The organism is Brevundimonas sp. FV1ps31S, assembly GCF_058681265.1.
On the sequence record NZ_CM178735.1, the window covers coordinates 3424569 to 3536597 of the forward strand.

The following is a 112029-nucleotide window of genomic DNA, read 5'->3' on the forward strand; positions in this document are numbered from 1 at the left end:
TTTTCCTGGGCGGCGACCTGCTCCAGCACGTCGGCGGCGCGTCGCTGGCCCCGGATCATCTGCTGCTGCAGCTCGAAAATGGCCGTCAGCATCATGGCGGCGATGGCCAGGGCGACCAGGGCCTCGATCAGGCTGAAGCCCTCGCGGCCTGGCCGCATCACACGACGCCTTCGTAGACGCTGGACAGGGCCAGGACGAGCGACAGGGCGACGAAGCCCACGATCAGCGAAATGGCCCCGATCGCCGCCGGCTCGAGCAGCGAGGTCATGCGCTTCATGCTGTCGCGCAGCCGGTTCTCGTAGTTGTCGGCCATGAAGCCGAACATGGCGCCGACGGCGCCCGAACGCTGGCCGGCGCGCAGCAGGCTGAGGTCCATCGCTTCCAGCTTGGTGTGGGCGGCCAGCGAAGCGTCGAGGGTCAGGCCCGCCTTCAGGTCGCTTTCGAGCCGGTTCAGCCCCTGGCGAAAGGGCCCGATCGGCACGGCGGCGCGGGCGAGGGCGACGGCCGACAAGATGGGCACGCCATTGGTCAGGGCAAAGGAGGTCAGGCGGGCCCAGGCGGCGATCTCGCGCGCCTGGATCACCCCGCCCACGACCGGCAGGCCGTGCGCCATAGTGTAGGCGCGGGCCTTGATGGCGGGGTTGGTGGCGATGACGACGGCGAGGGCGATGACGGCGCCCAGTCCGATCCCGATCAGGCCGAAATGGGCGTTGGCGTATTCGCCGGCCGAAAGCACCCAGCGCGAGACCGTCGGCACGCGGCTGCGATCCTCGCCGATCATGGCGCCGAACCGGGGCACGACCTGGGTGAAGATGAAGACGACCGCGCCCAGGCCCGCCGTCAGCAGGAAGGCGGGATAGGTCATGGCGTTGCCGAAATCCTTGCGCAGCCGATCCTCGTAGGCCATCTGCTCGGCCGCCTGTTTCAGCACCTCGGCGACCCGGCCCGAGGCCTCGCCGACCCGGGCCATGGCGTAGAGGTAGTCGGGAAAGCCCGGAACATGTTCCTCCAGCGACTGGCCCAGCGAGTCGCCGCGACGCAGGGCGGCGATGGCCGCCTGGAACTGGTCCTTGCCCTTGCGGGACTGCATCCCCTGGGCGACGGTCTCAAGGGCTTCCAGCAGGGAGACGCCGGCTTCCAGCATCAGGCCCAGCTGGCGCAGGACCAGCACCCGCTCGCCGGACTTCAGCGGGCGGTTCTGACCCTCGCCGCGGGCGGCGGCGGCGGGCGAGACCTTCAGCACCGTCAGGCCCCCGGCCGACAGCCGGCGCACCACGGTGGCCTCGTCGGGGGCGCTGACGACGCCGCGCGACATCGCGCCCTGGCGGTCGATCGCCTGATACTGGAAGGCTTGGGACGACATGGTCAGTCGCCGCCGCCGACGATGCGGTGGACCTCGGACAGGGTGGTCATGCCGCGCCGGGCCTTCAGGAAGGCGTCGTCGCCAAAGCTGAGGAAGCCGTCCTCGCGGGCGATGGCGGTCAGCCGGTCCTCGTCGGCCGAGGCGCGCAGGGCCTGGATCAGGGCCGGCGAGGCGGGCGCGATCTCATAGGCGCCGACTCGGCCGCGATAGCCGGACTGGCCGCAGCGGGGGCAGCCCACCGGTTCGCGCCAGCCCGCAGGCTCGGCGTCGGCGAGCGTGCGCAGGTGGGCGGGGATGGACTGTTCGTGCTCGGCCGCCTCGGCGGGCGTCGAGGGACGGGCGCAGTCGCACAGGCGCCGGACCAGCCGCTGTCCCGCCACGCCGCGCAGGACGTCGGCCAGCAGATAGTCCTCGATCCCCAGGTCCAGCAAGCGCGGCACGGCGGCCAGGGCGGTGTTGGTGTGGACCGTCGAGATGACCAGGTGCCCGGTCAGGGCGGCCTGGACCGCGATCCGGGCCGTCTCGGGGTCGCGGATTTCGCCGACCATGATGACGTCCGGGTCCTGGCGCAGGATCGAGCGCAGGCCGGCGGCGAAGGTCAGGCCGATCTCGGACCGCACCCGCACCTGGATGACGCCGGGCAGGTCCAGCTCGACCGGGTCCTCGACGGTGATGATCTTGCGCTCGCCGTCGTTCAGGTGGCTGAGCAGGCGGTAGATGGTGGTGGTCTTGCCCGAGCCGGTGGGGCCGGTGATCAGGAAGACGCCGTTCGGATGTTCCGCCAGCCCCAGCAGGGTCTTTTCCTGCGGCGCGCTGACGCCCAGTTCGGACAGTTCGGGCAGGCGGCTGGTCTTGCCCAGCAGGCGCAGGACGATCGACTCGCCCCAGGAACAGGGCAGGGTCGAGACGCGCAGGTCCACCTCCTGGCCCGAGACGCGCACCGACTGGCGGCCGTCCTGGGGCAGGCGGCGTTCGCCGATGTCCATGCCGCTGAGCAGTTTGATGCGCGAGGCCACGGCCTCGAAATTGGCGCGCGGCGCAGCGCGGGCGGTGGTCAGGACGCCGTCGATGCGCATCCGCACCAGAAAGCGATCCTCATAGGGTTCGACATGGACGTCGGAGGCCCGGCGCGTCAGGGCCTCGGCGAAGACGGCGTTGACGAAGTCGATGGTCGGCGCCTCCTGCGCCAGTTCGCGCAGGCGGGCGGCGTCGGCGCCGCCGGTCATGACCCCGTCCAGCAGGGGCAGGCCGTCGGCGTGCAGGTCCTGGGTCAGGGCCTCGATCAGCGAGCGCTGGGCCAGCATGAAGACGACCGGCTCGGCGCTGGCCTGGCCGATGCGCTCGCCCAGGGCCGGGGCCAGGGGCTGGACGGCGGCGCAGACGATGCGGCCGGATGCGGTCTCGGTCGCCTCCTGGCGCCAGGCGACGGCCTCGTTCTCGGCCCACCAGTTCAGGGGCGAGCGGATCTCGGCGAGGAAGGCGGCAACCTGGTCGGGGCGCGGGCTGTGCTCGGGCAGCAGGATCGGCAGGTCCAGCTGTTCGGACAGGACCTCCAGCAGCTGGGCCTCGGACACGGCGCCCAGCCGCACCAGATTCAGGCCCAGAAGACCGCCGTTCTGCTGCTGCAGGGTCAGGGCGTTGGCCAGATCCGCCTCGCGGATCATGCCGCGCGCGATCAGCTCCTCGCCCAGGCGACGGCGCACGGGGGCGGCGGGAAAGCGGATGGCGATGGGTTCGGCGGCGATGTCTTGGGCGGTGTCGGGGGGCAAGGGGCGGTTCCCGGTCGGGCGGTCGAGGGACGCCTAGCGGCGTCAGCGGCGGTGATAGCCGGTTTTCCGCGCGCGATCACGACCTATCGCGCAAAAGAAAAAGGGAGGGCCGAAGCCCTCCCTTTCCCCAGTTCAGACGTGAGCCTGGACTTAGTTGTCGCCGCGCAGGTTGCCCAGCGAGGTTTCGAAGATCTGGCCCGAAGCCTGAGTCACGCGGACCTTGCCCGAGATGAACTGCGGTTGAGCTTCGATCGTGACTTCCAGGTCGCCGTTGGCGGCGGTGGTGCCGAAGGCGGTCTTCAGAGCGGCGCCCGAGATGGACACCACGCCACCGGCGGGGATGCCGCCCGAAGCGGTCAGCGAACCGGCGACCAGTTCCGAGGCCGAGATGGTCACGGTTTCGGTGGTGGCGGCGGAGCCGTTGCTCGACGTCAGGGTCATCTGGACCGGGCCGGTGTCGGTCGAACCGTTGTTGGCCAGACGGATGGTCGAGTTGGCCGAGGCGGCGCCCAGGGCGATCCAAGGCGCGACGAACGAGGTGCCGTCACGGACGATCGGGTCCAGCGAACCGGTGGCGGTGAAGTCGGTCAGGCCGGCGGCCAGATCGACAGCGGCTGTGACCGAGAAGGTCGAGGCCGGGATCACGGCGTCGGCGTTGATGCCGGCGGTCGTGGCGGTGCTGTCGACGACGGAGATGACGTCGCTGCCGACGAAGGCGCCCAGGTCGGCGACGCGGATGGTCGAGACGGTGGCCGAAGCAGTGCCCGACGTGAACAGGTCGCCGTCGAAGTCCAGGTTGTAGCCGGTGAACGAACCGGTCAGGGCGGTCGCGGTCAGGACCACGCCGTCGACGTCGCCAGCAGCGGCGCTGGTGCCGGCCAGGTCGACGTTGACGTCGGTGTCAACGGAGACGGTCACGCTGCCGATGGAGCCCGCGCCGCTCAGTTCACGGTAGCCTTCGGCGACCAGAGCGGTGACGGTGTTGTCAGCGGCTTCGATTTCAGCGTCGAAGGCCGAAGCGACGGTGACGAAGCGAGCCGAGGTGCGGCCGCCGTCGACGTTGATCAGCGTGCCGCCGAAGCTTTGCTGCAGCTGAGCGCCGATCGTCATGTTGGAGCCGGTGACTTGCACCGGAGCCGAGATAGCGATGGCCGAGCCGGTGGCGCAGGTGGCCGTCGTGTCGTCCAGAGTGATCAGATATTGGGCCGAAGTCGCGCCGCGAGCGATCGGCGTGACCGGAACCACGTTGCTGACGTCGCAGCTCGCCGTGACGACGTCGCTGACGCTGAAGCCCGTCGAAGTCGTGAAGACACCGCCGGTCAGGTCGATGGTCAGCAGCAGGGATTCGCCGACGGTGAAGCCAGCGGTGGCGACCATGTTGAAGGTCGCGGCGCCCTGAGAAGCGGCGGCGGCAGTGGCCGACGAATAGCCGGTGAAGAAGGTCAGTTCTTCAGCCAGCTTATAGGCGCCGGTCGTGGTCGTCGAGCTGACGGTCGAGAAGGTGCCGGTGCCGGTGATGGAAGCGGCTTGCGCTTGAGCGGCCGTGAGAAGCACGGCGGCCGAAGCGGCGAGATAGAGAGACTTGCGGATCATTGGGGTCCCCAAAAGGTTCCTAGAGGTTGCATACGGAGCTGCGTAGGATGGTCACAGAGATTGACCGTGCGGCCCACCCTGCTTCCCCTGGCACTGGAGTGTTACCGGTCACCAACATGTGTCGTCAACCAAAAAAGAAGGCCTCACAACGTCAACACTTTGTCAATATTTGACATTTGCATGACCGCCCAGCGTCAAATTCCCCAAACAGCGAGTCCTTGGGAGAACAGAACGCCTCAACCTAGGCAGGCTTGGCGCCCGACATAAGCAGGTCGGAGTAACGACCTTCATATTTCATGTCACCGTAATGAGCGACACTGACATCGATCAGGGCGAAGATCTTGCCACCAGCCTTACGATAGTGGCGGCAGAAGCTGATGTCTTCGCTGTATTTACTCGCCCCCTCCTGGATATTGTCGAAGCAACGGATCAGCCTCTTCAATCCCAGGTCAGCTTCCATATCACTGATGTTTTGAGTTTGGCGCAAATTGGGCGACTTTGTCCAGAGGCGTTCGACCGCCGATTTGCGAATAAGCATGCAACCGCCGGGGATCTCGTTCATCTCGAGATAGCCCTCGCGAATATCGATCTGCCCGCCGTTGTGGACGAAGCCGCCTGCCGCGATGAAGCTGAGAGCGCCGGTCTGGCATTTTTCGAAAGCGTGACCCTCTTGGGCCAGCCGGTGAAACTTCGCCAGATCGATCTGGCGGCGCGGATAGGTCAGACCGCAGACCTCGTGGCCCGAGGCCAGCAGGCGCGAAAAGGTGTCAGCAGGAACCCCCATGTCCGAATCCAGCATGAACAGGGCGTCATAGCCGTCGAGAAGCATCGAGGCGAAGATGTTCCGCACCCGCGCGATCTCGGCCATGTTGATCGTGAACAGCCGGATTTCGGCGCTTGGGAAATTCTGCGACAGCTGGATCACGCCCGTCGAGACCGAGATCATGGTCTCCGCGCGGACGCTGCCCCCGTAGGCCGGAATGCAGAACAGGATTTTCATTTTCGAGGCCCCTCGCTTGCGCCGCCCGCCGACGCCGGGCAGGGATATGGCGAGGCTGGTTTAGGCCATTGTTCTCTCCCTATTTCAAGGGCGTCGCGCCCCGCGCCGACGCGTATCGCACAGGGCCGCAGACGGCATGAATCCTGACAGCATCCTGTTCATTTCGCTGGATTCCTGCCGATACGACACGTTCGAGGCGGCGCGGACGCCGAACATGAAGTCCATCGCGCCCCTGCACCGCGCCCAGGCGCCGTCGCATTTCACCTATGGGTCCCACGCCGCCATGTTCGTCGGGTTCACGCCGGGCGCGGACGGTCCGGCCCAGCCCTTCCTGACGCCCAAACTGGCCCGTCTCTTCCGGCTCAGCTATGCGGGGCACCCCGGTCTGGCGACGCCGGGCTTCACCGTGGCGGGCGACAATATCGTCGACGGTTTCCGTCTGGCCGGCTGGCGGACCGTCGGCACGGCGGCGATGGGATGGTTCGATCCAGAGACCCCCGTCTCGGCCACGTTGCGGCACGGGTTCGAGAGCTTCTGGTTCGCGGCGCGTGAAGGGGTGGAGGCGCAGGTCGCCTGGGTCGAGGCGCAACTGGCTGAGGCCGGCGACCGACCGGTCTTCGCCTTCATGAACATCGGCGAGACCCATGTGCCCTATCACTATAAGGGTGCGCCCTGGTCCGAGGACGATAATCCGTGCGTCCCGTTCCAGACCGTGGATCGTGCGACGGAATGTCGCACCCGCCAAACCGCCTGCGTCGAATTCGTGGACGGCTGTCTGGGGCGGCTGCTGGAGGCCTTTGGAGAGGCCACGGTGCTGATCTGCGCCGACCACGGCGACTGCTGGGGCGAGGACGGGTTGTGGGAGCACGGCGTCAGCCACGAGATGACCCTGACCGTGCCGCTGATCCTGCGCTATCGCGGCGCGCCGGTGGGGACGGAGCGCCCCTGACCCCCTAGACCGTCGCCGCGATCGCTTCCTCGTCGCAGACGATGTCGGTGGTGCGGGCGGCGGCGACGGTCAGGGCGTCGGCGTCCTGGCGGACGCCGCCCTCGGTGTAGTTGCGCAGGAAGCAGCGCATGGCGTGGGCGACGCCGAGAGTGTTCACCTCGCGGAAGTCGTCCTCGTAGTACAGGCCGCCGGCGTAGCTGCCGGTGATGATCTCGTAGGAGGGGAAGTAGTCGACCCAGTCGTGGCGGCGCATGACCTGTTCGGCGGCGACGCGCAGCACCGACTTGCTGTAGGTCGTCGAGACCAGGACGTGGCGCTTCTCGTAGGTGGCGATCAGCGGCACCGGAGAGACCGTCAGCAGCACCCGTACGCCGGGATTGACCGATTTCAGCTCGGCCAGGAAGGCTTCCAGGTCCCCCTCCACCGCCGCCAGGTCGAAGTTGACGAAGGCGTGTTCGGCCGGGTCGAAGGCGCCGCCGACTACGCCGGGCGCGATCGGGAAGACGGACTGGTCCGCGGTCGAGCGCCAGGCTTCGGTCAGGCCCAGGGTGAAGATGAAGACGTCGCAGTCGACGAACATCCGGCGCACGGCGTCTAGGTGTTCGCGGCGGGCGGCGGCGACCGCCTCGGGCGTGGCGTGGCCCTCCGGCTCGATCTGGGGGCGGAAGGCGTCGACGAAACGGCCGTCCGGGCGCTGGAAGGCGAGGTCATGGGGGCGGCGCCGGCCAAAGGCCTCGTCGAACAGCTGGCGCAGCTGGGCCGTCGTATAGAGATTGCCGTAGCGAGCGGAGAAGACGCCGAAATTCCGGCGTTTGCGCTCGTCCGGCGCGAGGTCGGCCCCGTCCTCGGTGACGAAATAGTCGAAGCCGGTCTGGGACAGGCGATTGGAGATATGCTGGGCGAAACAGCTGCCGGCCGTGGCGACGCGGTCACCCCGGGCGATGCGGAACTTGGGCTCCACGATCGGGTCCAGCCGGTGATGTTCGACCCCGGAGACGCCGCGGCGCCAGAACTGGTGGTCGGGAAGCCCCTTGTAGGGATTGGTCATCCGATGGCCTCCAGGACTCGGTTGAAGGCCAGCAGGGAGCCGGGCTCGGGTTCGATGTCGGGGTGCCGGTCGTAGACGTCGTAGCTCTCGGCGATCAGCTGCTCCAGCCCGATGTGGCGGTAGTCGTCGAAGCGCTTGAACCGATAGGCGCCGGGCACGCCCAGCGCCTCTCCGATCTCGGGATAGACGGCGAAGGAGACGCCGTTTGACAGGTTGTCGGGCGGCATGAGGTCCCTGGCCCCGCAGTCCTCCACCCCCATCGAGCGGAAGACCGCGCGGGCGATGTCGTAGAGGCAGATCATCTTGGGATGGTCGATCGTGTGCATGAAGGACGACGTCCGTCCCCAGCGCCGGACCTCCGCGCTGATGTCCAGGCCGAAGGCCGCATAGTCGGCGACCAGGCGGTCGCGCTGGGGCACCCAGTAGTCCATGTAGCCCATCTTCTCGAACATCGCCCCGGTGAACAGGCGACGCGCGTCCTCCACGCCCAGGCCGCGCTTGTACGCAGCGATCAGGATCATCGAATGATAGGCGTCGAGCGGCCCCTTGATCTGCTTGCCCTGGCTGAGGGTGTAGACGCAATCCGGGTGGAAGGCTGTGAAGACGACGCGGGGAATACGGGTCAGATTAGGCGCGCCCGACAGATCGACACCGGCCTGCTCGACCTCGGGCGACACCAGCACTGTGGAATATCCGCCTTCAAGCGCTTCCCGGCGGGTCTCGCCGGGATCGCGGACGGCGGTCCAGTAATCCATGGGGACGACCGTGAAGTCGGGGTTCAGCATCTGCAGGGCTCTGGCGAGGCCGAGCGTTTGACAGTTGGAAATCAGGAGCCAGCGCCCCCTGGCCGGCAAGTCTACGAGCGCGCCGTGTGGGGCGGCGGTCTGGGAGGCCGCCGGCCCAATCTGGACGAGGCCGGCGCGGGCCTTGCGGTAGGCCTTCACGCGCTTGGCGATGACTCTGAAAGGTCTCAGTGCGGCGGTCATATGAACTGTTTCGAGTCTACCAGGAAGATCGACGCGCGTGCGCGCGGGTCGGCTTTTAACGTCGAAGCGCGAGGGCGCGGCATACCTGTCTCCTGCGACACCGACGCCTCAGGGCGGGGTCTGGACACGATTGACCCCTAAACTGATCCACTAGCGGCGTGTTGGCGCGCCTCTCGCCGCTTTCCGTAAGCCAGCGCCTTAACCATCCCCTCGAGATTCGCCGACATCCGCTTCCAGTCATGAATCTCTAGCCAGGCCTTCATTCTCTGCTGAAGCTCCGTGCGGCGTTCCGTCGACGTAAGCAGGGCTTCGATCGCCTCGGCGAGCATGTCGGGCGCATTGGTCGGAACTGAGGCGACCGCGTCGCCGAGATCGGAGAAGATCTTGACCGGAGTCGTCAGGGTCGGAACCTGACTGCTCATGGCGACGCGCACGGCGCCGCTGACGGAATCGCCGGTTTCGTCATAGGGCAGGACCAGCAGATCGCATCCGGCCAGCAGCCCCTGAATCTCCTCGACCGGCAGAAACTCGGTATGCCAGTCGATCGACCCGCTCATTCCGGTTTCTTCCGCGACCGCCTTGGCGGCCATAATGGCTTCGCCCGAAATCGGGCTGGGGAACTGGGCGTTCACCAGCCGCAGCCGCAGCCTGGGCCACCGCGCCTTCAGCTTCGCCGCCGCGCGGATGAGGTTGTCGATGCGTTTGTGGTCGAAGAAGAAGCCGTGACAGCCGATCACCGGTGTGTCTCCACTGTCCAACGCCCTGACGGCAGGCTCCGCCGTGCCGGGACGAAGAGCGCCATGGGGGAAGAGCGCGACGTTCTCCATCAGGCCGAGCCGCTTCAGATCGTTGAGATCGCCTACTGTATGTACGAGCACGCGGTCGAAACGGCCGAGCGCCTCAATGACCTGAAGTCGATCGGCTTCGGCCAGCGCGTCCAGACTCCGCACCGTGTGCAAGGTCACCACGGTCACGCGCGACATCATCCGACGGTCGTTGGCCATCCGCGCCAGCCGGTCCCAGAACATCAACCCGTCCTGGTGCTGTATGACCACGGCTTCTGGATTGGATCGATCGATGTCCTCAAGAAGGCGGTCTTCCGAGAAATCCCAGCTTACACGCCATGCCTTTCGATGATCGACCAGGTCACGCTCGACGTCCGTTCGGTCGTCGGCGACCACCTCGATGACGTCCCGCCACTCGGGCGACGCCTGCTCCAGCAGAAACCGAGAGTATTCGGCGATGCCGCATCGAACGGCCCAAGTAGACACCCAGTTGGTGCGGACGGGAGTGCGCTCCACCGGTCCAGCCAGCGCCTGAGCAAAATCGGCGACGGTCTGGCTCCATCGTTTCGGATCGACGGCCCGCCGGGCGCTGGCGAGGGCGCGCTGACGCCGGGTTTCGATCAGCGTCTGCTGGTCTGCCTGGATCTGTTCGCGAAGGGCGTCGACCAGGTCATCGACACTGGGTTCGGCCCAATAGGCCACGGTGTCGCGTACATGGCTGTCCGACAGGGCGAACTCGTAATCCAGAAGCCGTGCATCCGCCGGGCCGCAGAAGTCGCGGTGCCCCCCATGTCCCGTCACGATCAGCGGCAGGCCTGCCGCCATGGCCTCCAAGGCCGGCAGATTATAGCCTTCGCCCCGGGTCGGCAGCACCATGACGTCGGCGTCTCGGAAGAGATCGACGAGTTCGTCGCGCTCCATGTCCCGACTGACGATCTGGATCTGGGCCATGTTCGGATAGAGCCGCGACAGACTCCAGACCTGATCCTGCACGGTGTTGTGGGGATTGGGGAAGGTCTTGATGACCAGCTTGACCCGATCCCGGGCGGTGAACGCCCTGGCCCAGGCTTCGAGAAGGACATCCACCCCCTTTCGGGGGAAACAGGATGAGACGTGAAGGAAGGTTTTCGCGGCGCCCTTCCGTCTGCAAACCCCTTCGTAGTCCGCGATGTCGGCGGGAAGGCCTGTAAGAGCGGACGGTATCCAGACGCCGGAGTCCACGAGCGCCTTCTGAACCGTCTGGACTTGGGCCAGCGCCCCGTCAAAATCGCGATTCAAGGTGTCGGTCATGGCGAGCGGCAGATGGCTCTCTTCCCAGGCCACCAGGGCCATGCCCAGATCACCGCGCTCTTGCGGCGGCAGGATCGGGTAATGCTGGCTGATGGTGGCGTGAATCCGGGATCGCCGGGCGGGGGCCAAGAGCGCCTGTATCTGCGGCCGTTCCTCGTCCGGAACTTTCGACATATCCGTCACTGGGACGGTTTCCACAGCTCTGAAGTCGACCCGTCCCGGATAGGCTTGGTCGAGCACCGCCGCGATCCGTCGGTTCACCATCGCCAGGCTATAAGAACCCCAGACGTGGCCTTGGACCGTGAAGGAGGTGTCAAGGCGGCTATCCGCCTTGGAAGCCGGCTTTGCGACCGCCGTGGCCAGAGCCTTCACCGCAGCCGGCGCGGAGCGACGAGAACCGGCCAGCAGAGGGCCCGATTCAAGCCGAAGATAAACGACGTCGCCCTCCAGTCGTCGCGGGATCAGGACCGACGGCGCTGCCGGCGCGTTCGGCGATTCGTTCGCCGCCCGTTCCATGAGCGCGTCAGCAATCTCCTGGGCAAGGTCCGGGCGCTCGAAAACCAGCTCGGCGACCTCGGCATGAACCCGCCGCACCCCGGTAGCGCTGGACGTGTCAGGAGCCGTATCGCCGTCCAGCAAGTCGAGCGTCATAAGGACGTCCGCCGCCCGGAAGCTCAGGGCTTCGTCATGGAGCGTGGAAACGCCGATTACGGCCGCCATGAAACCGCCCGCGACATAATAGGCCTCACCATCCGTCGCCACAAACTGAACATCTTGACGCGACGCCAGCACCGTCCGCAGGAACCGCCTCGTAACGCCGGCCATGCCGGCGACCGTTTCGCGAAGGGCGGCCGTGACGTCGATCAGCAATTGACCCGGCCTGTTCCGTTCGGCGTTCCGCGCCAGGGCTGAACCGATGTCCAGCATATCCTGGGATTCAGGACGGCGATCCCCCGCCACGGCGGGGATGCGGCCGAGAACTTCCCCAGACGCCGCGGTCGGACGCGGCGCGTTCTCCAGCATCACCCCGATGGCCGCCAGGAACGCGGCGTCTTCCTCCGGGAACCAGCATTCGCCGCCCCCCGACGCCGGACCTCGCTTTGTCTGCCCGACAGGCATGGCGTCTTCAAGCACGAAGTCCTGAGACATAATCGGCAGATCGATCCCTCGCGCGTCGCTGACAAGACGACGGCGGATGGGCTCGGGCAATTTGTCATCGACAAGGATGGCCGAAGCGGCGCTGAGCGCCTCGAGATAGGGCCCCACGAAGCCGTTCGGCATTCTGTAGACCCGCCCCTGGAGCGCCTCCTCTTTCGACTTGCTCTGGGCAGGGACCAGAAGGAGCCAGACGCCGTCCTTGGACGCCTGACGGTTCTGCCGGAAAGCGTGAAGGATGAGGGCGGCCTCCTCGTCGCCCGAAGCGAACGCCAGCCAGATTTCGACGTCGACCGGAATGCCCCGCGCTCGGCGAAAATCGAGACAGACCCCGCGCGGGAGCCGTCTGACCCGAGGCGTGACGGTCAAAACGCCGGCGGCGCCGGCCAGTGTGGAATCCGCCTCGACGGCCAAGCCATGCGCAAGGGCGGCGGCGGCGGCGCCCTTTTTCCAACTGGCGCCCCCGTTCGCCTGAGCCTCCATCACGGCGCGCATTCCACCTGTCGCGCGCAGATCGGCGACCTGACTTTCCGACATCGCCCGCGCATCGACGGGCGCTACGGCCTCGTACAGGATCAGGCCGCCCGGTCGCGCCGCCATGACCGGCAGGGCGGGAGCCACTCGGCAGCTGTCGAGGATGTAAATCGCCCTGTCGAAACCGCCGCCGTGGACGATAAAATCGTGCAGAGAACGACGCTCGAGCGGTATTGATACGTCGCGCCCTAGATCCCCGTCGATCTGGAAGAGCGTGACATCATAGGCGCTGGAGAGTCGACGGACATAGTCATTGACCACGTTGCTTTCTCGACCGTTCGGCAGGCCACCCGTGGCGACCACAGCCAACTTGACAGGCGCCGAAGACGGCGACGTCGGGCGAGAACGGGGTTCCGCCCTGGCCCCGGCGCGTTCAAACACCTCCAGGATCGCCGCAGCGGACCGATCCCAGGAGAAGGCGGAGGCGCGTTCGGGACCAAAGGCGCGGAGTTCGTCCCTATAGGCCGCGTCGCCGAGAACGCGGGTGATCGCCCGTGCGATATCGCCCGGATCGGCGGGATCAAACAACACGTCCTGGCGTCCCACGACTTCCGGCACACTGGTCGCCGAAGAGGCCAGCACGGCCGCGCCGCAGGCCATGGCCTCTAGCGGCGGCAAGCCGAATCCCTCGCTGAAGGGCGGGAAGACCATGACTTCACAGAGTCGATAGAGGTCGATCAGATCTTCGTCGCTCACGAAGCCGGGCAGGATCACGTCCCGCTTGGCCAGACCTTCTGCTGCGGTGATCGCCGCGATCTCCTGGCGATCATGCTCGCTCATCTTGCCGGCGATGACGAGTTGAACATCCGCGCGCAGGTCGCGCGGCACGCTGGCGAAACCGGCGATCAGGCCCGGTATGTTCTTTCTCGCCTCGAACGGACTGGTATTGATGACGAACCGACCCTTAAGGCGGAATTGACGCAGCAGGGCGTGCTTGCGATCGTCAGACACCTCGCCCGGACAGAACTCATCCTCCACCCCCAGGGGCATGACGAAGATCTTATCGGGCGAAATCCCAAGACGGGCGATGACATCCTGTTTTGAGAACTCGGAAACCGAAAAAAGAAAATCGCAACGGTTTAAAGCATTGATCTTACGAGCATAAGCCCGCTTGCTCCCCTCGCCCACCAGATAGAAATCGGGGTCGGCCAGCGGGATCAGGTCGTGGACGGTCGCGCTCCGAAGATGGGCTGCCGGCTCGATCGACGTGACCGCGTCCTCCCAGAAGCCCTCGAACAGGCTGGGCGTGAAATAGGCGTCCGGCTTGAAGCCCGCGATGAAGTCGGCCCAGACGATCTCGGCCGCCCTCGTGCGCCAGGCGAAATCCATCTGGGCGCTTTCCACCCGTTCTGGCAGGCAGCCGACCACGATGTGTTCCGGATTCAGCAAGCCCGCAAAAGCGTCGCGAACAGCCGCGACACGCGCGGGAAATCTGTCGGACAGCAGGATGCGGAAACTGTGCCGGTCGCGGCCGTTGCGCACCATCGCGCGCGCCATGGAAAGCGCATAGCGCCCAATGCCGCGACCGTGGCTGCCGTTCTGACAGGCCTGCAGATCAATCACAATTCTCACAGAGACGCCCCCACGGCGCGCGCGATGTCGCCGGCGACAGCGATCGCGCGAACATTGATTGATTGCGGCGTCGGCCGCTTGAACACTGAGATCGGCGCTCCCGCCGATCCAGCATCACTGCCCTTCGCCCCCGCCGTAAACCTCAGGATCGCCTGGACGTCCCCCCCCGCCAGGAGGCTTGCCATCTCGGCGCCGTCCCGCTCGGACAGGCCGCTCTCCTTCACGGCCACGCCGGCTTCCACATGGCCAGGCTGAAGCTTTTGCGTCAGCAGGAAGGCGGGGACGGCGTCCTGAACGCCGCGTTCCAGCTTTAGACCGTGAGCGAGCTGGAGATAGCTCTCCGCATCCTTTGGCGCGAGCGCAACGCCTCTCCAGTAGGCCGTTTCGGCGTCCTGGCCCCGACCGAGCGCCTTCAGAACATGACCGAGCCTGATCTGGGCGGAGGCGTTGTGGGGGTTATGCCGCAGGACGACGGTCTGCGCGGTCAGGGCGCCGGTCCAATCACCAGACTGTCGCAGCGCTTTCGCCGTCTTCGCCGCTCGACGCGCCAGCAATTTCGCCACCGGGCCGGGGCGCGCCGGATGGGGAGGCGGCACAGCGTGAAAAGCAGCGACCGCGACGGCGACGAAGCGGCGGTCGTCGACCCCGAGGCGATCCAGATCCGACTTCAAAACCTCATCAGAAGGCGCGAGCGCGCGCGCCCTGGCGAACGCCAGAGCCGCCTCGGACTCTTTTTGATGCCTCAGGAGAAAGAGCCCGCCCTGGCGATGGACGTTGGAATCCAGTGGAAACAGGTCGGCGTTGTCGCGGTGAAGTCGTTCCGCCGCTTCCTTTCGGCCCATCACCTCGATCGCCTTGGCGTGACGCACGACATCGGACGGTCGGGCCGCCCCGGTCTGCCTCAAGGCGTCATAAAGCTTGGCGACGTCGTCCCATCTATGTTTTTGAGCCGCCCTCTTCACCGACTGTCGAAGAAAGTAGGCGCGGACAACATCATTCATATCTGGCCGTATCTACTGATCAATATCATGTTTGATTACCTACGTATTAACGTCCGACCGGTTTGAAGTCGAGGCGTAAACTCTGCTCCGAAACCCTCTGTCCCCTCGATCGTTCAAGGCATCCAGCGACGGCGCCGCCCGCCGGAAGGCGGGCCCGCGGGAGTATCCCGATGTCGAGAGATTTTGAACAACCAAAGAAGCCCTGACACGCGCGGCTTGTCGCAGCCTTCTGGGGGGAGAGAGCCCGAGGGGTATGGCTGCCACGTGCTCGACGCCGAGGCGCGCAGGATCGCTTTGACGCCTCGACTGTCGACCTTGACGATGAAATGGCCAATGTCGCCTTCAAGCCCTTGGATTAGGCTCGAATTTACCTTGGCCTCAGCCGCGAGAAATGCGGCGCTCGTCTATCGAAACGAGGATTGTACCAGGGGTCGGGACACACCTTTTCGCCCCACCGCGTCCAGATGCGGTTCGCCGCGTCGCCGGCGATGCGGACGTCCTCCGCCTTGTCGAGGGTTCGTGTCCGCGACTCGAGATGATGAAGCGTGGCGAAAGGCGAATACAGCACTTTCAAACCCAGATCCGACGCCTTGAAACAGAGGTCCACGTCATTGGCCTCTACCTGAAATCTCGCGGCGTCGAATCCGCCGATGCGGCGGAATACGTCGCGCCGAACCGCCATACAGGCGCCTGTGACGGCGATGGTCCTGTGGACCAGCGCGTTTCGGCCCAAATAGCCGGGGTCGGACCCAAGATCGCCCAATCCGTCATGCGACAGGAAGCGTTGGCGTTCATCCAGCCCCAGAAAGCCGGTGTGTTGCAGGGCGCCATCCTCATAGACCAGGCGGCATCCGACCACGCCGACGTCGTCCCGCATCGCCAAGGACGCCAGTTCGTCGATCCAGTCCGGACTGATCACCAGGGTGTCATTGTTGAGAAAAATCAGGACGTCATCGTTCGATCCGTGGGCCGCGAGGTTATTCATCAGCGCCCAGTTGAAGGGGCCCGAATAGCGGCCCACCTCGACCGCCTCATGCTTGCCGACCGCCTCAAGATAGGCCTGGCATTCCGTTTCCGTACTGTCATGGTCGATGATGTGGATGCGCGTTCGCGTGCGGTTGTGAGGCAAGGCGGCCAGAAGGCTGTCCACGCAGGGCCGCAGCAGGTCGATCCTGTCGCGGGTAGGCACGATAATCCGTGCGCTGGGGTCGCAAGCCGTGCGCCAGCGCACCCTGCACGCTCCCTCGACGACCGCCCCCAGTACATCACTATGAGGTTCAACCGTGACGCCCCCCCCAAGTCGATCCACCACGATCCGCCTCCAGGCTTCAACGTCCAGATCCGACGAGGGGAGGGAATGAGTGTAGAGCACTTCGGGCGTATGGGCGATCGCCGCCCCGCCGCAGGCGAGGGCGAGAACGGCCGATTGCGCAAGAAGCCCTGGGCTCGCCCCGTCATCGTCGGTCGCCGACACAGCCGGCCACTGCGCGTGTGAAAACGCCACGAATGACCCGAGGTAGGGTGTTTGCAACAGGAGATCATAGTCGAACGACGGTTTCAGCCGCGGCCTGGCGTGGGCGCGGTTTCGCCAGTCTCTCAAATCGTCTTGCACGAAGGCGTCGTCGTCGCAGTAGACGGCCGCTGGCGGCGTTTCGCGCCCGAACGGCGCGGCCATGCACCGCAAGGCGTCCGGGTGCGCCACGCCCGTGGCGTCCATCAGCTGGATGACCTTCACGTCGAGAGGAAGCGGGACGCCCCCCCGCCAGGAGGGGTCGGTATCCACGACCCGGTAGTCGATCCGCAGCGTCCGGCGCCAACGCACCCGCGCTAGAAGATCCTGGAGAAAGGCGAGGTCGCGTTGAAGGACGCCGATGACCACTGAAAAGTCCGTGTGGCTCTGTTCCACAAGGCTCCAGACTGCATCTTCGAGCGCTGGCTGCGGCCTGCCGACCGCGTCCACCAGGACGAGCGTCGGCATGTCCCATGTCACGTCCGGCGCGAGCGAGGCTGACCTTATCCAGACGTCGTAGTAGTCGCCCCATCTTCCGATGGAACAACTGGCGGATTGCAGGCTGTGCGGCAGCCGCTCGGCCAGGCCCTCGACGGCGTTTCTAAGCCTGTCGACTTCCAGCCGCAGCGCCGCCAGGACATCGGGGTCCGGCGAGGTGAGATCCGCGAACACGTCGGTCAGGATCAGCCTGGACGCGGCGTCACGCACCACGATCCGGGTCCGGCCCGTCAGTGATCGCGGCAGCTCGAACTGAAACCCCTCGAACCCCCTAGAAGTCAGACGGACGGCCGCATCGTGTCGATAAAGGCCCGTGGTCGCGCGCCCGAGGAAGCGTCCATCCGCCCAAATCTCCAGATCAAGGGGCGCGTTCGGGGTGGTCGTCGAGCGCGCCCAGCCTGTCAGCGTGTGACCGGTCGGAACATCGGTGAGGGCCTGCAGCCGACTGGCCGCGACCAGGGCGTCGTAGCTGGATCGGACGCCGGGTTCATCCTCCGCCAGCAGATCGCGTTTGAAACCGGCTTTGGCAAGCAGAACGGCATAGGCTTGCAGATAGCTGACGGCCGAGTTCAGCTTCTTTCTGGCGCGCGCACCGAGTTCGAGCCGCCGTGCGGCCCAATCCAAGGCTTCCGTCGGCGGGGCCTCCAGACTGGTCAGCGGGACGTGTCCGGTCTTCAGTGGCCCGATGTTGACGGCGCGAAACTCTTGGCTCCGTAGAATGGAGCCGACCAGATCGACCACCTTCTGGGGCGGATCGGAGCGCCAGGTGACCAGATCCTCGTGGTCGCGGCGCAACAGCAGTCGGTAAGCTTGAACGACGTCGTTTTCGGTCGCGGTGTCCTCTGGAGGGGGCAGCCCTTCGCTCACGGCCGGGATCCTGTAGTTCTCACAAGTGGGTTGGGCTAGGCTAAGCCGTTGAATCCCGCAACCCCGCGCGTCCCCTTGCTTGACAGATGTTTCTTGGTCAGAAGTCCCCGATACGGAGACCTCGCACCATGAAAAAGGCTTATGTCGTCCTCGGAATGCACCGCAGCGGCACATCCTCTGTGGCGGGGGTGCTGGCGCTCCTGGGCGCTGCGGCGCCAAAAAACCTGATGGGGCCTGCCGAAGACAACCCCAAGGGCTTTTGGGAGAGCTACGCCGTCAGCGATCTGAACGATCGGATATTGGCGACGGGCGATTCCAGCTGGTCCGACTGGCGGGCTTTCCCGCAAGACCTGTCGACCCCCTTCCAGAACGAGGGCGTCCGCGTGCTCCAGTCCGAGTTCGATGGCGCCGAAACGATCGTGCTGAAGGATCCGCGCATATGCCGGCTCTATTCGTTCTGGCGGAACGTGCTTGGGCAGGCAGGTTTTTCCCCCATCCTCGTCTCTCCCATCCGTCATCCCGCCGAAGTCCAGGCGTCCCTGACCAATCGCAACGGCATGGCTGCGGCGGACGCAATCCAGCTTTGGCTGCGTCATGTCCTGGATGCGGAGCGCTTCAGCCGCGGTCAGCACCGGATTTTCATGCTCTGGTCGGACTTTTTGGAGGATTGGCGGTCTCAACTTGCCCGCCTTGAGGCGCTGGAACCTTCAGACCTTCCGTTAAACGACCCCAAGATGGCCGGTCGGATATCCGAATTTCTGTCTCGTGATCTGTATCATCATCGAAACAGTGACGATGACGCCTCGTCGTCACTGGACCGCGAGGTTTTCGCCACCCTGAGCGCCATGGCGCGCGAGGGTGAGACGCCCGTATTGCTGGACCGGATCGACGCCCAACGACGACGCTTCGACAGTGTTTAAAGGTTATTGAGACAGTCCTGCGACCGCGCTTCGCACGTGACACCCGCCCCATCCCCCGCTATCTCGCGCCGGTGATGAACGAAACAGAACGCCAGTCCGAGGAACGCAGTTGGGAAACGGCGAAGACGCTCGCCGAAGCCCTGCCGTATATCCAGGTTTACGACCGCGAGACCGTGGTCATCAAATACGGCGGCCACGCCATGGGCGAGAGCGCCGTCGCGCGTCAGTTCGCGGCCGATGTCGTGCTGCTGAAGCTGATGGGGGTGAACCCGGTCGTGGTGCACGGCGGCGGGCCGCAGATCAGCGCCATGCTGGAGAAGGCGGGGGTCAAGTCCAGCTTCGTCGACGGCTTGCGGGTCACGGATCCGGCGACGATGGAGGTCGCCGAAATGGTGCTGTCGGGCGCGGTGAACAAAGAGATCGCCCACTGGATCACCATGGCCGGCAAGGAGGCGGACGTGCGCGGCGTCGGCCTGTCGGGCAAGGACGCCGGTCTGCTGACGGTCGAGAAGACCCGTCGCACCAAGCGCGACCCCGACAGCATGATCGAGCACGAAGTGGACCTGGGCTATGTCGGCGAGCCGACCAAGGTCGACCCCAAGCTGATCAAGGGGCTGATCGCGTCGGAGACCGAGGACTGGGTCCCGGTCATCGCCCCGATCGGGGTGGCCGAGGACGGCCAGACCTATAACGTCAACGCCGACACCGTGGCAGGGGCCATCGCTGGATCCCTGGGCGCCAAGCGGATGCTGCTGCTGACCGACGTGCCGGGGGTCAAGGGCGCGAATGGCGAGATCATTCGCCAGATGACGCTGGACGAGGCGCAAGGCCTGATCGACACCGGCGTCGCCTCGGGCGGCATGATCCCCAAGCTGGAGACGGCCATGGCGGCCGTGCGCGCCGGGGTCGAGGCCGTGGTCATTCTGGACGGCCGTCGGCCCCACGCCATGCTGGTCGAGCTGTTCACCGAGTTCGGCGCCGGCACCCTGGTGAAGGCGTCTTGATCGACCTGTCGCACGTCAACGCCTGGGTGTTCGACATGGACGACACCCTGTATCCGCGCGAGCAGGGGCTGATGTCCTTGGTCCAGGCGCGGATCAACGCCTATGTGGTCGAGGCGGTCGGCTTGGCCCCCCAGGAGGCGCGGCTGCTGCAGCGCCAGTTCCTGGACGAGCACGGCACCACCCTGGCCGGGCTGATGGCCAACTACACTATCGATCCGGAGGACTTCCTGAACGTGGTCCACGACGTGCCTTTGGACGGGGTGGAGCCCAATCCGCGTCTGGCCGAACGGCTGAAGAGCCTGCCGGGGCGCTGTTTCGTCTTCACCAACGGCGCGCGGGACTATGCGCATCGGGTGCTGAACCGGATCGGGATCGCCGACTGTTTCGAGGGCGTCTTCGCCATCGAGGACGGCGACCTGACGCCCAAGCCGGCGCCGTCGGCCTTTCGTCGCATGATCGAGCGGTTCGGTTTCGAGCCGCGCTGCGCCGCCTTCTTCGAGGACACCCCGAAGAATCTGGAGCCGGCCAAGGCTCTGGGCATGGCGACCATCCTGATCGGCGACGGCCATGGCAAACCGCTCGGCGACCATATCGACCATGTGGCCCCCGATCTTCTCGACTTCCTCAACGCCCTGACCTTCAAGGACGAAGCCGCATGACCGACCTGTCGCATCTCGAATCCGTCATCGAGGCCGCCTGGGAAGAGCGCGCGGACGTCTCGGCCGCCACCCATGGCGACGTGCGCGACGCGGTCGAGACCGCCCTGGCCCTGCTGGACGCCGGCCAGGCGCGTGTCGCCTCGCGCGGAGAGGACGGGGTCTGGACTACGCATCAATGGCTGAAGAAGGCGGTGCTGCTGTCCTTCCGCCTGAACGACAACCAGATCATGCGCGCCGGCGACCGCGGCCCGACCAGCCACGCCCCGGGCGTCGGCCCCTATTGGGACAAGGTGCCCAACAAGTTCGGCGACTGGGCCGCCGCCGACTATCAGGCCGCCGGCTTCCGCTCGGTGCCCGGCGCCATCGTCCGCCAGGGCGCTTACATCGCCAAGAATGTCGTGCTGATGCCCTCGTTCGTGAACATCGGCGCCTTCGTCGACGAGGGGTCGATGGTCGACGCCTGGGCCACCGTGGGATCCTGCGCCCAGATCGGCAAGAATGTGCACCTGTCGGGCGGCGCGGGCATCGGCGGGGTGCTGGAGCCGCTTCAGGCCAATCCGACCATTATCGAGGACGGCTGTTTCATCGGCGCCCGAGCCGAAGTCGCTGAAGGCGTGATCGTGCGCGAGGGCGCGGTCCTGGCCATGGGCGTCTATCTGTCGGGCTCGACCAAGATTGTCGACCGCGCCACGGGCGAGGTCTTCCGGGGCGAGGTGCCGGCCTATTCGGTCGTGGTGCCGGGCGCCTTGCCGGACCCCAAGGGGGGCCCGTCCCTGTACTGCGCCGTCATCGTCAAGCGGGTGGACGCCCAGACGCGGGCCAAGACCGGCGTCAACGAACTGCTGCGCGACTGATCAGGCGGCGACGCGGGCGGGCTGGAGCTGCGGTGCATCGAATGTGGCGCAAAGGGTGAAGGTCGATCCCTGGCCGGGGATCGACGTCACCGTGATCTCGCCGCCCATCAGGGCGGCCAGACGCTGACAGATGCTGAGCCCCAAGCCTGTGCCACCGAACTTGCGCGTTGACGAGCCGTCCACCTGTGAGAAGGGCTGGAACAGGCGGTCAAGATCCGCCGGCGCGATGCCGATGCCGGAATCGACCACGCAGAGGCGCAGCCCCACGCGGCCGTCGTTGCGCGCCTCGCCTTCCAGGATCAGCCGGACCTCGCCCTTGGGCGTGAACTTGATCGCATTGGCGAGAAGGTTGTGCGTCACCTGGGCCAGGCGCAGGGGGTCCAGCCGAAGAACTGGCGGCAGGGCCCCGCGCGTCTCGGTCACGAAGGTCAGACCGCGCGCCTCGGCCTGCGCCCGGAATGGACCGGTCAGGCGGGTCATCAGCGTGTCGGTCTCGACGTCGGCAAGGTCCAGCTCCATCTTGCCGGCCTCGATCTTGGTGATGTCGAGGATGTCGTTCAGCAGCACCATCAGCCCCTCGCCCGAGTTGCGGATCACGCCGACGAACTCCTTTTGACGATCGTCCAGGGCTGACATCTGCAACAGCTGCGCGGCGCCCAGCACCCCATTCATCGGCGTGCGCAACTCGTGCGAAATAACGCCCAGGAAGCTGGACTTGGCGGCGTTGGCTGCGTCGGCCCGGTCACGCGCGGTCTTCAGTTCGTCGATCAGTTCGGCCTGACGCCGGTTCACCGCCTCGAGGTCACCATCCTTCATCTGGGTGATCACCACCTTGATCACCAGGGCCAGGGCCAGGACGGGCACCATGCTGAGTATGACCCAGAAGCCGGAGCCGCCCCACAGGCTGATCAGCAGCAGGATCGTCACGATGGAATAGGGGGCCGAGACGATCAAGGCTTCTCGCGGCGCGGCGCGCATCTGGGTGAAGACCAGCACGTAACCCGCCATCAGAAGACCTAGGCCCAACGGCGCCCCGCTGGCGCCGCCATGGATGAAGGCCAGCAACGGCGCGGCCGCCCAGGCGACGCAGGACAGGGTCGCGGTCGTCAGCTTGATGCGGTCGTGCAGTCGGCTATCCGACAGGATCAGGCGGCGTTCGACGAAGGTTCGCACCATGCCGATGACCGTCGCGACGCAGAACCATGCCACGGCGCCACGCCAGCCTGTAACCGTGCCCAAGGCCAAGGCCCAACTGGCGATCAGCAGGTAACGCATATAGCCCGCAGCGATTACGTGTTGCAGAATCGAGCGGTTTGAGGCGCGTTGGGGTTGGATCATCGCGATGCCCTCCAAGGTCGGAGGAGCAACTTCCGCGAGCGTCAACTAAGATACTGTTAAAGCTAGACTTTATATGCGACTTGTGTCCGGTACCGTATTTTCGAGGTGACGAGAATGGTGGAGGCGGTCTGAAAGACCGCCTCCACCAAGGGTCAGGCGGCGCTCTTCATCGCGTCAGCGTTGACGGCGGCGTCGGCGATGCCGGTCAGGTCTTCATCGGTCTGGGATTCTTCCTGCAGGGTTTCGTCCAGCAAAGCGGCTGCGTCCTTCATGCCCAGCACCAGGGCCCAGCGCTTCAGGGTGCCGTACCGGGTGATCTCATAGTGTTCCACGGCCTGGGCGGCAGCCAGCAGGCCGGCGTCGAGGGCGGGGTTGTCCTTGTATTCTTCCATGATCTCGTCGCCCTCGGCCAGGATGCCTTCGATGGCGTCGCAGGTCTTGCCGCGCGGGGCCTTGCCGAGGATCTCAAACACCTGCTGGAGGCGTTCGATCTGGCCTTCGGTCTGATCCTTGTGCTTTTCGAAGGCCGCCTTCAGCTCGGGCGACTGAGCGGCGCGGGCCATCTTGGGCAGGGATTTCAGGATCTTGCGCTCGGCGTAATAGATGTCCTTGAGCGTGTCGTGGAACAGGGTGTCGAGGGTTTTCTCGGCCATGGTCGTATCTCGCAAAATGTGATGGGGCGCGGGGGCGCACCCCATCACAAGCGATCAGACCGGCTTCCGTTCCTGTGTCCGAATCCGGGCTTAGGCCTGGAGCGCGCGCTTCAGATCCGGCGGCGTGGCCTCGTCTGTCAGGATACGGATGGCTTCCTCGACCGTGACCACCGTCTGTTCCTGGGAGCCCAGGCGGCGGATGGCGACCATGCCCTCTTCGGCCTCCTTGCGGCCGACCACGGCGATGACCGGCACCTTGCCGACCGAGTGTTCGCGGACCTTGTAGCCGACCTTCTCGTTGCGGAGATCGATCTCGGTGCGCAGGCCGGCGGCCTTGAACTTGGCCATCACGTCGCGGGCGTAGTCGTCGGCGTCCGAGGTGATGGTCGCCACCACGGCCTGGGTCGGGGCCAGCCACAGGGGGAAGGCGCCGGCGTAGTTCTCGATCATGATGCCGATGAACCGCTCGAAGCTGCCCAGAATCGCCCGGTGCAGCATGACCGGCCGGTGCTTCTGGCCGTCCTCGGCGATATAGGTCGCGTTCAGCCGTTCCGGCAGGACATAGTCCAGCTGGATCGTGCCGCAGGTCCATTCGCGGCCGATGGCGTCCTTGACGATGAAGTCCAGCTTGGGCGCGTAGAAGGCGCCGTCGCCCTCGGTCACCACCGGCTCGGTCCCGGCGGCGCGGGCGGCTTCGGCCATCAGGGCCTCGGCCTTGTCCCAGAACTCGTCCGAACCGGCGCGGTTCTCGGGCCGGGTGCCCAGGCTGATATAGGCCGTCTCCATGCCCAGGTCGGCGTGGACGCTGCGGGCCAGTTTGATGAACTCGGCCGTCTCCTCGACGATCTGGTCCTCGCGGCAGAAGATGTGGGCGTCGTCCTGAGTGAAGCCGCGCACCCGCATCAGGCCGTGCAGCGAGCCGGACGGCTCATAGCGGTGGCAGGCGCCGAACTCGGCCATGCGCAGCGGCAGTTCGCGGTACGAGCGCTGGCCCTGGTCGAAGATCTGGACGTGGCCGGGGCAGTTCATCGGCTTGAGGCTGAGGGTCTCGCCCTCGACCGTCTCGCAGACGAACATGTTCGGGCGGTACTTGTCCCAGTGGCCGCTCTGTTCCCAGAATTTGCGGTCCAGCACCTGGGGCGTCTTGACCTCGACATAGCCGGCGGCGTCCAGGCGACGGCGCATATAGGCCTCCAGCACCCGCCACAGGATCCAGCCCTTAGGATGCCAGAAGACCATGCCCCGGCCCTCTTCCTGCATGTGGAAGAGTTCCATGGCCTTGCCGACCTTGCGGTGGTCGCGTTTCTCGGCCTCTTCCAGACGTTGCAGATAGGCGTCCAGATCTTCCTTGGTCGCCCAGGCGGTGCCGTAGATGCGCTGAAGCTGCTCGCGCTTGGAATCGCCGCGCCAATAGGCCCCGGCCAGCTTGGTCAGTTTGAACGCCTTGCCGACGTGGCGCGTCGAAGGGAAGTGCGGGCCCCGGCACAGGTCGATCCAGTCGCCCTGCTTGTACAGGGTGATGGTCTCGTTCTCGGGCAGGTCCTTGATCAGCTCGGCCTTGAACTTCTCGCCGCGCGCCTCGAAGAAGACGATGGCCTCGTCACGGTCCCAGACCTCGCGCTCGAACTTGGCGTCGCGATCAATGATCCGGCCCATCTCCTTCTCGATGGCGGCGAAATCGTCCGTCGAGAAGGGCTCGTCCCGATAGAAGTCATAATAGAAGCCGTCCTCAATGGCCGGGCCGATCGTGACCTGGGTGCCGGGGAACAGGGTCTGGACCGCCTCGGCCAGGACGTGGGCCGTGTCGTGGCGGATCGTATAGAGGGCGGCAGGATCGTCGCGCATGATCAGGCGGAAGTCGCCGCCCGTCTCCAGCACCCGGCCCATGTCGCGCTGCTCGCCGTTCAGCTCGGCCAGCACGGCCTTCTTGGCCAGGGACGGCGAGATCGAGGTCGCCACGTCGCGCGCCGTCGAACCGGCCGGATACTGACGCACCGCGCCGTCGGGGAATTTCAGATCGATCATGACTGTTCTTTTTCGTCGGTCTTCAGGGGCGGGACCGGGTCATAGCCCGAACCGCCGAAGGGATGGCATTTACAGAGGCGGCGCACGGTGAGCCATCCCCCCTTGACCGGTCCGTGCTGGATCAGGGCGTCGCGCCCGTAATCCGAACAGGTCGGCAGGAACCGGCACTGCTGGCCGATCAGGGGGGACAGCGTCAGCTTGTAGCCCCGATGGGCCGCGCGGACGCCGCGTTCATAGAGAGACATATGTCCCTTCGCCGGGGGCTGGATGGGTTCGCCGCGCTTATCCCCTGTCATCGCAGGGGGATCAACCGGTCAGAGCCCGTCAGGCCGCGCCGGCGAGACGAGTTCGCTCGGCCAGGGCCTGATGGACCGCCTCCAGCGTCGCCTCGACGGCCACCAGGGTCGAGGCGTGGCGGGCGGGATAGTCGGCGACCTGGCGCAGGAGGCGCAGATCCTCGAACCGGCCGACCGGGCCTTCGCCGCCGGATTTCAGCATGGCGACCATCGCGTCGCGGGCGTCGGCGATCTCCTCGCCCGAGGCGCCGATGACGGACTGGCCCAGAACACCCGCCGCCGCCTGACCCAGGGCGCAGGCCTTGACGTCCTGGGCGAAGCCGGCGACGCGGCCTTCATGATCCAGCGTCACATCGACGGTGGCGCGCGATCCACAAAGTTTGGCGACCCGCTCGCCGGTTCCCTCAGGCAAAGGCAGCCGCCCCGCATGAGGCAGGTTGGCCGCCAGCGTCAGAATGCGCGCGCTGTAGAGATCGTCGATCATGGCGGGAAGATAGGACGGGCGGCGGCGGGGCGAAAGCCTAGGCGCGCGGATGGGCCGCCGCATAGGCGTTCAACAGGCGCTCAGCGTCGACGCCGGTGTATTTCTGGGTCGTCGACAGGCTGGCGTGGCCCAGCAGTTCCTGGATCGAGCGCAGATCGGCGCCGGCGCCCAGCAGATGGGTCGCGAAACTGTGGCGCAGGGCGTGGGGGGTGGTGCGTTCGGGCAGGCCCAGCCGCCCGCGCAGTCGCTGGACCGAGGCCTGGACGTGACGCGGGCTGAGCGGCCCGCCGCGCCGGGCGCGGAACAGGGCGTCGGACGGTTGAAGCGGAAAGGGCTGGAGCGCCAGATAGGCATCCACCGCCGCGCGCACCGCCGGCAGAACCGGGACGATCCGGGTCTTTGATCCCTTGCCGATAACACGCAGCGTCTCGCCCAACGGGGCTTCGGCCCGGGTCAGGGACAGGCCCTCGGAGATCCGCAGACCGCAGCCGTAGAGCAGGGTCAGGACGGCGCGGTCGCGCGCGGCCTCCCAGGGTTCGGCGTCCGGATCGGCGTCGGGTTCGGCCAACAGGCCGCGCGCCTGATCCTCCGTCACCGGTCGAGGCAGGGACGGTTTGATCCGGGGCCCGCGCACCAGGGCCAGCTGGGGCGCGGGCGTGTCCAGCCTCCGGTCCAGAAAGGCGTGAAAGCCGCGAATGGCCGACAGGGTCTGGCTGAGGGACCGGGCCGCCAGGGGATGATCGCCGGATCGGCGGTCCGCCAGATGGGCGCGGACCTCGGCGGCGGTGACGGTTCCCAACGTCTTCAACGTCAGGGCCTCGCCGCGATGGCGTTCGAGGAAGGCGACATAGAGCCGGCCGATATGGCCGTAGGCCTCCAGGGTGCGGGGCGACAGTCGACGCTCGTGCGCCAGATGCTCGAGCCAGGCGAGCAGGGTCTCGGCGGCGGTCAGTTCAACACCGGCCATCGCTCAGCCATCCGCTCCACCACCCGGGCCAGGAAGGCGGCCAGTTCGCAGCCCATGGTGGGGGTGAAGCCCTCGGGTTCGGGCGAACCGAAGGCGCACAGGCAGGGACGGGGCGGTTCGCCCGGCGTCAGATGCGGCGCCATTCGGATCAGGGCGACGGACTTCACCTGATCGGCGGCCGCGCCGAACAGGTCCAGCCCCTCGAACGCCGGCCCCAGCCAGGTCAGGCCGTGTTCGCCTAGCAGATTGTCCACGGCGCCGGTCTCCAGCGAACGCCAGCCGAAGGGCACGCCGCCCGGCTTTTCCATGGCGATGGCGGCGCCGGCCAGGCCGAACCGGCCCTGGGCCGCCGCATCCAGACGGCGGGCCAGGTCGGAATGATTGCGGGCCTCCATCAGGTCCAGGGCGGCGACGTGGGTCTGGGTCTGGGCGGCGAAATTGGCGCGGGCGATAGTTTCCACCTCGCGCCGGGCGCCGGCCTCACGCTCGACCACCGCCTCGAGCCGCGTCAGGGCGGCGGCGCCGAACTCGAGCACATTACGACCGTGCGGACGCAGACCGATCTCTTCCAGCAGGGAGCGATCGTCCAGCAGGGTCTGGGGATGGGTCTGAAGCCAGCCGCGCACCTCGGGCCAATGCAGGCCGTCGCCGAGGTGGGGGACCGGCTCCGCCTCGGAGGTTTCGAAAAGGTCCAATGAGCCGCTCAAACAGACCTCTCCGTGACGCGCGATTTACAGGATGGACTGACCGGTCTTGGCCCAGTCCGCCACGAAGGCATCAAGACCTCTGTCGGTTAACGGGTGCTTTACCAGAGCCTTGAATGTGTCAGCGCCGAAGGTTGCGGCGTCCGATCCGGCGACGGCGGCGGCGGCTACATGGGCGACGTTGCGCAGCGAGGCGGCCAGGATCTGGGTCTCGAAACCGTGTACGTCATACAGGACGCGGATTTCCTCCAGCAGGGCGATGCCGTCGGCGCCATTGTCTTCCAGCCGGCCGACGAAGGGCGAGACGAAGGTGGCGCCGGCCTTGGCGGCCAGCAGCGCCTGGGCGGCCGAGAAGCACAGGGTGACGTTGGTCTTGATGCCCTTGTCGGTGAAGACGCGGCAGGCGCGCAGGCCGTCCCAGGTCAGGGGCAGTTTCACGACCACGTTCGGGGCGATGGCGGCGAGCTTGTCGCCCTCCTTGACCATGGTCTCGAAATCGAGCGAGACGGCCTCGGCGGAAATCGGCCCCTCGACGAGGGCGCAAATCTCGGCGATGACCTCGGCGATGTTCCGACCCGACTTGGCGATCAGCGACGGATTGGTGGTGACGCCGTCCACCATGCCGGTGGGGACCATGTCCTTGATGACGGCGACGTCGGCGGTATCGAGAAAGAGTTTCATGAGTTTGGCTTTTAGCGGCGTGGAGATCGAGACGCGAGCCAAATCCTCCCCTATCGGGGGAGGGGGACCGCGGAGCGGTGGAGGGGGCCTGCCCGCGCGCAGGCGCTCCACGCTCCACACCCAGTCAGCCCTTGCCCCATCCACCACCCTTCGGGCGGTCCCCCTCCCCCAATGGGGGAGGATCGCATGAAAGTCGCCTCGGTCCTCATTCCCCTGCCCGTGCCGGAAGCCTTCGATTATGAAGTTCCCGAGACGCTGAGCCTGGCGCGCGGCGATCAGGTCGCCGTGCCGCTGGGGCCTCGGCTAATCCGGGGCGTGGTGGCCGAGGTGTTCGAGACCACCGGGTCCAACCGGCGGCTGAAATCGGTCGAGTCGAGACTGGACGACCCTGCGCTACCGGCCGGAGTGATGGACTTCGTCGAATGGGCCGGGCGTTGGACCCTGTCCCCGCCCGGCGAGATGGCGGCGACCGCGCTGAAGGGACTGCGCGCGCCGCGTCCCCGGCCGGAACGTCGGGTGCGGCGGGTCGGCGACCGCCAGCCGGCGCGCGCCACCCCGGCCCGGACGGGCGTGCTGGAAGCCTTGGGCGACCGCTCCATGGCGGGCGCCGATCTGGCGCGCGCCGCCGGCGTGTCGTCGGGGGTGATCAAGGGCCTGATCGACGAGGGCGTTCTGGAAATCATCGAGATCGCGGCGGAGGCGGCGTTCGACCGGCCCGACCCCGACCATGCGCCGGCGACCCTGAACGGCGACCAGGCGGCGGCGGCTTCGGCCCTGGCGGCGGGCGTGACCGGCGGCGGTTTCCGGCCCTTCCTACTGGACGGGGTCACGGGGTCGGGCAAGACCGAGGCCTATCTGGAGGCGATCGCGCGGGTGCTGCGGGCCGATCCGGCGGCGCAGATTCTGATCCTTCTGCCCGAGATCGCCCTGACCCAGGCCCTGATCGAACGGATCACGGCCCGGTTCGGCGCCGCCCCCGCCGAATGGCATTCCGGCGTCGCCCCGCCCCGCCGCCGTCAGGTGTGGGAGGCGGTGGTCGCCGGCCGGTGCAATATCGTGGTCGGCGCCCGCTCGGCCCTGTTCCTGCCCTTCGTCAATCTGCGGCTGATCGTGGTGGACGAGGAGCACGACAGTTCGTTCAAACAGGAAGAGGGTCTGGTCTATCACGGGCGGGATCTGGCGGTGGCGCGGGCGCGGATCGAGGGGGCGGCGGTGGTTCTGGCCTCGGCCACGCCGTCGCTGGAGACCCTGTGGAACGCCCAGGCCGGGCGGTATGACTGGCTGAAGCTGGGCGCGCGTCACGGGGTGGCGGTGATGCCCGATATCGAACTGCTGGACCTGCGCCAGCACACCCCCGATCCCCAGACCTGGCTGTCCCAACCCCTGCGTACGGCGGTGGGCGAGACCCTGGCGCGGGGCGAGCAGACCCTGTTATTCCTGAACCGGCGCGGCTATGCGCCCGTCGTCCTGTGCCGCGTCTGTGGGCACCGGCTGACTGCGCCGGACACCGACAGCTGGCTGGTCGAGCACCGGTACACCGGCCGTCTGGTCTGTCACCTGACCGGCTTCTCCATGGCGCGGCCGAAACTGTGCCCCTCGTGCGGGGCCGAGGACTCCCTGGTCTCGGTCGGCCCCGGCGTCGAACGGGTCGAGGAGGAGGTGCGCCAGCTGTTCCCCGAGGCGCAGGCGGCGGTGTTCAGCTCTGACACTGTGCCCGACGCCAAGTCTGCGCGGGCCTTGATCCAGCGGATGACGGACGGCGAGATCGACATCCTGGTCGCGACCCAGGCCGCCGCCAAGGGCCACAACTTCCCGCGCCTGACCCTGGTCGGGGTGGTGGATGCGGACCTGGGCTTGCGGGGCGGCGACCTGCGGGCGGCCGAGCGGACCTATCAGCTTTTGGCGCAGGCGACGGGGCGAGCGGGTCGCGCCGACCGACCGGGGCGGGCCATTTTGCAGACCTGGACCCCCGAACATCCGGTGCTTCAGGCCCTGGCGGCGGGCGACCGCGACGCGTTCGTCGAGGCTGAAATGGCCGAACGGGAAGCCGCCGCCCTGCCCCCGTTCGGCCGGTTGGCGGCGATCATCCTGTCCAGCGAGAATGCGGCGGCGGTGGAAAAGGTCGCCGCCGACCTGGCCCAGGCCATTCCCAACGCGGAACGGCTGGAGGTCTATGGCCCCGCCGACGCGCCCCTGGCCCTGGTGCGGGGACGGCGACGCAAGCGGCTGCTGGTGCGGGCCGACCGCGACGTCAACCTTCAGGCGTTTATGCGCGCCTGGCTGGCGCGGGTGAAGATCCCCGCCTCGGTCCGCCTGACAGTGGATGTCGATCCCTACTCCTTCCTCTGAGCTGAGGTAGAGGATGGAGGCCTGGCCTCCGAGTCGAACGGAGGGTTTTCGGGCTTGCAAGCCCGCCGCGTAGCCACTCCGCCACCAGGCCGTAACGCGTGCAGACTGCCACAGGCCGGGCTGGGACTGATGTCATGCGCGTTTCGACATGTAACGGGCTGTAGCGGCGAAATGGGGCGCGAAAACTCACCAAATGGGTGGCGACCGGCGCTTCGTTAGCGGCTGCGGTGGTCATTCACGAAGGGCGGATGGGTGTTCCCGCATGTGCGATGGCTACGGGGACCCGTCGTCTTCAGGGTCTGGTCATCCAGGGCCGGTCGTCGGCCCGGACCAACAGGACACCGCGCCATGAAGACTCTCTCCACCCTCTGCGCTTGCGCCGCTCTTGCCGCCGCCGCCCTGGCGTCGACCTCCGCCTTGGCGGCCGACGTCACCTTCGACTTCGACGTGGCCGCCCCGACGGGACGGATCATGGTCGCCCTATTCAACAGCGAGGCCAGCTACGGCGGCGAGGGCCAGCCGGTTCGTTACGCCATGGTGGACGCGGCGGCCGCTTCCAAACAGGTCCGGTTCGAGGACCTGCCGGACGGCGACTATGCGATGCGCGTCTTCCAAGACGTCGACGGCGACGGGAAGATGAAGACCAATCCGTTCGGCATGCCGGTCGAACCCTTCGCCTTCTCCAACAACGCCGTCGGCAACATGGGTCCGGCCTCATGGGAGCGCGCGAGGTTCGCCGCGACCGGGGCGGTCGTCCAGACCATCCGCCTCAAATAGTCCGTCCCAGCAGGAGCCAGATCATGACCCCTTCCCGCCGTTCCTTCCTGATGGGCGCCGCCGCCCTGTCGGCCGCCGTCGCCACGCCCGAGATGGTTCGCGCCGCTGCGGCCCTCGACGCCGCCGCCAAGGCCGACTGGGCCCTGGCCACCCGCGACGTCGAGGGCGACCTGCCGCGTCAGACGATGCGGCTGATCCATGGCCGGGCGCCGGCGGGGCTGGAGGGCGCCCTGTTCCGCAATGGACCGGGTCGGTTCCGGCGGCCGGGCGGGTCTGTCACCCACTGGTTCGACGGCGACGGCCTGATGCGGGCCTTCCGCATCCAGGACGGCCAGGCCACGCTGGAGGCCCGGTTCGCCGATACGCCCAAGCGCCGGGTCGAGACCGAACTGGACGCCGTGGTGACCCCCGGCTTCGGCACAAGGGGCGACGCCCGCGCCCGCGTCGGCTCGAACGACGACTCCAACGCAGCCAATACCGCCGTCATGGCGGCCGGGAACCAGGTCTGGGCCCTGTGGGAAGGCGGCTCGCCCCTGGCCATGGATGCGGCCGACCTGTCGAGCCAGGGCTTCGTCACCCTGCGCGACGATCTGAAGGGCATGCCGTTCCAGGCCCATCCGCGTCGCGCGCCCGACGGCTCGATCTGGAACGTCGGCACGGCCGGCGACCGGGCCGTGATCTGGCGGCTGAACCCCGACGGGGGCCTCAACCGGGCCGAGATCATCCGCCTGCCACGCGCCAGCTATATGCACGACTTCACCGCCACCGACCGGCATATGATCCTGGTGCTTCAGCCCTGGATCCAGGAACGCCAGGCCCTGCCGATCATCAACGGCCTGGTCTGGCGGCCCGAGACCGGGACGCAGGTCATGGTGCTGGACAAGGACGACCTGACCCAGTCGCGCCTTTATGAACTGCCGGGCTTCTTCCACTTCCATCTGGGCGACGCCTGGGCCGAGGCGGACGGGACGATCCGCTTCGACGTGGCGGCCAGCGGCGATCCACGCTTCGCCGTCGATGGGGCGCGGGTTCTGGTCGAGGGACACGGGGTCGTGCCGGGTGATCCGGCCAAGCTGGCGCTGATCACCCTGCGTCCCGACGGCAAGGCCGAGATGCTGACCACCGACGCCGTCGGCGAATTCCCCAAGGCCGATCCGCGCCGTCTGGGTCTGAAGCGCAGCCTGACCGTCCACACCAGCGGCGAGACGGCGGGGCGCCCCCTGCCCACGGGTCTGGCCGTGCAGGACTGGGACAGCGGCCGGTCGCACGGCTTCACCTTCGGCCTTCATCAGATCGTCGAGGAGACGGTCTTCGTGCCCAAGCCCGGCGCCACGGCCGAGACCGACGCCTGGCTGGTGGGACCGTCGGTCAATCTGAGGGCCGGCCGCACCGAGTTGCACGTCTTCGACGCGGCCCATGTCGAAGACGGGCCGGTGGCGACCTGGCAGGCGGACACGGCCCTGCCGGCGGGCTTCCACGGGACCTGGGCGGGATAGGGGGTGGAGGCGCGAAGCTTGCGGGCCTTCACGGTTCGACAAGCCTGACGTGCCAAGGTGAGACCATGACCCCCGTCCAGACTCCTGCCGATCTCCGCCCCATCACCGCCCTGCGTTTCGGCGCGGCGATCTGGGTGGCCGTCTATACCTTATGGGAGAACCTGGCGGGGGCGCCGTCGTCCGGCTTGGTCCAGAAGGGGTATCTGGGGGTCGAGCTGTTCTTCGTCCTGTCGGGCTTCATCCTGAGCCACGTCTATCTGCAGGCGGCGGGCGAGAAGCGGTTCTCCTATCGCGGCTTCCTGTGGGCGCGGGTGGCGCGAGTCTATCCGCTGCACGTCGCGACCCTGGTCGGGGTGGGGCTGCTGGCGGGCGCCGCCCTGTTCGCCGGAATGAGCGTCGACGGAAACGTCCTGTCCTGGGCGTCCCTGCCGGCCAATCTGCTGATGGTTCACGCCTGGGGTCTGGCGCCGGTCGCCGGCTGGAACCATCCGTCCTGGTCGATCTCGGCCGAATGGTTCGCCTATATCTGCTTCCCCCTGTTCGCCTTCGTCTTCTGGCGCCTGCGCCACAGGCCCAGGGTCGCCGTCCTGGGCGCTGCGGCCTTCCTGATCGTGGCCTATCTGGCGTTCGAACGGATCGCGGGCTTTTCGCTGACCGAGGCGACTATCCGGTGGGGCGCGCTGCGGATCGTCCCCTGTTTCGCCCTCGGCTGCGCCCTCTATCTCGTCCATCGCAAGGCCCCGCTGTCCGCGCCCTGGACCGCTTCGGCTGTCTCGTTCGGCCTTATGGTGCTGAGCGCGGCTCTCGGCCTGTGGGACGGAATCACCGTCCTGCTGGCCGGCGCCCTGATCCTGTCGCTGGCGTCGCTGCCGAACGAACGGGCGGGATGGCTCGCATCCAGGCCGGCCGTCTATCTGGGGGAGATCAGCTATTCGGTCTATATGGTCTGCGTGCCGTGGAAATTGCTGGCCGTGAACCTGGCGGCCAAGGCCACCGACGCCCCGGACAAGCAGGTTCACATTTTCGTGTGGCTGGCGATTCTGGCGCTTTTGCCCGTCGTCGCGGCCCTGTCGTACCACCTGGTCGAACACCCGGCGCGCAAGGCGTTGAGGGGGTGGGGCCAGGGTCGAAATCCCCTGTCAAGCGAACAGGCGGACAAGCGCCCGACGCACGGCGGTACGCCGAAAAGGGTTGTCGAATCCTGAGGGCCTGTGTTCTAAAAACACCATCGGCAGTCGGGATACAGCCTCAGCATGACGAAACGGCTCAAAGCCGCCGCGGTTGCGGCGACCCTCGGTTTTTTTGCGCTGGGCGTGGTCCCTTCTTCCGCAAAGGCTGATGAGCCGTACTGGCAGTGCGTGACTTTCGCCCGCATGTTCTCGGGCATCAACATCTTCGGCGACGCCTGGACCTGGTGGCGTCAGGCTGCCGAGAAGTTCCGCACCGGCGACGCGCCCGAGACCGGATCGGTCCTGGTCTTCCGTCCCGAGGGTCGCATGAGCCGGGGCCATGTCGCCGTCGTCTCCGACATCCTGACCGACCGCGTGGTCCGCGTGACCCACGCCAACTGGGGCGGAAGCCGCGGCAAGGTCGAGGAGAATGTCACCGTCGTCGACGTCTCCCCCTCCAACGACTGGTCGCAGGTCAAGGTCTGGTACAATCCGATCAAGGACCTGGGCACGACCGTCTATCCGACCTACGGCTTCATCTACAAAGGCGCGCGCGACGCTTACGACGCCGGACGCCAGATCGCCTCCAACGCTGCGGCCCAGGGTCAACCCTAGGCCCGCTTGCGCATCCGCCCCCCGCGGGCGATAGCGGCGCATGACCCAATCCAGCGACATCACCTACGCCGGCTATCTGGCGTTGGACGACCTGCTTTCCACCCAGCATCCGCTGTCGGACCAGCACGACGAGATGCTGTTCGTCGTCATCCACCAGACCAAGGAGCTGTGGCTGAAGCAGATCCTGCACGAGGTCGCCCTGGCCCAGTCCATGGTGCGCGCCGGCGATCTGGTGCCCGCCTACAAGAGCCTGGCCCGCGTCAGCCGCATCCAGGCGGTGATGACCCAGAGCTGGGACATTCTGTCGACCATGACCCCGGCCGACTATCTGCGGTTTCGGGGCTCGCTGGGCTCGTCCTCGGGCTTCCAGAGCGATCAGTTCCGCCGGTTCGAGGCCATGCTGGGGCTCAAGGATTCCAGCTTCCTGAAGTTCCACACGGATCGGCCCGAGGCCCTGGCCGCGCTCCAGGCCGCCATCGCCGCCCCCAGCCTGTATGACGACGCCCTGGCCCAGATGGCCAAGGCGGGTCTGTCCATACCGGTCGAGGTGCTGAACCGCGACGTGACCCAGCCCTACGAGCCGTCCGAAGCGGTGGAGGCGGCCTGGCTGGAGGTCTATCGCGACACCGAACGCTGGTGGCCCCTGTACCAGCTAGCCGAGAAACTGGTCGATCTGGACGACGCCCTGCTGACCTGGCGGCACAAGCATGTGGTCACGGTCGAGCGGATCATCGGCCGGCGGCGCGGCACCGGCGGCACCGAGGGGGCGGCCTATCTGGCCTCGACCCTGACCAAGCGCTGCTTCCCCGAGCTGTGGTCGCTGCGGACCGCGCTCTGACGCGGTCTTGATCGTCCATGCGCGCAGGTTCGCAACCTTCGCCGCTTCCGCTCATTTCGCCGTCTGACCGCCATAGCGGAGGAGTCGACGAGATGAGCACCCCGAACGCCCACGACATCAAGGTTCTGAACGGACTGATCGAGACCACGCTGGACAGCGCAGACGGCTATCGCCAGGCCGCAGAGGAGACCCAGGATCCTCATTATCGCGGTCTGTTCGAACGCCGCAGCGAAGAGCGCCGCGGGGTGGTCGAGACCCTGTCCGCCGCCGTGCGCGCCCTGGGCGGCGACCCGGAATCCCACGGCTCTATCCTGGCCAAGGCCCACCGCGCCTTCCTGGACATAAAACACGCCCTGCTGCGAGACGACGACAGCGTGGTCGGCTCCATCGACAGCGGCGAGGGTTTCATCGCCTCTAAGTTCGAAAGGGCGCTGGATGATTCCGAGGTCTCAGCCGCCACGCGCGAGACCATCCGCGACGCCTATGTCTCCGTAAAATCCGGCCACGACCAGATGGAGGGGCTCAAACACAGCCTGCAGGGTCAGAGGGACGCCTCGAACCCGCTGTTCCCCAACTGACCGCGTCCCAATGAAAAAAGCCCCGGCGTTTCCGCCGGGGCTCTCATTTTCGCATCGACGCCTGAAATCAGGCTTCGTCGCCCTTGTCGGCGGCGCCCGTTTCCGGAACCACGGTGCCCTTAGCGGGGCGGACGGTCTGGCGTTCGGCGATCCGGGCCGACTTGCCGCGACGATCACGCAGATAATAAAGCTTGGCGCGACGCACGACGCCGCGGCGCTTCACTTCGATCGACTCGATGTTCGGCGACAGAATGGGGAATTTGCGTTCGACGCCTTCGCCGAACGAGATCTTGCGGACCGTGAAGGTCTCGCTGATGCCGCCGCCGTCACGGGCGATGCAGACGCCTTCGAAGGCCTGGACGCGCTCGCGCTCGCCTTCCTTGATCTTCACGTTGACGCGCAGGGTGTCGCCGGGCTGGAAGACCGGGATCTTGCGTTCGCCCAGGACGCGGGCTTTTTCTTCGGCGTCCAGCTGTTGAACGATGTTCATGTCATTTCTCCTCGAGCTTTGCGCTCTTTGCCTGTGAGTTGGCGAGATGCGCCGCCCAGAGGTCCGGCCGTCGCTCCCGCGTGGTCTTCTCCCGCTGCGCCTCGCGCCATTGTGCGACCTTCTTGTGGTCGCCCGACAGCAGCACCTCGGGTATCTCAAGCCCCTCGAACGTCCGCGGTCGCGTGTACTGCGGGTGTTCCAGAAGCCCATCCTCGAAACTCTCGGAAGACAGGCTGTCTGCCGCGCCGAGCACTCCGGGGATCAGTCTTACGCACGCCTCGATCACGACCATGGCCGCCGCCTCGCCGCCGGCGAGCACCGCGTCTCCGACCGAGACCTCCTCGAACCCGCGTGCGTCGAGCACCCGCTGGTCCACCCCCTCGAAACGGCCGCACAGCACGACGATCCCGTCGGCTTTCGCCCATTCCTTGACGCGCGCCTGGGTCAGGGGTCGACCCCGGGCGCTCATGTACAAAAGCGGGCGCCCCCTAGAAGGGTTGGTCGGTCCCGGCAGGCTATCCACCGCCCGGGCCACCACGTCCGCCTTAAGCACAGCTCCCGGGCCGCCACCCGCAGGGGTGTCGTCCAGGAAGCCGCGCGTATCTGTGGAAAAGCCGCGAATGTCAACCGTATCCAGGCTCCAAAGGCCCTTCTCGCGCCAGGCCGTGCCGATCAGCGACACGCCGAGCGGGCCCGGAAAGGCCTCGGGAAACATGGTCAGGACGGTGGCGGTGAAGGGCATGGCGCGCGCCCTTTACCGCCCTGTGACCGGAAAGGCGAGCCGGGTCAGGTCGTCGGCGCCCCGCCGCCCGCCGCGATCCAGCCGTCGACCTGGTCTTCCAGCACGTCCAGCGGCACCGAGCCGGAGCCCAGGACCACGGCGTGGAAGTCCTTGATGTCGAACCGGTCGCCCAGCGCCGCCTTGGCCCGGTCGCGCAGTTCCTCGATCTTCAGCTCGCCGATCTTGTAACTGGTCGCCTGGCCGGGATTGGTGATGTAGCGCTCGACTTCCTTTTCGATGTCGCGTTCCGACAGCAGGGAGTTCTGGCGGAAATAGTCCATCGCCTGTTCCCGGCTCCAGCGCTTGGCGTGCAGGCCCGTGTCGGTCACCAGACGCACCGCGCGCCACAGCTCGGTCGAGAGCCGGCCGAAGTCGGAATAGGGGTCCTGATAGAAGCCCATCTCCTTGCCCAGCTGCTCGGCATAGAGTCCCCAGCCCTCGGCGTAGGCCCCATAGCCGCCGAAGCGACGGAAGCGCGGCAGGCCCTCGATCTCTTGCGCATAGGCGATCTGGAAATGGTGGCCCGGCGCGCCCTCGTGATAGCTGATGCCCTCGATCTGGGGCTTCAGCACCTGGGTCATGTCCGACAGGTTGACGTAATAGATGCCCGGCCGCGACCCGTCCGGCGCCGGCGAGTTGTAGAAGGCGATCGAGGCCGTCGCCTCGCGGAACGGCTCGACCGCCCGCACCTCCAGCGCCGCCTTGGGCAAGGTCGAGAACCATTGGGGCGCCGCCGCCATCACCTGGGCGATGAAGCCGCGCGCGTCGGTCAGATACTGTTCCTTGCCTTCCGGCGCATTCGGATACTGGAAGCGCGGATCGGTCTTCAGGAAGACGAAGAATTCCTGCAGCGTGCCGGTGAAGCCGACCTGGGCCTTGATGACTTCCATCTCGGCCTGGATGCGGGCGACCTCGTCCAGGCCGATCTGGTGGATCTGGTCGGCGGTCAGGTCGGTGGTGGTCGAGAGCTGGAGCCGAGCATTGTAATAGGCCTCGCCCTGCGGCAGGCGCCACACGCCCGCGTCGCTGTCGGCCATGGGCTGAACCTCGGCCAGGGCCGTCAGCACAGTGTCGAACCCGGCCTTGTAGGGACCGATCAGGGCGGCGCGCCCTTCTGCCAGCAGCCGGTCCTTGGTCGCCTGATCGGCCTCCAGCGCCGCGACCTTCTTGTTGAAGTCGGCCCAGACCGGATTGTCCGGCCCATCGTCAAACGGGGCGCCGGAGATGACGTTGCGGGTATTGGCGATGGAGGGTTCAAAGACGAAACGGGGCGACACCACGCCGGCCGCCGCGCGCTGACGCAGCTCGTCGGCGACCTGGCCCATCTGGACCTGGGCGGCGCTCAGCCGGGCGACATAGGCCTCGGCGTCCGAAACGCTGGAGACGCGGTGGTTATTGATCAGGAAGACCGGCAGGCTGGTGGTCGGATTGCCGTTGGCGGCGAACTGAAAGCCCCAGTCGCGCCACTGGTTCGACAGCCGCGCCTGTTGCACGCCGTATTCGAACATTCGCCACGACAAACGCGCCTGAGGTCCCAGCTTCTGCGGATCGAACTCGGCCTTCATCCGGGCCAGCTGGCTTTCGGACAGGGCCAGGGCGCGGTCGGCGGCGGCGTCTGAGACATCGTCCAGCCTGTCGTAATCGGTCTTGATCCCCAGCGAGGTCATCTGTTGCGGGCTGAGGGCGATGCGCGCCTGGAAGGCCTCTTCGAAGAAGGCGTTCAGCCGCGCGTCCTCGCTCTGGGCTTGGGCTGACGGCGCGGCGGGCGGCGCCACGTTTGGCGTCTGGGCCAGGGCAGGAACGCCGGACATCACCGCCAGGACGGCGGTGGACGAGATCAGAAGACGACGCATGAACAACCCCTCGAAGACAGGCGTTCACCTTCGGGGGGTCGTCCGGCCTATGCAAGCGTCAGCGCAGCGGCGTGTCCCGATCCAACGGATATTCGTCGAAACCGGATATGGCGCCGCTTGATGCAACCTATGCCGATGTGCAGTGTTTGGCGGACAGCTTGACCATAACACCTGGGGTTTTCGCCATGCGCAGGATCATCACCCTCTCCCTCGTCGCCGCCGCCTTGGCGGTATCCGCCTGCAACACCATCGCCGGCGTGGGTCGCGACGTCTCGGCCGCCGGTTCGGCCGTCAGTTCGGGCGCCGAAAGGGCGAAACACTAAGGTCAGGCGGCGATCCGGAAAGGCCCGCCTGATCGGCGAGCCTTTCGCGTTTCAGGACGGCTGGCCCTCAGTCGCCGCCACGGCGGGATCCTCCTCCTGGGCCGCTTGGCGCGCCTGAAGCGCGGTCTGTTTGCTGGCGACGATGAAGGCCAGGACGATGCCGAACACGCCAATGATCGCCGAATAGAGGAAGAAGGCGACATAACCCGCGCCCAGGGCGGCAGGGGTGACGCCGCTTGTCGCCGCCCCCGTGGTCAGGACTCCCTCCTGCATGTTGGCGAACAGACTGCGTAGACCCGCGAAAGGCCCATTGCCCTCAGCCGCCCGGGCCGAGGCCTCGACAATCCGGCCCGATTGCGAGGCGATCAGCTTGCCGGGCAGAGCGTACAGCGAGGTGAACAGAGCGTATTGGGTTGCGGTGAAGCCGATCGAGGTCAGGCTGGACATATAGGCGATCAGGGCCGTCCCGGCGTAGCCGCCGGAGATGTTGTCGACGCCGATCGCCACGGTCAGGGCCGACAGACTGTGGCCCTGGGTCGCCAGCCAAGCGAAGATCAGGTTGGAGACAGGGCTCATGAAGGCGCCGATGACCATGGTGCGGATCAAGCCCAGCCTGGCCACCGACCAGCCGCTGATGAAGACGCCGAGCGTCGTCATGATCACCCCGAACACCTTGCGCACCTCGGCCAGCTCGGTCTTGGTGAAACCGAGGTCGATATAGAAGGGCGGCATGATGTTCAGCACGAAGTCAGCCAGCCGATAGACGCAGATGAGGGCCAGGATCAGCGTCGCGACGCCTGAGAAACGCCGGTAGAAGTCGGCCATCGGCTGGCCGAACGAGCCCGCCAGATAGGCGCCGGGACGTGTCTTGAGGCCCGGCAGGGGCCAGCAGGCCAGCACCATGACCACCAGCCCCAGGAAGACCGAGGCGAACTGCAGATAGACGCCCTCTGGCTTGGCCGACAGGGCCGAAGCCACAGCAGCCTTGCCATCGGCGCCGAGGCCCAACAGGCCGAACAGGGCGTTCAGGGGCGCCGACTGGCCCGTCAGGCCGGTCCCCAGGAACATGGCGGCGACGCCGATCACCGCCAGCCGCACGATCCATTCCACCACCTCCAGCTTCGGCCGCGACGGCACGTCGCCGACGGGGATGGGCCGGATCGAATGCGCCTTCTCGCGCGGGGCGAACAGGACGCCGGCGATGCCGAAACCCATGAGGCACGCCATCACCGCATAGGAGAGATTCCAGTTGTAGAGATCAGCCAGCACTAGGGGCACGGCGCCGGCCACGATCATGGCGACGCGGTAACCCATCTGATAGGCGGCGGCCATGGCGCCGTGGCGGCTGTCGTCGGCCGCCTCGATCCGCCAGGCGTCGATGACGATGTCCTGAGTAGCGCCGAAGAAGCCGACCAGTGCGGCGAACCCGGCGACGGCGATCAGGGCGTTGGCCGGATTCAGCGTCGAGATCGACCACAGGCCGAAGACGATCACCGCTTGCGTCACCAACATCCAGGCTCGGCGGTGACCCAGCAGCGGGGTCAGCAACGGCACAGCGGTCCGGTCGATCAGGGGCGCCCAGACGAACTTCAGCGAATAGGACAGGGTGGCCAGGGCGAAGAAGCCGATCACCTCCAGCGTCAGGCCGCTCTCGCGCAGCCAGGCCGTCAGGGTGTCGAAGATCAGCAGATTGGGCAGGCCGGCTGAAAAGCCCAGCATCAGCATGATGAAGACCCGGCGCTCGCCATAAACGGCGAGGCCGCCGAAACGTCCGACGGGTTTGGCCGGGCCGGAAACCTCGGCGGCGGGGGTCGAATTGTCGGTCATGCACGGCTCCGGCGGCGGCCGGAAGAACGGGCGCCTGTAACTCAGCCGACCTTGGCGCGGATGTCGCGTTTCGTCCAGCGGGCCAGGGCGGCGCGCAGGGCGGCGGCGTCCAGGGGCTTGACCAGATGGTCGTCCATTCCGGCCTCCAGGCACAGGCGGCGGTCTTCGGCGAAGGCGTTGGCGGTCAGGGCCAGAATGGGGGTGGCGTCGCCCGTGGCGCGGATGGCGCGGGCGGCGGCGGGGCCGTCCATGCCCGGCATCCGCATGTCCATGAAGACCAGGTCGTAGCGGGCGCGGGCCAGGGCGGCGACGGCCTCGGCGCCGGTGGCGGCGGTCTCGACGGTGCAGCCCTCGCGGCGCAGCAGGGTGCGGGCCAGAAGCGCCCCGACCGGATTGTCCTCCGCCAGCAGGACGCGGACCCCGGCAAAACGGGCGGTCGCGACCCGGTCGTCCTCGGGCGGAAGCAGGTTCGACGTCGCAGCGGCGTCGCCGGCGCCGGCGGCCGCCAGCACCCGTTCGGCCAGGGAGGCCCGGCGCAGAGGCTTGATCAGATAGCCGTGGAAGCCGGCGGTCCGGTACCGAGGAATCAGCTCGCGTTCCGACGGTTTCAGCAGGACGACGCCGCGCCCCTTGTCCGGGGCGGCGACCAGTTCGCCGGGCGAGGCGGCGGCATGATCGATCAGCCATACGGCGGCGGCGGCGGCGGCGACCTTGCCGCCCGAGGCCTCAATCTGGGCGGCGGCGGCGGCCCGGACAAAGGGGTCGGGCGAGCGGACGGCGACCTTGTGGCCCCGCAGCGAGGTCTTGCGTGGTGTGGCGACGGTGTCGAAACCGGCCTCGAAGCGGAAGCGGGCTCCACCGCCGGGGCGATCCTCGACCCCGACCGTTCCGCCCATGGCCGTGGCCAGTTTGCGCACCACGGCGAGCCCGAGACCGGCCCCGTCATGGCGCACCGCGTCGGACGAATCCGCGTGCCCGAATTCCTCAAAGATGCGGGTCCGCGCCTCGAGCGGCACGCCGGGGCCGGTGTCGTCGATGATGAAGGCCAGACGCATGCGCCCGTCCTGGGGGGCCGGTCCCTCGTCAGCCGCGCGTTCGACCGACAGGCGGACGCCGCCGGTCTCGGTGAACTTGACCGCATTGCCGGCCAGGTTGAACAGCACCTGCCGCAGCCGGCCCTCGTCAGCCAGGATGTCCGGGGCGTCGGCGGCGACCGACCAGACGATCTCCAGTCCCTTGTCGTGGGCGCGTGGGCTGAGCAGTTCGGCGACGCCGCGCGCCAGACCTTCCAGATCGACCGGAGCCAGATCGAACTCGAGCGATCCGGCCTCAAGCCGGGCATAGTCCAGTAGATCATTGACCAGGCCGAGCAGATGCTCGGCCGACTGGCGCGCATTCTCGGCATAGGCCCGCTGGGCCCCGTCCAGTCGGGTGCGCTGCAACAGGTTGATCATGCCCAGCACCCCGTTCAGGGGGGTGCGCATCTCGTGGCTCATCAACCGCAGGAATTGCTGCGCCGCCTCGACAGGAGGCGTCGGCTCGGTGTCGATCTGCTTCATCGCCGTCCGTCGCGCCATCAGGATCTCCGCAAGCTGTGGAGCATAGGCGCGCCGGGTTAAGGATTGTTCTTCTCTCCTGAGGGCGCGGGAGGTTCGGATCAGGGCCTCACGAATAGAGGAAGGGCGCCTGGTCCGGCGCCGCCTCGCGGATCTCAGAGGCTTCGCCGCGATGGGCCTGGCGCCGACTGAAGTCGGCCTCGGCGCCGACGGTGTTGCGGCGATAGATCAGGGCCTCGGCGATATGGCGGCGCAGAACCCCCGTGCAGCCGTCCAGATCAGCGATGGTGCGGGCCAGCCGCAAGGTCCGGGTCCAGCCGCGCGCCGTCAGCCCCCCGGCTTCGCCCGCCCGCATCAGCAGCATCCGCCCCGCCTCGTCCGGCGTGGCGAACCGGTCCAGGGTGTCGCCGGAGGCGCGGGCGTTCAGACCCTGGGCCGGGTCGAGCCCCGCCTCGCGCGCCCGTTCCTCTTGCTGGGCGCGGGCGGCGGCGACGCGGGCCCTGGCCTCGGCCGTGCCCTCGGGCGGGGGCGGCAGGGTCATGTCGGCGGCCGTGACCGGCGGGGTTTCGACCGTCAGGTCGATCCGGTCGAACATCGGGCCAGAGATGCGGTTCTGATAGTCGCGCTGGCAGCGGGGGGCCTTGCCGCAGGCGCCCCGCCCGGCCCCGCCCATGCCGCAGCGACAGGGGTTCATCGCCGCCACCAGCTGGAACCGGGCCGGATAGCGGATATGGGCGTTGGCCCGCGCCACCGCGATCTCGCCCGTCTCCAGAGGCGCCCGCAGTGAGTCCAGGGCCTGGGCGCTGTACTCGGGCAGTTCATCAAGGAACAGGACGCCGTTGTGCGCCAACGACGCCTCGCCCGGCTTGGCCCGCAGCCCTCCGCCGGTCAGAGCCGCCATCGAGGCGGAATGGTGCGGGCTGCGGAAAGGGCGGTCCCGGGTCAGCGCCCCCCGTTCGATCAGGCCGGCGACCGACCAGACCATCGAGGTCTCCAGCAACTCCTGCGAGGTCAGGGGCGGCAGGAGGCCGGGCAGGCGTTGGGCCATCATCGACTTTCCCGACCCCGGCGGGCCGATGAACAACAGGTTGTGACCGCCGGCCGCCCCGATCTCCAGCGCCCGCTTGGCGCCCTCCTGGCCCTTGACCTCACGCAGGTCCGGCACAGCCTTGCCGCTGGCCAGGGGGCCGGGCTCGGGCGCGCGCAGGACCTGGGTCCCCTTGAAGTGGTTGACCAGGGCGATCAGGGACCGCGGCGCCAGGATGCGCGCCCCGCCGGCCCAGGCGGCCTCGGGGCCCGTGGCCTCGGGACAGATCAGGCCCAGGCCCATGGCGTCGGCGGCGACGGCGGCCGGCAGGGCGCCGCCCACCCGTGCGATCTGACCGTCCAGCCCCAGTTCGCCGATGGCGGCCCAGCCGTCCAGAGCGTCGGGGGCGATCACCCCCATGGCCGCCATCAGGGCCAGGGCGATGGGCAGGTCGAAATGACTGCCCTCCTTGGGCAGGTCGGCGGGGGCCAGATTGGCGATGATCCGCCGCGCCGGCAGGGCCAGGCCGATGCCGGCGAAGGCGCCGCGCACCCGTTCGCGGCTCTCGGCCACCGCCTTGTCCGGCAGGCCGACGATGGTAAAGACCGTCTGCTGATCCTGGCCGACCAGCTGGACCTCGACGTCCACGCGCCGGGCCTCCACTCCATCAAAGGCGACCGTGACAACCCGCGCGACCATGGCGTTCCCTCCGCTGGAGAGAACGAAGCATGAACTGTCTTCTAGCGCAAGAGGTGCTTACGCAACCTGTGCAGCGTGCTTCTTCTCGATCACGTCCCACATCAGGGCGGTGGCGTCGATGCCGGTGAAGGTCTTCAGCTGCTGGGCGCCGGTGGGAGAGGTGACGTTGATCTCGGTCAGATAGTCGCCGATCACGTCGATGCCGACGAAGATCAGGCCGCGCGCCTTCAGCGTCGGGCCGATGGCGGCGCAGATCTCCAGGTCGCGCGGCGTCAGCTCGACCGGCATGGCCGTGCCGCCGACGTGCAGGTTGGAGCGGACGGCGCCCGCCGCCGGGACGCGGTTGATGGCGCCCACCGGCTCGCCGTCGATCAGGAGGATCCGCTTGTCGCCCTTGGACACGGCGGGAATGAATTTCTGGATCACCAGCGGGTCGCGGCTGCCGGCGGCGTGGATCTCGATCAGGGCGTCCAGATTGGGGTCGTCAGCGCGCAGCTTGACCACGCCCGAGCCGCCATTGCCGTGCAGAGGTTTCAGCACCACCTCGCCGTGTTTCTTGTGGAAGGCGTCCAGGGCGACCGGATCGGCCGAGATCAGGGTTGGGGGCTGGAGGCCGGGGAAGGCGGTGACCAGCAGCTTCTCGGGCGCCGAACGCACCTGGGCCGGGTCGTTGACGACCAGGGTCTTCGGATGGACCGTCTCCAGCAGATAGGTGGCGGTGACATAGGCCATGTCGAACGGCGGATCCTGGCGCATCAGGATGACGTCCACGTCCTCGGCCAGATCCAGCCGGACCCAGTCGCCGAAATCAACGTGGTTCCCGACCTCGCGCCGCACGGTGATCGGCCGGGCGCGGCAGTAGAGGCGGCCCTCCTCGAGGGCAAGGGTGCGGAAATCATAGACCCACAGCCGGTGCCCGCGCGCCTGGGCCGTCTCGGCCATCAGGAAGCTGGTGTCCCCGGCGATGTCGACGGCCTCGATCGGGTCCATCTGGATGGCGATTTTCAGCATGAACGGATCCTTGGCGTAGGTGAGGACGGGGGAAGGCGATCCCTCCACCTCGTCATCCTCGGGCTTGTCCCGAGGATCCATACGCTCCGTCGAAACCGGGGGTCACGGCAGAAACCGGGAGTATGGATCCTCGCCACAAGGGCGAGGATGACGGGCGGAAGGGACGGGGGCTCTAGTCCAGCTGACGGGCTTCCTCGGCCAGCATGATCGGCACGCCTTCGCGGATCGGATAGGCCAGTTTGGCGCCGGCCGAGATCAGCTCGCCCGCGTCGCGGTCATAGGTCAGCTTGCCGCGCGTGACCGGGCAGACCAACACCTCAAGCAGGCGTGGATCGACCGAAACAGGGGTGTTGAAGGCGTCACTCATGAGCGGATTCCTGAAAGCGTGGCCGCTTATTGCATGGACGGCGCGGCGTCGTCACCGGCGTCGGCGGCGTCGATGCGGAGCAGGGCGGTCAGGGCCTCGGCGCGGGGCATCAGGCCCATGGCCTCCAGCAGGGCCTGTTTTTCGGCCGGTTCGAACGGCAGGGCCATCGACAGGCTGTTGACCAGGGCCTCCATCGGCGCGGTCTCCGCCGTCTCCCAGTCGATGTCCAGCAGCCGGTGGGCCATATAGGCGCGCAGGGCGTCAAGGAAGGCGTGGCGGTCGAAGTCCGGCTCTTCCGGCGGGGGCGCCAGATCGTCCTCATAGGCGTCAAAGGCCGCGCGCACCTGGCGATAGGGCCCCTTGGACGGCAGTTCGGCGGCGATGCGGAACCGCGAGACCCCGGTCAGGGTGATCAGATACCGCCCGTCCGAAGTCTCGGCGAAACTGGTGATCCGCCCGGCGCAGCCGACCGGCGACAGGCCCGGCTGCGCCGGCGTCCCGCCCTTGGGCTGGACCAGGCCGATGATCCGGTCCCCGGCCATGGCGTCGTCGACCATGTTCAGATAGCGCGGCTCGAAGATGTTCAGCGGCAGTTGCCCGCGCGGCAGCAGGATGGCGCCGCCCAGCGGGAAGACCGGGATCACCTGCGGCAGGTCGAGCGCCCTGACATAGCCCTGGGGCATGAAGACTCCGGTGCGCTTAAGAGAACAGAATTGACGACAGGCGACGCCGCCCGTCCTTGGAGACGTCGGAACTGACGCCGGCCGCGTCGAAGATGACCAGCAGCTGCTTGCGCGCTGCTTGGTCGTTCCACTCGCGGTCAGCCTGGATGATGGCCAGCAGATTGTCGACCGCGCCCTTGAAGTCGCCGGCCGCGCTCTGGGCCTCGGCCAGGTCGAACCGGGCCTGGTGGTCGTTCGGATCGGCGGCGACCCTGGCCTCCAGCTCGGCCGAAGCGCCCGAAGGCGCTTTCGCGGCCAGGGCCAGCTGGGCGCGCACGCTCTGCACCATCGGCTCCTTGGAGTCCTGGGGGGCCATGGCGATGGTCTGGGCGGCCTGTTCAGGATCGCCGCCCGCCAGATAGACCCGCGCCATGCCGGCGATGGCCTTCTCGTTCTCGGGCTCGATCGACAGGACATGGGCGAAGGCCTGGGCCGCGCCGCCGAAGTCGTTGAGGCCCAGCGATTCCTCGCCCAGCTCCAGCAGCTGCGTCGTCTCGGTCGAGGCCCCCTGACCACCGGTCAGCTTGTCGATGAAAGCCTTAATCTGGCTGTCGGGAATGGCGCCCTGGAAGCCGTCCACCGGCTGACCGTTGACGAAGGCGTAGACGGTGGGGATCGACTGCACCCGCAGCTGGCCCGCATAGGCCGGATTGGCGTCCACATCGATCTTGACCATCTTCACCGCCCCCTTGGCGGCGCGCACGGCCTTCTCCAGCGCCGGGCCCAGGGTCCGGCACGGGCCGCACCAGGTGGCCCAGAAGTCGACGATGACCGGCTGATGCTTCGACGCCTCGATGACGTCGGTCATGAAGGAGGCGTCCGTGCCCTCCTTGATCAGGTCGTCGCCGGGGCGGTTGCCAGAGGGATTGGAGGACAGGCTGGGGTCGATCAGGGTCATGACGGGTCCGTGCAGGCTCGAAGGTCGTAACGGACCAGATGGCGTCCGGATGCCTCGGCATCAAGCGGCGAATTGGCCGCGCCGCGACGGAGGGGCTGTGAGGGCCGAAATAGAGGCAATCCACTCGGAAAAAATGGAGTCTATTTTCGTGCATTCTCGGCGCGACGCACGTTCTGGCGCGAATGCCGCGAAAACACCGTGCCAAGGCGCCAAACGCGCCAAACCTGCCAAACATGGCGCGGCGGCGGTCCGTGGGGGCTGTGACGTCGGCTCTGATGCAGGGATGATCTCACGCCGCCGGCCACCGGTAGGTCGCAAGGCGCGAGATATTTGCAAGTCACTGGAATTGTCTGCGGTGGGCCAGCGTCATTGTGCGCGCAACCCCTTCTCTTTCGTCATCCCGGGTCTTCGCGACGCTGCGCACGGAATGACGAAAGAAGCGCGTCGGGTCGCCCAGCGTCTAGCGGGCGGGCTTGCCGGGTTGGCTCACCCTAGACCGTCCGAGGCGGGCTGAACGACGGGCTGGCTTTCCGTTCGTCAACCTGGCCATCGCCCTGGCCCTGGCGGCGTCCGGTCAGAAGACCGACGGGTTCATGGACCTGCCGCCCACCTAGTCGATCAGTTCAGACGCACCGATACGCCGCCGTCCACAATCATGGGGCTTCCGGTCATGAAGGAGGAACGATCTCCCAGCAGGAATGGCGCGGCCTGCGCGATCTCGACCGGAGCGGCCATGCGTTTCATTGGGTGCAAACCGGCGACGAAGGCGAGGACATCGGGTTTCCCTTCGCCACCCATGGGGGTGATCGTCCCCCCCCGGAAGCAGGGCGTTCACGCGCACGTTCGCACCGGCGTGATCCGCCGCGAGGGACTGCGTCAGTCCAATGAGGCCGGCTTTGGAGGCGGCGTAGGCCGACATGCCCGGCAAGCCGGCGTTGCTATAACCGACGAAGGAGGATGTGAAGACGATCGAGCCACCGCCCCGCGCGGCCAACATCGGCGCCTGGGCTTTGGCTGCGAGAAACGCGCTCGTCAGATTGATGGCGAGCACCTCATTCCAGTCGGCAAGTTCCATCTCGCCGACCGGGCCCATAGCGCCCACCGTTCCAGCGTTGTTGAAAGCGCCGTCGAGCGAGTCGAACGCGCCCAGCGCCAGATCGACCAATTCCTGTGCATAGGCTTCGTCCCGCACGTCGCCCGCCAGGTAGACGGCTTGGCCGCCCCGAGCCCTGATGCGGTCAACGATGATTTCGAGATTGTCGCTGCGTCGCGCCCCGAGAACCAGCCGCGCGCCCTCTGCGGCGAACAGGTCGGCCGCGGCCTCACCGATCCCACTGCTCGCACCCGTAATCAGGATTGTCTTGTCCATCAGTTCCATAGGCCGTCCTTCACCGTTCACGTCGGCCGCAGGGCGCCGCCGACGAGGCTGTGGTAGCGGGAAGGATGGGATCCCTCTGGCGCTTTTCGGCCCTGCAATGGCCGGGACAGGCTGGACTGCGGCTTCCGTGGTTAGGAGGAGCCTCCAGCATGCCCACCGCACCGAATCCCCGCCGTCGGTAACCAGACCGGCCCTGCCGCATTAAGGCAGCGCCCTATCGTCGAGCTTGCCGGAGCCCCATGCCCGATCCCTATATTTTGATCCTGTTCGTGGTGGGGGCGCTGGTCGCCCTGGTGGCCTGGCTGCCGCTGGTGTTTCGCCGCGCGCCCTTGTCGCTGCCGATCGTCTGCGTAATCCTGGGCGCGGGGCTGTTCAGCCTTCCGCAGGTGGGGTTCGACCCCCTGCCCCAGACCTTTCCCGACATCACCGAGCGTCTGACCGAGTTCGTCGTCATCGTCGCCCTTATGGGGGCGGGGCTGAAGATCGACCGGATCTTCAATCTGAAGCGATGGGGCGTGACCTGGCGGCTGCTGGGCGTGACCATGATGCTATCGATCGCGGCGATCGTGATCCTGGGCTGGACGGTGCTGGGGCTGGGACTGGCCGGGGCGGTCCTGCTGGCCGGGACCCTGGCGCCGACCGATCCGGTGCTGGCGTCGGACGTCCAGGTGGGGGCGCCGCGCGAGGGGGGCGAGGACGAGGTGCGGTTCGGCCTGACGTCCGAGGCGGGGCTGAACGACGGCCTGGCCTTTCCATTCGTCAACCTTGCCATCGCCCTGGCCCTGGCGGCGTCCGGCCAGAAGACCGACTGGTTCATGGACTGGCTGACCGTCAATGTCGTATGGGAGATCGGCGCCGGGCTAGCCGTCGGCTGGGCCGTCGGCTGGCTGTTCGGCTGGCTGACCTTCACCATTCCGGTTAGTTCGCGGCTGGCGGCGACGCGGGACGGGTTCATCGTGCTGGCGGCGACCTTCATCTCCTATTCGGTGACCGAGATGCTGCACTGCTACGGGTTTCTGGCCGTCTTCATCACAGCCCTGGCCTTCCGGCACGCGGACCGGGACCATGATTTCCACGTCGAGATGCACGACTTCATTGAGCAGATCGAGCGGATGGCGATGATGGTGGTGCTGGTCCTGTTCGGCGGGGCCCTGGTATCGGGCCTGCTGTCGCCGCTGGGGCCGCTGGACGTGGCGGCGGCGGTGGTCATCGTGCTGGTGGTACGGCCTGTGGCCGGGATGATCGGTTTCATCGGCTACAGGCGGCCTCTGCGGGAGAAGCTGATCCTGGCCTTCTTCGGCATCCGCGGTGTCGGGTCGTTCTACTACCTGGCCTATGGGCTGAACGCGGCGCCGTTCGGGAGCGGCGACCGTCTGTGGGCCATCGTGGGCCTGATCTGCCTGATGTCGATCCTGCTGCACGGGATCACGGTCACGCCCGTCATGCGATGGTTCGACCGAAGCCAGGGTCGCGACCCGGACGCCGACGCGGCCGAAGCCGAGACCGCCGGGCGGGGGATGTCGGCCTGAGCCCGACCGCTCAATCCAGCGCCCCGAAATCCACCACCACCGGCTCCCGCCCCAGCAGCGCCAGAACCCGCCGGAACGCCGTCTGGTCCAGGGCCGTCGTCGCCGTATTGGTCAGGGGGTGGAAGTTGACGATTTCGGCCTTCCACAGGCGACGGTCCAGAACGAAGGTCACGCGGCGGTCCGCATCATTGATCAGGCCCAGGGCGGTGACCGAGCCGGGGCGGACGCCCAGGGTTTCGAACATCAGGGCCTCGTTTCCGAACGACAGCCGGCCCGAGCCCATCGCGGCGGCGGCGCGTTTCAGGTCGATGACCGTGTCCTGGCGGGCCGAGATCAGCCAGAGGCGGCCTTTGTGGTCCTTCAGGAACAGGTTCTTGGTGTGGGCGCCGGGCAGGTCGGCCTTGAGGTCCAGGCCTTCCTCGACGCGGAAGACGGCCGGGTGGTCGTGGGTGGTGTGGGCCACGCCGTTCTCGGCCAGCCAGGCGGTCAGGGCGTCACGGTCGAAAGCGGGGTGTGGCGTCATGGTTGAGCAGTCGCGTTTGCGGCGTTAGGAACGGTTCCATGGTCGATACCGTGCAGACGCGCCCGCTGGAACTGGAATGCTATCCGATGACGGCCCGGCCGCCGGATCTGGTGCCCGGCCGCCAGTCGCGCAACTGGATGGACGCCTTCATCAGCCGCCACCCCTATCGCTGCCTGCCGCTGAACATGGCCAACACCACGGGGTGGGAGATCCTGTGCCCGTTCGGCTTCTCGGCCGAATGGAACGGCGGGCCGCGCCAGGAAGACATCGTCATCACGCCCGACCGGCCGCAGCACGACCTGGCCCATTTCGTCACCTCGCACTTTTCGCGCGGGGTGCTGACCATGCACCCGCAGTACCTGTTCCGCACGCCGCCGGGCTGGGGGATGATGTGTTCGGGCTCGCCCAATCACCTGAAGGACGGAATCCAGCCGCTTGTCGGCCTGATCGAGACCGACTGGCTGCCCTTCCCCTTCACGATGAACTGGATCTTCACCCGGCCGGGCCGGATCACGTTCGAGAAGGGCGAGCCCTTCTGCTTCATCAATCTGATCGAGCACAGGAAGGTCGAACAGTTCCAGCCGGTGATCCGGACCCTGGAATCCAATCCGGTGATGAAGGGTCAGTTCGAGGCCTGGAACCGCGCCCGCACCGACTTCAACCAGCGGCTGGCCGGCGGCGATCCGGATGCGGCCAAGGAGGCGTGGCAGCGGTATTATTTCAAGGGCGAGGTGCCCGAGGACCTGGGGGCGGCGCCGCCCACCCATTCGAACAAGCGCCGGCTGAAGTCGCCCCGCGTCGGCTGACGTCCCGCCTGGGTTCGACGGCCTCGCCCGTGTTCTACAGAGCCATCACCGTGCCGAGCAGAACCTGCGCCCCGGCCCGGCCGAGGGTGGCGTTGGTCGCGGCCTGCAGGGCGGCGACCAGCTGGTCGATGTTCGGCACGGCTCCGGGGCGCAGGCCGTTGGCGAACCGCTGTGCGGCCGTGGCGTAGGCGGCGCGCAGCCGGGGCGCCGACTGCTGGGCGCGGGTGCGAAGCGCGGCGTCGGGGACATCCACCCCGGCCTCGACGGAAAAGACGCCGCGTCGACCATCGGGATACAGGATCGAGGCGGTGATCACCGGCAGGCGGAAATAGCTGTCGGGTGAGGCGGCGGGGGCGCTCGACGAGGCGCGAGCAGGGGTCGAGGCGGCGGCCGTCGCGACGACGGCGAGACCGAGAAGGGCGCGGCGTTCCATGCCCTCGTCCTAACCGATCGGGCTTAAGAAACTGCTGCGCCCGACATCGGGCATAGTGCATATAAGGATATCCTTATGTGTTTATTGCTCCTTCAGCCTCCTCGGGCTATGAGGGCTGAAAATCCCCTGCGGCCAGGAGCCCCCATGACCGACTACATCATCCGCGACATTTCCCTGGCCGACTGGGGCAAGAAGGAAATCGACATCGCCGAGACGGAAATGCCGGGCCTGATGGCCCTGCGCGCCGAGTTCGGCAAGGACCAGCCGCTGAAGGGCGCCCGGATCGCCGGCAGCCTGCACATGACCATCCAGACGGCCGTTCTGATCCAGACGCTGGAAGCCCTGGGCGCCGAAGTGCGCTGGGCCTCGTGCAACATCTTCTCGACCCAGGATCACGCCGCGGCCGCCATCGCCGCCTCGGGCACCCCGGTCTTCGCCGTCAAGGGCGAGACCCTGGAAGAATACTGGGACTACGCCCACAAGATCTTCGAATGGGCCGACGGCGGCTATCCGAATCTGATCCTGGACGACGGCGGCGACGCCACCCTGCTGTGCGTGCTCGGCCCCAAGGCTGAAAAGGACATCTCGGTTCTAGCCAATCCCCAGAACGAGGAAGAAGAAGCCCTGTTCAAGGTGATGAAGCGCTACATCGCCGAAAAGCCCGGCTTCTATTCGGCCATTCGCGACGCCATCGGCGGCGTGTCGGAAGAAACCACCACGGGCGTCCACCGCCTGTACCAGATGTCGGAACGCGGCGAGCTGCCCTTCCCCGCCATCAACGTCAACGACAGCGTCACCAAGTCGAAGTTCGACAATCTGTACGGCTGCCGTGAATCCCTGGTCGACGCCATCCGTCGCGGCACCGACGTCATGCTGTCGGGCAAGGTCGCCGTGGTCTGCGGCTACGGCGACGTGGGCAAGGGCTCGGCCGCCTCGCTGCGCCAGGGCGGCGCCCGCGTTATCGTGACCGAGATCGACCCGATCTGCGCCCTGCAGGCGGCCATGGAGGGCTATGACGTCCAGACCCTGGACGACGTCGCCGACAAGGCCGACATCTTCGTCACCGCCACCGGCAACAAGGATGTGATCACCGTCGATCACATGCGCCGGATGCGTCACAACGCCATCGTCTGCAACATCGGCCACTTCGACTCCGAGATTCAGGTGGCCGGCCTGAAGAACTTCAAGTGGGACGAGATCAAGCCTCAGGTCCACCACATCGAATTCCCCGGCGGCAACAAGATCATCCTGCTGTCGGAAGGCCGTCTGGTGAACCTGGGCAACGCCACGGGCCACCCGTCCTTCGTGATGAGCGCCTCCTTCACCAACCAGACCCTGGCGCAGCTGGAGCTCTGGACCAACAAGTCGGCCTATGAGACCAAGGTCTACACCCTGCCCAAGCATCTGGACGAGAAGGTCGCCGCGCTGCACCTCGGCAAGCTGGGCGCCAAGCTGACCGTGCTGAACAAGGAACAGGCCGATTACATCTCCGTGCCGCAGGAAGGCCCGTTCAAGCCCGAGCACTATCGCTACTAAGACCCAAGTCCCGGAGCCGGTCTCGTGAGCCGGGCGTCCTTCGACGTCCTGGTGGTCGGGGCCGGCGCCGCCGGGATGATGTGCGCCGCCGAGGCCGGGCGGCGCGGTCGTCGGGTGCTGGTCGTCGATCATGCGGCCAGTCCCGGCGAGAAGATCCGCATCTCCGGCGGCGGCCGGTGCAATTTCACCAATCTGGGCTGCGGGCCGGCGAACTTCCTGGGCGAGAACCCCCGGTTCGCCACCTCGGCCCTGCGCCGCTTCACCCAGCACGACTTCATCAAGCGCGTGGACCGGGCGGGCATCGCCTGGCACGAGAAGACCCTGGGCCAGTTGTTCTGCGACGACAGCGCCAAACAGATTGTCCGCATGCTGACCGACGACATGGCGGCGGCGGGCGTGACCCTGAAGATGAAGACCGGCGTCGAGCGCCTGGCGAAGACGGGCGAGGGCTGGACCATCAATCTGTCGGACGGAAGCCAGATCACGGCGACAGCCCTGGTCGTGGCGACTGGCGGCAAGTCGATCGCCAAGATGGGCGCCACCGGCTGGGCCTATGAGGTCGCGCGCCAGTTCGACATCCGCGTCACCGACACCCGCCCGGCCCTGGTCCCCCTGACCTTCGAGGCGGGTCTCCTAGAGACCCTGACGCCGCTGGCCGGCGTGGCCGTGGACGCCCGCGTCGCCTCGGCACCCGACGCGAAAGCGCGCAAGGCGGCCTTCAACGAGGCCATGCTGTTCACCCACCGCGGCCTCAGCGGCCCGGCCATATTGCAGATCAGTTCCTACTGGCGCGAGGGCGAGGCCATCGTCGCGTCCATGGCCCCCGGCCGCGACGTCTTCGCCGAGCTGAAGGCCGCCAAGACCGCGAACGGCCGCCAGGCCGTGCATACGGCCCTGGGCCACATCGTACCCCGACGACTGGCGGAAAGCCTGTGCGCGCGCGAAGGCGCAGCGGGCAATCTGGCCGATCTGTCCGACGCGACGCTGCGGCGGCTGGACCAGGCGGTCAACGGCTGGAGCGTGAAGCCGGTCGGGTCCGAAGGCTATCGCACCGCCGAAGTGACCCTGGGCGGGATCGACACGGCCGCCCTGGATCAGCAGACCCTGGAGGCCAGAACGGTTCCCGGTCTGTATTTCATCGGCGAGGCGGTCGATGTCACCGGCTGGCTGGGCGGCTATAATTTCCAGTGGGCCTGGTCGTCGGGCTGGGCTGCGGGTCAGGTCTGCTAGCTGAGCGGAGGCCTGTGGCGCCGCGACGCATGGCGGGGAGCATCGAGCGTCTCTAGCTTGTCTAGGCGGAACGGGCCCCTCTGGCGGCGTTCGGCCTGACCGTCCCCTCCGTCAGGCCGATCGGCGCGATGTCGGACCGCATGTGCGTTGACGCGGCAGGTCCGGTCCCCCTCCGGACGTGTCTCGTCGACGCGCATTCGCCGAAACACCATGGAGCCCGTCATGCCCCTTCTTATGTGCCCGAACGACAACGCCGCCATGCAGACCCTGGATCGCGACGGGGTTCAGTTCGACATGTGCCCCGCCTGCCGCGGCGTCTGGCTGGATCGCGGCGAGCTCGAAAAACTGATGGACTCGGCCGCCGCGGACGGGCGCGCCTCGGCCCCGCCCGTCGCCGCCCCTCAGCCCCCACCCCAGCCTTGGGACGCGCGGCGGAGCCATGGCGACGACCGGGGTCATCGCGGCGACCGGTATCGCGACGATGACGACGACCACCGCTACAAGAAGAAGAAGCGCGACAGTATTTTCGACATCTTCGACTGACGTCAGGCCTTCGGCTCGGTCGCCTTCAGCAGTCCCTGAAGCGCCGTCGCCGCCGCTGGATCGGCGTTGACCGCCTCGCGGATGTCGGGAATACGCAGCATCCTGACGGCCTCGCTGCGGGCGCGATCGGCGGCGGGCCCGAGGGGCGCGGTGTCCCCATTGACCATCTTCACCAGGGCCATCAGTTTCTGCACCGGCGTGGCCTGGGCCCGGCCGATCTGGTTCAGCAGGCCGGCGTCGGCTTCCAGGGTTCCCCCCAGGGCCCCGATCGCCGTGGAGATTTGCCGTTCGTCCAGTTCGCCCAGCTGAACGGCGCGGACCGAGCGCTGCAACCGGGCCAGGACGAGCAGTTTCTGCGAGGCGCTGGGTCCGCCCGACTGCGTCTGGCGCATCTCGTTTTCCAGCCTGAGCGACGTGACGCAGGCGCTGAGCCAGCGCGCCGCCGCCCGCTTGTTGGCGCCGCCGGTCACGTTCTCGCACAGCCGGGTCAGATGTTCGGCCTCGGCAAGCACCGTCGGGCAATGCTGGACATAATTGGCGACGAAGTCGGGCGTCACCAGGCTCTTGGATCGCTCCACGAAGGCGTTCTGAACCTCTTCGAGGGTCAGCAGCCGTCCCGCCGCCGCCGTCAGGGCCATGGCGAGGGTCCGCAATATGTCGATCTCACCGACGGGATCGGTGGGCCGCAGCCGCCGGGGAACCGCCAGTTCGCGTGTGACCATTCGCGCGAGTGAGGTCGAAAGCATCGGAAAGGCGCCGGCCGACAGGTGGCAACCCAGGCGGGCTGCGGGGCCTTCGACGGCGGGCGTCATCAGGCCCATGCGCGGGTCCATGGCGATGAGCTGGCCGACCTCGCGGGGCGCCACCATCCGCACCACGGCGGCCAGGCTGGCGCCCGGGTCCAGCGACGGGCCCAGAATTTCGTTCAGGTTCGACCGCAGGGCCAGCATATCAGCGGTGATCTGTTCGACGGTCGCCAGGACCAGGGCGCGTGCGGGGCCCTCGGCCGGCGCCGCCTCGATCAGATCCATCAGGCCGTCCAGCCGTTGGCGCGCGCCCTTTCGATCCATCAGGGCCTGGGCGACGACGCCCCCCATGACGAAGGCCCGGTCCGCCTGTCCGCTCAGCTGATGGGCGAGGTCGGCGATCGAATGGTCGTTCAGCGAGGGGAACATCCCCGCACGACCCGCCTTCAGCAGCCGCGCGACCGCATCCTCCGAAAGACGCTGGTAATGGCGCACGACGCTGTGCAGATCCTGACCACTGGCTTGGCTTTCCGGCACCGCGACCTTCTGAACGGCGTGCTGCAACTCCACCCCGGACGCATCGAGCCGTTCCGCCAGGTCCGGCCGGTGCAACAGTTCGAACGCCGTGACCCCCTGGCGTTTCAGCCAGTCCTCCAGCACCCGGCTGATCAGGGCCCGGGCGTGGACGGTGTAGAGTTCAGGAGGCGAGCTGCACGCCGGGCGGGCCGCCGCCTGTGGCTTCGGCTTCTTCTTCTCCTCCGGCGCTCCGATCGTCAGGATGGCCAGGCTGTTGAATTCCATGGTGTCCGGGTCCAGCGTCTCCTTGGTGACGCGGGCTGCGGCGACGACACCGTCCTTCAGCTGATCCTGGGCCGTCTCAAGGGCGCGCTTGCGATCCTCGGTGGCGATGAGGAGCGTCCAGGCCGAGGGAACGGTCTTGCGGACATAGACTTCGTAATGGATCGGACCGGCCATCCCCGCCCTCTAATGGCGAAGCTGTTAAAGTGGGGTTTTCACGGCGATTTTTCATTGCGCCGACGGAAGCGAACCCGTCTATCGTTGAAACGGGCGGCTTGGCGGCCCATCTGCCTTAGCCCTAATGTGACCGTGATCGAACGGTTACGCTTGCCGTGCGTTCTCGTCTGCGGGAACGGGAAGTTCAGGAGAAGACAACCTTGGCCAATATCACCCTGGTCGATGACGACGAGAACATCGTGGCGTCCGTCTCGCTGGCGCTGGAAAGCCACGGCCACAGGATCACGGCCTATCACGACGGCGCCTCGGGTCTCGCCGCCCTGGAGGCCAGTCCGCCCGATCTGGTCATCCTCGACGTGAAAATGCCGCGCATGGACGGGATGGAGGTGCTGCGCCGCCTGCGTCAGACCTCGCAGATCCCGGTCATCATGCTGACGTCCAAGGACGAGGAGATCGACGAGATCCTCGGCTTCAACCTGGGCGCCGACGACTATATCCACAAGCCGTTCAGCCAGCGCCTGCTGATCGAACGGGTCAAGGCCCTGCTGCGGCGCACCGGCGCCGACGGCATCGAGCCCGAGCCGTCGGCCGAGGTCTCCGGCAAGGCGATCAAGCGCGGCAAGCTGAGCATGGATCCGGCCCGCCACGAATCGACCTGGGACGGCAAGCCGGTCAAGCTGACCGTCACCGAATTCCTGCTGCTTCAGGCCCTGGCCCAGCGCCCCGGCTTCGTGAAGAGCCGCGACAACCTGATGGACGCCGCCTATGACGATCAGGTCTATGTCGACGACCGCACCATCGACAGCCACGTGAAGCGGATGCGCAAGAAGTTCCGCGCCGTGGACAACGAGTTCGACGCGATCGAGACCCTGTATGGCGTCGGTTACCGCTACCGCGAAAGCTGATCGAGCCGGCGCTCAGGAGCAGGAGCCCACGACGTCGCGTCCGTCGCGGATCCGCTTCGGGGGCTCGCGGCTCGGCGGCTTCATCCTCGCCCTCAACCTGCTCAGCCTGCTGATCCTGTTCGGCGGCGCCCTGGCCCTGAACGAATGGCGTCAGGGGCTGATCGAGGCGCGCCAGGAATCGCTGACGGTCCAGGCCGAACTGCTCGGCAACGTCCTGGGGGAGCTGGGCATCAGCCGCGGCGTCCCAACGCCCGAGCTGGACGTGGGCGAGGCGGCCAAATGGCTGCGCGACAATTTCGTGCCCGCCGGCCAGCGGGTCCGCCTGTACGACATCAACGGCCTGCCCGTCATCGACTCCTATGAGGTGACCGAGAACATTCCCGGTCGGGTGTTGCCGCCGGCCCGCCCCGCCGGCTCTCCGCTTCCGGCCGATCAGGCTCAAAAGCTGGGCCGCGACGCCGAACACAGGCGACAGGTCGAGGCCGAGGTGGCGGCGGAGGTCGAACGGGCCCTGGCCGGAGAGCCCCAGACCACCGTCCGACGCAACGAATCCGGCGATCGGGTGGTATCGGTCTCCATCCCGATCCGCCATGTCCGTCAGGTTCTGGGCGTCCTGACGCTGGAGGCCGGAAACGTCGATGAAATCCTCGACGACCAGAGACGCGCCCTTGTCCCCTTCGCCCTGGTGGCGCTGGCCGTCAATCTGCTGGCGTCCCTTCTGCTGCACCTGTTCGTGGCCCGGCCCATCATGCGACTGTCGGCGGCGGCGGATCAGGTCAAGCTTCAGCGCGCGCGGGCCATCTCCCTGCCCGACCTGGAGGCGCGCAAGGACGAGATCGGCGACCTGGCCCGCTCGCTGGAATCGATGACCGACACCCTGTCCACGCGGATGGACGCGATCGAACGGTTCGCGGCCGACGTGTCGCACGAGATCAAGAACCCCCTGACCTCGATCCGTTCGGCGCTGGAAACCCTGCCCCTGGTCAGGACCGACGCCCACAGGGAGAAGTTGACCAGTCTGCTGCAGCAGGACGTACGCCGTCTGGACCGGCTGATCACCGACATCTCCAACGCCTCGCGGCTGGACGCCGAACTGTCGCGAGACCGTCCCCGCGCCATCGACCTCAACCGACTGCTGACCGACGTCGTCGGCGTCTACGAAACCACGCTGAGACCCGGCGAGGTCCCGGTCCGGCTCGAACGTCCGGACCACGGACTGAGGGTCGTGGGCCGCGATGGTCCTCTGGGCCAGGTGTTCCGCAACCTGATCGACAATGCGCGATCCTTCAGCCCTCCCGACGGCGAGGTCCGGGTCGTGCTGCAGGAGGTCGAGGGCGATCTGCCCATCCGCATCCGGGTCGAGGACCAGGGCCCCGGCATTCCGCCTGAAAACCTCGAGACGGTGTTCGAACGTTTCTACACGTCGCGGCCCAAGGGCGCGGCCTTCGGCTCCAACTCGGGTCTGGGCCTGTCCATCGTCCGCCAGATCGTCGAAGCCCATGGCGGCCGCGTGACGGCGGCGAACCTGGCCGACACCGCCGAGGGCGGCCAGGGCGCCCGTTTCGAGATCCGCCTCCCCGCCCCGCCGGTCGCCGGCCGACGCTCATGAAGCCGCAGCCGCCGCTCCACGCCACCACGGTCGCCATCCGCCACCAGGGGCAATGGAAGGCGGTGATGATCCTGGGGCCCTCGGGCGCCGGAAAGAGCGATCTCGCCCTGCGGCTGATCGGGATCGGATGGCGGCTGGTCAGCGACGACTACACCCTGGTCTGGGCGTCCGGCGGCGCGCTCCATGCGACCGCTCCGACCGCCATAGCGGGCCAGATCGAGGCGCGCGGGGTCGGAATCGTGTCCTTCAGAACACGGCTGGTCGCCAGACTCGTCCTGGCCGTGGCCTGCGTGCCGGAGGCCGTCGAACGGCTTCCGGAGCCGCAGACTCGGCGTTTCTCGGGCATAGACCTGCCGCTTCTGGCGCTTGATCCCCGCCCCCCCTCGGCCGTCGACATGGTCGCAGCCGCCCTTCAGACGCTTTGAACCCGCGCACAACAGGTCTATGACACGCCACTTGCGGTCCCAGGCGGATGCGTCCGGTCTCCCTGCCGGGCACGGGGAAGTCCAGGGGATGTTCGGGATGGGATGCGAGTGAAGTCCTTATGATTGGCCTGGTTATCGTCACCCATGGGGGGCTGGCCTCGGAATTTCTTTCGGCGATGGAGCATGTGGTCGGCCCGCAGCGCGGCGTTGCGGCCATCTGCATCGGGCCGGAAGACGACATGGAACGTCGCCGTCGTGACATCGTCGACGCGGCCGGCGCCGTCGACGACGGCGACGGCGTGATCCTGCTGACCGACATGTTCGGCGGCACCCCCTCGAATCTGGCGATCTCGGTAATGGAGCAGACCCACGCCGAGGTGATCGCCGGCCTGAACCTGCCGATGCTGATCAAACTGGCCAGCGTGCGCGGCCGCGAAACCCTCGAATCCTGCGTGGCCCACGCCCAGGAGGCGGGGCGCAAATACATCTCGGTCGCCTCGTGGGTGCTCGCAGGCGAAAAATGAGCGTCACGGCCACCCTGGACATCTGCAACACGCGGGGCCTGCACGCCCGCGCCTCGGCCAAGTTCGTCAAACTGGCCTCCAGCTTCGACAGCGAGATTCACGTCACCCGTGACGGCGTCACCGTCGACGCCCGCTCGATCATGGGCCTGCTGATGCTGGGCGCCGGCATCGGCTGCAGCATCGACGTCAAGGCCGAGGGGTCAGACGCCGAAGAGGCGATCGAGGCCCTGACGGACCTCGTCGCCCGCAAGTTCGACGAGGATCAGTAGGGCTACAGCCCCAGGGCGCGGCGGATGTCGCGCCAGTCCACATATTTGAAGTTCTGGGTGCCGACGTCATTGACGTCGTCCTGGATCACCACCAGGCCCTCGGGGAAGGGCCCGACCACGCCGCTGGCCGCGGCCAGGCCGTCCGTGCCGGTGACCCCGTCGACGACGCCGTCGACGATCTTGAACCGGCCCTTGTACTCGGGCGCTGCCCCATCGATGCGCCAGACGGGGAAGGTCGAATCGCCCTGGCTGGAGCCGATCAGATAGCGTTTGTCGCCATCGGTCAGGGTCGTCAGGCCTTCGGCGTCGGCGACCAGTATGTCCTTGGCGATCGGCTGCACCAGGGTGCGCGCCGCGCCGGACGCCGGATCGAGGCCATAGCGCCACAGGCCGACGTTTTCTTCGTTGATATAGAGGGCGTCGGTCGCCTCGTCGGCGGCGCAGCCTTCCGAAATGGTCCCGATCTCGGCGCGACGCACCTCGCGCGAGACCGGCTGACCCGCGGCGTCGACGCTCAGCACGAACTGACGCAGTTCGCCCTCATGGCCCACCAGGATCGCGTGGATCTCGGCGCCGCGCCGCGCGAAACAGAAGCCATAGGGCTCGATCACGTCGGTGGCGATCGCGCCCCAGGGCCGTACGCCGTTCTCACCGGTTCCCGCCGGATCGAACAGATAGAGCGAAATCCCGGTCTTGCCCGGCGTCCGGTCGCTGGCGCCCAGGACGACTTGCGGCCGCCCCCCGACGCTCAGTCCCTCGGTCAGATCGACATTGTTCAGCAGGCCTTCCGGCATGAACTGCAGGATCTGACCGTCGAAACCGTAGATATAGAGACCGGACTTCTTGTCCGTTCCGGCGACGAAGCCAGGCGTGGTCTTGCCCATCACCGTCACCGGCGAGGCCGAGGCCCAGACGGCGGGATCGTCAGCCGCGTCCTGGCCGGCCGTGCCGACCGAGGGGGTTTCCAGCACGGCCTGGACTTCGACGCCGGGCCCGACGAAGCCTTCGCCCTCGCCCTGGAAATCGACTTCGTGCGTCGCGCAGGCCGTCAGCAACAGCATAGCGAAAGCCTTGACCCCGAAGGCGGCGATACGAGACAGAGAATTCATGGCGCACCCTAGGCGAGATTGTTCCGGACCTGATCGATAAGACCGCATCGAGGGTCAACGGCGTTGCCGTGACGTTTTCACGGCGGTTTAGCGACTATTGTTCTGTTTACAGCTCAATCGTCGTTCTTGCGTCCGAAAACAGAGAGGGTTTCGTCGCTGAACCGTCGTGAACGCTTCGCCCCCTGCCGCTAAGCGCCACTGTATTCGTCGGGATTGAACCCGGCATGGGGAACTTTGTGATGAAATTGCACCTCCTCGCGAGCGCGTCGCTCGCGTCGATCGCCGCCGTGTCAGCCGCCATGCCCGCGCATGCCGACGGGGCCGTCGCCTCTGTCGCCGCAGCGGCCGCCGTCGCCGGCGAGGTCGTCCACGGCCGCGTCACCAACGCCGCCGGCGACCCCCTGCCGGGCGCTGAGGTCGTGGTCCGCGGTTCCGGCCTGCGTGCCGTCACCAATACCCAAGGCGAATTCGACCTGGTCCTGCCGACCGGTCAGGCCGCGCTCGACGTCCGCTACATCGGCCTGCCCTCGGCCACCCAGACGGTTGCGGTCGCGCCCGGTGGCGCCGACGTCGCCATCGTCCTGGGCGGTCAGGATTCGACGAACCTCGGCGAAATCATCGTCACTGGCGTCATCACCGACGGCGTCGCTCGCTCGTTGAACCAGCAGAAGAACGCCGACGGCACCCTGAACGTCCTGTCGGCCGACGCGATCGGCCGCTATCCCGACCCGAACGTCGCGGAATCCCTGCAGCGGGTCGCCGGTATCGCCATCCAGCGCGACCAGGGCGAAGGCCGCTACATCAACGTCCGCGGCGCGCCCTCGGCCTTCACCGCCGTCTCGGTGGACGGGGTCCAGGTTCCCGCCGTCGATCCGGGCACCCGCGCGGTGGATCTGGACACCCTGCCCAGCGACATCGTCGCCAACATTGAGGTCTCCAAGACGCTCCTGCCCAGCCAGGAAGCCGATTCCATCGCCGGCGCCGTCAACATCAAGACCCGTTCACCCTTCGACCGTCGTCGCCTGGCTGTGAGCGGCTACGCCGGCGGCAGCTATAACGACTACGGCGGTTCCGACACCCGCGCCGCCGCCACGGCGTCCAACGTCTTCGCCAATGAGACCTTCGGCGCCCTGCTGTCGGTCAGCTATTCCGAAACCAACCGCCGCCCCGACAACGTCGAGAACGCCTGGGTCAAGGAAGAGCAAAACGGCGCCGACGTCTTCGTGCTCGAAGAAAGCCTGTTCAAGGACTACGAGACCAAGCGCACCCGCCAGGCCGTGACCGGCGCCCTCGAATGGCGCCCGACCGACGACTTCCGCGCCTATCTGCGCGGATCGTTCGCCCAGTTCGAAGACGACGAATACCGCAACACCCTGGGCCTGATCTACTCGGACGGTAAGCTGAAAGCCGGCGCTACCGACACGAGCGCCACCTATACCGGCGCGCGCATCACCCGTCAGCTACGTCACCGCACCCAGAAGAACGACATCACCACCCTGGTGGCCGGCGGCGAAAAGACCTTCGACAACGGCGCCGTCTGGGACGCCAGCCTGTCCTGGGCCGATAGCGAACAGTCCTATCCCAACCGGAACGAGCTGCTGTATCGCGCCGACGCCCCCGAATTGAGTTACAACACGGCCGATCACTATATGCCGACCTATTCGGTGTTCAGCGATCCGACCGGCCTCTATCGGGACCCCACCAAGTTCAAATTCCGCGAGAACACCTTCCGCGAGAACACGACCCAGCAGGAAGACGTCGCCTTCAAGACCAACTTCGAGCTGCCCAGCCAGTTCGCCGGACGCGACGTGACGTGGAAGCTCGGCGCCAAGTTCAACAGCCGCGAGATCAATGCGGACGAGCAGCGCTACCGTAACCGCGCCTCTTCGGCGAGCCCGGGCACGCTGGCGTCGGTGCTGAGCGATCGCGAGTCGCGCAACTACGACTATGACCTCGGCGTCAAGTTCGACGCTGACATTGTCGACGACTATTTCGCCAGCGCCCGCGCCGCGTCCCCGATCCGCCAGCCCGACTCCATCACTGCGGATTACACGGCGCAGGAAGACATTCTCGCCGGCTACGCCCAGGCTCGTTTCGACGTCGGCGCGACGAACGTCATCATCGGTCTGCGCGTTGAGAACACTAAGTTCGACGGCGACGCCACGCAGTATGTGAAAAAGATCATCGAGAACGAAGACGGTGACGAGGAGGAGGTGGAAACCTACACCCCGGTGAACGTCAGCCGCGACGACACGGAGTTCTTCCCCAACCTGACAGTCCGCCACAACTTCTCTGACAACCTGATCGGCCGTTTCGCCCTTACACGGTCGATATCCCGCCCCGAGTTCAGCGAGATTGTGCCACGGGAAAGCAATGAGACAGATACCGTCAGCAATAAAATATCCTACGAGATCGGCAATCCGGATTTGCAGCCGGCTCTGTCGAACAACATCGATCTGGGCTTGGAATACTACTTCACCTCGCTGGGCGTGGTGTCGGCAAATGCCTTCTACAAGGACCTGACCGACTACCGGTACACGCTGAAATACGAGGATGAGGTCACGATCGACGGCACGCTCTATGAGGCCGACTTTGAGACCCCGATCAATGCCCCCGACGGCCATATCGCTGGTCTGGAGCTGAACTGGCAGCAGAAGTTCGGCTTCCTGCCGGGTCTGCTCTCGGGCTTCGGCGTCTTCGCCAACTACACGGTCACGGACGCCGAGATCAAAACGGCCCAGTCTTACGGCGGTCGCGACACCTTCGCCCTGCCGGGCCAGTCGGACACCAACTACAACGCCGCGATCTTCTACGAGATGGCCGGATTCAGCGCCCGCCTGTCCTACACCAAGCGCAGCGACTATCTGGAAGAGATCAACGCCGACGACGCCGATCTGGACCTTTACGTCGAGGGCCGCGAGCAGTTGGACTTCACCAGCAGCTATGATTTCGGCAACGGCGTCGAACTGTTCGGCGAAGCCAAGAACCTGACCGACTCGGCCGGCGTTCGCTACTACGGCTCGCGCGAGCGGACCTATGAGTACGAAAAGTTCGGCTACAACATCTTTGTCGGGCTTCGCTTCAAGCTCTGACGCGTACGACGTTGACGATGAAGGGGCCGGACGGCGACGTCCGGCCCTTTTTTCGTCGACGGTGTCAGCGACCTTGACGGCGCCCGCCCCGATGACATCTGTCTGTCGGCGGCAGGGCGTCCCTTTCGTCGCTGGTTCAGCCTTTGCAGGGCCGAACTCCAAGCGGGCGATCGACGCCCCAAATTGAAACGGATCGATTGATGTTCCTCGAAGGCGAGGTCGACTGGACGCTGGTCTTTGGCGTCATGGCCGTTGTGGGCAATCTGGTCGCGGCCGTCGCCATCTGGTTCGCCGTCGCCCATCGCGTGCGCCACGCCAGCGCGACGGACCAGCTGGACCTGGTTCAGAAGGTGGCCGAATCCTCGGATCGGCGGCTGTTCGAGACGATGAACGCCGTGCCCGTGGCCATGGTCGAGACCGACAGCGCCGGCAAGTTCGTCTTCGCCAACCGCGCGGCGCACCAGCTGCTGGGCCGCCGCGACGCCGAACTGCTGGGGCTGCGCTTCCACTCGGCGACCTGGGGCATCACCTTTCCCGACGGCAAGCCCATCCCCGCCGACCTGCTGCCCAGCGCGCGCGCCCTGCGCGGCCAGACCGTCCGCGGCTTCCAGCACCTGATGATGAACGCCGCGACCCGCAAGAAGATGCTGGTGTCGGTGACCGCCATGCCGATCGAGAATGACCGGGGTCAGATCACCGGCTCCATCGCCGCCATTGTCGAGACCGACGTCCTGACCACCCCGGCGATCGAGCCCGCTCCGCCGCCGCCGCCCCCTCTGACCCGCCCAAGCCTGGCCGATCGGGTCTTCGACGCCGCCTCCAGCGCCCTGGTCGTGGTCGATCCCGACGGCCGCATCCGCCAGGCCAACCGCACCGCCCTGATCATGCTGGGCCGGGGGGAAGGGGTGACCGGATCCGATTTCGCCGACCTGTTCCTGCCCCTCGACCGGCGCAGCGAAGGCCGCCAGGCTTTGCGCGCGGCGATCACCTTGACCGAAGGCGCCGATGACCAGGGCGGGATGATCGAGACCGTGGACGCGGACGGCGCGGCCATCCGCTGGACCCTGCTGCCGCTGACCGACGAGATGGACCGCATCGACGCCGTCCTGCTGGCCGGCGCCGCGGCGCCCGAAAGCCTCCCCGTCGAGGCGTTAGCCGAGACGCCCGTCGAGACGCCCGTCGAGACGACGCCCGAACCGGCCGAGGCGGACCCGAGCGAGACGACGGCGGAGAACGCGCCCGACCCTGTCGCCGAAGCCCTTCAGGCGGCCAAGGCCGACTTCGCCCGTCGCGAAAGCGAGATCCTGGCCGCCCACGACCGCGCCTTGCAGGACATGCTGGCAGAGGCGGCCCGCAACCAACTCGAGGCGCGCAACGAACTCGAGGCCGAGCGCCGCATGGCCCATGTCGGCCGGCTGACCGGCGGCGTGACCCAGGATTTCAACGCCCTTCTGGGGGTCATGACCTCGGCCCTGGACATGATGCTGCGCCATGCCGACGAGCCGGAACGGGTCCGCCGTCTGGGCCAGGCCGCCCTGGCCGCGGGTCAGCGCGGCGAACGCCTGACGCGCCGCCTCAGCGCCTTTTCCCAGGACGAGGATCGCTTCAATCTGCAGCGACTCGACGCCGGGGTCCTTCTGGCCGGACTGGAGACCAAGCTGCGCCTGCTGTCGGGATCCGGCATCGACCTGATGATCGAAACCCCCGGCCGGCCCGCCTTCGCCCGCATCGATCCCTCCGCCTTCGAAGCGGCGGTCCTGGCCCTGGCCCGAAATGCGGTCGAAGCCTCGAACGGCGCCGGCTCGGTCGCCGTCCGCCTGGAAATCCAGCCGGATCAGCAGCTGAAGCTGAGCGTGCGGGACTCCGGTCCCGGCATGGACGTCGACACCCTGCGTCGCGCGCAGGAACCCTTCTTCACCACCCGCCCGGACGCCGCCGGCCTGGGTCTTTCGCAGGTCTTCGCCTTCGCGCGCCAGTCCTCCGGCGTCCTGTCCATCGACAGCACGCCGGGCGAGGGCGCTGAGGTCTCTGTCACCCTGCCCGCCGAAACCGACACTCAGCCGGTCGATCCCGCCGACCTGCCCGAGGACGCGGCGGCCGAAAACGCGTCCTGACGGCTTCATCCCCCTGCAAAGGTCGATTCCGCGTCCCCATATGCCACCCGGCGGTTGACCCCTGCGGGGTCGGCGCTAGTGTCCGCCCGCCTGCCCCCGCGCGCCAGAAGACCAGAGGATATCATGGCCGAAGCCCCCGCTCCCTACGACGTCGTCATCATCGGCGGGGGCCCCGGCGGCTATAACGCCGCGATCCGCGCCGGCCAGCTGGGCCTGAAGGTCGCCTGCGTCGAGATGCGCGCCACCCTGGGCGGCACCTGCCTGAACGTCGGCTGCATGCCGTCCAAGGCTCTGCTCCACGCCTCGGAAATGTGGAACGCCGCCAACAGCGAATTCGCCAAGATCGGCATCGAGGTCCAACCCAAGCTGAACCTGGACCAGATGCACAAGGCCAAGGACGACAGCGTCACCGCCCTGACCAAGGGGATCGAGTTCCTGTTCAAGAAGAACAAGGCCGACTGGATCAAGGGTCGCGGCAAGATCGTTGGAAAAGGCAAGGTCGAGGTGACCGCCGCCGACGGTTCGGTCCAGACCCTGGACGCCAAGAATATCGTCATCGCCACCGGCTCGGAGCCCACCCCCCTGCCGGGCGTCGCCTTCGAGGACGGCAAGGTGATCGATTCCACCGGCGCCCTGTCCCTGCCGGCGGTGCCGAAGAAGCTGATCGTCATCGGCGCCGGCATCATCGGCCTGGAGCTGGGTTCGGTCTGGCGCCGTCTGGGCGCCGAGGTGACGGTGGTCGAATTCCTGGACCGGATCACCCCCGGCATGGACAACGAGGTCGCCACCGCCTTCCAGCGCACCCTGACCAAACAGGGCATGACGTTCAAACTGGGCGCCAAGGTCACGGCCGCCAAGTCGGTCAAGGACGGGGTCGAGCTGACGGTCGAGCCGTCGGCCGGCGGCGCCGCCGAAACCATCAAGGGCGACGTCGTCCTGGTCGCCATCGGCCGCCGTCCCTATACGGACGGCCTGGGTCTGGAGAGCGTCGGCGTCACGCCGGACAAGCGCGGCTTCATCGACCACGACCACTTCAAGGTCGCCGGCCAAGTCAACGAGGGCGGCGTCTGGGTGATCGGCGACGTGACCCATGGCCCGATGCTGGCGCACAAGGCGGAAGAAGACGCGGTGGCCGTGATCGACACCATCGCCGGCAAATACGGCCACGTCGACTACGCCCTGGTCCCCAGCGTGGTCTACACCTTCCCCGAAGTGGCCTGGGTCGGTCAGACCGAGGAGCAGCTGAAGGCCGCCGGCGTCGCCTACAAGAAGGGCAAATTCCCCTTCACCGCCAACAGCCGCGCCAAGATCAACCATGAGACCGACGGCTTCGCCAAGGTGCTGGCCGACGCCGCCACCGACAAGGTTCTGGGCGTCCACATCATGGGCCCCCAGGCCGGCGAAATGATCCACGAGGCCGCCATCACCATGAGCTTCGGCGGCGCCTCGGAAGACATCGCCCGCACCTGCCACGCCCACCCAACCCGGTCCGAAGCCGTCCGTCAGGCGGCCATGGATGTCGAAGGCTGGATGATGCAGGCCTGATCCACCGCGCCCTGACCGGCGTCTGATATGAAAAGGCCCGCTCGGCGATCGCCGAGCGGGCCTTTTTTGATCTTGTCCGGCTTGGGCTCAGGCGGCCCAGACGGTCCGGTCGTCCTGCGAATAACTGTCCGCGCCGGTCTCGCCGATGCGGAAGCGCGACACCAGTTCGGCCAGTTTTTCCGCCTCCTGGCTCAGAGCCTGGTTGGCGGCGGTGGTCTGTTCGACCATGGCGGCGTTCTGCTGGGTCGTCTGGTCCATCTGGTTCACCGCCGTATTGATCTCGGCCAGGCCCACGGCCTGTTCCTTGGCCGAGGCGGCGATTTCGCTCGCCAGCTGGTTGATTTCGGCGACCTGGGTGATCAGGGCGGTCAGGGCGCCGCCGGTCTGGGACACCAGCCGGGCGCCTTCGCCGACGCTGGCGCTGGAGGCGGCGATCAGGGTCTTGATCTCGCGCGCGGCCTCGGCCGACCGCTGGGCCAGAGCGCGGACTTCCGAGGCCACGACGGCGAACCCGCGACCGGCCTCGCCCGCGCGCGCCGCCTCGACGCCGGCGTTCAGGGCCAGCAGATTGGTCTGGAAGGCGATCTCGTCGATCACGCCGATGATTTCGCTGATCCGGCCCGACGTCGCCTCGATCTCGCCCATGGCGGCGGTGGTGTCGGCGATGATCCGTTCGCGCGTTCCGGCCCCGCCGCGCGCCTGGGCGGTGATCTCGGCGGCGGATTGTGCGCCCTCGGCCGTCCTGCGGACGGTGACGGTGATCTGATCCAGGGCGGCGGCGGTCTGTTCCAGGGCGGCGGCCTGGCGTTCGGTGCGGCGCGACAGGTCGTCGGTGGCGCCGGACACCTCCGTGGTTCCCGCCCGCATGGCGCCGACCAGCTCGATGATGTCGCCCATGGTTTCCGCCAGTGTGTCGGCGGCGGCGTTATAGTCTTCTTTCAGCTTGCGGCTGCGTTCGGCGAAGGTGGCGGTGATGCGGTGGCTCAGATCGCCGCGCGCCAGGGCCGCCAGGCCGTCGCCCAGAGCCTCGACCACCACAGCGTCCTCTTCGGCCAGACGCTCGCGCTCAGCCTCGCCGGCGGCGCGGGTGGCGCGGGCGGTTTCGCGCATGGCCTCGGCTTCGCTCTCGGTCTCCTTCTGACGCACGGCGGCGTCGCGGAAGGCGATGACAGCCCGCGCGATCTGGCCGATGTCGTCGCCGCGCGAGACCCAGGGCGCGTCGAAATCGGTTCGCCCCTGACGCAGGGCCTCCATCCGCTCGCACAGTGCTTTCAGCGGCGAGAACATCCGGCGCGAGGCGATCAGACAGCCGCCCACCATCAGCAGGGTGACGACGACGCCGCAGATCAGCAGGCCGACCATCATATGGTTCACCGAGGCCATGAAGTCGGCCTTGGGAATCCCGACATACAGCACGCCTATGGTCTGGCCGGCGGCGTTCTTGATCGGATCGTAGGCGACGAAATAGGGCTTGCCCAGGATGTCCGCCTGGCCGCGATAGGGCTGGCCGGACTTCAGCACGGCGTCATAGACGGGGCCGGGCTTGAGCTTGGTGCCGACGGCGCGCGACCCGTCGTCCTTCACGACATTGGTCGTGACTCGCAAGTCGTTCATGAAGACCGTCGCCGTGCCCCCGACCAGGGCCTTGATCCGGTCCACCGGCTCGACGAAGTCGTTCATCGGCGTGGACCCGACATAGAGTTTGCCGTCACGCGCCGAAAACCCGTCGCCGTAATCGGCCAGCACGTCCCAGGCGACGCGCATATTGGCTTCCTGACGTTCGGCGGCGCTGGCCTCTGCATCGCGGGTCAGAAGCACCACAGCCACCGCCAGCAGGGTCACGGTCAAGGCGGCCAAGGCCGCGATCACCATGAAGGCGATTTTGGCCGAGAGGGAAAGCGCGCTGGGTTTCATCGCCGTATCCAGTGGAGGCTTGGAGTCTTCAGTCAAGCTTCTGTGACAGGAGTAAGGTTAAGAAGTTTCCCCACCGTAAGTATTATCTCTCATTTCAGTGTGAGCATTCCCTTGAGCCTGTAGAGGGCCTCCAGCGCCTCGCGCGGGGTCAGGGCGTCAGGGTCCACAGCCCCAAGCGCCGTCTCGACCGGCGAGGGGGCAAAGACCGGGGCCGGTTCCGCCAGGGCGAAAAGAGGCAGGTCGTCGAGACGGGCGGTGGCCGCCTTCTCGCCTTCCAGCCGTTCGAGAACGGATCTTGCGCGCGCCACCACGGCCCCCGGCACGCCTGCCAGTTTCGCCACCTGCACCCCATAGGACCGGTCGGCCGCCCCCGGCGCCGCCTCGTGCAGGAAGACCAGGTCGCCGTTCCACTCCTTGGCCACCATGGACAGGTTGCAGACATGGTCCAGCCGCGCCTCCAGCTGGGCCAGCTCGTGATAGTGGGTCGCGAACAGGGTGCGCGCCCGGTTGGTCTCGTGCAGGGCCTCGGCCGTGGCCCAGGCGATGGCCAGGCCGTCATAGGTCGCCGTGCCGCGTCCGATCTCGTCCAGGACCACGAAGCTGCGCGGCGTGGCCTGGGTCAGGATGGCGGCGGTCTCGACCATTTCCATCATGAAGGTGGAGCGGCCCCTCGCCAGGTCGTCGCCGGCGCCGACCCGGCTGAACAGCCGGTCGACCACGCCCAGCCGCATAGACCGCGCGGGCACGAAGGCCCCGGCCTGGGCCAGGATCACCAGAAGCGCGTTCTGGCGCAGGAAGGTCGACTTACCCGCCATGTTCGGGCCGGTGACGATGGCCAGGCGCGCGCAATCCGATCCGGAGCCGTCCAGGCGCGCGTTGTTGGGGGTATAGGGATCGCCCGCCGCCTTGACCGCCGCCTCGACCACCGGATGCCGCCCGGCCTCAACGCAGAAGGCCAGACTGTCGTCCACCACCGGCCGGGTCGCCCCGACCTCCTGCGCCCATTCCGCCAGGGCCGCGTGGGCGTCGAGCTCGGCCAGGGCCTCGGCGACCGCCTGCAGCGGCTGGGCCAGACGGGCGACCTCGCGGCGCCAGGTCTCGAAGGTCTCAGCCTCAATCGCCAGGGCGCGATGGCCGGCCTGGCTGATCTTGGCGTCCAGCTCCGACAGTTCGACCGTGGTGAACCGCACCTGGCTGGCCAGGGTCTGGCGGTGGATGAAGGGGCTGTCCGGCCCGGCCCGCAGCAGGCCTTCCGCCGCCTTGGCCGAGGTTTCCAGGAAATAGCCCAGGACGGCGTTGTGCTTGACCTTGAAGGCCACGCCGGACTCGGCGATGGCGCGCGCCTCCAGGTCGGCCACCACCCGACGGCTGTCGTCTCGCAGGGTGCGGGCGGCGTCCAGTTCGGGGCGATAGTCGGGCCGCACGAAGCCGCCGTCGCGCGCCAGATGCGACGGCTCGTCCACCAGGCCCTCGGCGAGGTCCACCATCAGCCGCGACACGTCCGGCGACAGGCTCAGCCGATCCAAAGCCAGGGCGATGCGGCGGGGCTGACCCGTGATCGGATCCACCTGGCCAATGAACAGGCCGGCGATCCCCTCGGCGATCGACAGGCCCACGCGCACCGCCGCCAGGTCGCGCGGTCCCCCGCGCCCCAGCGCCAGCCGCCCGACCGCCCGCGCCACGTCCGACGAGGCCTTCAGCCCGTCGCGCAGATCGCGCCGCAGATCGCGCCGCTCCAGCAGCCATTCGACCGCGTCGAGTTGTTCATTGATCGCCAGCGGATCGCGCAACGGCCGGGCGATCCGCTCCGCCAGGGCCCGCGCCCCGCCGGAGGTGACGGTCCGGTCGATACAGGCCAGCAGCGAGCCTTCGCGCTCGCCCCGCTGCGTCCGGTCGATCTCCAGACTGGTCCGGGTGGCGGGGTCAATGGCCAGGAAGCCGCTCTCGCCCAGCCGGCGCGGCGGGGCCAGGGCCGGGACCTTGCCGGCCTGGGTCGTCTCCAGATAGGCGGCGATCAGACCGAGCGCCGAAATCTCCGCCTCTTCAAAGGCGCCGAAACCGTCAAGCGCCGCAACGCCGTACAGCCGCTCGACCCGCGCCTGGGCCGCCTGGGGCTCGGCGATAGCGCTGGCCAGGGCCTGAACCACGCCGCCGGACCCGTCCAGGGCGTCCCGCGTCGTCGGGTCCGAATACATCCGGTCCGTGACCAGAACCTCGGACGGCCGAAACGCGGCCAGGGCCGCGCCCAGGTCTTCCAGCGCACAGGCCACGCTGTCCACGGCGCCCGACGACAGCTCCACCACCGCCACGGCCGCCCGGCCCTTGCGCACCGCGACCGCCGCCAGCCGGTTGGCGCCGCGCGCGTCCAGCAGACTGTCCTCGGTCAGGGTGCCGGGCGTCACCACCCGCACCACGCCGCGATGGACCACGGCCTTGCCGCCGCGCTTCTTGGCCTCGGCCGGGTCTTCCAGTTGTTCGCAGATGGCGACCTTGTGGCCCAGGCGGATCAGCCGGGCCAGATAGCCTTCCATGGCGTGAACCGGCACGCCGGCCATGGGGATGTCCTCGCCCTGGTGCTTGCCCCGCTTGGTCAGGGTGATGCCCAGGGCCGCCGCCGCCACCTCGGCGTCCGTGAAGAACAGCTCGTAGAAATCGCCCATGCGGAAGAACAGGATGGCGTCCGGCTGGCCGGCCTTGGCCGTCAGATACTGGGTCATGAAGGGCGTCGCGCCCTCCAGCGAGGCGGCGATTTCAGGCGGGTGAGGGAGGGGCGCGTTCATGTGCCGTCAGGGTGACGGATCGCGACCGACCGCTCAAGCCCGTTAACCGGCTCTTGCACAGGCTTGTCGCCCCTGCGATAGGCCGCGTCAGGCGGTTAAGGGAACACGGTGAGACACCGTGGCTGTGCCCGCAACTGTAGGCGGCGAGAGCGTCGTCCGTCCGGGGTTCTTCACCCCGGCGCCACTGGGAAACTGGGAAGGCGAGGACGGCGGTTTATGACCCGCAAGCCAGGAAACCTGGCCGCCTAACGTCGCTCGTCCGCTGTCCGGGACCAGACAGAGGCGCGGGGACTTCTCGTCGCAGCGACCCGATCTTGCGCCGTCCGGACCGTTCAGGCCCGGCGGATCGGCTCGCTCATACGGTCTCTCGCGCGCATTCGCGGGGCCGAAACGGGGATCTCGCTCAATGAAGCGTTCCATTCTTCTGTCTACGGCGGCTCTTTCTGCAACGATCGGCGCCGCCGCCTTCGCCGCACCGGCCCGGGCGGCCGATGACGCCGCCCCGCTGGACGAGGTGGTCGTCACCGCCACCCGCATCCCGGCCATCGTCGAAGACACGCCCGGCGCCCGCGTCATCGACGGCGCGACCATCGAACAGCGGGGCGCCGTCTTCGCCGCCGACATCCTGGCCGACGTGCCCGGCCTGTCGGTGACCCGCACCGGCGCGTTCGGCGGCGTGGCCCAGGTCCGCATGCGCGGCGCCACGCCGGGCAAGACCCTGGTCCTGGTCGACGGCGCCCCCGTCAATGACGCGGCCGAGCCCAATGGCGCCTATGATTTCTCCAGTTTCGAACTGGCGGACATCGCGCGGATCGAAGTGCTCAGCGGCCCGCAGTCGTCGCTGTGGGGCTCCGACGCCATCGGCGGCGTGATTTCCTTCACCACCCGCGAGATCGAAGGCCTCCGCGCCGAGGCCGAGGCCGGCAGTTTCGACACCGTGCGCGGCCGTCTGTCGGCGGGCTTGGCCAATGAGACCTATGCCTTCAGCGCCTATGTCTCGCGCTTCCAGACCGACGGGATTTCGGCGGCGGACGAGGCGGACGGCAACCCCGAGGCCGACGGATTCCGCAGCACCACCCTGGGCGGCAAGGGCCGCTACGCCTTCTCCGACACGGTCAGGATCGACGGCTCGGTGCGCTGGAACGAGAGCCACGCCGACCTGGACGGCTTCCCTGCGCCCGACTACGCCCTGGCCGACACCGACGACACCCAGGACAGCGAACAGTGGTCCGGCTTCGCCCGGCTGAGCGCCGTCGCCCTGGGCCTGAACCATCAGTTCAGCGTCTCGGCCTCGGACATCGACCGCACCTCCTACAGCGGCGGTTTCGGCTCGACCTTCACCGGCGACCGCCAGGCCTATCGCTGGCAGGCGGACGGCGAGACCCGGGACGTGACCTACGCCTTCGGCGTCGAACGCAACGAGGCCTCGGCGGCGCTGTCGTCGGGCCTGTCGCGCGACCTGGCCATCACCTCGGTGTTCGGCGTGGCCCAGTACGATGTCGGGCCGCTGAACCTGACCGGCGGCCTGCGCTACGACGACACCGACGATTTCGGCTCGGAGACGACGGGCCGCATCTCGGCGGCCTATGATCTGGCCGGCGGCTTCATCCTGTCGGGGGCCTATGGCACGGGCTTCAAGGCGCCGACCGTCAGCCAGGCGGTCTGCGACTACTGCTATGCCCCCCTGCCCTGGGCCGAGCTGAGGCCGGAGACGGCCGACAGCGTCGAGGTCGCCCTGGGCTGGGGCTCGGCCGACGGGCGGTTCGACGGGCGGGCGACCCTGTATCGCCTGAATGTGGAAGACCAGATCACCTATACGGCCGGCGAGTATATCAATGTCGCCCGGACCCGTTCGGACGGGTTCGAGCTGGAAGGCCACGCCCTGCTGGGCGCCGGCTTCGACCTGACCCTGGCGTATGCCTGGACCGACGCCGAGGACCGCTCGACGGGCCTGCGCCTGCTGCGCGTGCCCGAACATGCGGGATCGGCGACCCTGGGCTGGACCGGCGATCGGCTGTCCGGCGCCCTGACGGTGCGGGCGGAAGGCGACCAGGACGACGCCGGCGGCTTCTCGACCGTGGCCCGCGACGGCTTCGTCACCGCCAACCTGAACGCGGCCTATCAGCTGACGGACCAGGTCGCCGTGACGGCCCGGGTCGAGAACCTGGCCGACGAGCGGTATCAGCAGGTGCTGGGCTACGGCGAGCCGGGCCGGTCGGCCTATGTCGGGGTCAGGCTGCGCTACTGATCCGCTGACGGGCGTCGGCGGTGAAGGCCGCCGGCGCCTCCAGCGCCAGTTCTGACCAGTTCAGGGCGGGACAGGGCGCATGGGCGGCCGCCAGAATGGCGCGCATCTCCGCCGCCGAGGCGACGCTGGTCACCACGCGATCGACCGACGCCAGCGAAAAGGCGTAACCCAGGGCCGCCTGCATCGGATCGCAGCGCCGCTCGGCCAGACGCCGGCGGGTCCGCGACAGGGCCTGGGCATGGTCGGCCAGATGCGACGGCAGATCGTCGCCGCCGGCGAACAACAGCCCCCCGGCGAAGACCGAGGCCAGATGCACCTCGGCCCCGGCGGACTTGATTTCGTCCAGCACGCCCTCGGCGGCCGCGCGTTGATCCAGCAGATTGCAGGGGATCTGGACCACGTCGGCCTCGAGCCGTCGCGCCAGAAGCGCCGGGCCGTCCTCGATGGCGGCGCAGAAGCCGATGCTGCGAAACAGGCCGCGGGCCTTCAGGGACTGGAGACGGTCCCACAGGGCGCGCCCCTCGGCCCCGGCCAGATCGGCGGCGTTGTCGACCAGCAGGGCCTCGCCGCGCGGCAGGCCCAGACGTTCCAGCGACCGGCGCGCCCGCGCCTCGACCCGGTCCAGCCCCTCGCTCAGGGCCACGGTCCGGACCGTCACGCGGAACGGCGAAGGAAAGGGCCAGGCCTGACCCAGAAGACGTTCGCCATCGCCGCCGGGCCTGGTCGCGATCATCCGGACCCCGGCCTCGGCTCCGGTCTGCAACAGGAAACGCATCGCCTCCTCGCGCGCGCCGGACGGGGCGGACATGAAGGAATTTGCGGCGCGCCGGGGCTCGGTCGCCACGGCCAGGGCCAGGCGGTCTACGGGCGAGGGCGCCGAGGGGCGGGCGGGCGATTGCGTCACCGGTCAAGAATGACGCGCAATACTTAAGGGATATTGAGCGAGACGTTACGCGAGTCTTACTTATCCACCGCCGGTTTTCGGATCAGGCGTCGGCGTCGGGCTGGCGATCCGGGTGGGCCGCCTGAAAGGCCGGATGGTCCAGGGCCCGGTCCTCGACGTTCAGCAGACGCGGCCAAGCGGCCAGATCCATGTTGAACCGCCGCGCCGAATAGAGTTGCGGGATCAGGTAGCAGTCGACCATCCCGGGCCGGTCGCCGAAGCTCCAGCCCGCGCCGTGGCGCGCCACCTGGGCCTCCAGGGCGTCGAACCCCGGCGCGATCCAGCGTGCGGCCCAGGCGTCGACGGCCTGCTGGTCCGCCTGGAAATCCGCGCGCAGGGATTTCAGCACCCGAAGATTGTTCAGCGGATGGATGTCGCAACCGATCAGGGCCGCCATCGCCCGCGCATGGGCCCGGTCGGTCGGATCGGCCGGCAGCAGGGCCGGCTCGGGCCGGGTCTCCTCCAGCCACTCCAGGATGGCCGGGCTCTGGGTGATGACCCGGTCGCCGTCCTGCAGGGCCGGAACCATGCCCTGGGGGTTCAGGGCCAGATAGTCGGCGGCCTTCTGGGCGTTCTGGCGCAGGTCGTGCGCCGCGGTCTCGTACGCCGCCCCCTTCAGGCCCAGGGCGATGCGGACGCGATAGCTGGCGCCGGAACGCCAGTAGCCGTGCAGGATCATCAGACCATCTCGAACGACAGGGGCGCCAGGCCGTCGATCGTCACCACCACCTTGTCGCCGCGAACCAGCGGGCCGACGCCCGACGGCGTGCCGGTGAAGATCAGGTCGCCGGCCTCGAGCGTCCACAGCCTGCCCGCCGCCTCGACGATCCGGTCGGGGTTCAGGATCATGTCGTCCAGGGCGCTGGACTGTTTCGTCTCGCCGTTGACCGTCAGGGCGATGACCCCGGCCGGCGCCGGCAGCGCGCCCAGAGTCAGGGCGCCGCAGGGCGCCGACTGGTCGAACCCCTTGGCCGCGTCCCATGGCCGGCCGGCCGCCTTGGCCTCGGCCTGGAGATCGCGCCGGGTCAGGTCGCAGCCGGCCGCCCAGCCGACGATCCGCCCGCCTTCGCCGATGGCCGCCACCAGTTCGGCCTCGAAATGCAGGTTCGACGTCGCCGACGGATAGGCCGGGTTCGCGCCGTCCGAGACCAGGGCGTCGCCCGGCTTGGAAAAGAAGAACGGCGTCTGCCTGTCCGGATCCCCGCCCATCTCGCGCGCATGGGCGGCGTAGTTCTGGCCGACACACAGGATGCGACGGACCGGGAAACGCTGGTCGCCGCCCGTGATCGGCAGGGTCGGAACAGGGCGGGGGGCGAACAACATCGAGGTCATGGACCCAATCTAATGCGACGAACCGCGCCTGACGAGGGCCGGGCGTCACGCAGGCGTCGGGAACTTCGCCCCCGGTGTGGCGTTCGCAAACGGGGTCCCCTATTCTATAGCCAAGCTTGAAACCGGAGCGCGCATCATGGCCACCACCAAGGCTCGAGAAGACATCAAGGCCGATCTGAAGACCCTCAAGGAGGATCTGAAGACCGGCGCCCGCGAAGAAACCCAACGTCTGCGCGAAAAGGCCGGCGAGGCCGAAGCCAAACTTCGCGCCAAGAGCGAAGAGGTGCGCGATCAGGCGCGCGGCTATTACGACACGGCGCGGGTTCACGGCCGCGAATATTACGACGAGGCCGCCGAACGCCTGGACGAGGCCCAGCGCTATATCGTCGAGCGCGTGCAGGAGCGTCCGCTGCAATCGACCGCCGTCGCCCTCGGGGTCGGCGTGGTCCTGGGTCTGCTGCTCGCCGGCCGCCGTCGCTGATGTTCAAGGGCATAGTCAAACGCATCGTATCGGCCTGTGTCGTCGCCGCGAGCGTGTTTCTGGCCGTGATCTTCCTGGGCCTGACCGTCTTCTACGCGCTCAGCCTGGTCATGACTCCGCTGGGCGCGGCGGCCATCACCTTCGGCCTGTCGGCCCTGGTCGCCCTGGTCGTCGCCCTCGTCTTCCTGCGGGGCGAGGGTCATGACGACGAGGACGAGGACGAGGAGCCCGAGGGCCTGGTCGGCAAGATCGTGCACATCATCCGCGAACGTCCGATCATCGGCGCGGTCGGCGGCCTCGGCGCGGCCTTCCTGCTGCTGCGCAACCCGGCGCTGGCGGCCATTGTGGCCAGTATGGTCGCGGAGCGGAAGATGGAGGCCGGCGGCTATCGCAAACGGCGTCGCCGCTGACGGATTTCCCGGAGCGTCACGGAACGCACCGGGACCGGGAACGTTGATCATCCGACGGGACGAACGGCTGCAAGGCCGCCGTCGGAAACATCAACGCAGGAGACTAAACCCATGATTCGCTGGGCAATTATCTTCCTGGTCGTGGCCTTGATCGCAGCCGTTCTCGGCTTCGGCGGCATCGCGAACTTCTCGTTCGAGATCGCCAAATTCATCGCCGTGGTCGCCATTATCCTGTTCGTCATCGCCCTCGTGGCCGGCGGACTGCGTGGACGCGGCGCGCCCCGACTTTAGGGCGGTCGCATCGAAGATCAGGAAAGGGCCGGAACCTCTGTTCCGGCCCTTTTTCGTGGCCGAAGGCGACCGGCTCAGAGGGCCGCCTTCTCCAGGGCGCCGGGCTGGTTCGGGCGAGGGGCGGTGGCCGCCGCCCGCGTGTCTTGCCGGCGCGGCAGCCGCCAGACCTGATGCGAACTATATTCCCGCCCGTCCCAGGCCAGGGCCGTGACCGTGATGGTCCGCGCGTCCCAGTCCACCTGGTTGAACCCGGGGGGCGAGCCCCGTTCGCGGTGCGACAGGGTTCCGCAGCCGACCGCATAGGAACAACGGTCCGCCAGGTCGATCGGCAGGGCGAAGGGCACATGGACATGGCCGGTCATGATCAGGTCCACCCCGGCCTCGGCGAAGATCAGCGCCGCCGCCTCGCCGCGTTTGACATCGCCGGTCATCGGCGTGCCGATCATCTCGACCAGGGGATGGTGGCAGGCCAGGATCCTGAGGGCGCCGATCGGCGCCTGACGCAGGGCCTCGGCGGCGCGCCGCGTCTGATCCAGGTCGATGACGCCCTTGGACCAGTTCGGCCGCGCCTGCCAGCCGCGGGCGGTGACGACGCCGCGCACCATCACCTTGTCGTTGCAGAATTGTCCGTCGTGGGCCGGAAAGCCGGTGGCGGTCTCGAACGCCTTCCAGGGCTGGAAGACGCGCGCAAAGGCGTCCCAATAGGGAACATCGTGATTGCCGACGATGACGAACCGGGGCTCGGGCATGGCCCGCATCCATTCGCCGGCGGCTCTGAACTCGGCCGGAAACCCCTTCTGGGTGATGTCGCCCGTGATCAGGACCAGGTCGTTGGGCGTGGCGTGGGCGTAGTCCAGCGCCGCCGCGACGGCGTCCTTGTGCTCGCACCCGAAATGAACGTCCGAAAACTGGAGGATACGCCCCATTACAGGCTGTCCTCGGCCGCGGGCGGTCGGGGCGCCAGCGCCCTGAAGGCCTTGGGCACGAACCTCACCCGGGCTTCCGAGGCCAGCAGGATCGGCTCGCCGTCGATGACCGCCGGAATCTTCGAGCGGGCGCGCACATCGATCCGCCTGGCCGGGCGGGTGGACACCGCCGGATCATGACGCCAGTCGCTGAACAGGGCCGTGGCCGCCAGTCGGAAGGCCTGGGCCGCGTCCGACGGATCCATCGCCGCCGCCTCCAGGCCGTCGGGCTCCTCCATCGCCTTGGAGATCATCGGACTGATCAGGACCAGGGCCTCGGCCCGGCGCCGGTCTCCGCCGTCCAGGCTGAACCTCAGCCGGCCGGTGAAGGCGCGTTTCAGGGCGCGCCGGCCATAGGCCCAGGCCAGTTTCAGCTTGCCCGCCCGCATGGCTTCGCGCGCCGGGGCCCACAGGGCCGGCGATCCCAGGATCGCGGCGCAGTAGAAATATTCGCCGCCGACCTCGCCGCCGGACACGATCTGGGGCTCGCCCTCCTCGAGGGCGCGGCGCAGGGCCAATTTCCAGTCGCCCGTGCCGTACAGGGCCTTGGGCAGCATGTTCATCGTGCCGCCGGGCAGGGGGGCGATCATCGCCCTGTCAGGCCGCGCCTTGGAGGCGACCGATCGCGCCGTTCCGTCGCCGGCCAGGACAAAGACGACATCCGGCGCAGCGGCGAAGGCCTCGGCGATGGCGGCGTCGAAATTACCGCCCTCCAACACCAGGATCTGGGTGTCCAACTCATATTCGGCCAGAATGGCGGCGGCTTCCTCGACCGCGCGCGGGCCCACGCCGCCGGACAGGGGATTGACCAGCATCACTCCGCGTTTCAGCGCCGTATGCGGCGTCAGGATGCGCGCGGCCGCGTCGCGCGGCTGGTCGGCGCCGGCTTCGGGTTCTGAACTCAGGGTGTCGGTCATGCCCGCCGAACGTACCGGAGGCCCGCCCGTTCCCGAAGCGTGACTATTGTTTCAGTTCGTCGCGGGCTGCGGCGGCCCCGGCTTCCAGGGCGTCGCCGGCCTTGCTCGCCGCCTGACCGGTCTTGTCCGCCGCGACATCGGCGGCCTCGGGCGCTCGGCCGACCAGCTTCTGCGCCCCTGTCCATCCGGCGGCGATCCAGCCGTCCATCATCCGGCCGGCGCTCTCGACCGACCGTTCCTTGATCGACAGGACCAGGGTCAAGGCGCCGATCAGCGCCAACAGGGTCACCAGCACATTGACCAGAGGCGCGGCCGACGCCTTGCGCTTCTTGTTTCGCGCCCAGATCGGGCCTTCGGCGCCGACCGCAGCGCGCATCGTCTCTGAAAAACGCATGTCTTCCCCCCACACATTATACGCGGGCCGGGCCCGCATTAACCATCTTAGCTGCTCCGACAGAACAGGGATAGATGTGGGAACCGCAACGCTAAGCCAGCGTTATCACGCACGGGGCGAACCCAGGACAGAGGATTTCACCATGAACAAGGCCATCATCGCGATCGCCGGCGCCGGACTGCTGGCCTCGGCCTGCGCCAGCGACCCTTACGGCAACTCGAACCAGACGGTTCGCCAGGGCGCCATCGGCGCCGGCCTCGGCGCCGTCGCCGGCGCCGTCATCGGCAACAATGTCGGCGGCGGCAACGCCGCCACCGGCGCCCTGATCGGCGGCGCCCTCGGCGGCGCAGCCGGCGCGATCCGGGGTTCGAACCAGGACCGCAATAACCAGCAGCGCTACCGCGACAGCCAGGGTCGTTACTACTATTGCTACGACAACCGCCAGGACGAGTGCTACTGGGATAACGGTCAGCGTCGGTACTGACCGGACTGCGCATCGGGCCTAGGCTTGGGCGCTACAGTGTGAGTTTTGGAAGGGCGGTTCGTGAGGCGGGCCGCCCTTTTCGTGTTCAGGACAACGGGAGACGGGCATGGGATATCGGGCGATTTTGGCGCTGACTGCTGTCGTGGCGGTCGGGGCGGTGGGGGCGTGTGCGACGCCGATGCGGCGCGACGCGGTGGTGACGGGCGAGTCGATGTGCGCCCCGGTGCGGTTCGACATCTATTTCCGCGAGAATGAGGCGCGGCTGACCGATGCGGCGGGCCAGGCGATCGAGGCGGCGGCCGGGGTGCTGCGGCCCTGCGCGGTGCGGCGGGTCCAGGTGCTGGGCCTGGCGGACGCGACCGGCGCCAGCGAGGCGAACCTGAGCCTGTCGCAGCGACGCGCCCGCACCGTGGCCCAGGCCCTGACCGCCGCAGGCCTTCCCGCCCCTGTGTTCGAGGTGGCGGCCGCCGGCGACGCGGGCGCGACCACCGAGGACGGCGCGGACGAACCGATGCGCCGACGCGCCGAGGTGGTCGTCGACGCCCGGCCTCGCTGATCCGGACGTCCGCCCCCAGGGCTGACACGAAACGCTGACAGGGGCGGCCGCAAGGCCTAGAAGCGAGGCCATGCGCCCGATCGCCCCGATGCCCGTCTTCATGACCGCCCTTCTGTTCGCCCTCGGCCTGTCGGTCCTGACGGTCGCGTCTCCGGTCAAGGCCCAGCCGGTCAGCCGGCCCGCCCAGAGCGCCACGGCGACTGGTCCGCAGAGGAGCGAGACCCTCGAGGCCGAACTGGTCCCGCTGACGCGCTGGGCCGCCCCCGGCTCGACGATGGTGGTGGGCGTACGCCAGACCATCGCGCCCGGCTGGCATACCTATTGGCGCAATCCGGGCGATTCCGGCGGGCCGACGACGCTCGACTGGCGCCTGCCGCCGGGGGTCGAGGCCGGCGAGATCGTCTGGCCCCTGCCGACCCGCCAGCGGCTGATGAGCCTGGTCAACTACGGCTATTCGGGCGAGGTCTATCTGCCCGTGCCGATCGAGATCCCGGCCTCGGCCCGGCCCGGGACCACCCTGCCCCTGATCGCCGACGCCCTGTTCCTGGTGTGCAGCGACCAGATGTGCGTGCCGGTGCAGATGAGCCTGAGGCTGGACCTGCCGATCCGCGAGGGCGCGCCGCCGCTGGACCCGGATCACGGCCGGGCGCTCCAGGCCGTGCTCGAGGCCGCGCCCCGCCCCGCCGGGATCGAGGCCCGCGCCGCGCTCGAGAACGGCGTCCTGGCCCTGTCGGCGACGGGCGGACCGCTGGCGGAGATCATGGCTGGAAAGCCGGGCGTGACCCAGGCCTATTTCTATCCCTACGACGGCGGCGTGATCGACCATGCGGCGGCCCAGTCGGGCCAGGCCGGCCCCCGGGGGCTGAGCCTGACCCTGACCCCCGGCGCCGGTCTGAAGGCCCAGGGCCTGACCCGGCCGGTGTCCGGCGTCCTGGCCACCGACGCCGGCGCCTGGGAGATCACGGCCCGGCCCGGTCCCCCCCTGCCCGGAACGGCCGGCGGCGCGGCCCTCAGCGGCGAGGTCGTCCCCCCCGCCGAAGGGGCCGGCGCGGGCCTGATCCTGCAGTCGATCCTGTTCGCCTTCATCGGCGGCCTGATCCTGAACCTGATGCCCTGCGTCTTCCCCATACTGGCGATGAAGGCCGCCGCCCTGGCCGCCTCGGCCCATCAGGCCGGCGAGGCGCGGCGCGACGGCCTGCTGTTCCTGGCCGGGGTCCTGTCCAGCTTCCTGGTCCTGGCGGGGGTGCTGCTGATCCTGCGCGCGGGCGGCGAGGCCATAGGCTGGGGCTTCCAGCTTCAGTCGCCGGCGGTGATCGCGGGCCTGGCCCTGCTGATGCTGGGCGTCGGCCTGAACCTGTCGGGCGTCTTCCACGTCGGGGCGGGGCTGCAGGGGGCCGGCGCCGGTCCCCTGTCGCGGCTGCCCGGCGGCGTCGGGGCCTTCTTCACCGGGGTGCTGGCCGTGGTCGTCGCCGCCCCCTGCACCGCCCCCTTCATGGCCGCCGCCCTCGGCGCGGCCCTGCTGGCGCCCTGGCCGGCGGCCCTGGCGATCTTCCTGATGCTGGGCCTGGGCCTGGCCCTGCCCTATGTGGCGATCAGCCTGTCGCCCGGCCTGTTGCGGCGCTTCCCCCGGCCGGGGCCGTGGATGGAGCGGCTGAAGGCCCTGCTGGCCTTCCCCATGTACGGCGCGGCCCTGTGGCTGGTCTGGGTCTTTTCGCGCCAGACGGGGCCCGAGGCCCTGGCCCTGGTCCTGGCTGCGGGCCTGATGCTGGCCTTCGGCCTGTGGCTGTCCGGCGTGAACCAAGCGCGCCGGGCCGAGGGCGGGACCGCCGTGGTCAGCGCCGTCGCCGCCACCCTGGCCCTGGTCTTCGCCATCGGTTTCACCGGTCTCGCCGCCACCCAGCCACGTTCAACGTCGGCGGCCGAGCCCGGCCCCCTCGCCGCCGCCCCCTGGTCGGTCGAGACCGTTCGCGCCGCCCAGGCCGCCGGCCGTCCCGTCCTGGTGAATTTCACCGCCGACTGGTGCGTCACCTGCAAGATCAACGAGCGGGCGGCCCTGTCCTCGCCCCGCGTCGCAGAGGCCCTGAAGGCGTCGAACACCCTCTATCTGGTCGGCGACTGGACCCGCCGCGACGACGCCATCAGCCGCGAACTGGAGCGTCACGGCCGCTCGGGCGTGCCCCTTTATCTGTTCTATCCCGCAGGCGGCGGCGAGCCCCGCATCCTGCCGCAACTGTTGACCGAGGGAGTGGTGGTCGAAGCGCTGACGGGACGGTGAAGACGCGGCGAGCGTCGGATGCGCCGGCTCAGTGGCGGATGACCAGCGTCCGTTGAATCTCGACCGCCTCCAGGCGGTCGATCCCCTTCAGCACCACGCTCCAGGACTGGCCGTCCGGCGGCGTGCTGTCAAAATGGACCTCGGCCTCGGGCCAGCGGTCGTCGACGACCGGCTGCATCTTTCGAACCCGCACCCGGCCCTCGCTCGGCTCCTCATGGTAGACGGTGTTCTTCAGCCGAACGCCCAGCAGCCGGTCCAGCGGCAGGTCGGCCAGGGCGCGGCGCGGATCGGCGCAATCTTCCGGCTTGTCCGAACGACACGACAGCGCGAACCCCAGTTCGTCGCGGCCGGCGGCCCGCGCCATCGCCCGCGTCAGCCGGTCGAGCATCCGCAGGGTGGGTTCAAGCTCGCGCTCCGGGGCGCCGATCCAGCCGCCCTCGGACAGACACCCCGCGTCTGAGGCGCGGTTCGGATAGGTCGGGGCGTAGAAGACGACGGTCTGAAAGGGCGTCAGCGCCAGCGGCGTGTCGTCGGCCGCCTCCTCGCCCACGCGCGGCGCCCCGGCCGAGCCGACGTGGGAGGTGCGGCGGCACAGGCCGTCCGAATGGACGCTCGGGCGCTCGTCGAAGCGGATGAAATAGCTCTGACCGGGAACCCACTGTCGCCCAACCAGGCCGCCCTCGATCCGCGCCGCCGTCTCCGGCGGCAGGATCCGCTGCGCCAGGGCGACCGGCTCGGCCCCGCGCACCGCGCCGAGCGGAACGGTCGCGGGTTCAACCATTGACGCGGCCATTGATGCGGCAACGGCGATCAGGGTCGCAGGACCAGTCATGGGGACTCCGGAAACGGTTTTCCCCAGCCTGCACCCGCGCCGTCGCCCCCGCAACCCACGGGAGTCGGGGTTTCGCCCCTAGACTTCCGGCTGCGGCGGGGCGGTGATGACCTCGACGTTGTCGTTCAGCAGATAGGACAGGTCCGACAGGGCTTCGGCGCGTTCGGCGGGCGTGGCCGCGGCCTGGACCGCCTCGACCTTTTTCGGCATGTCCTCGGAAATGCCGCGCAGGATGCATTTCAGGTCCCCGTCCGTGCCGCGTTCCTTCAGGATCAGATGGCCCTGCAGGTCCAGGGCCGCCAGCTGTTCGGCCTGGGCCTTGAAGCCGGCGAAGGCCTGACTGGTGAAGAAGCCGGCGTCGTCGACGGCCCTGGCCGCCGCCCAGCCGTCGACCATCGCCTTCAGCCTCCCGGACCGGGCCACGATGTCGGCGAACAGGGGCTCGGCCGCCACGGAGACGGGGGCGCCGGCCGCCGCAGGGGGCTGATCGGCCGCCAGGGCCACGGCGGGATTGGACAGGGTCAGGGCGATCGTGAGAGCAAGGCCGCAGGACATGGGGTGACTTCCTGTTTCAGCGTCGGCTAGGACGTTGAACCGGCATACGCCCGACCCGTAAACGAGTGTTTACCTTCCTTCACTCCCCAGACTTCTCCTCCCGAGGACGACCGATGACCCGCAACGACGCCTGGACCGCCTTCGACGCCGCCGCAGAAACGGCCGGCAAGACCCGTATCGTGGACCAGTTCGCCGCCGATCCCGGCCGTCTGGCGCGGATGTCGGTCGAGGCGGCGGGCCTGTATCTGGACCTGTCGAAACAGAGCTGGACCCACGCCGCCTTCGAGGCCTGCCTTGATCTGGCCCGCGCCAGCGACGTCGAAGGCCGCCGCGCTGCCCTGTTCGCCGGCGAGGCCGTCAATCTGACCGAGGGCCGGGCCGTGCTGCACCCCGCCCTGCGCGCCCCCGCCGGCGCCGACTTCAAGGCCCTGGGCGAGCCGGTCTCGGCCGAGGTGGACGCCGTGCGGGCGGACATGAAGACCTATGCCGACGCCGTGCGCTCGGGCGCAGAGGCGGGGGCTACAGGCAAAAAGTTCGAGGCCATCGTCCACGTCGGCATCGGCGGGTCGGACCTGGGGCCGCGCGTGGTCTGGGACGCCTTGCGCCCTCTGGACCCCGCCATCGACCTGCGCTTCGTCGCCAATATCGACCCGCGCGACATGGCCGAGGCCCTGACCGGCCTGGATCCTGAAACCACCCTGGTCGTGGTCGTGTCCAAGACCTTCACCACCCAGGAAACCCTGGCCAACGCCGAGGCGGCCAAGGCCTGGCTGGCCGCGTCCCTGCCGGCCGAAGGGATGACGAAACACTTCATCGGGGTGACGGCGGCGCCGGAAAAGGCGGCCCAGTTCGGCTGCGGCCGCACCTTCGCCTTCCGGGACTGGGTCGGCGGCCGCTATTCGCTGTGGTCGGCGGTCAGCCTGTCGTGCGGCATCGCCCTGGGCTGGGACGCGTTCGAAGCCATGCTGGCGGGCGCCGCCGCCATGGATCACCATTTCGTGTCGGCTCCGCTGGAGCAGAACGCCCCGATCCTTCTGGGCCTGGCCCAGGTGTTCAACGTCGACGGTTTGAACCGGCCCGCCCGCACCGTCGCCCCCTACGCCCACGCCCTGCGTCGCCTGCCGTCCTTCCTGCAACAGCTGGAGATGGAGTCGAACGGCAAGCGCGTGCATCGCGACGGAACCCCCGTCACGCGCCAGACCTGCCCCGTCGTCTTCGGCGAGCCCGGCACCAACGGCCAGCACGCCTTCTTCCAACAGATCCACCAGGGGCCGCAGATCGTCCCGGCCGAGTTCGTGATCGTGGCCAAGACCCATGCGGACGCGCCGGAATCTCCCCTCTGGTCCAACGCCCTGGCCCAGGGCCAGGCCCTGATGCTGGGCAAGACCACCGAGGCCGCCAAGGCGGAAGGCCTGGCCCAGGGCCTGTCGGAGGAAGAGGCGACCCGTCTGGCGCCCCACCGGACCTTCACCGGAAACCGCCCCTCGACCGCCATCCTGATGGACCGTCTGACGCCCGAGACCCTGGGCGCCCTGCTGGCCCTCTATGAGCACAAGACCTTCGTCGAGGGCGTGATCTGGGACATCAACAGCTTCGACCAGTGGGGCGTCGAACTGGGCAAGGTCCTGGCCAAGGCGATCCTGAAGGACGTGGCCGCCGGCGGACCGTCCGCCGATCTGGACCCCTCGACGGCCGGCCTGATGAGGCGTCTGTCTCAGTGAGCGTCGTCGCAGCAGCCTGGCAAAGGCTTGAGGGCGTGGCGCTGTTCGGCGCCGGCCTCGTCGCCTACGCCCATATGGACGCAGGCTGGATACTGTTCGCCGTCCTGTTTCTCGTTCCCGACGTCAGTTTCGCGGCCTATCTGGCGGGGCCGCGTTTCGGCGCCCTGGTCTATAATCTGGCGCACAGCCTGATCGGACCTCTCCTGCTGGGCGGCGTGGGGGTCGCAGCGTCCATTCCGTCAGCGACGTCCGTGGCGCTGATCTGGCTGGTCCATATCGGCCTGGACCGCGCCCTGGGATATGGTCTGAAATCGCCTGAAGCCTTTGGCGTGACTCATCTCGGCCTGATCGGACGCGCCCGTTCGCGACCCTGATCAAACCCGTTCCTCGCAGTCCGGCGTGGCGTCGATCGTCAGGACGCGCCGGGGCGCGCGTCTTCCGGCCGGCGGCGAGCGGTGCAGAACCACCGGAAACTCCGGCCAGGCCGCCCAGCCCGGCGCCGTGCCCTTGATGATGGCGATGTCGCCGGGGTGAAGGGTGCGGACCCGACGACGCGTGCCGGTCTTGCGCCCGTCCAGATCCTCGCCGATCTCGCCGGCGAAGGCCCATTCCGGCCCCGGCCCCTCATAGGCGACGATTAAGCGCACCGGAACGGCGTCCTGGTGGAAACGCGGGCAGGCGCGCCGGGTCACGGTCTCGCATCGCGCCCGCCAGGTCTCGCATCCGCTGATCGCCGCCACGATCTCCCCCAGTCCCTGAATATCCTGCAGCAACCACTCGGGCGCTGGACCCGATGGGGCGATCCAGCGCCCGTCGCAGTCGGCGGTGAAGTCGGCCGGAGGCGGGGTGTCGGGCGGCATGGGGCTGGGTCTCGACCAGATCGCCATCCGCACCTGCGGCTCGAACAGGGTGGTGAAGACCGTGGGCGCCTGCCCCTGGACGACTGAGCCGACCGCCATGGAAAACCTTGCTGACTATGCGTGTTATACTATAACGTAACTCTCATAGTCGCCCGGCTGTGGTCAAGCTCGGCGCAGCAGCCGTGGAGCGCCTTCGTGTCCGAGTTCAAGACACTGCCCGTCACCGTCCTGTCCGGCTTCCTCGGGGCCGGCAAGACGACCCTGCTGAACCACATCCTGTCGAACCGCGACGGGCTGCGGGTCGCGGTGATCGTCAATGACATGAGCGAGGTGAACATCGACGCCGCCCTGGTGCGCGACGGCGGCGGCGCGGACCTGTCGCGGACCGAGGAACGGCTGGTGGAGATGTCCAACGGCTGTATCTGCTGCACCCTGCGCGAGGATCTGCTGATCGAGGTCGGCAAGCTGGCGCGCGAGGGTCGGTTCGACTGTCTGCTGATCGAATCCACCGGGATCTCCGAACCCATGCCGGTCGCCGCCACCTTCGACTTCCGCGACGAGGACGGTTTCAGCCTGTCGGACCTGGCCCGGATCGACACCATGGTCACGGTGGTGGACGCCTTCAACTTCCACCGCGACTATCCCTCGACCGACCGGCTGAAGACCCGCGGCGAACATCTGGGCGAGGACGACGAGCGCACGGTCGCCAATCTGCTGATCGACCAGATCGAGTTCGCCGACGTCATCGTGTTGAACAAGTGCGATCTGCTCGATGCGACCCAGCTCGGGACGCTGAAGGCGATGATGACCCAGTTCAATCCCCGCGCCCGGATCATCGAGGCGGTGCGGGGCGCCGTGCCTCTGGATGAGGTGATCGGCACGGGCCTGTTCGACATGGACCGAGCGGAACAGGCCGCCGGCTGGTCCCAGGCCCTGCGCGGCGAGGTGACGCCCGAGACCGAGGAATACGGCGTCTCGACCTTCGTCTATCGGGCGCGCAGGCCGTTCCACCCCCAGCGTCTCTACGATCTTTTGAACCGCGAATGGCCCGGCGTCTGGCGCTCCAAGGGCTTCTTCTGGCTGGCCAACCGTATGGACTATGTCGGATCCTGGAGCCAGGCTGGGGCGGTGACGGAGCATGAGTGGGGCGGTCTGTGGTGGGCCTCGGCCCCGCGCGAGCGCTGGCCTGACGACAATCCCGAATGGCTGAAGGCGATCGAGGCGGTCTGGCGTCAGCCCTACGGCGACCGCCGTCAGGAGATCGTCCTGATCGGCAAGGACATGAACCGCGACCTGCTGACCTCCCTGTTCGACGCCGCCCTGCTGACCAGGTTCGATATGGAGCGCGGCCCGAAGGGCTGGGCCAAACTGGAGGATCCCTTCCCACACTGGGGACCCCGCCAGGACGCGGCGTAACAAAAAAGGGGCGCCCCGCAGGACGCCCCTTCTTCATCCGACCCGCCTTTTACCAGCGGCGGTCATGGCGGTAGTCGCGGCGGTCATCCCGGCGGTCATAGCGCTGGTCCCGGCGATAGTCGCGATAGTCGCGGCGCTGCTCCCAGCGCGGGTCGCGGCTGTTGATGCCGTGCTCGCGTTCCCAGTGGCCCTGGTTCCGGTAGCAGCGGCCGCCGCGATAATATTCGCAGCCCGAGCCGCGATTGGACGCCGCGGCGCCCAGGGCCGCGCCGGCCAGAGCCCCGCCGGCGATATAGCTGCCGTCGCCGTTGCCGTAGAGGGCGCCGGCCAGGCCGCCCACCGCGGCGCCGATCAAGGCGTTGCGGCCGGTGTTGTCGTCCCCGCGATCACGGTCGCGGTAGGATTGGGCCGAGGCCGGGGCGGCCATCAGGGTCATGGCCACGACCGGAGCGGCGACGACGGCGGTGATCTTCAGCATCTTGGACATGGTCGTCTCCTTTTATTTTCGGGCCGGGTTTCGCGCGTCCGGGTTTGGACGGGCTCCAGCGTTGAGACGGTTCTGCCAGTCCCCGCTTGAACAGGCCCGGAGCCGGCCGTTCATTTGGGGTTCACCTGTCGCGGAAGTTTCGCACGCCCGGAGTGGCGGCTCGCCTTGACGCTGGCCCCGGCTCTGACTAACTCCCGCTCGCGTTAGCACTCTCGTCGGTCGGCTGCCAAAACGGTGATCGAAGGGAGGCTGGCCCACCGTTTTCAAGTCGCCCCCGTCCGGGGGAACACAAGGAGAGAACCGATGGCGTTTCGTCCGCTCGGCGACCGCGTGCTGGTCAAGCGCGTTGAAGAAGAATCCAAGACCAAGGGCGGGATCATCATCCCCGACACCGCCAAGGAAAAGCCGCAGGAAGGCGAAGTCGTCTCCGTCGGCCCCGGCGCTCGCGATGAGACCGGCAAGGTCAATGCTCTGGAACTGAAGGCCGGCGACCGCATCCTGTTCGGCAAGTGGTCGGGCACGGAAGTGAAGATCGACGGCGAAGACCTGATCATCATGAAGGAATCCGACGTCCTGGGCGTGCTGTCCTAAGCACCCGTTCGCGTTTCTTCAATCAATCCATCTAGATAGGAGCAGCCCGCATGGCCGCTAAAATCGTACATTTCAACACCGACGCGCGCGACAAGATGCTGCGCGGCGTCAACGTCCTCGCCAACGCCGTCAAGGTGACGCTCGGTCCCAAGGGCCGCAACGTCGTGATCCAGAAGTCCTTCGGCGCACCGCGCTCGACCAAGGACGGCGTCTCGGTCGCCAAAGAGATCGAGCTGGAAGACGCCTTCGAGAACATGGGCGCCCAGATGATCCGCGAAGTCGCTTCGAAGACGAACGACAAGGCGGGCGACGGCACCACCACCGCGACCGTTCTGGCTCAGGCCATCGTGCAAGAGGGCCTCAAGGCCGTCGCCGCCGGCATGAACCCGATGGACCTGAAGCGCGGCATCGACAAGGCCGTGACCCTGGTCCTGGAAGAGATCAAGTCCAAGTCCAAGCCGGTCTCGAACAACTCGGAAATCGCCCAGGTCGGCACCATCTCGGCCAACGGCGACTCGGAAATCGGTGAACTGATCGCCCAGGCCATGGCCAAGGTCGGCAACGAAGGCGTGATCACCGTCGAAGAAGCCAAGACCGCCGACACCACCGTCGACGTCGTCGAGGGCATGCAGTTCGACCGCGGCTACCTGTCGCCCTACTTCATCACCAACGCCGACAAGATGGAGGCTGTTCTCGAAGAGCCCCTCATCCTGCTGTTCGAGAAGAAGCTGACCTCGCTGCAAGCCATGCTGCCGATCCTGGAAGCCGTGGTGCAGTCGGGCCGTCCGCTGCTGATCATCGCCGAGGACATCGAAGGCGAAGCCCTGGCCACCCTGGTGGTCAACAAGCTGCGCGGCGGCCTGCGCGTCGCCGCCGTCAAGGCGCCGGGCTTCGGCGATCGCCGCAAGGCCATGCTGGAAGACATCGCCATCCTGACGGGCGGCCAGGTCATCTCGGAAGACCTGGGCATCAAGCTCGAGACCGTCACCCTCGACATGCTCGGCAAGGCCAAGAAGGTCTCGATCACCAAGGACGACACCACCATCGTCGAAGGCGTCGGCGAGAAGGAAGCCATCGAAGCCCGCGTGGCCCAGATCAAGCGCCAGATCGAAGACACCACCTCCGACTACGACAAGGAAAAGCTGCAGGAACGTCTGGCCAAGCTGGCCGGCGGCGTCGCGGTTCTCCGCGTCGGCGGTTCGACCGAAGTCGAAGTGAAGGAAAAGAAGGACCGCGTCGACGACGCCCTCAACGCCACGCGCGCCGCGGCTGACGAAGGCATCGTTCCGGGCGGCGGCATCGCTCTGCTGAAGGCCTCCAAGATCCTGGCCGACGTCAAGGGCGACAACGCCGACCAGAACGCCGGCATCGCCATCATCCGTCGCGCCCTGCAGGCTCCGATCCGTCAGATCGCCGAAAACTCCGGCGTCGAAGGCTCGATCGTGGTCGGCAAGGTTCTGGAAAACGAAGACGCCTCGTTCGGCTTCAACGCCCAGACCGAAGAATACGGCGACCTGGTCAAGATGGGCGTCATCGACCCCGCCAAGGTGGTCCGCACGGCCCTGCAAGACGCTGCTTCGGTGGCCGGCATCCTGATCACCACAGAAGCCGCCGTCGCCGACGCCCCCAAGAAGTTGGGCGGCGCCTCGTCGCCTGACATGGGCGGCATGGGCGGCATGGGTGGAATGGACTTCTAAGTCCACTCCAGCTCAGGCTGAAATGCAGAAGGGCGGGACCGAGAGGTCCCGCCCTTTTTGTTTGGCGCCGGCGCCCGACGACGCACCCCCTCTGTCTCGCCCAAGGGGGGAGGAATGCGATGACCGAAATCCTCCCCCTTGGGGGAGGTGGATCGCCGCACAGCGGCGAGACGGAGGGGGCCCGAACGCCGCCTGCGCCAATGTCAGAATTCCGAGATCGCGCCCGGCTGGCGCGAGCGGGTCTTCAGCCACATGACGCCCAGCAGGTCCGAAAAGGAGGCCCGCAGCCGGCCCCAGTTGGTGTATTTCGACTGGCCCGTCTCGCGGTGGCGGTGGTCGACGTCGAGATACTGGTTGCGGAAGCCTTCGCGGATCATCAGGGCCGGCAGATAGCGATGGATATGATCGAAATAGGGCAGGCGCAGGAAGACGTCGCGACGGAAGGCCTTCAGCCCGCAGCCGGTGTCGTCGGCGTCATCGCCCAGCAGGCGGCGGCGGATGCGGTTGGCCCAGATCGAGGCCTGGCGCTTGGCCTCGCTGTCCTGGCGTTTGGCGCGACGGCCGCCGACAAGGCCCACGTCGGCGGGGGCGGCCAGCAGGGCCTCGACCAGGCGCGGGGCGTCGGCCGGCGGGTTCTGGCCGTCGCCGTCCATCGTCACCACGACCGGGGCGCGCGCCGCCAGGACGCCGGTGCGCACGGCCCGGCTCTGGCCCGCATTGCTGGCGTGGGCCAGCACCCGCAGCGCCGGAAGCTCGGTCATGGCGGCCTTCAGCTCGGCCAGGGTGGCGTCCCGCGAGGCGTCGTCGACGAAGATCATCTCATAGGATCGGCCCGCGAAGGCGGCGGCGATCTCGCGCGCCAGGGGCACGGCGGCGCCCGCCTCGTTGTGGACGGGCACGACGACAGAGACGGCGGGGATGAGTTCGGGAGTTGCGACGGTCATCGCCGCTCCATAGCCGAGATGGACGGCTTATGGGAGACGGCTGACGACGGGCCGGTCCGCGTGTAAGGATCGCCGCATGAAGACTTTCGATCTGGATCGCCGCATCGCCGGCTGGAGGGGGCCGCTGTTCGCCGCCCTGCTGACGCTGGTCGCGGGCCTGCCCGGCCTGCTGCTGCTGCCGCCGCTGGACCGCGACGAGAGCCGGTTCGCCCAGGCCACGTCGCAGATGCTGGAAACCGGCGATTATGTCGACATCCGCTATCAGGACGAACCGCGCTGGAAGAAGCCGGTCGGCATCTACTGGCTGCAGGCGGCCGCCGTGTCGCTGACCTCGGACGTCGAGGACCGCGAGATCGCCCCCTACCGTATTCCCTCGCTGCTGGGGGCCATGCTCGCCGCCTGGGCCGCCGCCTGGGCCGGGGCGGCCCTGTTCGGCAACCGGGTCGGCCTGATGGGCGGGGCCATCCTGGGCGCAACCTTCCTCCTGTCGACCGAGGCGGGCATCGCCAAGACCGACGCCATGCTGTGCGGGGCCACGACCCTGGCCATGGCCGCCCTGGCGCGGATCTATATGGCGACCCGGGCCGGCGAGCGGCCGATCCGGCCGCACAAGCTGCTGTTCTGGCTGGGACTGGGCCTGTCCATCCTGATCAAGGGACCGATCGGCCTGCTGGTCGTCGCCCTGGCGATCCTCGCCCTGTCGATCTGGGACCGCGACGTGAAATGGCTGGGCCGACTGGGCTGGGGCTGGGGCCTGCCGCTGGTGGCCCTGATGGTCGGGCCCTGGGCCATCGCCATCACCATCGCCACCGACGGCGGCTTCTGGCGCGAGGCCATCGGCGGCGACCTGGCGCCCAAGATCGCCGGCGCCCACGAAAGCCACGCCGGCTTCCCCGGCATGTACCTGCTGCTGGCGCCCCTGCTCTTCTTCCCCGCGACCCTGCTGCTGCCCGCCGCCGTCGCCGCCGGATGGAGCCGCCGCGCCGAGCCTGCCGTCCGTTTCCTGGTCTGCTGGCTGGTTCCGGCCTGGCTGATGTTCGAACTGGCCCCGACCAAGCTGTGGCACTACACCCTGCCGACCTTCGGGGCCCTGGCCCTGCTGGCCGCCGCCGCCCTGGCGCGGCCGATCGGCAAGGTCTCGCGCCTCGCCGGCGCCGTCCTGGCCCTGTTCGCCGGCCTGCTGGTGATCGCCATCACCGTCTATGGACTGACGGTCTATGGCACCTCGACGGCCCAGACCTGGGCGGCCGTGACCGTGGTCTCGACCCTGGCTGCGGCGGCCATCGGCGCCTTCCTCCTGATCAACCGGGCGCCCGTGGCGGCGCTCGTCGCCTCGCTGGCCTTCGGGATCGTGGCCCATGGCGCCCTGGCCGGGACCATCCGCCAGCTGCGGCCCCTGGCCATCGCCCCCCGGCTGGAGAAGACGCTGGAGGCCGCCGACCTGCATCCGCGTCAGGGTCGCACGCCGGGCCCAGTCGCCATCACGGGCTTCCATGAACCCAGTTTCGTCTTCCTGACCGGACGCGACACCGAATTGACCGACCCCCGGGGCGCCGCCCGCGCCCTGAGCGAGGGCCGGCCCGCCATCGTCGAGGCCCGCGACGCCGACGCCTTCCGCGACGCCGCCGGGCGGCTGGGCGTATCGGCCCGGGCGGTCGGCGTGGTGCGGGGCTACAACTATTCCGGCGGGGACGAGATGAACCTGACCGTCTATGCGCCCCCTCCGGCCGGCGGCGCGGCGGCGACGCGATGAGCCGTGTCATCCAGATCGTCGAGGTCGGTCCTCGCGACGGGCTGCAGAACGAGAAGACCGTGCTGGCGCCGGCCGTCCGCGCCGAATTGACGCGACGGCTGGAGACCGCCGGCGCGCGACGGATCGAGGCCGTCTCCTTCGTCCATCCCCGATATGTGCCCCAGATGGCGGGCGCCGAAGAGGTGATGGCGGCCCTGCCGTCCGAGCCGGGCCGCAGCCGCATCGGCCTGGTGCTGAACGGCAAGGGTTATGACCGGGCCCTGGCGACCGGAGTGGACGAGGTCAATGTCTCGGTGGCGGCGACCGACGGTTTCGGCCTGAAGAACCAGGGCCTGTCAGTGCGGGATCAACTGGCCATGCTGGGCGACATCGTGGGCCGTCGCCACAACGCCGAGGCCTCCGAAGGCGCCCCGGCGCTGTCGGCGATGATTTCCTGCGTCTGGGGCTGTCCGTTCGACGGCGAGGTCTCGGTCGGTCAGGTCGCCGACATGGTCGGGGCGATCGCCGAACTGGGCGTGGGCGAGATCGGCCTGGCCGACACCATCGGCGCCGGGGACCCCTGGGCCGTGACCCGCAAGGTCGAGGCCGCCCGCAAGGCCGCGCCCGAGGCGCGCCTGCGCCTGCATTTCCACGACACCCGCAATACGGGCCTGGCAAACGCCCATGCCGGGGTCGAGGCCGGGATCGACGTGCTGGACGCCTCGGTCGGAGGCATAGGCGGCTGCCCCTTCGCGCCCGGCGCCACCGGCAATATCGCCACCGAGGATCTCGTCTATATGCTGGAGCGCGGCGGGTTCCAGACCGGCTACGACCTGGACCGGCTGATCGCCGCGGCCCACTGGATCGGCGAGGCCCTGGGCCGTCCGGCGCCCTCCGCCCTCAGCCGCGCCGGGGGCTTTCCGCGACCCTAGGGCATGGCGTCGCGCCTCTGTCGTGGCGAAAGGCGCGAAATGGCGTTAATCAAGCTTAACAAGCGCCGCCGTTGCGCCGGAGAGGACCGCCATGCTGACCGCCATTCCGCTGCTGCTGATCCCCGTCGTCCTGTACAATATCGTGGTGCTGTTCGGCGCCTCGGGCAATGCGGGCATGGCCCAGGCCGACGCCGTCCTGCGCGATCCGCTGTTCTCGCTGCCGATGGCCTCGGGCGCCCAGTGGAGCATCGGCTGGGGCGACCTGATCCTGTTCCTGGGCCTGATCCTGCTCTTTTTCGAGCTGATCAAGTCGACGTCCAGCCAGAAGGTCGCCATCGTCAATCACGCCCTGTCGATGATCCTGTTCATCGTGGTGCTGGTCGAGTTCCTGCTGATCCGCGGCTTCGCCACCTCGACCTTCTTCCTGATCGTGGTCATGATCCTGCTGGACGTCCTGGCCGGCTTCATCGTCACCATCATCGCCTCGCGCCGGGATTTCGAGCTCGGCGACTGAGGGACTGGTCGGCCTAGGAGAAGGCCGTGAAGATCAGGGCGACGACGGCGACGTCGAACAGTTTGGCGACGACAGAGAGGGCGGCGGGCATGGGCTGGTCCGAATGGCGACGTGCAGCCCCGCCCCCAGCAAGCCTCGTGCCGCTTTGGAAAACACGCCGCCGCCGGCGTTCCGAACGATCAGACCTCGGTCTTTCTGGCCGTGCCGATGACCGGGCGTCGCTCGGCCTGGCCGGAATATTCGGTTTCCAGATAGGCGGTCCGGGCGGCGTCCAACACGGGCGGGCCGCCCTTCAGGCCGCGCTTCTGGCCGCGCTGACCCATCTGCTGGGCGACAAAGGCCGCCGCGCCGGACTCGGCCGTGACGTGGACGGCAGGTCTTGCCGGGCCGGAGTCCGGCTTGAACCCGGCGTCGTCGGAATCGAGGGCGACCAGGCTGCGGGAGGCGGCCTTTTCCGCAGCCCGGCGTTCCCGCTCGCGGCGCTCGCCCTCGCGGCGATCCACGGGGTCGACGCTGCCGACGGCGGGAATCCGATCGGTCATTTGGTCTTCGACCCGCCCGCCAGACGCTCGATCTGGGCGCGCATCTCGTCCATCTGGCGGCGCATCTCGGTCAGGGCGTCGGACGCGTCGACGGGAACCGGCTCGTCCTTCGCATCCGCCGGCTCGGCCTGCGCCGGCTCGGCGCGGGAATAGCCGAAGGCGGGGAAGATCTGCATGGCCCGTTCGAACATGGCCATATTCGCCTTCGCCGCCTCTTCCATCAGGCTCGCGCCCGAACCTGCGCTGAAGGCGCGGCTCATCTGGCCGGCCAGCTGTTCCTGCTGGCGTCCGAAATTGGCCAGAGACATCTCCAGATAAGAGGGAAGGACGCCCTGCATGGCGCCGCCGTAGAAGCCGATCAGCTGACGCAGGAACTGCACCGGCAGCAGGGCCTCGCCGCGGCTCTCTTCCTCAAAGATGATCTGGGTCAGGATCTGGCGGGTCAGGTCGTCGTTGGTCTTGGCGTCATAGACGACGAACTCGATCCCCTCGCGCACCATGGCGGCGAGGTCCTCGAGCGTCACATAGGCGCTGGTCCGGGTGTTGTAGAGCCTGCGGTTCGCGTACTTCTTGATGACGACCTGTGCGCCGTCGCCGTTCTTTCCGCCCTTGATCTTTTCGTCAGCCACGCTTGTTCTCGCGATGTTGCAACGCGTCACTATCCTCCGTTGCGACGCGAAGCGCTAGAGGCCGTAAAAGCGCAGGCTCCGGACGACCTCAGTGGCTCATCGCAGGCGCCAGAACCACGCCGACCAGCACCGCCATCCAGTGAACCGTGGCGCCGGTGACGACGAAACCGTGCCAGATGGCGCGACGGAAGCGGACCTTGGGGCTGATGAAGACGAAGACCCCGGCCGTATAGATCAGGCCGCCCAGCACCAGCAGGCCCAGGGCGATGGGGTGGACCGTCTCCACCATCGGCTTCAGCGCGGCGACCGCCAGCCAGCCGAACACCACATAGACGCCGCTCCAGAACTTGTCGGAAATGCGCGGAGCGAACAGCTTCACGCCTGCGCCGACGAAGGCCAGGGTCCAGATCAGGGCGGTGAAGCCGACCGACCAGCCGCCTTCGAACCTCTGGGTCGTGAAGGGCGTATAGCTGCCGGCGATCATCAGGAAGATGGCGGCCTCGTCGAGCCGGCGCAGCACGGGCCGCGCGGCGCAGGGCCTGGTCCAGTTGTAGATTGTCGAGGCGGTCAGCATGCCGACCAGGCACAGGGCGTAGATGGCCGTGGCCAGCACCCCGCCGATCCCCGTGTAGACACCGGCCAGCCCCGCCAGAATAACGCCCCCGACCGCCGCCAGCATCAGGCCGACGACATGGACCCAGAGGTCGGCCAGTCGCTCGGCGCGCGTCTGGTAATGCTCGATCATGTCCAGCTCGTCCGGCGTGCAGACGTGGGTGACAAGGCGGTTCAGCGTTCGCAGCATGGCCAATCAAATCCAGGATCGTCCGTATCGTTCCGCCAGAATGGGCCATCAGGGTGACGAATGACTGAATCCCCGCCGATGTTTTTCGTCCGCAGGTGACGAAGCCGCAGGGATGCGGCAAAACGGCAACGAAATATTCTGCAGAGAGTGAAATCCATGACCGACGTCGTCATCGTCTCCGCCGCCCGCACGCCTGTCGGGTCTTTCCTCGGCGCCCTTTCGGCCCTGCCGGCGTCGAAGCTGGGCGAGATCGCCATCACGGCGGCCCTCGAACGCGCGAGCGTGTCGGGCGATGAGGTGGACGAGGTGATCCTGGGCCACGTGCTTCAGGCCGCCGCCGGCCAGGGTCCGGCGCGCCAGGCCGCCGTCGGCGCCGGGGTGCGCAAGGAGGCCGCCGCCTGGAGCCTGAACCAGATCTGCGGCTCGGGCCTGCGCGCGGTCGCCATCGCCGCCCAGCAGATCGCCCTGGGCGACGCCAAGATCGTCGTCGCCGGCGGGCAGGAAAGCATGAGCCAGGCGCCCCATGCCCAGCAGCTGCGGGCCGGGCACAAGATGGGCGACGTCGCCCTGGTCGACACCATGGTCAAGGACGGGCTGTGGGACGCCTTCAACGGCTATCACATGGGCCAGACCGCCGAGAACATCGCCGACAAATGGGCCATCACCCGCGAGGCCCAGGATGAATTCGCCCTGGCCAGCCAGCACAAGGCCGAGGCGGCGCAGAGGGCGGGACGGTTCGACGCCGAGATCGTTCCAGTCGTCATCCCCGGCAAGAAGGGCGACGTCGTCGTCGACACGGACGAATATATCCGCCACGGCGCGACCCTCGATCTGATGCAGAAACTGCGTCCGGCCTTCGCCAAGGACGGCAGCGTCACCGCCGCCAACGCCTCGGGCCTGAACGACGGCGCCGCCGCCCTGGTGCTGATGAGCGCCGAAGAGGCCAAGGCGCGGGGCCTTGAGCCCCTGGCCCGTATCGCCGCCTACGCCACGGCCGGGGTCGATCCGTCGATCATGGGCACGGGCCCGATCCCCGCCTCGAAAAAGGCGCTGGAGAAGGCCGGCTGGACCGTTGCAGACCTGGACCTGGTCGAATCCAACGAAGCCTTCGCCGCCCAGAGCCTGTGCGTGGTCAAGGAACTGGGCCTCGACCCGGCCAAGGTCAACGTCAACGGCGGCGCCATCGCCATCGGCCACCCCATCGGCGCCTCAGGCGCCCGCATCCTGACCACGCTTCTGTTCGAGATGAAGCGGTCGGGGGCCAAGAAGGGCCTCGCGACCCTGTGCATCGGCGGCGGAATGGGCGTGGCGATGTGCGTGGAGCGCGATTGACGAAACACCCGATCCAGCAAAGCTGGCGATACCAGAGACCAAGGTGACAAATTCCGGGAGGCAAGATTGCCATCGATCAGACTCGCCGCCACCCTCTATGTCTGCGGCATCCTGCCAGCGTTCTTGATCTTCATCTATCTGACCCAGTTTTCCTGGGTCGCGGCTTTTGTCGCCTTTTTCGCCTATGCCCTGGCTGGGCCGATCTTTTTCCGATGCCCCCGCTGCGGCCTGACGACCAGCGCGCGGATATGGCGTTGGAAGAAATACGAATGGCGAAGCCCTTTGTATCACTCCCCCAATCCAAAACACTGCAGCCGGTGCGGTTTGGACTTTCGCCTTCAAAAATTTGGAAAGCGACTGGACCGGGCCTGACAACAGATATCAGGCCCGGCGTCGATATCAGTACGCCGGATACTCGAACGGGTCGCTCGGCGTGGGCTGGGTCGGCAGGGGCATGCGCGGCAGGGGCTCGTCGCGGTTGGCGGCGTTCAGCAGGAAGCTGGCCAGGATGATGGCCGCCTGACGCATGTCTTCGGGCTTCAGGTGGTCATAGGAGTCGATGCTGGTGTGGTGAATGCGCGCCGAATAATCGAGCGGATCCTGGATGAACTGGTACCCGTTGATGCCGACGGCTTGCATATAGACATGGTCGGTGCCGCCTGAGGGACGCAGGGAGACGGTGGTCGCCCCCATGCTGGCGAAGGGCGCCAGCCATTCCTGAAAGATCGGGGCGACGGCGACATTGCCCTCGGCGTTGACGCCCCGGATCTTGCCCGAGCCGTTGTCGATGTTGAAATAGGCGACCAGATCGCTGTGGCCCGCGCGCGGCTCGACCGGCCAGCGGTTCCGCCAGGTGCGGTTGTTGGGCAGCTCAGCCCAGGTCGGATCGGTCGCCGGGGCACGGGTCGCCAGATAGCGATCGACATAGGCCAGGGAGCCCAGAAGTCCCTGTTCCTCGCCGTTCCACAGGGCGAAGCGGATGGTGCGTTTGGGTTTGACGCCCAGCTGTTTGAGGATGCGCGCCGCCTCCATGACCACCGCGCTGCCCGCCGCATTGTCCTGGGCGCCGTCCGAAGCGACCCAGGAGTCCAGGTGGGCGCCGGCCATGACATATTCGGTCCCGCGCCCCGTGCCGGGAATCTCGGCCAGGATGTTGTAGGCGTTGACGTCGTCGTCGTGGAACCGGACCTCGCTGTTCAGCTCCAGGGTCGGCGGCGCATCGGTCAGGGCCAGGCGCGCCAGGCGGCGATAGTCTTCAGCCGCCAGCTCCATACCGGCCAGCTTGGGCGTGGCCCCGACCTGATAGGTGTAACCCGTGCCGTGCAGCAGGCCGCCGTCGCGCTGGGAGATCTTAACCCAGGCCAGGGCGCCCTGTTCGGCCAGGAAATCGTCCAACTTGGCGGTGAAGTCAGCAGTCTCGAGCTGCTTCTGGATGGCGATCGGAGAATATTGCGGCTGGGAATAGGTGTTGCGCTCAGCCAGCTCAGCGCTGGTCCAGCGGCGGAAGGCCGGCTCGCTCGGCTCGGAGCCTGTGCCCGGCTGGGACAGCATGACGATCTTGCCGGACAGCTTGCCGCGCCATTTGTCAAAATCCTCGACCTTGGAGATCGGGGCGACGATCACGCCGCCGCTGATCGTCCCATTGGTCGACGGGGTCCAGGCCACCGGAATGGCGCGAAGATCAAGCGGACGCGGCGCCGTCATCCGGGCGCTGGAGCGGACGATGGACCAACCCCGGCCGAACTCGAACCCCTCGGCGCGGACATTGGACAGGCCCCAGTCGCGGAACTGCTGCTGGGTCCATTGCTCGGCCTCGCGCATTTGCGGCGAGTTGGTCATCCGGCCGCCGATCCGGTCGGTCAGATAGGCGGCGGTCTGCATCACCTGGCTGTGGTTCAGCCCCTGATCGATGATGCCGTTGACGGCGACCCGATCCACCGACTGGGCGGCGACAGACGTGGCCAGAAGAGCGGCGGCGGAAACATAAGGCGAGCAGACGCGACATGAGATCCCCTGAAGCTGAACAGGGCGTATCTGAAGTGATCCGGAGGCCAAGTGCAAACCGCAAAGCCAGGCGTGTGGCTGCGGCGATCAGCCCCAGGGACCGTTCGGCCTGACCGGAGTGGGAGGCACGCCGGTGGTCGTGCGGACGGGCGTGACGGGCACGATCAAGGCGGCCGCCGATTTCACATAGGCGGGCCGCGCCCCCATCTTCGCGCCGAGCGCCATCAAGGCCTTCACGCGGTTCACCGTCGCCGGGTGGGTGGAGAACAGGTTGTCGGCGCCGCGCCCGGCCAGGGGGTTGATGATGAACATCTGGCCTGAGGCGGGATTGCGCTCGGCCGTCGGATTGTGGATCCGCTTGGCGTAGGCGTCGATCTTCTGCAGGGCCGAGGCCAGGGCCTGGGGGTCGCCGGCGATCTCGGCACCGACGCGGTCGGCCTCGTATTCACGGCCCCGGCTGATGGCCATCTGCACCAGACCGGCCGCCATGGGCGCCAGGATCATCAGGGCCAGGGTCCCGATGATCCCTCCCGGCCGTTCGCGGTCGTCGCCGCCGCCGAAGAAGAGGGCGAAATTGGCCAGGGCGGCGATGGCGCCGGCGATGGTGGCCGTCACCGTCATGATCAGGGTGTCGCGGTTCTTCACATGGGCCAGCTCGTGCGCCATCACGCCGCGCACCTCCTCGCGCGTCAGCATGTCCAGCAGGCCGGTGGTGGCGCAGACGGCCGCCCGTTCGGGATTGCGGCCGGTGGCGAAGGCGTTCGGCTGATCGTTGGGAATGATGGCGACCTGCGGCTGGGGAAGACCGGCGTCGTGCGCCATCTGGCGCACGTCGGCGACATAGTTGCGCACCACCGCATTGGGATGCTGCTCGTCAACCGGCTGGGCCCGGTACATCTTCAGCACGATCTTGTCGGCGTTCCAGTAGCTGAACAGGTTCATGCCGCCGGCGAACACAAGAGCGATGGCCATGCCCGTCGCGCCGCCGATCAGATAGCCCACGCCCCCGAACAGGGCGGTCAGGGCGGCCAGCAGGATGAAGGTCTTCAGATGGTTCATCGTCGTTCCGTCCGCGATCAGCCGGTTTTTCTGGCGTCGCGGGTTCAATCGACTATTTGAGGCCGTGAGACGCCGCCCTCAAGGGAGCCGCCCTGTGACCGAACATCCCACCCCCGATCCGGTCGGTACGACCGCCGACAGCGAAAACACGCCTGTTTTCAACGCTGACATCCCGCATGCGACGCCTGAGAAGCTCCTGAGCGAGGTCGCGCGCCGCGCCTTGCTGGAAGCGGCTGATCGTCGCGCGAAGGAGCAGACCACGGAAAGCGCCAGCGAATACGGCGGTCCGACCGGCCCCGAACCGACCCGCTATGGCGACTGGGAGAAAAAGGGCCTGGCTGTCGATTTCTGACCGACGACGGCGCCGCCGGCCGGGCGCCGCACTTGCCTGAACAGGGACAACTCAAAGGAGTCTGTCCCGTGACGATACAGTCCATGATCGCCGCCGCGTCGGCGGCCCTTCTGCTTTCCGCCGCGCCCGCCCTGGCCGGGGGGCCGTCGGGTGGCCATGGCGGCGGCTTGGGCGGCGGCTTGGGCGGCGGCTGTGGAAGCTGCGGCGGAGGGGGCGGCCATCAGGGCGGCGGTCATCACGGCGGGGGCTACAACAGCAACGTCAATGTGAACGTGAATGCGGCGGCCAACGCCTCGGCCTACGCCGGCGCGTCCGCCTATTCTGCGATCAACGCCCGCGCCTATTCCCATTCGTCGAGCTTCAGCCGCCGCGGCGGCGGCGGCGGCGTGACCTATGTCGGGGGCGGTGGTTACGCCGACGGCGGATACTCGGGCGGCTATATTCCCGGCCCGCCCGTGGACTTCGTCGGCCCGGCCCCGGTCAGCGCCCCGGTGGGCTATCCCGTCTATGGCTTCGGACGCGACTATATCGGCTGGCGTCCCTATCAACCGCAAAGACCGGCCGACTGCGACTGCCGCCCCGCCCCGCGCCCGACCTATCGCGAAGACCGGTACGAAGGCCGTTATCAGGAACGGTACGAACAGACCTATCAGCAGCGCGGCTACGAGGAACGCGGCTATTACGAGCAGCGCGCTTATGTGCAGGCTCCGCCGGTCCAGGTTCAGGGTCCGCCCGTCTATGTCGCGCCGCAACGGATCTATGTCGCCCCGTCCCAGGTGAATATCGCGCCGCCCGAGATCGTGACCGGTCCCCCCGTCTATATCGAACAACCGCCCGTCTATGTGCAGGCGCCGCCGGTCAATATCGGGCCGCAGCGCATCCATGTCGCACCCAGCCAGGTCAATCTGGCGCCGCCCCAGATCGAGACGGCCGGCCCCGTCTATATCGACCAGTCGCCGCTCCATGTTCAGCCCGCCCCGGTCGAGGTCGCCCCGGCCCAGATTTATGTTGCGCCGCCCGAGGTCCACGCTCCACCGCCGGCTCAGGACTACTACGGCGACCTGCCGCCCCCTGACTATGTCGCGCCGCAAGCTCCGCCGCGCCAACACTACGCCCAGGAGCCGGGCGAGCGCGGCTGATCGCTAGATCAGGGCGATGCTTTCGGCGACGGCCAGGGCTGCGGCCCGGGGGTCGGTCGCCGCCGTGATCGGGCGGCCGATCACCAGATGGGTGGCGCCGGCCTGAAGCGCGGCTTCGGGCGTCGCCGCCCGCGCTTGGTCGTCCTGGGCGGAACCCGCCGGTCTTACGCCCGGCGTCACGATCAGGAAGTCCGGACGGCCGGCCGCGACGGCGATCTCCCGCACCCGCGCCGCCTCGTGAGGACTGGAGACAACGCCGTCGATCCCGGCCTCCAGCGCCTGACGCACACGCAGCTCCACCAGATCGGCCGGCGACAGCCTATGGTCGTCAGCGGCCAGATCCTCGGCGGTCAGACTGGTCAGCACTGTCACGCCCAGGACCTTCAGCCCCGAGCCCGCCACGCCCCGCGCCGCCGCCGCCATCACCTGGGGCCGCGCGTGAACGGTCAGCAGATCGCAGCCCGCGGCCGCCAGATTTCCCGCCGCCTTCTCGACCGTCGCGCCGATGTCATGCAGCTTCCAGTCCAGAAACACCTTGCGGCCCTCGGCCTTCAGATCGCGCGCCAAGTCCATGCCGCCCGCTGCAAACAGCTGCAGCCCGATCTTGTAGAAACCCACGGCGTCCTGCACCCGCGCCACAAGCGCCGACGCCTCTGCGACCGTCGGCACGTCCAGGGCGCAGATGATCCGTTCGTCGGGACCGCGATTGGGGGCGACGGTTTGGGTCTGGGTCATCGACGGACTCGCGCTGAGCGGCTATGCGGGGACGCAAGGGGTGCGTCGGCGCGGCCGGCGTGTTGAATTTCAAGAGCGAGGTGAGGCGATGAACGCGGTCGATCTGGGTGTCAACCTGTTCGTGACCCTCTTCGCCCTGCTGGACCCGATCGGCAATCTGCCGATCTTCGCCGCCGCCACGGCGGGGGCGACCCTGCGCCAGCGGATTTCGGTCTCGGCCCTGGTGTGCGCCTTCGCGGCCGTCTTCCTGGCCTTCTTCCTGTTCACCGGCCTGGGCCTGCTGCAGTTCTTCGGCATTTCGCTGGCGGCCTTCCGCATCGCGGGCGGGATACTGCTGCTGTTCCTCGGCCTGGACATGGCGCGGGGGGACTTCCTGGCCATCTTCGCCGACAAGGACGCCATCGCCGACAGCCAGGACGTGCGCGGCTATGCCCGTCGCCGGTTCCAGCGTCTGGTCGTGCCCTTCGCCATCCCGCTGATGATCGGCCCGGGCGCCATATCGGCTGTAATCATCCAGGCGGGCGAGGCGGCCAAGCTGGGTTACGCCGGAACCATGGGCTCCCTGGTCGCCATCGTCGCCGCCTGCGCCGTCTCCTTCGTCTGTTTCGCCCTGACCGGGTCTCTCAGCCGGGTGCTGGGCGAGGTCGGCATGGCCATCATCGTCCGCGTCCTGGGCCTGATCCTGTGCGCCCTGGCGATCCAGTTCATCCTGCTGGGTCTGGGCGAGGCCATTCCGGGCATGATCTCGGGCGCGGTGACCACCCCCTATCCGACCACCCGCTGAGGCTTCAGTCCGCCGCCTCCTCTATGGCGTGGATGTCGTCGTCGGAGAGGCCAAAATGGTGGCCGATCTCGTGGACCAGGACGTGGGCGATCAGTTCGGCCAGGCCCACGTCGCCGCGTTCGCACCATTCGTCCAGGACCGGCCGCCGATAGAGGAAAATCCTGGACGGCTCCGCCGCCGGACCCAGACTGTCGCGCCGGCCGATGTCCACCCCATGATACAGGCCGGTCAATTCGAACGGATCCTCGATCTCCAGGTCGGTCAGGGTCTGTTCGTCGGCGAAATCGTCGATACGGAACACGACCTCGCCCGCAGCGGCCCTGAAGGCGTCGGGCAGGCCGTCGAAGGCCGCGCGGGCCAGACGGGCGAAGTCGTCTAGAGAGGGGGCGAACAGGTCGTCGTCGGCGTCGGTCATGCCTTCGCTATCGCCGTCCGGACGGCCCGGCGCAACCGGGCGCGACGACGCAACCGCCGCCCCGGTTTTTCTCGCGCGCTTGGGGTATGGTAAAGGCGAATCAGGTCGCTGGAATCCAAGGACGAGAATGGCCGAGGCCGACATCGCCTATGTCGCCACCACAGGCGCAGCTGGACTGGCCCTGGCTGTCAGCGCCTGGGCCCTGCGACTGCGCGCCCGGCTGACCGCCACGTCGGCCGCCGCCGAACGGGCGCGGGATGCGGCCCTGAGCGACCTGAGCCGCCACGACAGCATGTTGCGCGCCTTCGACGACGTCAGCCTGGCCCTGACGGCGGCGGGCGAGTCCAGCGGCGCGCCGATCGGGCCCGCTGAACTGGTCGCCCGACTGTGCGGCGCGACCGGCGAGATCGGCGGCGATGCGGGAAGCGCCGTGCTGACCCGGCTGAAACAGAGCCATGCCGGCCAGATCGACGCCCTGGTCGAGACCGGCAAGACCTTCGAGGGTCTGGTCGATCTGGGCGGGACCGAGCCCTGGCGGATCGAAGGCCGCGTCGCGGGCGGCGGCGCCTGGCTGCGTCTGTCGCCGGCGTCCAGCGTCATGTTGACCGGCGCCGACGCGACCGAGAGCGGTCTGGCCCTGTTGGGCGACGCCTCGCCTATACCGACATGGGTGGTGGACGGCGCCGGGAAACTGGCCTGGGCCAACCGGATCTGGCTGCACGAAATCGGCGCCGAGACCGTCGTTCAGGCGCGGGAAATGGGCCTTTCCTTCGACCGGGGCGCCGACGCCCTTGTGGCCGAGGCGGGACGGCTGGGCGTGCGGCAGGAAGGCTTCCGCTGGACCACCGGCGGCGGCCATCGTCGCGCCTGGCGGATCGTCGCCGAGCCGGCGGCCGGCGGCGCCGTGACCGCCTTCGCCATCGAGGTGACCGAGGCCGAGGAGACGCGCGACACCCTGCGCCGTCATGTCGACGCCCATGACGAGACCCTGAACCATCTGGCCGACGCCGTCGCCATCTTCGGCCCGTCCAAGCGGCTGGCCTTCCACAACACCGCCTTCCAGACCCTGTTCGACATCGATCCGGCCTGGCTGGACGAGCGGCCGACCCACGCGGAGTTGCTGGATCGGCTGCGTCAACGTCGCCGCCTGCCCGAAGTGGTCGACTACGCCGGCTGGAAGGCGCGCGAGCTGGAATTCTACGGCGCGTCCCAGGCCTCGCCGGACGACAGCTGGTCCCTGCCCGACGGGCGGACGCTGCGCGTGGTGCGCCAGCCCCATCCGCTGGGCGGCATATTGCTGATCTTCTCGGACATCACCGACGAGCTGAATCTGCGCAGCCGATTCAACGCCCAGATCCAGGTCCAGACCGCGACCCTGGACAAGCTGAACGACGCGGTCGCCGTGTTCGGCTCGGACGGGCGACTGCGCCTGCACAATGAGGCGTTCGAGGACTTCTGGAACCTGACGGGCGAACGGATCGCCGCGTCGAACGACTTCGACGCCATAGCCGAGCTGTGCAAGGCCACCCTGCCCGACCCGGCCCTGTGGCTGGGCCTGAAGGCGCGGGTCGCCGATCCGGACCCCGAGAGCCGGGTGGCCATTTCCGGCGAGGGCCGCACCAACGACGGACGGATCGCCGCCTGGCAGACCCGACCCCTGCCCGACGGCGCAACCCTGGTGGCCTTCTCGGACGTCACGGCCCGGCGCGGGCTGGAACAGGCCCTGGTCCAGCGCGAACAGGCCCTGGCCGAGAGCCAGGCCCTGAAACGCGAGTTCGTCGGCAGCGTCTCCTATGAACTGAGGACGCCGCTGACCACCATCGTCGGCTATTCGGAACTTCTGGAGACGATGGGCGACCTGCCCGAACGCAGCCGCCAGCACGCCGGCGCCATCCGGGTCGCCGCCAGCCAGCTGGCCCGGTCCATCGACGACGTGCTGGACATGGCCCAGATCGACGCCGGCGAAATGGAGCTGTCGCTCGGGGATGTCCGGGTCTCCGATCTTCTCGCTCAGGCGGCCGAGAGTATCCGCCCCAAGGTCGAGGGACGGGGCGCGACCCTGACCCTGCTGTGCGAGCCCGGCCTGAAGCCGATCCGCGCCGACGACCACCGGATCGGCCAGGCCTTGAACCATCTGCTGGAAAACGCCGCCCGCTCGGTTTCCGAAGGCGGCGAGGTCACCCTGTCCGCCGAGAGCGGCGCCTCGGAAGTTCGGCTGACGGTGTCGGACACGGGACGCGGCATCCCCTATCATCTGCAGGCCCATGTGTTCGATCGTTTCGTGCGGCGCGAACGCGGCGGTCCCGGCGTCGGCCTGGCCCTGGTCAAGGCCCTGATCGAACTGCACGGCGGCTGGGCCGAGGTCGAGAGCGAGCCTGGCAAGGGCGCCGCCTTCATCCTGCATCTGCCGCTGGGCGCCGCGACCACCGCCGCCGCGCCCGAGCTGCAGCTAGAGGGCGGGTCGGTCTAGGAAACGGCGATCCAACTCCCGAGCATGGCGATAGGGGTAGGAATAGTCGGCGACCATCCGATCAGGAGCTTTCAGCCTCAGATAGAGGACCCATAGCTCGCCCACTTCAGGGGCTGGTTGCCCGTCATCGCACGCGGCGGATGAGCCGCTTCGACCAATCACATAGGAGGTGGCGGACGCCGGCCCCTCGATCCTCGACGTCACCTCGACCACAGCCGTCCACGCCGGCAGTCCCCTTCCCGGCGCGCCCGCCCCATCCTGTTCTGCTGAAACCACTATTCCGATCGCCACGGCGTGATAGGCCAGATTCATGCGAGCTTCAGGTGGTCGGTAGACGCGGCAGGCTTGAGCCGACGAGGCCACGACGCCAAACCCGAAGGTCAGTGCAAAAAGAACCTCAAACCCGCGTCGCGGCATTGGAGCCTACTTTCTTGACGCTTTGGAGGCGTCCCGCGCCGGGCCGAACTCTGCGCCCGCGTTCCACTCCGGCCACTGGTCCGAATCCGCCAGATCGCGACCGACGGCGTAGATCAGGGCCACGTCGGCCGCGGCGGCGTCCATTCGCCAGGTCGAGTCCCATTCATCCGACGGCTGGTGATAGCGGTTCTGGACATAGTCGCGGCTGGCCGCGCTGGCCCCGGTGAAGCCGGCGGCGGGGAAGAGGGCCGGGACGCCCTTCAGCGCCAGGGGGAAATGGTCGGAGCGATAGAAGGCCCCGGCCTGGGGCGCGGGATCGGCGATCAGGGTGCGGTCGACCTGGGCCGCGTGGCGGGCCAGGACCGCGTCCAACTGGTTCTTGCCCTTGCCGATAACAACGACGTTCGGGTCGATCTCTGTGCCGGGCAGCAGGCTGTCGACATTGATGTTGGCGACGGTGGTTTCCAGCGGCCAGACCGGATTGGCGGCGTAATAGGTCGAGCCCAGGAGGCCCGCCTCCTCGCCGGACCAGGCGGCGAAGACCACCGACCGTTCCGGACGCGGCGCCCCGGCGAAGGCGTGAGCCAGTTCCAGCAGGGCCGCGACCCCGGTCGCATTGTCGACGGCGGCGTTATAGATCTTGTCGCCCGAGGCGTCCGGCGTGCCGACGCCGTACCCGTCCCAGTGAGCGCCGTACATGACGGTCTCGTCCGGCCGTTCGGCGCCAGGGATGCGGGCGATGACGTTCCGAGTTTCGACCTGGTCCGCGACCTGGCCGAAATCGACGCTCATCGTCACGCCCGGCAAGACCACGGGGCGGAAGCCGGCGCTGCGGGCGCCGGCCTTCAGGGCGGCGAAGTCCAGGCCGGCGGCGGCGAACAGCTCTTCCGCCCGAGCCCGCTGAATCCAGCCCTGGAACGGCGCGCGCTCGGCCTCGGGATCGGCGCGGACGATGTCGAACTTGGGCGCAGCCGACGAGTTCTGCAGCACCGACCAGCCGTAGCCGGCGCCGGCCGTCTCGTGCACCACCAGCACCCCCGCCGCCCCGCGCCGGCCGGCCTCCAGGAACTTGTAGGTCCAGCGGCCGTAGAAGGTCATGGCCTCGCCGTCGAACAGGTTCGCCACCGGATCGCCTGCCGGCGCCTCGAAATCGGGATCATTGACCAGGACGACGATGACCTTGCCCCGGACGTCCACATCCTTGAAATCGTCCCACTCGCGCTCCGGCGCCGTGGCGCCATAGCCGACGAAGACCACGGGCGCATCCGTCACCTTGATATGATCAACGGGCCGATCGCTGGAGACCAGCACGTCGGGTCCGCGCTCCAGGCTTATCGTGCGGTCGCCGACATGGGCGGCGATCGTGGCCGGGCCGTCCTGGCGGGTGCGCGACAGATGGGCGACCTGGACGAAGGATCCATCCGGCCCGCCGCCCTCGGCGCCGGCGGCCCGAAACTGGTCGACCAGCCAGGCGACGGTCTTCTCCTCGCCCGGCGAAACGGGCGCGCGGCCCTCGAAAGCGTCCGACGCCAGGATTCGCACCGCCTGGTTCATGCGCGCGGCGTCGATGTCCGGCGCAGCCTGCTGAGCCGAGGCCGGCGTCGACAGGCTCATCATCAGGGCCAGGGCGGAAACGGCGGAAAGGGCCTTGCGCATCGGGATACTCCTTGAGGCGAGACCCGAACCTGCCCGCCTCAGTCCCGGATGTCGACCCAGTCGAGGGCGCCGCGCGCCGCGACGACGCCGGACGCGAAACTGGCCTGGAGCAGATAGCCGCCGGTCGGGGCCTCCCAGTCCAGCATCTCACCGGCGACGAAGACCCCCGGTCTGCCCCGCAGCATCAGCCGTGCGTCGACGGCGTCGAGGGCCACGCCGCCGGCCGAGGAAATGGCCCGCTCCAGCCCCT

General features: G+C 67.9%; 104 protein-coding genes, 1 tRNA gene and 1 riboswitch (2 of these 106 running past the window's edge). Of the genes, 48 read left to right on the top strand and 57 right to left on the bottom strand.

Annotated elements, in window-relative coordinates:
- The 5 genes from ACVPT3_RS16455 to ACVPT3_RS16475 all read right to left on the bottom strand — a co-directional run.
- Positions 1 to 158, bottom strand: partial view of a PulJ/GspJ family protein gene (locus tag ACVPT3_RS16455; protein ID WP_492041912.1) — the beginning only. It extends 262 nt beyond the left edge of the window; only the first 158 of its 420 coding nucleotides appear in the window; its start codon is at positions 156 to 158; its stop codon lies beyond the left edge, outside the window.
- Complete coding sequence (locus ACVPT3_RS16460; RefSeq protein ID WP_492041913.1) at positions 158 to 1363, bottom strand: type II secretion system F family protein; 1206 nt, start codon at positions 1361 to 1363, stop codon at positions 158 to 160. Before ACVPT3_RS16460 ends, ACVPT3_RS16455 begins: the two co-directional genes overlap by 1 nt.
- A gap of 2 nt (positions 1364 to 1365) precedes the next feature.
- Positions 1366 to 3132 carry a GspE/PulE family protein gene (locus ACVPT3_RS16465; protein ID WP_492041914.1) on the bottom strand — a complete coding sequence of 589 codons (1767 nt, stop codon included), beginning with the start codon at positions 3130 to 3132 and terminating at the stop codon, positions 1366 to 1368.
- Positions 3133 to 3282: 150 nt separating this feature from the next.
- Positions 3283 to 4725: a hypothetical protein gene (locus ACVPT3_RS16470; RefSeq protein WP_492041915.1), complete on the bottom strand. Its 1443-nt coding sequence runs from the start codon at positions 4723 to 4725 to the stop codon at positions 3283 to 3285.
- Between the two features lie 241 nt (positions 4726 to 4966).
- Positions 4967 to 5650: a hypothetical protein gene (locus tag ACVPT3_RS16475; protein WP_492041916.1), complete on the bottom strand. Its 684-nt coding sequence runs from the start codon at positions 5648 to 5650 to the stop codon at positions 4967 to 4969.
- A 211-nt stretch (positions 5651 to 5861) separates the two neighbouring features.
- Between ACVPT3_RS16475 and ACVPT3_RS16480 the strand changes: the two genes are divergently transcribed.
- The gene (locus tag ACVPT3_RS16480; protein ID WP_492041917.1) at positions 5862 to 6674 is read left to right on the top strand and encodes an alkaline phosphatase family protein; all 813 of its coding nucleotides are present in this window, start codon (positions 5862 to 5864) and stop codon (positions 6672 to 6674) included.
- 4 nt (positions 6675 to 6678) lie between these two features.
- Here the strand turns inward: ACVPT3_RS16480 and ACVPT3_RS16485 are convergent, their stop codons facing one another.
- The 5 genes from ACVPT3_RS16485 to ACVPT3_RS16505 all read right to left on the bottom strand — a co-directional run bounded on the left by ACVPT3_RS16485 (position 6679) and on the right by ACVPT3_RS16505 (position 18094).
- On the bottom strand, positions 6679 to 7722 hold the full coding sequence (locus ACVPT3_RS16485; RefSeq protein ID WP_492041918.1) for a GSCFA domain-containing protein: 1044 nt from the start codon (positions 7720 to 7722) through the stop codon (positions 6679 to 6681).
- Entirely contained in the window at positions 7719 to 8708 is a 990-nt protein-coding gene (locus ACVPT3_RS16490) for a WcbI family polysaccharide biosynthesis putative acetyltransferase (protein WP_492041919.1), read from the bottom strand. The genes ACVPT3_RS16485 and ACVPT3_RS16490 overlap by 4 nt, the downstream gene beginning before the upstream one ends.
- A gap of 137 nt (positions 8709 to 8845) precedes the next feature.
- The gene (locus ACVPT3_RS16495; RefSeq protein ID WP_492041920.1) at positions 8846 to 14044 is read right to left on the bottom strand and encodes a glycosyltransferase; all 5199 of its coding nucleotides are present in this window, start codon (positions 14042 to 14044) and stop codon (positions 8846 to 8848) included.
- A complete protein-coding gene (locus tag ACVPT3_RS16500; protein WP_492041921.1) occupies positions 14041 to 15045 on the bottom strand; it encodes a tetratricopeptide repeat protein in 1005 nt (334 codons plus the stop codon). Before ACVPT3_RS16500 ends, ACVPT3_RS16495 begins: the two co-directional genes overlap by 4 nt.
- 367 nt (positions 15046 to 15412) lie before the next feature.
- Positions 15413 to 18094 (bottom strand): glycosyltransferase, encoded by a 2682-nt coding sequence (locus ACVPT3_RS16505; RefSeq protein WP_492041922.1) that lies wholly within the window; start codon positions 18092 to 18094, stop codon positions 15413 to 15415.
- Here ACVPT3_RS16505 and ACVPT3_RS16510 point away from each other — a divergent pair.
- The 4 genes from ACVPT3_RS16510 (at position 18049) to dapD (ending at position 21357) form a co-directional block, all read left to right on the top strand.
- Positions 18049 to 18840 (top strand): sulfotransferase family protein, encoded by a 792-nt coding sequence (locus ACVPT3_RS16510; protein WP_492041923.1) that lies wholly within the window; start codon positions 18049 to 18051, stop codon positions 18838 to 18840. The two genes, ACVPT3_RS16505 and ACVPT3_RS16510, sit on opposite strands and share 46 nt — an antisense overlap.
- Positions 18841 to 18914: 74 nt before the next feature.
- Positions 18915 to 19844 (top strand): acetylglutamate kinase, encoded by a 930-nt coding sequence (gene argB, locus ACVPT3_RS16515; RefSeq protein WP_299175282.1) that lies wholly within the window; start codon positions 18915 to 18917, stop codon positions 19842 to 19844.
- Entirely contained in the window at positions 19841 to 20503 is a 663-nt protein-coding gene (locus tag ACVPT3_RS16520; RefSeq protein ID WP_492041924.1) for a pyrimidine 5'-nucleotidase, read from the top strand. The genes argB and ACVPT3_RS16520 overlap by 4 nt, the downstream gene beginning before the upstream one ends.
- Complete coding sequence (gene dapD, locus ACVPT3_RS16525) at positions 20500 to 21357, top strand: 2,3,4,5-tetrahydropyridine-2,6-dicarboxylate N-succinyltransferase (protein WP_492026992.1); 858 nt, start codon at positions 20500 to 20502, stop codon at positions 21355 to 21357. Before ACVPT3_RS16520 ends, dapD begins: the two co-directional genes overlap by 4 nt.
- On the opposite strand, the gene ACVPT3_RS16530 is transcribed toward dapD, so the two are convergent.
- The 8 genes from ACVPT3_RS16530 to fsa all read right to left on the bottom strand — a co-directional run bounded on the left by ACVPT3_RS16530 (position 21358) and on the right by fsa (position 28505).
- A complete protein-coding gene (locus ACVPT3_RS16530) occupies positions 21358 to 22695 on the bottom strand; it encodes a sensor histidine kinase (RefSeq protein WP_492041925.1) in 1338 nt (445 codons plus the stop codon). It lies immediately after the preceding gene.
- Positions 22696 to 22847: 152 nt separating this feature from the next.
- A complete protein-coding gene (locus tag ACVPT3_RS16535) occupies positions 22848 to 23348 on the bottom strand; it encodes a YciE/YciF ferroxidase family protein (protein WP_492041926.1) in 501 nt (166 codons plus the stop codon).
- Positions 23349 to 23438: 90 nt separating this feature from the next.
- A complete protein-coding gene (thrS, locus tag ACVPT3_RS16540) occupies positions 23439 to 25373 on the bottom strand; it encodes a threonine--tRNA ligase (RefSeq protein ID WP_492041927.1) in 1935 nt (644 codons plus the stop codon).
- On the bottom strand, positions 25370 to 25618 hold the full coding sequence (gene yidD / locus ACVPT3_RS16545; protein WP_035305826.1) for a membrane protein insertion efficiency factor YidD: 249 nt from the start codon (positions 25616 to 25618) through the stop codon (positions 25370 to 25372). Before yidD ends, thrS begins: the two co-directional genes overlap by 4 nt.
- A 79-nt stretch (positions 25619 to 25697) precedes the next feature.
- Positions 25698 to 26153, bottom strand: coding sequence for an iron-sulfur cluster assembly scaffold protein (locus tag ACVPT3_RS16550; RefSeq protein WP_492041928.1), 456 nt, complete (start codon positions 26151 to 26153; stop codon positions 25698 to 25700).
- 37 nt (positions 26154 to 26190) lie between these two features.
- A complete protein-coding gene (locus ACVPT3_RS16555; RefSeq protein WP_492041929.1) occupies positions 26191 to 27120 on the bottom strand; it encodes a tyrosine recombinase XerC in 930 nt (309 codons plus the stop codon).
- A complete protein-coding gene (locus ACVPT3_RS16560) occupies positions 27102 to 27815 on the bottom strand; it encodes a DUF484 family protein (RefSeq protein WP_492041930.1) in 714 nt (237 codons plus the stop codon). Before ACVPT3_RS16560 ends, ACVPT3_RS16555 begins: the two co-directional genes overlap by 19 nt.
- Before the next feature lie 36 nt (positions 27816 to 27851).
- Complete coding sequence (gene fsa, locus ACVPT3_RS16565; protein ID WP_271165077.1) at positions 27852 to 28505, bottom strand: fructose-6-phosphate aldolase; 654 nt, start codon at positions 28503 to 28505, stop codon at positions 27852 to 27854.
- 186 nt (positions 28506 to 28691) lie between these two features.
- Here fsa and ACVPT3_RS16570 point away from each other — a divergent pair, with 186 nt between their 5' ends.
- Entirely contained in the window at positions 28692 to 30854 is a 2163-nt protein-coding gene (locus ACVPT3_RS16570) for a primosomal protein N' (RefSeq protein ID WP_492041931.1), read from the top strand.
- A gap of 14 nt (positions 30855 to 30868) precedes the next feature.
- On the opposite strand, the gene ACVPT3_RS16575 is transcribed toward ACVPT3_RS16570, so the two are convergent.
- Positions 30869 to 30945: transfer RNA gene (locus ACVPT3_RS16575), tRNA-Ala, on the bottom strand.
- Positions 30946 to 31202: 257 nt separating this feature from the next.
- Here ACVPT3_RS16575 and ACVPT3_RS16580 point away from each other — a divergent pair.
- The 6 genes from ACVPT3_RS16580 (at position 31203) to ACVPT3_RS16605 (ending at position 36327) form a co-directional block, all read left to right on the top strand.
- A complete protein-coding gene (locus ACVPT3_RS16580) occupies positions 31203 to 31631 on the top strand; it encodes a DUF2141 domain-containing protein (RefSeq protein WP_492041932.1) in 429 nt (142 codons plus the stop codon).
- Positions 31632 to 31654: 23 nt separating this feature from the next.
- Positions 31655 to 33127 (top strand): carotenoid oxygenase family protein, encoded by a 1473-nt coding sequence (locus ACVPT3_RS16585; protein WP_492041933.1) that lies wholly within the window; start codon positions 31655 to 31657, stop codon positions 33125 to 33127.
- A 65-nt stretch (positions 33128 to 33192) separates the two neighbouring features.
- Positions 33193 to 34332, top strand: coding sequence for an acyltransferase family protein (locus ACVPT3_RS16590; protein WP_492041934.1), 1140 nt, complete (start codon positions 33193 to 33195; stop codon positions 34330 to 34332).
- A 48-nt stretch (positions 34333 to 34380) separates the two neighbouring features.
- Positions 34381 to 34911 carry a CHAP domain-containing protein gene (locus ACVPT3_RS16595; RefSeq protein ID WP_492041935.1) on the top strand — a complete coding sequence of 177 codons (531 nt, stop codon included), beginning with the start codon at positions 34381 to 34383 and terminating at the stop codon, positions 34909 to 34911.
- Positions 34912 to 34951: 40 nt separating this feature from the next.
- On the top strand, positions 34952 to 35749 hold the full coding sequence (locus ACVPT3_RS16600; protein ID WP_492041936.1) for a tryptophan 2,3-dioxygenase: 798 nt from the start codon (positions 34952 to 34954) through the stop codon (positions 35747 to 35749).
- A gap of 92 nt (positions 35750 to 35841) precedes the next feature.
- Positions 35842 to 36327, top strand: a complete 486-nt coding sequence (locus ACVPT3_RS16605; protein ID WP_492041937.1) for a PA2169 family four-helix-bundle protein — start codon at positions 35842 to 35844, stop codon at positions 36325 to 36327.
- Between the two features lie 67 nt (positions 36328 to 36394).
- On the opposite strand, the gene rplS is transcribed toward ACVPT3_RS16605, so the two are convergent.
- From rplS to ACVPT3_RS16620, 3 genes are read right to left on the bottom strand one after another with little or no spacing between them, the layout of a single operon-like run.
- Entirely contained in the window at positions 36395 to 36817 is a 423-nt protein-coding gene (gene rplS / locus ACVPT3_RS16610; RefSeq protein ID WP_492041938.1) for a 50S ribosomal protein L19, read from the bottom strand.
- A gap of 1 nt (position 36818) precedes the next feature.
- Entirely contained in the window at positions 36819 to 37559 is a 741-nt protein-coding gene (gene trmD, locus ACVPT3_RS16615; RefSeq protein ID WP_492041939.1) for a tRNA (guanosine(37)-N1)-methyltransferase TrmD, read from the bottom strand.
- Positions 37560 to 37603: 44 nt separating this feature from the next.
- Complete coding sequence (locus tag ACVPT3_RS16620; RefSeq protein ID WP_492041940.1) at positions 37604 to 39451, bottom strand: DUF885 domain-containing protein; 1848 nt, start codon at positions 39449 to 39451, stop codon at positions 37604 to 37606.
- A 185-nt stretch (positions 39452 to 39636) separates the two neighbouring features.
- Between ACVPT3_RS16620 and ACVPT3_RS16625 the strand changes: the two genes are divergently transcribed.
- Entirely contained in the window at positions 39637 to 39774 is a 138-nt protein-coding gene (locus tag ACVPT3_RS16625; RefSeq protein ID WP_492041941.1) for an entericidin A/B family lipoprotein, read from the top strand.
- A 51-nt stretch (positions 39775 to 39825) separates the two neighbouring features.
- Here the strand turns inward: ACVPT3_RS16625 and ACVPT3_RS16630 are convergent, their stop codons facing one another.
- The 7 genes from ACVPT3_RS16630 to trxA form a co-directional block, all read right to left on the bottom strand.
- Positions 39826 to 41601, bottom strand: a complete 1776-nt coding sequence (locus ACVPT3_RS16630; RefSeq protein ID WP_492041942.1) for an AmpG family muropeptide MFS transporter — start codon at positions 41599 to 41601, stop codon at positions 39826 to 39828.
- A gap of 41 nt (positions 41602 to 41642) precedes the next feature.
- Positions 41643 to 43178: a response regulator gene (locus tag ACVPT3_RS16635; RefSeq protein WP_492041943.1), complete on the bottom strand. Its 1536-nt coding sequence runs from the start codon at positions 43176 to 43178 to the stop codon at positions 41643 to 41645.
- Between the two features lie 88 nt (positions 43179 to 43266).
- The gene (locus ACVPT3_RS16640; protein ID WP_492041944.1) at positions 43267 to 44883 is read right to left on the bottom strand and encodes a YifB family Mg chelatase-like AAA ATPase; all 1617 of its coding nucleotides are present in this window, start codon (positions 44881 to 44883) and stop codon (positions 43267 to 43269) included.
- 57 nt (positions 44884 to 44940) lie between these two features.
- Positions 44941 to 45894: a glutathione synthase gene (gshB, locus tag ACVPT3_RS16645; protein WP_492043838.1), complete on the bottom strand. Its 954-nt coding sequence runs from the start codon at positions 45892 to 45894 to the stop codon at positions 44941 to 44943.
- A 172-nt stretch (positions 45895 to 46066) separates the two neighbouring features.
- Complete coding sequence (locus tag ACVPT3_RS16650) at positions 46067 to 46261, bottom strand: Trm112 family protein (RefSeq protein ID WP_271164955.1); 195 nt, start codon at positions 46259 to 46261, stop codon at positions 46067 to 46069.
- A gap of 26 nt (positions 46262 to 46287) precedes the next feature.
- The gene (locus ACVPT3_RS16655; protein WP_492041945.1) at positions 46288 to 46944 is read right to left on the bottom strand and encodes an LON peptidase substrate-binding domain-containing protein; all 657 of its coding nucleotides are present in this window, start codon (positions 46942 to 46944) and stop codon (positions 46288 to 46290) included.
- Positions 46945 to 46960: 16 nt separating this feature from the next.
- Positions 46961 to 47881 (bottom strand): thioredoxin, encoded by a 921-nt coding sequence (gene trxA / locus ACVPT3_RS16660; RefSeq protein WP_492041946.1) that lies wholly within the window; start codon positions 47879 to 47881, stop codon positions 46961 to 46963.
- A gap of 473 nt (positions 47882 to 48354) precedes the next feature.
- Between trxA and ACVPT3_RS16665 the strand changes: the two genes are divergently transcribed.
- Positions 48355 to 48495: a hypothetical protein gene (locus ACVPT3_RS16665; RefSeq protein WP_492041947.1), complete on the top strand. Its 141-nt coding sequence runs from the start codon at positions 48355 to 48357 to the stop codon at positions 48493 to 48495.
- Here the strand turns inward: ACVPT3_RS16665 and ACVPT3_RS16670 are convergent.
- The gene (locus tag ACVPT3_RS16670; RefSeq protein ID WP_492041948.1) at positions 48492 to 49259 is read right to left on the bottom strand and encodes an SDR family oxidoreductase; all 768 of its coding nucleotides are present in this window, start codon (positions 49257 to 49259) and stop codon (positions 48492 to 48494) included. The genes ACVPT3_RS16665 and ACVPT3_RS16670 overlap by 4 nt on opposite strands.
- Positions 49260 to 49498: 239 nt before the next feature.
- Here ACVPT3_RS16670 and ACVPT3_RS16675 point away from each other — a divergent pair, with 239 nt between their 5' ends.
- On the top strand, positions 49499 to 50788 hold the full coding sequence (locus ACVPT3_RS16675) for a cation:proton antiporter (protein ID WP_492041949.1): 1290 nt from the start codon (positions 49499 to 49501) through the stop codon (positions 50786 to 50788).
- A gap of 10 nt (positions 50789 to 50798) precedes the next feature.
- On the opposite strand, the gene ACVPT3_RS16680 is transcribed toward ACVPT3_RS16675, so the two are convergent.
- On the bottom strand, positions 50799 to 51311 hold the full coding sequence (locus ACVPT3_RS16680; RefSeq protein WP_492041950.1) for a prolyl-tRNA synthetase associated domain-containing protein: 513 nt from the start codon (positions 51309 to 51311) through the stop codon (positions 50799 to 50801).
- Between the two features lie 38 nt (positions 51312 to 51349).
- Between ACVPT3_RS16680 and ACVPT3_RS16685 the strand changes: the two genes are divergently transcribed.
- Complete coding sequence (locus tag ACVPT3_RS16685; protein WP_492041951.1) at positions 51350 to 52117, top strand: DUF6065 family protein; 768 nt, start codon at positions 51350 to 51352, stop codon at positions 52115 to 52117.
- Between the two features lie 34 nt (positions 52118 to 52151).
- On the opposite strand, the gene ACVPT3_RS16690 is transcribed toward ACVPT3_RS16685, so the two are convergent.
- The gene (locus tag ACVPT3_RS16690) at positions 52152 to 52550 is read right to left on the bottom strand and encodes a Tat pathway signal protein (RefSeq protein WP_492041952.1); all 399 of its coding nucleotides are present in this window, start codon (positions 52548 to 52550) and stop codon (positions 52152 to 52154) included.
- 144 nt (positions 52551 to 52694) lie between these two features.
- Here ACVPT3_RS16690 and ahcY point away from each other — a divergent pair, with 144 nt between their 5' ends.
- The 3 genes from ahcY (at position 52695) to ACVPT3_RS16705 (ending at position 55859) form a co-directional block, all read left to right on the top strand.
- Positions 52695 to 54086 carry an adenosylhomocysteinase gene (gene ahcY, locus ACVPT3_RS16695; RefSeq protein WP_492041953.1) on the top strand — a complete coding sequence of 464 codons (1392 nt, stop codon included), beginning with the start codon at positions 52695 to 52697 and terminating at the stop codon, positions 54084 to 54086.
- A 24-nt stretch (positions 54087 to 54110) separates the two neighbouring features.
- Positions 54111 to 55316, top strand: coding sequence for a BaiN/RdsA family NAD(P)/FAD-dependent oxidoreductase (locus ACVPT3_RS16700; protein WP_492041954.1), 1206 nt, complete (start codon positions 54111 to 54113; stop codon positions 55314 to 55316).
- Positions 55317 to 55538: 222 nt separating this feature from the next.
- Positions 55539 to 55859 (top strand): TFIIB-type zinc ribbon-containing protein, encoded by a 321-nt coding sequence (locus tag ACVPT3_RS16705; RefSeq protein WP_492041955.1) that lies wholly within the window; start codon positions 55539 to 55541, stop codon positions 55857 to 55859.
- A 2-nt stretch (positions 55860 to 55861) separates the two neighbouring features.
- Here the strand turns inward: ACVPT3_RS16705 and ACVPT3_RS16710 are convergent, their stop codons facing one another.
- Complete coding sequence (locus tag ACVPT3_RS16710) at positions 55862 to 57580, bottom strand: hypothetical protein (protein WP_492041956.1); 1719 nt, start codon at positions 57578 to 57580, stop codon at positions 55862 to 55864.
- A 200-nt stretch (positions 57581 to 57780) separates the two neighbouring features.
- Here ACVPT3_RS16710 and chvI point away from each other — a divergent pair, with 200 nt between their 5' ends.
- The 5 genes from chvI to ACVPT3_RS16735 all read left to right on the top strand — a co-directional run bounded on the left by chvI (position 57781) and on the right by ACVPT3_RS16735 (position 61312).
- Positions 57781 to 58485, top strand: coding sequence for a two-component response regulator ChvI (chvI, locus tag ACVPT3_RS16715; RefSeq protein WP_492041957.1), 705 nt, complete (start codon positions 57781 to 57783; stop codon positions 58483 to 58485).
- Positions 58454 to 60094 carry a two-component sensor histidine kinase ChvG gene (gene chvG, locus ACVPT3_RS16720; protein WP_492041958.1) on the top strand — a complete coding sequence of 547 codons (1641 nt, stop codon included), beginning with the start codon at positions 58454 to 58456 and terminating at the stop codon, positions 60092 to 60094. The genes chvI and chvG overlap by 32 nt, the downstream gene beginning before the upstream one ends.
- Entirely contained in the window at positions 60091 to 60519 is a 429-nt protein-coding gene (locus tag ACVPT3_RS16725; protein ID WP_492041959.1) for an HPr kinase/phosphorylase, read from the top strand. The genes chvG and ACVPT3_RS16725 overlap by 4 nt, the downstream gene beginning before the upstream one ends.
- Before the next feature lie 119 nt (positions 60520 to 60638).
- Positions 60639 to 61043, top strand: coding sequence for a PTS sugar transporter subunit IIA (locus tag ACVPT3_RS16730; RefSeq protein WP_492041960.1), 405 nt, complete (start codon positions 60639 to 60641; stop codon positions 61041 to 61043).
- Positions 61040 to 61312, top strand: a complete 273-nt coding sequence (locus ACVPT3_RS16735) for an HPr family phosphocarrier protein (RefSeq protein ID WP_492041961.1) — start codon at positions 61040 to 61042, stop codon at positions 61310 to 61312. The genes ACVPT3_RS16730 and ACVPT3_RS16735 overlap by 4 nt, the downstream gene beginning before the upstream one ends.
- 2 nt (positions 61313 to 61314) lie before the next feature.
- Here ACVPT3_RS16735 and ACVPT3_RS16740 read toward each other — a convergent pair whose 3' ends face one another.
- Positions 61315 to 62421, bottom strand: a complete 1107-nt coding sequence (locus tag ACVPT3_RS16740) for a phytase (protein WP_492041962.1) — start codon at positions 62419 to 62421, stop codon at positions 61315 to 61317.
- Between the two features lie 239 nt (positions 62422 to 62660).
- Between ACVPT3_RS16740 and ACVPT3_RS16745 the strand changes: the two genes are divergently transcribed.
- From ACVPT3_RS16745 to lpdA, 3 genes are all read left to right on the top strand, one after another.
- Positions 62661 to 65513: a TonB-dependent receptor gene (locus tag ACVPT3_RS16745; RefSeq protein ID WP_492041963.1), complete on the top strand. Its 2853-nt coding sequence runs from the start codon at positions 62661 to 62663 to the stop codon at positions 65511 to 65513.
- 200 nt (positions 65514 to 65713) lie between these two features.
- Positions 65714 to 67627 (top strand): PAS domain-containing sensor histidine kinase, encoded by a 1914-nt coding sequence (locus ACVPT3_RS16750; protein ID WP_492041964.1) that lies wholly within the window; start codon positions 65714 to 65716, stop codon positions 67625 to 67627.
- 123 nt (positions 67628 to 67750) lie between these two features.
- Positions 67751 to 69172, top strand: coding sequence for a dihydrolipoyl dehydrogenase (gene lpdA / locus ACVPT3_RS16755; protein ID WP_492041965.1), 1422 nt, complete (start codon positions 67751 to 67753; stop codon positions 69170 to 69172).
- Positions 69173 to 69259: 87 nt separating this feature from the next.
- Here the strand turns inward: lpdA and ACVPT3_RS16760 are convergent, their stop codons facing one another.
- Both ACVPT3_RS16760 and mutS read right to left on the bottom strand, forming a co-directional pair.
- On the bottom strand, positions 69260 to 71086 hold the full coding sequence (locus tag ACVPT3_RS16760; RefSeq protein ID WP_492041966.1) for a methyl-accepting chemotaxis protein: 1827 nt from the start codon (positions 71084 to 71086) through the stop codon (positions 69260 to 69262).
- Positions 71087 to 71175: 89 nt separating this feature from the next.
- Positions 71176 to 73866: a DNA mismatch repair protein MutS gene (mutS, locus tag ACVPT3_RS16765; RefSeq protein ID WP_492041967.1), complete on the bottom strand. Its 2691-nt coding sequence runs from the start codon at positions 73864 to 73866 to the stop codon at positions 71176 to 71178.
- A 75-nt stretch (positions 73867 to 73941) separates the two neighbouring features.
- Positions 73942 to 74126, top strand: a riboswitch (cobalamin riboswitch).
- 146 nt (positions 74127 to 74272) lie between these two features.
- Between mutS and ACVPT3_RS16770 the strand changes: the two genes are divergently transcribed.
- On the top strand, positions 74273 to 76114 hold the full coding sequence (locus ACVPT3_RS16770; RefSeq protein ID WP_492041968.1) for a TonB-dependent receptor plug domain-containing protein: 1842 nt from the start codon (positions 74273 to 74275) through the stop codon (positions 76112 to 76114).
- Here the strand turns inward: ACVPT3_RS16770 and ACVPT3_RS16775 are convergent.
- The 3 genes from ACVPT3_RS16775 to ACVPT3_RS16785 form a co-directional block, all read right to left on the bottom strand.
- Positions 76098 to 77018, bottom strand: coding sequence for an aldo/keto reductase (locus ACVPT3_RS16775; protein WP_492041969.1), 921 nt, complete (start codon positions 77016 to 77018; stop codon positions 76098 to 76100). The genes ACVPT3_RS16770 and ACVPT3_RS16775 overlap by 17 nt on opposite strands.
- 82 nt (positions 77019 to 77100) lie before the next feature.
- Positions 77101 to 77736, bottom strand: coding sequence for a maleylacetoacetate isomerase (gene maiA / locus ACVPT3_RS16780; RefSeq protein ID WP_492041970.1), 636 nt, complete (start codon positions 77734 to 77736; stop codon positions 77101 to 77103).
- A complete protein-coding gene (locus ACVPT3_RS16785; protein ID WP_492041971.1) occupies positions 77736 to 78389 on the bottom strand; it encodes a fumarylacetoacetate hydrolase family protein in 654 nt (217 codons plus the stop codon). Before ACVPT3_RS16785 ends, maiA begins: the two co-directional genes overlap by 1 nt.
- Before the next feature lie 136 nt (positions 78390 to 78525).
- On the opposite strand from ACVPT3_RS16785, the gene ACVPT3_RS16790 reads away from it, so the two are divergent.
- The 3 genes from ACVPT3_RS16790 to ACVPT3_RS16800 all read left to right on the top strand — a co-directional run bounded on the left by ACVPT3_RS16790 (position 78526) and on the right by ACVPT3_RS16800 (position 79571).
- The gene (locus ACVPT3_RS16790) at positions 78526 to 78870 is read left to right on the top strand and encodes a glycine zipper domain-containing protein (protein ID WP_492041972.1); all 345 of its coding nucleotides are present in this window, start codon (positions 78526 to 78528) and stop codon (positions 78868 to 78870) included.
- Positions 78870 to 79280, top strand: a complete 411-nt coding sequence (locus ACVPT3_RS16795) for a hypothetical protein (protein ID WP_492041973.1) — start codon at positions 78870 to 78872, stop codon at positions 79278 to 79280. The genes ACVPT3_RS16790 and ACVPT3_RS16795 overlap by 1 nt, the downstream gene beginning before the upstream one ends.
- Before the next feature lie 111 nt (positions 79281 to 79391).
- Positions 79392 to 79571, top strand: coding sequence for a DUF1328 domain-containing protein (locus ACVPT3_RS16800; protein ID WP_492041974.1), 180 nt, complete (start codon positions 79392 to 79394; stop codon positions 79569 to 79571).
- A gap of 74 nt (positions 79572 to 79645) precedes the next feature.
- Here ACVPT3_RS16800 and ACVPT3_RS16805 read toward each other — a convergent pair whose 3' ends face one another.
- Genes ACVPT3_RS16805 through ACVPT3_RS16815 form a run of 3 tightly spaced genes read right to left on the bottom strand, consistent with a single transcriptional unit; the run spans position 79646 to position 81847 of the window.
- Positions 79646 to 80497 (bottom strand): metallophosphoesterase family protein, encoded by an 852-nt coding sequence (locus ACVPT3_RS16805; RefSeq protein ID WP_492041975.1) that lies wholly within the window; start codon positions 80495 to 80497, stop codon positions 79646 to 79648.
- Positions 80497 to 81453, bottom strand: a complete 957-nt coding sequence (locus ACVPT3_RS16810; protein WP_492041976.1) for a diacylglycerol/lipid kinase family protein — start codon at positions 81451 to 81453, stop codon at positions 80497 to 80499. Before ACVPT3_RS16810 ends, ACVPT3_RS16805 begins: the two co-directional genes overlap by 1 nt.
- Positions 81454 to 81496: 43 nt before the next feature.
- Positions 81497 to 81847 (bottom strand): hypothetical protein, encoded by a 351-nt coding sequence (locus ACVPT3_RS16815; RefSeq protein WP_492041977.1) that lies wholly within the window; start codon positions 81845 to 81847, stop codon positions 81497 to 81499.
- 142 nt (positions 81848 to 81989) lie between these two features.
- On the opposite strand from ACVPT3_RS16815, the gene ACVPT3_RS16820 reads away from it, so the two are divergent.
- From ACVPT3_RS16820 to ACVPT3_RS16830, 3 genes are all read left to right on the top strand, one after another.
- A complete protein-coding gene (locus ACVPT3_RS16820; RefSeq protein ID WP_492041978.1) occupies positions 81990 to 82331 on the top strand; it encodes a YMGG-like glycine zipper-containing protein in 342 nt (113 codons plus the stop codon).
- Positions 82332 to 82437: 106 nt separating this feature from the next.
- Positions 82438 to 82887, top strand: coding sequence for an OmpA family protein (locus tag ACVPT3_RS16825; protein ID WP_492041979.1), 450 nt, complete (start codon positions 82438 to 82440; stop codon positions 82885 to 82887).
- Positions 82888 to 82957: 70 nt separating this feature from the next.
- Positions 82958 to 85162, top strand: coding sequence for a protein-disulfide reductase DsbD family protein (locus tag ACVPT3_RS16830; protein ID WP_492041980.1), 2205 nt, complete (start codon positions 82958 to 82960; stop codon positions 85160 to 85162).
- A gap of 28 nt (positions 85163 to 85190) precedes the next feature.
- Here the strand turns inward: ACVPT3_RS16830 and ACVPT3_RS16835 are convergent, their stop codons facing one another.
- Positions 85191 to 85943: a hypothetical protein gene (locus tag ACVPT3_RS16835; protein WP_492041981.1), complete on the bottom strand. Its 753-nt coding sequence runs from the start codon at positions 85941 to 85943 to the stop codon at positions 85191 to 85193.
- Between the two features lie 129 nt (positions 85944 to 86072).
- Positions 86073 to 86549, bottom strand: a complete 477-nt coding sequence (locus ACVPT3_RS16840) for a hypothetical protein (protein WP_492041982.1) — start codon at positions 86547 to 86549, stop codon at positions 86073 to 86075.
- A 113-nt stretch (positions 86550 to 86662) separates the two neighbouring features.
- Here ACVPT3_RS16840 and pgi point away from each other — a divergent pair, with 113 nt between their 5' ends.
- Complete coding sequence (gene pgi / locus ACVPT3_RS16845) at positions 86663 to 88270, top strand: glucose-6-phosphate isomerase (protein ID WP_492041983.1); 1608 nt, start codon at positions 86663 to 86665, stop codon at positions 88268 to 88270.
- Positions 88267 to 88644, top strand: coding sequence for a DUF4260 domain-containing protein (locus ACVPT3_RS16850; protein ID WP_492041984.1), 378 nt, complete (start codon positions 88267 to 88269; stop codon positions 88642 to 88644). The genes pgi and ACVPT3_RS16850 overlap by 4 nt, the downstream gene beginning before the upstream one ends.
- Here the strand turns inward: ACVPT3_RS16850 and ACVPT3_RS16855 are convergent, their stop codons facing one another.
- Positions 88645 to 89229, bottom strand: a complete 585-nt coding sequence (locus tag ACVPT3_RS16855; RefSeq protein ID WP_492041985.1) for a DUF1826 domain-containing protein — start codon at positions 89227 to 89229, stop codon at positions 88645 to 88647.
- 96 nt (positions 89230 to 89325) lie between these two features.
- Between ACVPT3_RS16855 and zigA the strand changes: the two genes are divergently transcribed.
- Positions 89326 to 90546 (top strand): zinc metallochaperone GTPase ZigA, encoded by a 1221-nt coding sequence (zigA, locus tag ACVPT3_RS16860; protein ID WP_492041986.1) that lies wholly within the window; start codon positions 89326 to 89328, stop codon positions 90544 to 90546.
- A gap of 49 nt (positions 90547 to 90595) precedes the next feature.
- Here zigA and ACVPT3_RS16865 read toward each other — a convergent pair whose 3' ends face one another.
- On the bottom strand, positions 90596 to 91033 hold the full coding sequence (locus ACVPT3_RS16865; RefSeq protein ID WP_492041987.1) for a hypothetical protein: 438 nt from the start codon (positions 91031 to 91033) through the stop codon (positions 90596 to 90598).
- 303 nt (positions 91034 to 91336) lie between these two features.
- On the opposite strand from ACVPT3_RS16865, the gene groES reads away from it, so the two are divergent.
- Both groES and groL read left to right on the top strand, forming a co-directional pair.
- Positions 91337 to 91624 carry a co-chaperone GroES gene (gene groES / locus ACVPT3_RS16870; protein ID WP_492026963.1) on the top strand — a complete coding sequence of 96 codons (288 nt, stop codon included), beginning with the start codon at positions 91337 to 91339 and terminating at the stop codon, positions 91622 to 91624.
- A 50-nt stretch (positions 91625 to 91674) separates the two neighbouring features.
- The gene (gene groL / locus ACVPT3_RS16875; protein WP_492041988.1) at positions 91675 to 93321 is read left to right on the top strand and encodes a chaperonin GroEL; all 1647 of its coding nucleotides are present in this window, start codon (positions 91675 to 91677) and stop codon (positions 93319 to 93321) included.
- A 203-nt stretch (positions 93322 to 93524) separates the two neighbouring features.
- On the opposite strand, the gene ACVPT3_RS16880 is transcribed toward groL, so the two are convergent.
- A complete protein-coding gene (locus tag ACVPT3_RS16880; protein WP_492041989.1) occupies positions 93525 to 94265 on the bottom strand; it encodes a glycosyltransferase family 2 protein in 741 nt (246 codons plus the stop codon).
- Between the two features lie 76 nt (positions 94266 to 94341).
- On the opposite strand from ACVPT3_RS16880, the gene ACVPT3_RS16885 reads away from it, so the two are divergent.
- From ACVPT3_RS16885 to ACVPT3_RS16895, 3 genes are all read left to right on the top strand, one after another.
- Positions 94342 to 96018, top strand: coding sequence for an ArnT family glycosyltransferase (locus ACVPT3_RS16885; protein ID WP_492041990.1), 1677 nt, complete (start codon positions 94342 to 94344; stop codon positions 96016 to 96018).
- Complete coding sequence (locus ACVPT3_RS16890; protein WP_492041991.1) at positions 96015 to 96929, top strand: hydroxymethylglutaryl-CoA lyase; 915 nt, start codon at positions 96015 to 96017, stop codon at positions 96927 to 96929. Before ACVPT3_RS16885 ends, ACVPT3_RS16890 begins: the two co-directional genes overlap by 4 nt.
- Positions 96930 to 97020: 91 nt before the next feature.
- On the top strand, positions 97021 to 97443 hold the full coding sequence (locus ACVPT3_RS16895) for a hypothetical protein (protein WP_492041992.1): 423 nt from the start codon (positions 97021 to 97023) through the stop codon (positions 97441 to 97443).
- Between the two features lie 179 nt (positions 97444 to 97622).
- On the opposite strand, the gene ACVPT3_RS16900 is transcribed toward ACVPT3_RS16895, so the two are convergent.
- The 3 genes from ACVPT3_RS16900 to trhA all read right to left on the bottom strand — a co-directional run bounded on the left by ACVPT3_RS16900 (position 97623) and on the right by trhA (position 99416).
- Positions 97623 to 97985: a hypothetical protein gene (locus ACVPT3_RS16900; protein WP_492041993.1), complete on the bottom strand. Its 363-nt coding sequence runs from the start codon at positions 97983 to 97985 to the stop codon at positions 97623 to 97625.
- Positions 97982 to 98614 carry a polyhydroxyalkanoate synthesis repressor PhaR gene (gene phaR, locus ACVPT3_RS16905; RefSeq protein WP_492041994.1) on the bottom strand — a complete coding sequence of 211 codons (633 nt, stop codon included), beginning with the start codon at positions 98612 to 98614 and terminating at the stop codon, positions 97982 to 97984. The genes ACVPT3_RS16900 and phaR overlap by 4 nt, the downstream gene beginning before the upstream one ends.
- 88 nt (positions 98615 to 98702) lie before the next feature.
- On the bottom strand, positions 98703 to 99416 hold the full coding sequence (gene trhA, locus ACVPT3_RS16910) for a PAQR family membrane homeostasis protein TrhA (RefSeq protein WP_492026951.1): 714 nt from the start codon (positions 99414 to 99416) through the stop codon (positions 98703 to 98705).
- Positions 99417 to 99572: 156 nt separating this feature from the next.
- On the opposite strand from trhA, the gene ACVPT3_RS16915 reads away from it, so the two are divergent.
- Together ACVPT3_RS16915 and ACVPT3_RS16920 are read left to right on the top strand one after the other, a co-directional pair.
- Positions 99573 to 100748, top strand: a complete 1176-nt coding sequence (locus ACVPT3_RS16915) for an acetyl-CoA C-acetyltransferase (protein ID WP_492041995.1) — start codon at positions 99573 to 99575, stop codon at positions 100746 to 100748.
- Positions 100749 to 100814: 66 nt separating this feature from the next.
- Positions 100815 to 101120, top strand: coding sequence for a hypothetical protein (locus tag ACVPT3_RS16920; RefSeq protein WP_492041996.1), 306 nt, complete (start codon positions 100815 to 100817; stop codon positions 101118 to 101120).
- Between the two features lie 27 nt (positions 101121 to 101147).
- Here the strand turns inward: ACVPT3_RS16920 and ACVPT3_RS16925 are convergent, their stop codons facing one another.
- Entirely contained in the window at positions 101148 to 102686 is a 1539-nt protein-coding gene (locus ACVPT3_RS16925; protein ID WP_492041997.1) for a M20/M25/M40 family metallo-hydrolase, read from the bottom strand.
- Positions 102687 to 102839: 153 nt separating this feature from the next.
- Positions 102840 to 103811: a zinc metalloprotease HtpX gene (gene htpX, locus ACVPT3_RS16930; protein ID WP_492041998.1), complete on the bottom strand. Its 972-nt coding sequence runs from the start codon at positions 103809 to 103811 to the stop codon at positions 102840 to 102842.
- 94 nt (positions 103812 to 103905) lie between these two features.
- Between htpX and ACVPT3_RS16935 the strand changes: the two genes are divergently transcribed.
- A complete protein-coding gene (locus tag ACVPT3_RS16935) occupies positions 103906 to 104163 on the top strand; it encodes a DUF1674 domain-containing protein (protein WP_492041999.1) in 258 nt (85 codons plus the stop codon).
- A gap of 68 nt (positions 104164 to 104231) precedes the next feature.
- Positions 104232 to 105302, top strand: a complete 1071-nt coding sequence (locus ACVPT3_RS16940; RefSeq protein ID WP_492042000.1) for a hypothetical protein — start codon at positions 104232 to 104234, stop codon at positions 105300 to 105302.
- Positions 105303 to 105305: 3 nt separating this feature from the next.
- Here ACVPT3_RS16940 and pyrF read toward each other — a convergent pair whose 3' ends face one another.
- Entirely contained in the window at positions 105306 to 106037 is a 732-nt protein-coding gene (gene pyrF / locus ACVPT3_RS16945; RefSeq protein WP_492042001.1) for an orotidine-5'-phosphate decarboxylase, read from the bottom strand.
- An 88-nt stretch (positions 106038 to 106125) separates the two neighbouring features.
- On the opposite strand from pyrF, the gene ACVPT3_RS16950 reads away from it, so the two are divergent.
- Positions 106126 to 106821, top strand: coding sequence for a MarC family protein (locus ACVPT3_RS16950; protein WP_492042002.1), 696 nt, complete (start codon positions 106126 to 106128; stop codon positions 106819 to 106821).
- A 4-nt stretch (positions 106822 to 106825) separates the two neighbouring features.
- Here the strand turns inward: ACVPT3_RS16950 and ACVPT3_RS16955 are convergent, their stop codons facing one another.
- Complete coding sequence (locus tag ACVPT3_RS16955) at positions 106826 to 107236, bottom strand: metallopeptidase family protein (RefSeq protein ID WP_492042003.1); 411 nt, start codon at positions 107234 to 107236, stop codon at positions 106826 to 106828.
- Positions 107237 to 107363: 127 nt separating this feature from the next.
- Here ACVPT3_RS16955 and ACVPT3_RS16960 point away from each other — a divergent pair, with 127 nt between their 5' ends.
- On the top strand, positions 107364 to 109706 hold the full coding sequence (locus tag ACVPT3_RS16960) for a sensor histidine kinase (RefSeq protein WP_492042004.1): 2343 nt from the start codon (positions 107364 to 107366) through the stop codon (positions 109704 to 109706).
- Here ACVPT3_RS16960 and ACVPT3_RS16965 read toward each other — a convergent pair.
- From ACVPT3_RS16965 to ACVPT3_RS16975, 3 genes are all read right to left on the bottom strand, one after another.
- On the bottom strand, positions 109686 to 110018 hold the full coding sequence (locus ACVPT3_RS16965; protein WP_492042005.1) for a hypothetical protein: 333 nt from the start codon (positions 110016 to 110018) through the stop codon (positions 109686 to 109688). The two genes, ACVPT3_RS16960 and ACVPT3_RS16965, sit on opposite strands and share 21 nt — an antisense overlap.
- A gap of 111 nt (positions 110019 to 110129) precedes the next feature.
- Positions 110130 to 111779 carry a M28 family metallopeptidase gene (locus ACVPT3_RS16970; RefSeq protein ID WP_492042006.1) on the bottom strand — a complete coding sequence of 550 codons (1650 nt, stop codon included), beginning with the start codon at positions 111777 to 111779 and terminating at the stop codon, positions 110130 to 110132.
- Positions 111780 to 111817: 38 nt separating this feature from the next.
- On the bottom strand, positions 111818 to 112029 hold the end of the coding sequence (locus ACVPT3_RS16975) for a BaiN/RdsA family NAD(P)/FAD-dependent oxidoreductase (RefSeq protein ID WP_492042007.1). 994 nt of this gene lie beyond the right edge of the window; only the last 212 of its 1206 coding nucleotides appear in the window; the start codon falls outside the window, past its right edge; its stop codon occupies positions 111818 to 111820.

Excerpts from the sequence above, each read along its gene's own strand:
- ACVPT3_RS16460 (WP_492041913.1), bottom strand. The coding sequence starts at position 1,363 with ATGTCGTCCCAAGCCTTCCAGTATCAGGCGATCGACCGCCAGGGCGCG.
- ACVPT3_RS16470 (WP_492041915.1), bottom strand. The coding sequence starts at position 4,725 with ATGATCCGCAAGTCTCTCTATCTCGCCGCTTCGGCCGCCGTGCTTCTC.
- ACVPT3_RS16480 (WP_492041917.1), top strand. The coding sequence starts at position 5,862 with ATGAATCCTGACAGCATCCTGTTCATTTCGCTGGATTCCTGCCGATAC.
- ACVPT3_RS16485 (WP_492041918.1), bottom strand. The coding sequence starts at position 7,722 with ATGACCAATCCCTACAAGGGGCTTCCCGACCACCAGTTCTGGCGCCGC.
- ACVPT3_RS16490 (WP_492041919.1), bottom strand. The coding sequence starts at position 8,708 with ATGACCGCCGCACTGAGACCTTTCAGAGTCATCGCCAAGCGCGTGAAG.
- ACVPT3_RS16500 (WP_492041921.1), bottom strand. The coding sequence starts at position 15,045 with ATGAATGATGTTGTCCGCGCCTACTTTCTTCGACAGTCGGTGAAGAGG.
- ACVPT3_RS16510 (WP_492041923.1), top strand. The coding sequence starts at position 18,049 with ATGAAAAAGGCTTATGTCGTCCTCGGAATGCACCGCAGCGGCACATCC.
- ACVPT3_RS16505 (WP_492041922.1), bottom strand. The coding sequence starts at position 18,094 with ATGTGCCGCTGCGGTGCATTCCGAGGACGACATAAGCCTTTTTCATGG.
- argB (WP_299175282.1), top strand. The coding sequence starts at position 18,915 with ATGAACGAAACAGAACGCCAGTCCGAGGAACGCAGTTGGGAAACGGCG.
- dapD (WP_492026992.1), top strand. The coding sequence starts at position 20,500 with ATGACCGACCTGTCGCATCTCGAATCCGTCATCGAGGCCGCCTGGGAA.
- ACVPT3_RS16530 (WP_492041925.1), bottom strand. The coding sequence starts at position 22,695 with ATGATCCAACCCCAACGCGCCTCAAACCGCTCGATTCTGCAACACGTA.
- ACVPT3_RS16535 (WP_492041926.1), bottom strand. The coding sequence starts at position 23,348 with ATGGCCGAGAAAACCCTCGACACCCTGTTCCACGACACGCTCAAGGAC.
- thrS (WP_492041927.1), bottom strand. The coding sequence starts at position 25,373 with ATGATCGATCTGAAATTCCCCGACGGCGCGGTGCGTCAGTATCCGGCC.
- yidD (WP_035305826.1), bottom strand. The coding sequence starts at position 25,618 with ATGTCTCTCTATGAACGCGGCGTCCGCGCGGCCCATCGGGGCTACAAG.
- ACVPT3_RS16550 (WP_492041928.1), bottom strand. The coding sequence starts at position 26,153 with ATGATCGACGATCTCTACAGCGCGCGCATTCTGACGCTGGCGGCCAAC.
- ACVPT3_RS16555 (WP_492041929.1), bottom strand. The coding sequence starts at position 27,120 with ATGGCCGGTGTTGAACTGACCGCCGCCGAGACCCTGCTCGCCTGGCTC.
- fsa (WP_271165077.1), bottom strand. The coding sequence starts at position 28,505 with ATGAAACTCTTTCTCGATACCGCCGACGTCGCCGTCATCAAGGACATG.
- ACVPT3_RS16570 (WP_492041931.1), top strand. The coding sequence starts at position 28,692 with ATGAAAGTCGCCTCGGTCCTCATTCCCCTGCCCGTGCCGGAAGCCTTC.
- ACVPT3_RS16580 (WP_492041932.1), top strand. The coding sequence starts at position 31,203 with ATGAAGACTCTCTCCACCCTCTGCGCTTGCGCCGCTCTTGCCGCCGCC.
- ACVPT3_RS16585 (WP_492041933.1), top strand. The coding sequence starts at position 31,655 with ATGACCCCTTCCCGCCGTTCCTTCCTGATGGGCGCCGCCGCCCTGTCG.
- ACVPT3_RS16590 (WP_492041934.1), top strand. The coding sequence starts at position 33,193 with ATGACCCCCGTCCAGACTCCTGCCGATCTCCGCCCCATCACCGCCCTG.
- ACVPT3_RS16595 (WP_492041935.1), top strand. The coding sequence starts at position 34,381 with ATGACGAAACGGCTCAAAGCCGCCGCGGTTGCGGCGACCCTCGGTTTT.
- ACVPT3_RS16600 (WP_492041936.1), top strand. The coding sequence starts at position 34,952 with ATGACCCAATCCAGCGACATCACCTACGCCGGCTATCTGGCGTTGGAC.
- ACVPT3_RS16605 (WP_492041937.1), top strand. The coding sequence starts at position 35,842 with ATGAGCACCCCGAACGCCCACGACATCAAGGTTCTGAACGGACTGATC.
- rplS (WP_492041938.1), bottom strand. The coding sequence starts at position 36,817 with ATGAACATCGTTCAACAGCTGGACGCCGAAGAAAAAGCCCGCGTCCTG.
- trmD (WP_492041939.1), bottom strand. The coding sequence starts at position 37,559 with ATGCCCTTCACCGCCACCGTCCTGACCATGTTTCCCGAGGCCTTTCCG.
- ACVPT3_RS16620 (WP_492041940.1), bottom strand. The coding sequence starts at position 39,451 with ATGCGTCGTCTTCTGATCTCGTCCACCGCCGTCCTGGCGGTGATGTCC.
- ACVPT3_RS16625 (WP_492041941.1), top strand. The coding sequence starts at position 39,637 with ATGCGCAGGATCATCACCCTCTCCCTCGTCGCCGCCGCCTTGGCGGTA.
- ACVPT3_RS16630 (WP_492041942.1), bottom strand. The coding sequence starts at position 41,601 with ATGACCGACAATTCGACCCCCGCCGCCGAGGTTTCCGGCCCGGCCAAA.
- ACVPT3_RS16635 (WP_492041943.1), bottom strand. The coding sequence starts at position 43,178 with ATGGCGCGACGGACGGCGATGAAGCAGATCGACACCGAGCCGACGCCT.
- ACVPT3_RS16640 (WP_492041944.1), bottom strand. The coding sequence starts at position 44,883 with ATGGTCGCGCGGGTTGTCACGGTCGCCTTTGATGGAGTGGAGGCCCGG.
- gshB (WP_492043838.1), bottom strand. The coding sequence starts at position 45,894 with ATGCTGAAAATCGCCATCCAGATGGACCCGATCGAGGCCGTCGACATC.
- ACVPT3_RS16650 (WP_271164955.1), bottom strand. The coding sequence starts at position 46,261 with ATGAGTGACGCCTTCAACACCCCTGTTTCGGTCGATCCACGCCTGCTT.
- ACVPT3_RS16655 (WP_492041945.1), bottom strand. The coding sequence starts at position 46,944 with ATGCCCCAGGGCTATGTCAGGGCGCTCGACCTGCCGCAGGTGATCCCG.
- trxA (WP_492041946.1), bottom strand. The coding sequence starts at position 47,881 with ATGACCCTGATCGACCCCAGCCTGTCCTCCAATCCCTCTGGCAACCGC.
- ACVPT3_RS16670 (WP_492041948.1), bottom strand. The coding sequence starts at position 49,259 with ATGGAACTGATGGACAAGACAATCCTGATTACGGGTGCGAGCAGTGGG.
- ACVPT3_RS16675 (WP_492041949.1), top strand. The coding sequence starts at position 49,499 with ATGCCCGATCCCTATATTTTGATCCTGTTCGTGGTGGGGGCGCTGGTC.
- ACVPT3_RS16680 (WP_492041950.1), bottom strand. The coding sequence starts at position 51,311 with ATGACGCCACACCCCGCTTTCGACCGTGACGCCCTGACCGCCTGGCTG.
- ACVPT3_RS16685 (WP_492041951.1), top strand. The coding sequence starts at position 51,350 with ATGGTCGATACCGTGCAGACGCGCCCGCTGGAACTGGAATGCTATCCG.
- ACVPT3_RS16690 (WP_492041952.1), bottom strand. The coding sequence starts at position 52,550 with ATGGAACGCCGCGCCCTTCTCGGTCTCGCCGTCGTCGCGACGGCCGCC.
- ahcY (WP_492041953.1), top strand. The coding sequence starts at position 52,695 with ATGACCGACTACATCATCCGCGACATTTCCCTGGCCGACTGGGGCAAG.
- ACVPT3_RS16705 (WP_492041955.1), top strand. The coding sequence starts at position 55,539 with ATGCCCCTTCTTATGTGCCCGAACGACAACGCCGCCATGCAGACCCTG.
- ACVPT3_RS16710 (WP_492041956.1), bottom strand. The coding sequence starts at position 57,580 with ATGGCCGGTCCGATCCATTACGAAGTCTATGTCCGCAAGACCGTTCCC.
- chvG (WP_492041958.1), top strand. The coding sequence starts at position 58,454 with ATGGCGTCGGTTACCGCTACCGCGAAAGCTGATCGAGCCGGCGCTCAG.
- ACVPT3_RS16725 (WP_492041959.1), top strand. The coding sequence starts at position 60,091 with ATGAAGCCGCAGCCGCCGCTCCACGCCACCACGGTCGCCATCCGCCAC.
- ACVPT3_RS16730 (WP_492041960.1), top strand. The coding sequence starts at position 60,639 with ATGATTGGCCTGGTTATCGTCACCCATGGGGGGCTGGCCTCGGAATTT.
- ACVPT3_RS16735 (WP_492041961.1), top strand. The coding sequence starts at position 61,040 with ATGAGCGTCACGGCCACCCTGGACATCTGCAACACGCGGGGCCTGCAC.
- ACVPT3_RS16740 (WP_492041962.1), bottom strand. The coding sequence starts at position 62,421 with ATGAATTCTCTGTCTCGTATCGCCGCCTTCGGGGTCAAGGCTTTCGCT.
- ACVPT3_RS16745 (WP_492041963.1), top strand. The coding sequence starts at position 62,661 with ATGAAATTGCACCTCCTCGCGAGCGCGTCGCTCGCGTCGATCGCCGCC.
- ACVPT3_RS16750 (WP_492041964.1), top strand. The coding sequence starts at position 65,714 with ATGTTCCTCGAAGGCGAGGTCGACTGGACGCTGGTCTTTGGCGTCATG.
- lpdA (WP_492041965.1), top strand. The coding sequence starts at position 67,751 with ATGGCCGAAGCCCCCGCTCCCTACGACGTCGTCATCATCGGCGGGGGC.
- ACVPT3_RS16760 (WP_492041966.1), bottom strand. The coding sequence starts at position 71,086 with ATGAAACCCAGCGCGCTTTCCCTCTCGGCCAAAATCGCCTTCATGGTG.
- mutS (WP_492041967.1), bottom strand. The coding sequence starts at position 73,866 with ATGAACGCGCCCCTCCCTCACCCGCCTGAAATCGCCGCCTCGCTGGAG.
- ACVPT3_RS16770 (WP_492041968.1), top strand. The coding sequence starts at position 74,273 with ATGAAGCGTTCCATTCTTCTGTCTACGGCGGCTCTTTCTGCAACGATC.
- maiA (WP_492041970.1), bottom strand. The coding sequence starts at position 77,736 with ATGATCCTGCACGGCTACTGGCGTTCCGGCGCCAGCTATCGCGTCCGC.
- ACVPT3_RS16785 (WP_492041971.1), bottom strand. The coding sequence starts at position 78,389 with ATGACCTCGATGTTGTTCGCCCCCCGCCCTGTTCCGACCCTGCCGATC.
- ACVPT3_RS16790 (WP_492041972.1), top strand. The coding sequence starts at position 78,526 with ATGGCCACCACCAAGGCTCGAGAAGACATCAAGGCCGATCTGAAGACC.
- ACVPT3_RS16795 (WP_492041973.1), top strand. The coding sequence starts at position 78,870 with ATGTTCAAGGGCATAGTCAAACGCATCGTATCGGCCTGTGTCGTCGCC.
- ACVPT3_RS16800 (WP_492041974.1), top strand. The coding sequence starts at position 79,392 with ATGATTCGCTGGGCAATTATCTTCCTGGTCGTGGCCTTGATCGCAGCC.
- ACVPT3_RS16805 (WP_492041975.1), bottom strand. The coding sequence starts at position 80,497 with ATGGGGCGTATCCTCCAGTTTTCGGACGTTCATTTCGGGTGCGAGCAC.
- ACVPT3_RS16810 (WP_492041976.1), bottom strand. The coding sequence starts at position 81,453 with ATGACCGACACCCTGAGTTCAGAACCCGAAGCCGGCGCCGACCAGCCG.
- ACVPT3_RS16815 (WP_492041977.1), bottom strand. The coding sequence starts at position 81,847 with ATGCGTTTTTCAGAGACGATGCGCGCTGCGGTCGGCGCCGAAGGCCCG.
- ACVPT3_RS16820 (WP_492041978.1), top strand. The coding sequence starts at position 81,990 with ATGAACAAGGCCATCATCGCGATCGCCGGCGCCGGACTGCTGGCCTCG.
- ACVPT3_RS16825 (WP_492041979.1), top strand. The coding sequence starts at position 82,438 with ATGGGATATCGGGCGATTTTGGCGCTGACTGCTGTCGTGGCGGTCGGG.
- ACVPT3_RS16830 (WP_492041980.1), top strand. The coding sequence starts at position 82,958 with ATGCGCCCGATCGCCCCGATGCCCGTCTTCATGACCGCCCTTCTGTTC.
- ACVPT3_RS16835 (WP_492041981.1), bottom strand. The coding sequence starts at position 85,943 with ATGGTTGAACCCGCGACCGTTCCGCTCGGCGCGGTGCGCGGGGCCGAG.
- ACVPT3_RS16840 (WP_492041982.1), bottom strand. The coding sequence starts at position 86,549 with ATGTCCTGCGGCCTTGCTCTCACGATCGCCCTGACCCTGTCCAATCCC.
- pgi (WP_492041983.1), top strand. The coding sequence starts at position 86,663 with ATGACCCGCAACGACGCCTGGACCGCCTTCGACGCCGCCGCAGAAACG.
- ACVPT3_RS16855 (WP_492041985.1), bottom strand. The coding sequence starts at position 89,229 with ATGGCGGTCGGCTCAGTCGTCCAGGGGCAGGCGCCCACGGTCTTCACC.
- ACVPT3_RS16865 (WP_492041987.1), bottom strand. The coding sequence starts at position 91,033 with ATGTCCAAGATGCTGAAGATCACCGCCGTCGTCGCCGCTCCGGTCGTG.
- groES (WP_492026963.1), top strand. The coding sequence starts at position 91,337 with ATGGCGTTTCGTCCGCTCGGCGACCGCGTGCTGGTCAAGCGCGTTGAA.
- groL (WP_492041988.1), top strand. The coding sequence starts at position 91,675 with ATGGCCGCTAAAATCGTACATTTCAACACCGACGCGCGCGACAAGATG.
- ACVPT3_RS16880 (WP_492041989.1), bottom strand. The coding sequence starts at position 94,265 with ATGACCGTCGCAACTCCCGAACTCATCCCCGCCGTCTCTGTCGTCGTG.
- ACVPT3_RS16885 (WP_492041990.1), top strand. The coding sequence starts at position 94,342 with ATGAAGACTTTCGATCTGGATCGCCGCATCGCCGGCTGGAGGGGGCCG.
- ACVPT3_RS16890 (WP_492041991.1), top strand. The coding sequence starts at position 96,015 with ATGAGCCGTGTCATCCAGATCGTCGAGGTCGGTCCTCGCGACGGGCTG.
- ACVPT3_RS16895 (WP_492041992.1), top strand. The coding sequence starts at position 97,021 with ATGCTGACCGCCATTCCGCTGCTGCTGATCCCCGTCGTCCTGTACAAT.
- ACVPT3_RS16900 (WP_492041993.1), bottom strand. The coding sequence starts at position 97,985 with ATGACCGATCGGATTCCCGCCGTCGGCAGCGTCGACCCCGTGGATCGC.
- trhA (WP_492026951.1), bottom strand. The coding sequence starts at position 99,416 with ATGCTGCGAACGCTGAACCGCCTTGTCACCCACGTCTGCACGCCGGAC.
- ACVPT3_RS16915 (WP_492041995.1), top strand. The coding sequence starts at position 99,573 with ATGACCGACGTCGTCATCGTCTCCGCCGCCCGCACGCCTGTCGGGTCT.
- htpX (WP_492041998.1), bottom strand. The coding sequence starts at position 103,811 with ATGAACCATCTGAAGACCTTCATCCTGCTGGCCGCCCTGACCGCCCTG.
- pyrF (WP_492042001.1), bottom strand. The coding sequence starts at position 106,037 with ATGACCCAGACCCAAACCGTCGCCCCCAATCGCGGTCCCGACGAACGG.
- ACVPT3_RS16950 (WP_492042002.1), top strand. The coding sequence starts at position 106,126 with ATGAACGCGGTCGATCTGGGTGTCAACCTGTTCGTGACCCTCTTCGCC.
- ACVPT3_RS16955 (WP_492042003.1), bottom strand. The coding sequence starts at position 107,236 with ATGACCGACGCCGACGACGACCTGTTCGCCCCCTCTCTAGACGACTTC.
- ACVPT3_RS16960 (WP_492042004.1), top strand. The coding sequence starts at position 107,364 with ATGGCCGAGGCCGACATCGCCTATGTCGCCACCACAGGCGCAGCTGGA.
- ACVPT3_RS16965 (WP_492042005.1), bottom strand. The coding sequence starts at position 110,018 with ATGAATCTGGCCTATCACGCCGTGGCGATCGGAATAGTGGTTTCAGCA.
- ACVPT3_RS16970 (WP_492042006.1), bottom strand. The coding sequence starts at position 111,779 with ATGCGCAAGGCCCTTTCCGCCGTTTCCGCCCTGGCCCTGATGATGAGC.